Below are 113307 nucleotides of genomic sequence, written 5' to 3' on the forward strand. Positions count from 1 at the left end.
ATACCGATGGAGCGCGCCTGGTTTGACGGTTAAAATCCGCGAGCATTATAGCGGTTCTTCCCACTCATTCACTTGTGAGTCACCCATGCCGAACCCGGATCTGAGCATTTTGCTGGTGAGTGATGAGAATCTGGCCAGCAGTACGCTGGGCAGCAGCCTCCAGCGCGCGGGTTATCAGGACATCCGTCAGGCCAATGACGGCGTCCTGGCACTGGAGCAACTCGACCAGCGGGCCGCCGGCCTGCTGATCTGCGCGGGAAGCGCAGGTCTGGCGCTTGCCGCCAAGGTCCGACAAAGGGACGAGATGAACGATCACAACACCTACGTGATCCTTATCAGCGACCAATCGCCCTCGATCCTGCTGGACGAGACCTCGGACAACGACATCGACGACCTGCTCGCCCCGGCCGATGTCGAGCGCCATCTGCTGACCCGGGTGCTCGCCGCCGACCGCCTGTGCAACACCTTGCAGCGTCTGCGCCAGGAAAACCGCCTGTTGCGCCAGAACATCGCCAGCCTCGAACAGCGCAATCTGGTGGACTCCCTGACCGGCCTGGGCAATGCCCGCTACCTGCGCCAGAAGCTCAGCGACAGCCTGCGCCAGGTCCAGGCCCGCGGCGGAGCCATCTGCTACCTGCTGATCGGGATCGAACAGGCCGAGTCGCTGCAACGCCAATATGGCAACGACCTCTACGACGAGCTGCTGCAAGCCATCGCCCGCCGCCTGCAACAACTGGTGCGGCCACTGGATGTACTGGCGCGCCTGGACGAGCGGCATTTCGTCCTGATGACCTTGCCGGCCGACCTGCAGGAATGCGCCCCGAGCAGCTTCAAGCGCCTGCATGAAGGCCTGAACCTCAAGACCTTCATGACCAACGCGGGGCCCATCGAGCTCAAGGCCGGCATCAGCCTGATCGGCCTGGACAGCAAGTGCTTCCCGCTGGACCCGCAAACCCTGTTCGATGAGTCCGAGCACCTGTTGCTCGAGTCCTATGCCGGCGGCGTGGTCAGCGCCAAACGCCTGCCGGCGCGTAGCTGATGAGCACCCACTGGCATGTACTGGGCGCCGGTAGCCTGGGCAGCCTGTGGGCCACCCGGTTGGCCAGGGCCGGCCTGCCGGTGACATTGATTCTGCGCGATGCGGCGCGGCTGGCGGCGTACGAAGCGGCAGGCGGCCTGACCCTGGTCGAACAGGGTCGGGAGCAACGTTTTGCGATTCCGGCCGAAACCCTCGACAGCCTCGCGCCCATCCAGCGCCTGCTGGTCGCGTGCAAGGCCTACGATGCCGAGGCCGCAGTCACCCGCCTCGCGCCGCGAATCGCCCCCGGCGCAGAGCTGGTGTTGTTGCAAAACGGCCTCGGCAGCCAGGACGCGGTCGCGGCCCGCGCACCCCACGCCCGCTGTCTGTTCGCCTCCAGCACCGAGGGCGCCTTTCGCGACGGCGACTGGCGCGTGGTGTTCGCCGGTCACGGTTTCACCTGGCTGGGGGACGTTGCCCATCCGCAACCACCGTACTGGCTCGATGACCTGACACTGGCCGGCATTCCCCACGAATGGAACACCCAGATCCTCACCCGACTCTGGCGCAAGCTGGCGCTCAACTGCGCCATCAATCCGCTGACGGTGCTCTACGATTGCCGCAACGGCGGCTTGCTGGAACACCATTGTGAAGTCGCCACCCTCTGCGCCGAACTGACCGAACTGCTCGAATGCTGCGGCCAGCCGGCCGCCGCCCTGGACCTGCAGAGCGAAGTGGAACGGGTGATCCAGGCCACCGCGGCGAACTACTCCTCCATGCATCAGGACGTCACCCAGGGGCGGCGCACCGAGATCGGCTACCTGCTGGGTTATGCCTGCGCGGCGGCGGCCCGCCATCACCGCAGCCTGCCGCACCTGAGCCGCCTGTATAACCGGCTGGTGGCCCACCTGATGGCAAAGGGTGTGCCCAACACCTGAGACATAAGCCGTCCCGCGCAAAAGACCGGGCCCAAGCGACGGTTTGATACACTTATGGACGGCACGGCAGTCGAACCCCGCCCGCCGCCATTCGCCTCTCGAAACAGGACAACCGATGCCTCTGCGCCAGCGCCTCGAAAACCTGCCGGTCGGCCAAAAACTTCTCGCCGCCCTACTGGTCCTGCTGACCACCGTATTACTGGTCGCCAACCTGACGTTCATCAGCGCCGCCTACTGGATCTCCCAGGAGAGCATGGCCCCCCAGGCCTTGCAGACCATCGGCCGACTGATATCGAGCCCGAACCTGATCAGCCAGGCCCTCGACTCGCCGGAAGCCGCCGAGGCCCTGCTCAAGGAGCTCGACAGCTACTCGCCGCTGCGCGCCGCCGCGATCTATGACGGTCCGGGCAATCGCATGGCGCAGCTGCAACACGGCGATCACCTGAAACTGCCGGAGCGCTTTCGCCATATCGAAGCCTGGCGCCTGACCGAGTTTCGCAGCAACCAGGTCATCGAGATGCCGCGCCCGGGCTCGGCGCCCGGACACCTGTTGCTGGTGGCCAGCAGCGAACTGCCGGTGGCGTTCTACACCGGCACCCTGACCGCCAGCCTCGGCATCCTGACCTTCAGTATCCTGCTGTGGCTGATCATCGCCCGCCAGATCAAGCGCCTGATTACCCGACCGATCCACGAACTCGAAGAGCTGTCGCGCCAGGTCACCCGGGAAGAGAACTACTCATTGCGGGCCTCGCGCGGCAACCACGACGAAATCGGCAGCCTGGCCGAAGCCTTCAATACCATGCTGTCGCGCATCGAGGCCCGGGAGCAGCAGCTCAAGCGCGCCCGCGATGACGCCCAGGGCGCCTACGACCAGGCCCAGGGTCTGGCCGAGGAAACCCGCCACACCAACCGCAAGCTGGAACTCGAAGTCCAGGTGCGCAGCAAGATCGAGAAAAAGCTCACGGGCTTCCAGAACTACCTCAACAGCATCATCGACTCCATGCCCTCGGCCCTGATCGCCCTGGACGAGCAACTCTATGTCACCCAGTGGAACCAGGAGGCCAGCGCCCTCTCCGGCACGCCGCTGGACGAGGCCCTGAACCAGCCGATCTTCCTCGCCTTCGAACCGCTCAAGCCGTTCCTGCCGCAGCTCAAGGAAACCGTCGAGCAACACAGCGTGGCGAAGATCGAGCGGGTGACCTGGATCAAGGACGACGAAGCCCGCCACTATGCCCTGACCTTCTACCCGCTGATGGGCGGCGCCGGACGTGGCGTGGTGATTCGCATCGACGATATCTCCCAGCGCCTGTCGCTGGAGGAAATGATGGTGCAATCGGAAAAAATGCTCTCGGTCGGTGGTTTGGCCGCGGGCATGGCCCACGAAATCAACAACCCCCTGGGGGCCATCCTGCACAACGTGCAGAACATCCGCCGACGCCTGTCCACGGAGCTGCCGAAGAACCTCGAATACGCGCAACAGGCCGGCATCGACCTGGACACCGTCAACCGCTACCTGCAAAGCCGCGAAGTGCCGCAACTGCTCGACGGCATCCAGCAGGCCGGCGCGCGGGCGGCGAAGATCGTCACCCATATGCTCAGCTTCAGCCGGCGCAGCAACCGTGAAATGGCCCCTTGCGACCTGCCGGCCCTGATCGACCAGGCGGTGGAAATCGCCGGCAATGACTTCGACCTGACCATCGGCTTCGACTTCAAGGGCCAGGCGATCATCCGCCAGTTCGACCCGCAACTGGGCCCGGTCCCGGGCACCGCCAACGAGTTGGAGCAGGTGCTGTTGAACCTGCTGAAAAACGCTGCCCAGGCCATCCACCAACGCGAGGACGAACGCGAACCCGGGCGCATTACCCTGCGCACCCGCCTGAATCCGCCCTGGGCAGAGATCCAGGTCGAGGACAACGGTGTCGGCATGCCGGAGCATATCCGCAAGCGCACCTTCGAACCCTTCTTCACCACCAAGGAAATCGGCCAGGGCACCGGGCTGGGTCTGTCGGTGTCCTACTTCATCATCACCAATAACCATAAAGGCCAGATGGAAGTGCAATCGGCGCCGGGCGCGGGCACCTGCGTGACCCTGCGCCTGCCATTGGCCGGTAGCCAGGCGGCGCTTCCCGAACTGAGCAAAGCGGAGTCTTGAGCATGGGTTTTCGTCTGTCGAAGATTTACACACGCACCGGCGATGCCGGGGAAACGGGACTGGGCGATGGACGTCGGGTGCCGAAGGACCATCCGCGGATCGAAGCCATCGGCGAGGTCGATATGCTCAACAGCCAGCTGGGACTGCTATTGGCCGGGTTGGCGGAGCTGGTGGTGATTCATCCGGAGTTGAATGAGCTGATCGAAGTGCTGGCACCGGTTCAACATCGGTTGTTCGATCTGGGCGGTGAACTGGCGATGCCGACCTACCAGGCCCTCGATGCGGCCGAGATCCAGCGCCTGGAAACCGCCATTGATCGCTGGAACGAAGAGTTGGGCCCACTGGAAAACTTCATCCTGCCGGGTGGCTCGATGCTGATTGCCCAGGCCCATATCTGCCGCAGCCAGGCCCGTAGCGCCGAGCGGCGTTGCCAGCAGTTGAATGCCGTTGAACCTTTGGGAGGGGTTGGCCTGGCTTACATCAATCGGCTGTCGGACTTGCTGTTTGTGGCGGCAAGGGTAATTGCACGGCGCGAGAAGATTGCCGAGATATTGTGGGAGGCGGCGAAGAAGCCGGTCTCCCACTGATCTAGAGCCGTGCTTATTGCGGCCAGAACGCCCGAATACCGGCCACGCCCTGTGCGCCGGTTTCCCAGGCACGCTGCAATTCGCTCGGCCCAACCCCGCCCAGCAGATACACCGGCTTGTTGAAGCCCGAGATCAACTGCCCGGCCTGCTCCCAACCCAGCGGTTGCGCCTCCGGATGGGTCTGCGTCGGTTGCACCGGCGACAGCGTGACAAAGTCCACGCCCATCTGTTCGGCCAAGGCCAGCTCTTCAGCGTTATGGCACGAAGCGGCCAACCAGCGATCCGCCGGCAACGGCCGCCCGGCACTGGCGTACTTGCGCAACTGCGCGGACGTCATATGCCAGCCCGCCGACGGGAAATCCCCCAGCCACTCGAAAGGCCCCTTGAGCATCAGCTGTGCCTTGCCCGCACACAACCCCACCGCGTCCACCGCCAGGTCGCGGTACTTCGGGTCATAACCGTTGGGCGCCCGCAGTTGAACCAGCTTGATCCCACCGGCAATCGCCTTCTGGATCCCCTTGAGCAACTGCGGAGTCTCCAGGCCATCGGGAGTAATCAGATACTCCGCCGACAAACGGGCGGCGGCGACAATCGGCTGGTTGGCCGCCGGAAACTCGTAGTCGGCCAGCTCCCGCGCACTGACCCAGGCCAGCGGCTGGCCCTCGGCACCGTGGGGGTCGCCGGTAAAAGCCGAAACCTCCCAGACATCCAGCAAGACCTGCTTGTCCGGATAATCGTGCCGCACCTTGATCAACGGTCGGGCAGCACTGACCACGATGCCCAGCTCTTCCTGAAGCTCGCGGGCCAGGGCCACCTGGACGGCTTCGCCGTCCTCGACCTTGCCGCCGGGAAACTCCCAGAGACCGCCCTGGTGCTGGGTATCCGCCCGACGGGCAATCAGGATGCGACCGTCAACACCCCGGATGACCGCCGCCGCCACATGAACGCGTTTCACGTTGAAACCTCCTGCTCGAACCTGTGGATCAGGTGCGGTATTCCGCGTTGATCTTCACGTACTCGTGGGACAGGTCGGTGGTCCAGATGGTTTCACTGCACTGGCCGCGACCCAATTCGATACGAATGGTGATTTCTTCCCGAGCCATGACCGCCGAGCCCTGCTCTTCGGTGTAGCTCGCCGCACGAGCGCCACGGCTGGCGATGCAGACTTCGCCGAGGAACACGTCGATCTTGCTCACATCCAGGTCCGGCACACCGGCGCGGCCGACGGCGGCGAGGATACGGCCCCAGTTCGGATCGGAGGCAAACAGCGCAGTCTTGATCAGTGGCGAATGCGCCACGGTGTAACCGACATCCAGGCATTCCTGGTGATTGCCGCCGCCGTTGACTTCGACAGTGACAAACTTGGTCGCGCCTTCGCCGTCACGAACAATGGCCTGGGCCACGTCCATGCACACTTCGAACACGGCCTTTTTCAGCGCGTCGAACAACGGCCCGCGAGCCTCGGTGATTTCCGGCAGCCCGGCCTGACCGGTGGCGATCAGCATGCAGCAGTCGTTGGTCGAGGTGTCGCCGTCGATGGTGATGCGGTTGAACGACTTGTTCGCACCGTCCAGCATCAGGCTGTGCAGGACCTCACGGGAGACCTTGGCGTCGGTGGCGATGTAGCCGAGCATGGTCGCCATGTTCGGACGGATCATCCCCGCACCCTTGCTGATCCCGGTGACGGTAATGGTCACGCCGTCATGCTGGAACTGGCGGCTCGCGCCCTTGGGCAGGGTGTCAGTGGTCATGATGCCGGTGGCGGCAGCAGCCCAGTTATCCACGGACAGGTCATCCAGGGCCGCCTGCAAGGCGCCTTCGATTTTCTCTACCGGCAACGGCTCGCCGATCACCCCGGTGGAGTACGGCAGCACGGCGCTTTCATCGACACCGGTCAGCTCGGCCAGCTTGGCGCAGGTCCGCGCGGCGGCGGCCAGGCCCGGCTCACCGGTTCCGGCGTTGGCATTCCCGGTGTTGGTCAACAGATAACGCACGTTGCCCTGGACGCGCTGCTTGGCCAGGATCACGGGTGCCGCGCAAAACGCGTTGAGGGTAAACACCCCCGCCACCGTGGAACCTTCGGCGCAGCGCATCACCACCACATCCTTGCGCCCGGGGCGCTTGATACCGGCCGAGGCGATACCGAGTTCAAAACCGGCAACCGGGTGCAACGTAGGCAAAGGACCAAGACCAACAGCCATGAATGCGCTCCTTTTAATGTGATATCTGCACTGCCGTCACAAGGGCAGTGTTTCAAATGGAAAAACGCCGCGACGGCTAATGCCGGTCGCGGCGCAGGTATTTCAGTATCCGGTAAAGACCTTAGCTGATCTGACCATGGCAGTGCTTGTACTTCTTGCCCGAACCGCAGTAGCACAGTTCGTTACGGCCCAGCTTCTGCTCGTTGCGCACCGGCGCGGTGGCCAGGGCGACATCGACTTCTTCACCGAGGATTTCCGGCGCGTCCAGGCCTGGGGCTTCAGCGTGCTCGAACTGCATGCGCTGGGCCAGGGCTTCGGCTTCCTGACGCAGGCGCGCTTCTTCTTCGATCGGATCTTCGCGACGCACCTGGACGTGGGAGAGGACACGAATCGAATCGCGCTTGATCGAGTCCAGCAGCTCGGAGAACAGGGTGAACGACTCGCGCTTGTATTCCTGCTTCGGGTTCTTCTGCGCATAACCACGCAGGTGGATGCCGTGGCGCAGGTGATCCATGGTCGACAGGTGGTCTTTCCACAGGTCGTCGAGCACACGCAGCACGATCTGCTTCTCGAAAGTGCGCAGCGCTTCGGCACTGGCCTGCTCTTCTTTTTCGTTGTACGCCAGCAGCAGCTCGCTGAGCAGCTTCTCGCGCAAGGTCTCTTCGTACAGGTGATCGTCTTCGTCGAGCCACTGCTGGATTGGCAGTTGCACGCCGAAATCGTTCTGCAGGGCTGCTTCCAGGCCCGCCACGTCCCACTGTTCTGGCAGCGACTGTGGAGGAATATGGGCGCTGACAGTGGCGTTGAGCACGTCCTGACGGAAGTCGGCGATGGTTTCACCGATATTGTCGGCGGCCAGCAACGTGTTACGCATGTGATAGATCACTTTACGCTGTTCGTTGTTGACGTCGTCGAACTCGAGCAGTTGCTTGCGAATGTCGAAGTTGCGGCCTTCGACCTTGCGCTGGGCCTTTTCGATGGCGTTGGTCACCATGCGGTGCTCGATCGCCTCGCCTGGCTGCATGCCCAAGGCCTTCATGAAGTTCTTCACCCGGTCCGAGGCGAAGATACGCATCAGGCTATCTTCCAGGGACAGGTAGAAACGGCTGGAACCGGCGTCACCCTGACGACCGGCGCGACCGCGCAGCTGGTTGTCGATACGACGGGATTCGTGACGCTCGGAAGCGATCACCTGCAAGCCGCCCGACTCGAGCACCTGCTGGTGGCGTTTCTGCCAGTCGGCCTTGATCTGGGCGATCTGCTCAGGCGTCGGGTTTTCCAGGGCCGCCACTTCGACTTCCCAGTTACCGCCCAACAGGATGTCGGTACCGCGACCGGCCATGTTGGTGGCGATGGTCAGGGCGCCAGGGCGACCGGCCTGGGCGATGATTTCCGCTTCCTTCTCGTGGAACTTGGCGTTCAGGACCTTGTGCTCGATGTTCTCCTTATTGAGCAGGCTGGACATGTGCTCGGAGGTCTCGATGGTCGCCGTACCCACCAGCACCGGACGGCCCTGGGCCAGGGACTCCTTGATGTCGGTGATGATCGCCGCGTACTTCTCTTCGGCGGTGAGGAACACCAGGTCGTTGTAGTCCTTGCGCGCCAATGGCTTGTTCGGCGGGATGACCGTCACTTGCAGGCCGTAGATCTGGTGGAACTCGAACGCTTCGGTGTCCGCGGTACCGGTCATGCCGGACAGCTTGGTGTACAGGCGGAAGTAGTTCTGGAAGGTGGTCGAGGCCAAGGTCTGGCTTTCAGCCTGGATATTCAGGTTTTCCTTGGCCTCGATGGCCTGGTGCAGGCCCTCGGACAGGCGACGGCCGGGCATGGTCCGGCCGGTGTGTTCGTCCACCAGGACAACCTGGCCTTCCTGGACGATGTATTCGACGTTGCGGTTGAACAGCTTGTGGGCACGCAGGCCGGCATACACGTGGGTCAACAGGCCCAGGTTGTGCGCCGAATAGAGGCTCTCGCCCTCGGCCAGCAGGCCGACCTGGGTCAGCATCTCTTCGATGAACTGGTGACCGGCTTCGTTGAGCTCGACCTGACGGGTCTTCTCGTCGACGGTGAAGTGGCCTTCCTTGGTCACCACGCCTTCCACTTCCTCGACGTGCAGCTGGAGGCGCGGGATCAGCTTGTTGATCTCGGTGTACAGCCGCGAGCTGTCTTCGGCCTGGCCGGAGATGATCAGCGGGGTGCGGGCTTCGTCGATCAGGATGGAGTCGACTTCGTCGATCACGGCAAAGTTCAGCTCGCGCTGGAACTTCTCTTCCATGCTGAACGCCATGTTGTCGCGCAGGTAGTCGAAACCGAATTCGTTGTTGGTGCCATAGGTGATGTCGGCGGCGTAGGCGGCACGCTTCTCTTCCGGCGGCTGGAACGGCGTGACCACGCCGACCGTCAGGCCGAGGAACTCATAAAGCGGGCGCATCCAGTTGGCGTCGCGGCGGGCCAGGTAGTCGTTCACCGTGACCACGTGCACACCCTTGCCGGACAGCGCGTTGAGGTAAACCCCCAGGGTCGCCACCAGGGTTTTACCCTCGCCGGTGCGCATTTCCGCGATCATGCCTTCGTGCAAGGTCATGCCGCCGATCAACTGCACGTCGAAGTGGCGCATGCCCATGACCCGCTTGCCGGCTTCGCGGGCGACCGCAAAGGCTTCGGGCAGGAGTGTGTCGAGGGTCTCACCTTGGGCTATGCGGGCCTTGAACTCTCCGGTCTTGGCACGCAACTGCTCGTCCGAAAGGGCCACCATTTGCTCTTCGAAGGCATTGACGATCTGTACCGTCTTGAGCATGCGTTTGACTTCACGCTCGTTCTTGCTTCCAAAAAGTTTCTTTAACAAAGGCGCAAACATATCGGCAGGTTCTTCCACACATAGGGATGGAGGGCGGCCCCGTGAGTCGCCCGAGCAGCCCTCATGGCCGCATGCGAACGAGTATTCTACCCGGAAACGATGGTGAGGAAAGTGGCGTTAATCCACGATGCTGGCACAGCGCTGTGACGGGGCCACTCTAAAATAAGGTCTTTTTCCCGAACTTCAAGCCATCGAGTGCAGACGTTAACCGCGGACTTTAGGGCCAAAGACGATTCACATCAATGGCCGCGGGCAGAGCGGGCGCTTCTGCTACCATGGCGACTCTGTTTCTTCAGGTGTCTGAACCATGGCATTTCGCCCCCTCACGGCCCGGGCTCCCGCCGCCCTGCTTCGCGAAGCCAAGCCGCTGAAAGCCATTTTCGGCCATGCCCAACGCCTTGCGCATTTGCAGCGCCTGGTGGAAAGCCAACTGCAACCCGCCGCCCGCGAGCACTGCCACGTGGCGTCGTGGCGCGAAGGCAGCCTGTTGCTGATCGTCACCGACGGGCACTGGGCGACCCGCCTGCGCTACCAGCAAAAACGCCTGCAACGGCAATTACAGGCGTTCGAGGTGTTCGAGAGCCTGACCCGCATCCTGTTCAAGGTGCAGCCGCCGACCGTGCCCCAGGGCGCGGTCGGCCACACCATGGATTTGTCGGTGAGCGCAGCGCAAACCATCCAGGACACCGCCGACGGCATCAGCGACCCGAACCTGCGCGCCGCCCTGGAGCGCCTGGCCAGCCACGCCAAGCCCAAGACCTGAGCCGGCGGCCTCCCCGACGACCTGATCGCCTGTTCCTGGAGGGCTTCAGCGCGCTCCATCCCGAGAAACCCGCCAGGGCTATCCGTCCGGCGGGACGCAGTTGCCCTGGTTAATCTTTGCGCCGACTCAGTCGATAGCAAGAGGCCAACCCAGAAAACAATCAAAAACAATCCGGCTTTCCCCCAAGAAGAGCCCCCAAGGAGCAGAGGAACAGCTTAGGTTCAACGCTGCCCAGCGCGCACCACCGGCCATCGCCTACCTGGACACCCAAAACTTCAGCGGACCTTGAACGCCATGAACAAAAACCTCAAATTCAGTCACAAGATCCTGCTGGCCGCGTCGCTGATCGTACTCGCGGCCTTTGCGCTCTTCACGCTGTACAACGATTACCTGCAACGCAATGCAATCCGCGATGACCTCAACAGCTATCTGCATGAAATGGGTGGTGTCACCGCCAACAATATCCAGACCTGGCTGACCGGCCGCAGCCTGCTGATCGAAAACCTGTCCCAGTCGGTCGCCCTCAATGCCGACCCGGCCAACGTCTCCAACCTGCTGGAACAGAAGGCCATCACCTCGACCTTCATGGGCGCCTACCTGGGCAACAAGGACGGCAGCTTCATGATCCGTCCGGACAGCAAGATGCCCGACGGCTACGACCCCCGCGCCCGCCCCTGGTACAAGAGTGCCGAGAACAGCAGCGGCTCGGCCCTGACCGAACCCTATATCGACCTGGCGTCCGGGCAGTTGGTGATTTCCATCGTCAACACCGTGCGCAAGGCCGGCCAGAGCATCGGCGTGGTGGGCGGCGACCTGAGCCTGCAAGCCATTGCCGACAGCCTCAACGCCTTGAGTTTCGACGGTAACGGCTACGCCTTCCTGGTCAGCGCCGATGGCAAGATCCTGGTGCACCCGGACAAGGCCCTGGTGATGAAAAGCCTCAGCGACGCCTATCCCCAGGACACCCCGCGCATCGGCAACGAGATCAGCGAAACCGTGGCCAACGGCAAGACGCGCATCGTCGCCTTCGCCCCGATCAAGGGTTTATCTTCGGTAAGCTGGTACGTCGGCGTGTCCGTGGACAAGGACAAGGCCTTTGCGATGCTGAGCAATTTCCGCAGTTCGGCCGTGATCGCCACCACCATCGCCGTACTGATCATCATCGCCCTGCTCGGCCTGTTGATCCGTGCGCTGATGCAACCGCTGCATGTGATGACCCGTGCCATGCAGGATATCGCCGACGGCGAAGGCGACCTGACCCGGCGCCTGACGATCGAGTCCCAGGACGAGTTCGGGATCCTCGGTAGCGCCTTCAACCGTTTCGTCGAACGCATCCACACCTCGATCAGCGAAGTCTCCTCGGCAACCCAACAGGTCAACGAAGTGGCCCTGCGGGTGGTCAGCGCCTCGAACTCGTCGATGCTCAACTCCGATGAACAGGCCAGTCGCACCAACAGCGTCGCCGCGGCCATCAACCAGCTGGGTGCCGCCGCCCAGGAAATTGCCCGCAATGCCGCCCAGGCCTCGAATCAGGCCAGCGACGCCCGTGGCCTGGCCACGGACGGTCAGCAGGTGGTGGAGCGCAGCATCAAGGCCATGCACCAGTTGTCGGAAATGCTTGCCACGTCAAGCACCAACATCGAGTCGCTGAACAGCAAGACGGTGAATATCGGGCAGATTCTCGAAGTGATCACCAGTATTTCCCAGCAAACCAACCTGCTGGCCCTCAACGCCGCCATCGAGGCGGCCCGGGCCGGTGAGGCCGGACGCGGCTTTGCGGTGGTCGCGGACGAGGTGCGCAACCTGGCTCATCGCACCCAGGAATCGGCGCAGCAGATCCAGACCATGATCGAAGAATTGCAGGTTGGCGCCCGAGAATCGGTCGGCACCATGGGCCATAGCCAGCGCCACAGCCTGGAAAGTGTGGAAATCGCCAACCTGGCCGGCGAACGCCTGAGCAGCGTGACCCAGCGGATCAGCGAGATAGACGGCATGAACCAATCCGTCGCCACGGCCACCGAAGAGCAAACCTCGGTGGTCGAGTCGATCAACGTGGACATCACCGAGATCAACACCCTCAATCAGCAAGGTGTGGAGAACCTGCAGTCAACCCTGCGGGCCTGTACCGACCTGGAACAGCAGGCTGCGCGATTGAAGCAGCTGGTGGGCAGTTTCAGGATTTAAGCGACGCAGAAGAGTCTGTGGGCTTGTCTGCTTCGGACTCTTCCTGCAACTGCTGCCAGAGTTCGGCGGCACCGGGAAACTCGGTGCCGTCTTCAGGAGTCATTGCGTCGCTGTCGTAACGGCTCAGACAGCCCTCACCCACGGTCGGCGGCGCCTTGGAGGTTGCCTTGTCGAGTGGATCGCTCATCGCCACACCTCCAGGCCCGTCAACGGGCTGTCAGAACACCACGGTCTTGTTGCCATGCACCAGCACACGATCTTCCAGGTGATAACGCAGGCCACGGGCCAGCACCATCTTCTCGACATCGCGACCGAAACGCACCATGTCTTCGATGCTATCACTGTGGCTGACACGGACCACATCCTGTTCGATGATCGGCCCCGCATCCAGCTCTTCGGTTACATAGTGGCAAGTTGCCCCGATCAACTTCACGCCACGCAGGGACGCCTGATGATAAGGCTTGGCACCGACGAACGATGGCAGGAAGCTGTGATGGATATTGATGACCTTATGCGCATACTCGCGGCACAGTGCCGGCGGCAGGATCTGCATGTAGCGCGCCAGTACCACCACATCGGCTTCGTGATGTTTGACCAGACGTGATACTTCGGCAAACGCCGGCTCTTTATCCTGCGGGTTCACCGGCACGTGGTAGTAGGGAATACCGTGCCACTCAACCATGCTGCGCAGGTCATCGTGGTTGGAAATCACGCAGGCGATCTGGCAATCCAGTTCGTCACTGTGCCAACGGTGCAACAGGTCCGCCAGGCAATGGGACTCACGGCTGGCCATCAACACCACGCGCTTCTTCTGCTCGGTGTCGGTGATGCGCCAGGTCATGGAAAATTCTTCGGCGATCGGGGCAAATGCCTCACGAAAGGCCTCCAGACCAAACGGCAGGCTGTCAGCACGAATCTCGTGGCGCATGAAGAACCAGCCACTGAGGTTGTCGGAGTGGTGACTCGCTTCGGTGATCCAACCGTTGTAAGACGCTAAAAAGTTACTGACTTTGGCAACGATGCCAACGCGGTCGGGGCAGGCAATCACCAGCCGGAAAGTGCGCATGGGGGGAGAACTCCAGAACTTCGCAAAGGTCGCCATTCTAGCCAGTACGGGAAAAAACTGCAGTATTCGTTGCACCGCCGGCCCACTCCTGTCCCGGCACCCGTTTCTCCCCTCGCTTGTAGTGGGCTTTCTCCGAGTGACGCGACGCAGCGCGCCGATAATTCAAACATCGTCACAACAAGACGGCTCTTGGCTCGCGCAGCAAAAACATCTAAGTCGGCGACAAGGACACACCTAAGTTTCAAATTAAATGCAATAAACCACCTATTAAATGTTTACTTGCTCAAATACTCTGACTACTATTGCGTCACTGTACCCCTGTCGTCCTGACTCAACATAAGGTAGTGTCCATGTCCCTGATCCAGAAATACCACGCCACCCAGGAAGCCATCAAAGAACTGCAAGCCCAAATGGCCGCCATGGAAAAAGACGGTGCCCTGAAAAAAGAAATGGAATTCGAAAGCAAACTGCGCACTCTGCTGGGCGAGTACAACAAGGCGCTGCCAGATGTCATCAACATCCTGGACCCACAGGCCAAAGCTGGCAAAGCCGTACGTGGCGCCGTGAAAACCACCGGCACCAAGCGCGCACGCAAGGTCAAGCAATACAAAAACCCGCACAACGGTGAAGTGATCGAAACCAAAGGCGGCAACCACAAGACTCTGAAAGAGTGGAAAGCCAAGTGGGGCGGCGACGTGGTTGAAGGCTGGGCTACCCTGCTGGGCTAAGCCAGGCCGGTCACGGACGCTATTCGCGACCTACAAAAAACGCCAGTTCACTGGCGTTTTTTTATTGTCCGCAATTTAATCGTCGGCGTGTTTAACCGACCGTCACGTTAAAGCGTGCGCACAAAGAGTGTGCATAGTCCTGCCACTGCTCCAGTACCTGACGCTGCGCCGGTGTTGCATTCGGCAAACACTTCATGAGGTGCTCGGTAAAATCCGCCAGGGTATTCGGCGCGCCCCACGCCGCCTCGGTCAGACGCTGTCGGCAGAATGTCCGCCAACGTTGTTGCTCTTCTTCACTCAGGCTGGTGGGAAAGTTGCGTGCCCGGTAACGAAATAATAATTCCGGCAACCGCTCATCATCGAAAGGCCATTGCCCGCGCGCCAACTGCTCGGGCTCCGCACTGCGAACTTGCTCACACAAACGCCGGTCGCGGTCGCCGATAAAGCCATCGTATAACTGCTGCTCCGGATCCTCGCTGGGGGCAAAATCTTCGCCGGCATAAAGGGCCTGGACTTTATCCCGCCAAACTTCCTGGGCCTCACTCAGTTGCTGGCGGCGCGCCTCATAAAGCGCCATGTCCAACTGCAAACGTTTCTGATCTTCGCCACGCAATACCTTTAGCGGCGCCACCACCGGGCAACGATTGACATGAATCAACTTGAGCGGCACCGGCAGTTGTCCTTCGGCACGCGCCTCATGACGGATGTACAGCTGCTGGCGCAAGGTTTCGGCATCCAGATCAAATAACGGCTGCGGATCCTGGGATAGATCACAGACAATCAAGGCATTGCGGTTACGCGGGTGCCAGGCCAACGGCAGGACCACCCCCAGGTAATGACGCGCGGCCGAGAAGCGTCCGGAAATATGCACCATCGGCTGTAACAGACGAATCTGATCCATGACCCGCTGTTTGCTGCGCAACTGAAACAGCCAGTCATATAACTTCGGCTGTTTCTCGCGGATCAACCGCGCCAGAGCAATGGTGGCACGCACATCGGACAAGGCTTCATGGGCGTGACCATGATCGATGCCATTGGCCGCGGTCAGGCGCTCGAGCTTGAGGGTCACCCGTCCGTCCTCCTCGGGCCAGACGATGCCTTGCGGACGCAGTGCATAGGCCGCCCGCACCACATCGATCAGGTCCCAACGGCTGTTGCCACCCTGCCACTCCCTGGCATAGGGATCGAAAAAGTTTCGATACAGGCTGTAACGGGTGACTTCGTCGTCAAAACGCAAGGTGTTGTAGCCAGCACCGCAGGTCCCCGGAAGGGACAACTGGGCGTGCACGCGGGTCATGAAGTCGGCCTCGACCAAGCCCTGCGTGGCAAGTTGCCGCGGAGTGATGCCGGTAATCATGCAAGCCGCCGGGTGCGGCAGGATATCCTCGCTGGGCCGGCAATACAGGTTGACCGGTTCATCGATCTCGTTGAGCTCGGCATCGGTACGGATGCCCGCCACCTGCAAGGCGCGATCAGAGCGCGGGTTGATCCCGGTGGTTTCGTAGTCGTACCAGAAGATGGAGGTCACGGCGGGTTCCTGAACAGAAGACCGACGCAGTCTAGGCGCTCAGCGCCCCCTCGGACCAGCATCCCGTAACAACTGGGCGCAGCAACTTCGATACCGTTCATTACAGAGTTAAGTTGCTTAGCCGGACGCCGCTGGCTAGGATCGGGCCTCTGTCCGCAAGGACCGGCCATCTTGTCGTCGATTTCAGCACCGAAAAGGAAGACTGCGCTGCAAACACCCCTGGACACCTACTATCGCGTCGAAACCCCGGAAGGTATCGACCTGCCCCTGCGTCCGGCCGGCCTGCCCGTGCGGGCAGTGGCGTTCGCCATCGACCTGGGCGTGCGCGGCGTGCTGCTCGGCGTGCTGCTGAGCAGCCTGATGCTGCTGGGCAAGCTCGGCCTGGGTCTCGGCTCGATCGTGCTGTTCCTGGTCAGTTGGTGGTACATGGTGCTGTTCGAAGTGCTGAACCAGGGCCGCTCGCCGGGCAAGCAGATGATGGGCCTGCGGGTCGTGCATGATGACGGCACGCCGATCGGCTGGGCCGCTTCCTTGACCCGTAACCTGCTGCGTTTTGTCGACATGCTGCCGTTCGGTTATTTCCTCGGCGCCGTCAGTTGCCTGCAACACCCGACTTTCAAGCGCCTCGGCGACCTGGCCGGCGGCACGCTGGTGGTCTATCGCGAACAGCCGTTGCCGCGTCCCAGCCTGCCCCAGGCGACACCCCGTAGCGCGCCTTTCATCCTGCACCTGGCGGAACAACGCGCCGTGCTGAGTTTCGCCGAACGCCAGGGCGACCTCAGCGCCGAGCGCACCCGCGAACTCGCGGCGCTGCTGGCCACGCCCCTGGGCGTGCCGGCCTCCCGGGCCGCGGCTGAATTGAACGGCATTGCCCACGGGCTGCTGGGCCCGCTATGAAACAGAGCCTCTTTGAAAGCCGCCATCAGCCCGAGTGGCAACGTTTTGCCCAATGGCTCGAGCAGATGGAGCGCGGCAAGGCGAAAGCCACCGACTTGCGCGAATTCCCAGCCCATTACCGCCGCCTGTGCCAACAACTGGCCCTGGCCCAGGAACGCGGCTACAGCAGCCATCTGGTCGATGCCCTGCAACAGCTGGCCTTGCGTGGGCACCAGCAGCTCTATCGGCATCGCAGCCACCTCGGCGCCTCGGTGCTGGGGTTCGTCTTCGCCGGTTTCCCCCGCCTGGTGCGCGAACAATGGCCGTTCGTCCTGGTCGCCGGCGTGCTGTTCTTCGCCAGCCTGGGGCTGACCGGCCTGCTGATCTATCTGTTTCCGGACCTGGTCTACAGCATCGTCAGCCCGCAGCAGGTCGCCGATATGCAAGCCATGTACGACCCCGCCGCCAGTCGCCTGGGGCGCACCGTCGCGCGAGCCTCCAGTGAAAACTGGGTGATGTTCGGCTACTACATCATGAACAACATCGGCATTGCCTTTCAGACCTTCGCCGGTGGCCTGCTGTTTGGCCTCGGCAGCCTGTTCTTCCTGCTGTTCAACGGCCTGACCATCGGCGCGGTGGCCGGTCACCTGACCCAGATCGGCTATGGGCAGACCTTCTGGTCCTTTGTCATCGGCCACGGCGCCTTCGAACTCACCGCTATCGTCCTGTCCGGGGCCGCCGGCCTGCAACTGGGCTGGGCTCTGGTGGCGCCGGGACGCCTGTCCCGTGGCGAGGCCCTGCGCCTGAACGCGCAGAAAAGTATCCAGATGGTCGGCGGGGTGATCCTGTTCTTGCTGATCGCCGCCTTTATCGAAGCCTACTGGTCGTCCATGAGCCATCTCGCGCCACGGCTCAAATACACGGTGGGCGCGGGGCTCTGGCTGCTGGTGGGTGCCTATCTGCTGTTGGCCGGACGGAGCCAGCATGCGCCTGACTGACGCCAGCGTTGCCATTCGCCCCCGCAGCACCTGGGAAGCCATGGACCTCGGCGTGCTGCTGGCCCAGCAACATCGCGGCTTGTTGATGGGTTCCTGGGCACTGGTCACCTTGCCGGTCTTCGCCCTCCTGAGCCTGCTGCTCTGGGAACATCCCTCCATCGCCCTGTTGCTGTTCTGGTGGCTGAAACCGGCATTCGAGCGCTTGCCGCTGTACATCCTGTCCACGGCCCTGTTCGGCGATACACCCACCCTGAAACAGGCAATCAAGGCCTGGCCGCGCCTGCTCAAGCCACAACTGCTGGCGAGCCTGACCTGGCGGCGCCTGAGCCTGAGCCGCAGCTTCACCTTGCCGGTGCAACAACTCGAAGGCCTCGACGGCCAGGCCCGCCAGCAGCGCCTGCGAGTACTCCTGCCCCAGAGCCTGAGCGCGGCGCGCTGGCTGACACTGATCGGCGCGCACCTGGAGTATGTCCTGTGGATCGGCCTGATGGCGGTGTTCTATCTATTGTTGCCCCGGCAGATCGATATCGACTGGCACTGGCAGAAACTGCTGTTCGCCGCCCAGCACCAGTGGCTCTGGCTGGAACACCTGAGCAACGCCTTCTACGCGCTGATCCTGATCCTCTGGGAGCCGATTTATATCGCCTGCGGCTTCAGCCTCTACCTCAACCGCAGGACCGTGCTGGAAGCCTGGGATATCGAACTGATTTTCCGCCAGTTGCGCCAGCGCCTGCTGCCGGTGGTCGCCGCACTGCTGCTCGGCGTCGGCCTGTTGTCGATGCCCTTCGCGTCACCGGTCATGGCCGCCGAACCACCGGCACCAGACACACCAAGGCTGCTCAAGCAACCGCTGACCAGCCAGGCCTCCCAGGACGCGATCAAGGCACAGTTGCAGGCACCGCCGTTCAAGAACCCGGAAACCGTCACCCGCTGGCGACTGGGCGACGCGTCCGCCAAGACTGGCGACAAAGCCTCTTCCGGCTGGCTGAAGACCCTGCTGGAGCGTTTTGACAGCCGTATCGTCGGCACACTCGCCCAAAGCCTGGAGATTCTGCTCTGGGCCGCGCTGTTCGGCTTGCTGGCCTGGTTGGCCTGGCGCTATCGGAATGGCTTGCAAACCTTTGTCGGCCGGCGCCCGAAGCCACGGGCCAAAGCCGTCCCGAGCGCCACGCCGCAACTGTTCGGCCTGGCGCTGGACATCGACAGCTTGCCCGGTGATATCGCCGCCAGCGCCGAGGCCCTCTGGCCCCAGCAGCCGCGCGAAGCCATGAGCCTGCTCTACCGTGGTCTGCTCAGCCGCCTGCTGCATGACTACCAACTGCCCTTGAAAAGCGCCGATACCGAAGGCCAGGTCCTCGAACGGCTCGGTCAGTTACCGGAACCCACTCTGCAGGCCTTCAGCCAGGAACTGACCCGCCACTGGCAGAACCTCGCCTACGGCCATCGCCTGCCAACAGCCCACCAGCAACAGGCGCTGTGCGAAAACTGGCGACAGTTGTTCGGTCCGGGAGCCGTCCGATGAACCGGCGCCTGTCCTGGCTGATCGGCCTGGCACTGTTGGCGGTACTCGCAGGCGTCGGCCTCTACCTCTATCACAAGGCCACGCCCTACACCGAGGTCATCGATCACGGCCCTTCGCCCGAAGCCCGCGCCAACCCTTACCTGGCTGCCGAGCAATTTCTGCGTCAGCGCGGCCTGAAAGTCACCCACGCCAACAGCCTGGATATCCTCCCTGGCCTCGACCCGCGCGGGCAGAACCTGATGCTGCTGGGCGAGCGCTCGAACATGACCCCGCGCCAGGCCGACCAGTTGCTCAACTGGGCCCGGGCCGGTGGGCGGCTGCTGTTCGTCGCCGAGGCCCTGTGGAATCCCAAGACCGGCAGCAGTGGCGACCTGCTGCTCGACCGCGTGCAGTTGCACCAGTTGCTGAGCAAGGACCTCAAGGGCGACGGCCCGGAACCGGAAGACGAGCGTTACCCACTGTTGACCCGCATGTACCTGGAGGACGAAGACGCTCCGGCCTACTTCAGTTTCGACACCGCGTTCCACTTGTCCGACCCGAAGAACCTGGCGCAATCCTGGGCCAACAGCGCCACCTCCACCCACTTGATGCAACTGGAGTACGGCGCCGGTACGGTCACCGTGCTGACCGACGCCGACCTCTGGACCAACCACGCCATCGGCCGTTACGACAACGCCTGGCTGCTCTGGTACCTGGCCCAGGACAGCGACGTGACCCTGCTGTTCAATACCGACCACGACAACCTGCTCACCCTGTTGTGGCGCTACTTCCCCCAGGCCCTGGTCGCCCTCGCCACCCTCCTCGGCCTGTGGTTGTGGCATGTCGGCCTGCGCCAGGGACCGCTACAGGCCCCGGCGTCCCGGGCGCGCCGACAATTGCAGGAACACCTGCGGGCCAGCGCCGACTTCCTGCTCCGTCGCAGCGGCCATGAAGCCCTGCTCCAGGCCTTGCAACAGGACATCCTGCGCCGGGCCCGCAAGCGTCACCCCGGTTTCGAACGACTCGGCGTTGCCGAACAATGGCAGGTGCTCGCGCGCCTGACTCGCCAACCCACCAGCGCCATCAGCCAGGCCTTGCGCCCGCGACCCAGGCAACGCCTTTCCAGCGTCGACTTCAGTCGCCAGGTCGCCCACCTGCAAACCCTCAGGAATGCCCTATGAGCGAACAACAAGCCGAACCGACCAGCCCGGTTGACGCCGAGGCCCATGCCCAGCAGCAACGCCATCGCGCCAGCCAGTTGGCCCAGGCGGTGCGCCACGAACTGCAAAAGGTGCTGATCGGCCAGGACAGGGTGATCGACGACGTGCTCACCGCACTGATCGCCGGCGGCCATGTGCTGCTCGAAGGCGTCCCCGGGCTGGGCAAGACCCTGCTGGTGCGGGCCCTGGCGCGCTGCTTCGGCGGCGACTTCGCCCGTATCCAGTTCACCCCCGACCTGATGCCCAGCGATGTCACCGGCCATGCGGTCTACGACCTGCAGACCGAACAGTTCAAGCTGCGCAAGGGCCCGCTGTTTACCAACCTGCTGCTGGCGGACGAAATCAACCGTGCCCCGGCGAAAACCCAGGCGGCGCTGCTCGAAGCCATGCAGGAACGCCAGGTCACTCTCGAAGGTCGCGCCCTGCCCATCGCCCAGCCGTTCATGGTGCTCGCCACCCAGAACCCGATCGAACAGGAAGGCACCTATCCGCTGCCCGAGGCCGAACTGGACCGTTTCATGCTCAAGCTGCGCATGGACTACCCCGATGCCCAGCAGGAGCTGGAGATGGTCCGCCAAGTGACCCGCTCGACCAAGGCCGACATGCTCGAAGTACAACCCCTGCGCACTCTGTTGCAGGCCAAGGATGTATTGGCCTTGCAGCGGATCGCCAGCGAGTTGCCGCTGGACGAGCAGGTCCTCGACTACGCCGTGCGCCTGGCCCGGGCCACCCGCAGTTGGCCGGGCTTGACCCTCGGTGCCGGACCGCGGGCCTCCATTGCCCTGGTTCGCGGCGCCCGGGCCCGAGCCTTGCTGCGCGGCGGTGAATTCGTGATCCCGGACGATATCAAGGGCTGCGCCCTGGCCGTACTGCGGCATCGGGTACGAATCGCCCCCGAGCTGGATATCGAAGGGCTGTCGGTCGACCAGGTGCTCAAGCAACTGCTTGACCAGGTCCCGGCACCGCGCCAGTGAGGCCCGCGCGTCCATGAGACCTTCACGGCTGCTGTTGATCTGGCTGGGCGTCCTGCTGGTGCTGGGCATTGGCCTGGGCACCCTCGGGGCCCTGGGCGTCGAGCTGCCCGAGCGCCTTGGCTCGATTGGCTGGGGCTTGCTGCTGGCCTTGCTGCTGTTGAGCCTGCTGGATGGGGCTCGACTCAGGCGCTTGCCCTCGCCGCACGTGAAACGCAAGCTGCCCGGCAGCCTGGCATTGGGACGCTGGGGCGAAGTGCACCTCGAACTCAGTCACGACCACCCCACGCCCCTGCGAGTGCAGCTCTTCGATCACGTTCCCGATGGCCTGGCGTTCGCCAACCTGCCCCAAGCCATCACCTTGCAACCGGGCGAAGGCAGCGAGCTGACCTATCGCGTGCGGCCCTTGAGCCGTGGCCATTTTCGCTACGCGCGTTGCGAAGTCAGCCTGCCCAGCCCGTTGGGCCTGTGGTCCGAGCGACGCTACCTGGCGCTGGCCGATGCGACCCGTGTCTACCCGGATTTCGCCCGCCTTTATGGCGCCCAGTTATTGGCCGTCGACAACTGGCTCAGCCAACTCGGCGTACGCCAACGCCAGCGTCGCGGCCTGGGCCTGGAATTCAACCAGTTGCGCGAATTTCGCGAAGGCGACAGCCTGCGTCAGATCGACTGGAAAGCCACCGCCCGGCAACGCACGCCGATTGCCCGGGAATACCAGGATGAGCGCGACCAGCAGATCGTCTTCCTGCTCGATTGCGGGCGGCGGATGCGCAGCCAGGACGGTGAGCTGGCGCACTTCGACCATGCCCTCAACGCCTGCCTGTTGCTCAGCTATGTGGCCTTGCGCCAGGGCGACGCGGTGGGCCTGTGCACCTTTGCCGGCGAGCAGCCGCGCTTTCTCGCCCCGGTCAAGGGCCAGGGTCAGCTCAATGTGTTGCTCAACAGTGTCTACGACCTGAACAGCACCCAGCGCCCGGCGGACTACCAGGCCGCAGCCAGCCAACTGCTGGCCCGACAGAAACGCCGGGCCCTGGTGGTACTGGTGACCAATCTGCGCGATGACGACGATGAGGCACTGCTGACCGCCGTCAAACGTCTTGGCCGCCAACATCGGGTGCTGGTGGCCAGCCTGAGGGAAGAAGTGCTCGACCAATTGCGCCAGGCGCCGGTACAGACCCTGCCCGAAGCCCTGGCCTACTGCGGCGCCGTGGATTACCTGAATGCCCGGGCCACTCTTCATGAACGACTGGCCGCCCACGGCGTACCGGTACTCGACGCCCGCCCGAGTGAACTCGGGGCCGATCTGGTCAGCCGCTACCTGAGTTGGAAAAGAGCCGGAACCCTTTAGGACCCCAGCCCTGAAGTCCCGCGCTAAGCGGAAGCCTCCAACGGATGGAAGCTGAAGTAGTGCTGCAACGCCGCCACCAGTTGCAGATACTCCGGGGATGACTCACCCAGCGTAAACCCCGAGTCGTAATAACCGGGAGTGGTCTCCTCATGGCACCACAGACAGCGGCCGGTCAGATCAATCATTTGCTGGGTGCCATCGCTGAGTGGCAGCTTCAGTTGCAGCTCGAACTCAGCGTCGACCAGCAAGGGTAACTGACTGATCAACATCAGCCCCTCTTCGCAGACATTGCCCAGGTAGCCAATGGGCTTGCCGGTATAGCGATTGAACACTTGCAGAAAATAAGGCAGTTGATGCCGCTCGATTCGACGGTCAGTAGGCATGGCAATGATCGCTGTATAGGCCATTCAGCATGGCTGCGCTAATGCTTCGGAGCAGACGAACGGTCCTGCTCTCCCTTGGCCTCGGCGCGATAACGGCAAATCGCCTTGTCGCAAACATCTACCGAGCCATGGTTTTCAATTCAAAAGAATTGATAAAACTGAAACCATACACTCAAAGACTAGCGCAAAGCTGGCAGAGAGCCAGCTGATATTTCAACCATCATGACAAAGCGGCGAACTACAAAGCGGCGGGACTCGGCTGAGCCGGCATTGCACCCTCAGCGTGTCCCAGCTGGCGCAAGGTTTCCAGGCGCGCCCGAGCGCGGTATGCATACTCGCTGTAAGGGTATTGGGTGAGGATGAACTGATAGGTCTGTATCGCGTCGACGAACAGCTTCTGGCGCTCCAGGCACTGGCCGCGCAGCATCGACACTTCCGGCTGGATGTACTGCCGGGTACGGCTCTCACGGTCAACCTTGGACAACTGCAGCATGACGTCTTCACAGTTGCCGCGATCATAGGACCGATAGGCATTGTTCAGATGGCTGTCCATCGACCAGCGGGTGCAACCGACCACACTGGCCGCCAGGGCTAAAACGAGCAAAATTCGCATGGGGGGTCTCCTGTTCTTGCTAGTGTATCGACCCGCTGGCGAAAATCTCCAGAGTGTTCGCCAAACAACCTATTCGAAAAAAATCATTCGCTGAAAAGTAGTGCAAATGAACAATGACTACAGCAGAGGAGCATAGTAGCCTTTCGCTGCGCTTGAACTCAGGAGTCTCTGCATGTCCGTTCGTCGTACTAAAATCGTCGCCACACTGGGCCCGGCCAGCAACTCGCCGGAAGTTCTCGAACAGCTGATCCTCGCTGGCCTGGACGTTGCCCGTCTGAACTTCTCCCACGGTACTCCCGACGAGCACAAGGCTCGTGCCAAGCTGGTGCGCGACCTCGCGGCCAAGCACGGGCGCTTCGTCGCGCTGCTGGGTGACCTGCAGGGCCCGAAGATCCGTATCGCCAAGTTCGCCAACAAACGTATCGAACTCAAGGTCGGTGATCACTTCACCTTCTCCACCGGCCATCCGCTGACCGAGGGCAACCAGCAGGTCGTCGGTATCGACTACCCGGACCTGGTCAAGGATTGCGGCGTCGGCGACGAACTGCTGCTCGACGACGGCCGCGTGGTCATGCGCGTTGAAACCGCGACCGACACCGAGCTGCACTGCGTGGTGTTGATCGGTGGCCCGCTGTCGGACCACAAAGGTATCAACCGTCGCGGTGGCGGCCTGACCGCCCCGGCCCTGACCGAAAAAGACAAGGCCGACATCAAGCTCGCCGCAGAAATGGAAGTGGACTACCTCGCGGTATCCTTCCCACGCGACGCCGCCGACATGGAATACGCCCGTAAGCTGCGCGACGAGGCCGGCGGTACCGCCTGGCTGGTGGCGAAGATCGAACGTGCCGAAGCCGTGGCCGACGACGAAACCCTCGACGGCCTGATCATGGCCAGCGACGCGGTGATGGTTGCCCGTGGTGACCTCGGTGTGGAAATCGGCGACGCCGAACTGGTGGGCATCCAGAAGAAAATCATTCTGCATGCGCGTCGCCACAACAAGGCGGTGATCGTTGCGACCCAGATGATGGAGTCGATGATCCTCAACCCGATGCCAACCCGCGCCGAAGTGTCCGACGTAGCCAACGCCGTACTGGACTACACCGACGCCGTGATGCTCTCGGCCGAAAGTGCCGCCGGTGCCTACCCGCTGGAAGCGGTGCAGGCCATGGCGCGTATCTGCGTCGGCGCTGAAAAGCACCCGACCAGCAAGACCTCCAGCCACCGTATCGGCAAGGTCTTCGAAAGCTGCGACCAGAGCATCGCACTGGCGGCCATGTACACCGCCAACCACTTCCCGGGCGTCAAGGCCATCATTGCCCTGACCGAAAGCGGCTACACGCCGTTGATCATGTCGCGGATCCGTTCCTCGGTACCGATCTACGCGTTTTCCCCGCACCGTGAAACCCAGGCCCGCGCGGCCATGTTCCGTGGCGTCTACACCGTACCGTTCGACCCGGCCTCGCTGCCGCCTGAGCAAGTCAGCCAGGCTGCCGTGGACGAGTTGCTCAAGCTCGGTGTGGTCGAGCAAGGCGACTGGGTCATCCTGACCAAGGGCGACAGCTACCACACCATCGGCGGCACCAACGGCATGAAGATCCTGCACGTGGGCGACCCACTGGTTTGATTCTCGCAACCCTGCCGTAAAAAAGCCCCGCCTCTCGCAAGAGGGCGGGGCTTTTTCATGCCTGGGAGAAAAACCGCCGCGGAGGCTGTGTAGGCTTTTTCTGTTTTCACTGTAGTGTCGGCACATAGATCAGCTGACAGGCTAGCCTTGTCACTTGACCGCCGGATGCACGCCAAAGCCTCGGCAAGGAGAAGCGCTATGAAAGACCGAAACTGTCCTCCCATCACCCGCCACCCCTTCAGTCGGATGATGGACATCCAGATGATCGCCACGACGCTGGGGGGCGCCAGCCTGGCCGGCATGCTCTTCCCCAACATGGGAGGTGCACTGCTGGCGGGCTTGCTGCTGGGCGCCCTGGCCGGATTATGGGTCACAACACCCACCTGACACTACCGACCCAAGGAAGGGTGCCATGACACTGGAACAGACCTCTTATTCGATTATCGCCGGCCTGATTCTTATCGCCCTCTATCTGGGACGATCCCTGTATTACCGACAACCCGCGGAACTGATCCACGCGGTGATTATCATCACCGCCTGCCAGGGAGTCGTGGCGGCCATCGCGCTGGGTTCACTGACCTATTTTTCCAGCGCCCACGAACTGGGGATTTTGCGAGAACAGAAGGACAGTATCCTGGTCGGCGCACTGGCGCTGACGTGGGTGTCGGTGATCTCCGCCTATTCGAGTCTCATGCAACCCGGGCATCGAGCAAAGTCGTCCGGGAAACCTTGACGCTCAACGCCGGGTCATGAAACCCGAAAGCGCCGTAATCGCCTCGGGCGAGCGCAGCCGCTGGATAAACAACACAGCTTCAGCCTCGACCACCTGGCGCAGTTGCTCGCGATCCGGGTCCTTCATCAATTGCTTGCTGACCTGCACCGCCGCCGAGGCCAGTTGATCGAAGCGCAGCGCCACTTCCCGCGCCTTGGCCAGCGCCAACTCGCCACTGGGCAAGGCCTCGGTGGCCAGGCCCCAAGTCGCCGCCTGCTCGCCGCTGAAGCCCTCGCCCAGCAGCAGCAACTGCGCCGCCCGGGCATGACCGAGCAGACGCGGCAGCAACAGGCTGGAGCCGAATTCAGGGCATAACCCCAGATTGACGAACGGCATGCGCAGACGGGCATCCGCGCTGACGTACACCAGGTCGCAATGCAGCAGCAACGTCGTGCCGATCCCCACGGCCGGGCCCGCAACAGCGGCAATCACCGGCTTGCGGCAATCGAGCAGGCTACGCATGAAGGCAAAAACCGGGCTGTCAAGAGCACTCGGCGGCTCTTCGAGAAAGTCGGCGATATCGTTGCCGCTGGTGAAACACTCACTGCTGCCGCGGATCAACACTGCATTGATCTCGGGATCAGAATCCGCCTCCCGCAGCGCCTCGCCCAACTGGCTGTACATGGCGCGGGTCAGGGCGTTTTTCTTGTCGGCACGGTTCAGGCGCAAGGTCAGCAGGCTGCCTTGGCGCTCCAGCACAATCGCGTCAGTCATTGGAACTCCCTTGTTGTGGGGACCCGGCGCTCAGGCGTGCGGCACGAACACATCGGCCAACAGTTGATTGCGCGGCAGCCCGGACAGGTACAGACGTTTGGCAAACGCCTCGACACTCGCCGGGGCACCACAGAGTAGAGCCAGGGTTTGCCGGGAGACAAGACGCAGTTTGGCCAGAAAGTCCGGCAGTTCGGCCCCCGTCACATAATCGACGCTCAGGTTGGGAACCTGCGCGACCAGTTCATTCAGCGCCGAAGCCAGATAATGCTCGGCACCCTCGTGGGCCAGGTGAACCAGACGGATCGGCCCCTCATGGCCTTGGCGCAGCGCCTCGCGCAACACTCCCCATAACGGCGCCAGCCCCGTACCAGCCGCCAGCAACCAGAGCGGCCGGGCATGCCAGTCCGGGTCGTAATGCAAGGCTCCGCCACGCAATTCGCCCAGGCGAATCGGCGCGCCGAGTTGAAGCTGTCGCGCCGCATCGCTGAAGGCGCCGGGCTGTCGGCAATCAAGATGAAACTCCAGGTAGCGGTCCTCTTCAGGCAAGCTGGCCAGGGAATAAGGCCGGGCGACGCCCTGTTCCGTCCACAGCACCAGATGCTGGCCAGCGCTGTAGCGCAAGGGCCGCTCGGGCAGCAGGCGCAGACGCAGGACCGTCGGGCTCAGCCATTCCAGCTCAGCCACCGTTGCCGACAAACCGTCACGACGCGGGTCGAAGACCTCGACCTGGAGGTCTTCGCGCACCTGGCACTGACAGGCCAGCCGCCAGCCGCGCTCGCGCTGGGCGAAAGCCAGGGCCTCCGGCCGGTTGTCCTGCGGCTCGCCGTGTACGCAACGTACCAGGCAAGCATGGCAACTGCCCGCCCGGCAGCTGTAGGGCACCGCCACGCCTGCCTGGTTCAAGGCATCGAGCAGGTTGCTGCCAACCGCCACCGACCAGCCCCGTTCGCCCACCCGCAGCTCAGGCATCGGTGTATTCCCAGGCCGCGCAGCAGCGATTACGACCGTCACGTTTGGCGCGGTAGAGCGCCTGGTCGGCGCGCTGCAAGGCATCGTCGAGGTCGTCTTCCACTCCCACCAGCGTCATGCCGACCGACAGGCTCAGGTTATTCACCGCCATCCCCATCAGTTCCACCTGGGTAAAGGCCAGACGCAAGCGCTCGCAACAGGAGGTCAGGCGCTCGGGATCGGCATTGGGCAACAGCAACACGAATTCTTCTCCACCGTAGCGCGCCAGCACATCTCCGTCGCGCACACAGGCCATGGCCACCGCGGCGAACGCCTGCAAGACCTGGTCGCCGGCGGCATGCCCGTGCATATCGTTGATCCGCTTGAAATGATCGAGGTCGATCAAGGCCAGGCCATGGACCACATCCGCGTCCATCAGCTCCAGTTCACGGGAAGCCAGGCGCAGGAAATGCCGTCTATTGTATAGCCCGGTCAGTTCATCGGTCGCCACCAGATCTTCCAACTGGCGCATCATCCCGCGCAGGGTGTCCTGGTGGGCCTGCAAGGCAAAGCGGCGCTGGCGCATACGCTGACGGGAGGCTTGCACATAGCTGGCGTAGAGACACAACCACAGCAACACGACGAACAGCACGCACACCTGCAGCAACGCCAGACCCGGGTTCGGCAACTGGAAGTGGTAACCCTCCCAGAGATTAAGCGCGGCAAACGAAAAGAACACCAGCACCGCACAGCGCACGAATTTGCGTTGCGGCAGATGAAACATGCCAAACAGCAGCACCAACGGATAAAACACCAGGAAGGCGCCGCGGGCCTGTTCGAGGTTGGCCATCAGGTAGGTCTGCCAACCCAGGCCTATGAGCACCTGCAGCTCCGTCAGGCTGGGATCGCGAAAATGCCGGTTGCGGCCACTGATAAACAGCCAGCCGAGTACGCCCTGGCTGAGAATCACCAAGCCGCTGCCTATCAGGCCCGTGGTTACGCTGGCCTCATAGTTATCGGTGAAAATCGCTACCCACAACAGCGACAACAGCAGTAGATAGGTGCCGGCAGCCAGGGCAAAGCGTTTGCGTAACAGAGTCTGTATGGCTTTATGGGTCAATCTTTGACTCACTTTGCGCTGAGGGCTCAAGGGGTTTCCTTCCCGTACAGGCCACTTGCCACTCTAGTGATCTGGATCAAAAATAACTATTCAATTTTTTGCCACTCGTACACTTTAATCTGGACGAGAGGACAAGATAAGGACGCAAGAAAAGTGCCGACGCTCCTGCGACCTTGGTTTGACCACTGACGGATGTGCCGGGCTCAAGGGCGGGTTATACTGCCGCGCCTTATTTTGTGCCGGTCATGCGTGCCCGGCCCGTCTCAAAAGATGTTTTCGACAGACCAGATGCAAACCGGTCGCAAACACCTTATTTCCATGTTCCCGTCTTTATAGAGGAGCGCGACCCATGACCGTGATCAAGCAAGACGACCTGATACAGAGCGTTGCCGACGCCCTGCAGTTCATTTCCTACTACCACCCCGTGGATTTCATCCAGGCCATGCACGAGGCCTACCTGCGGGAAGAGTCGCCGGCGGCCCGCGACTCCATGGCCCAGATCCTGATCAACTCGCGCATGTGCGCCACCGGCCACCGGCCGATCTGCCAGGACACCGGGATTGTCACCGTGTTCGTGCGCGTGGGCATGGATGTGCGCTGGGACGGTGCCACCATGGGCCTGGACGACATGATCAACGAAGGCGTGCGTCGCGCCTACAACCTGCCGGAAAACGTCCTGCGTGCTTCGATCCTGGCCGACCCGGCCGGTGCGCGCAAGAACACCAAGGACAACACCCCGGCGGTCATCCATTACTCCATCGTTCCGGGTAACACCGTGGAAGTGGACGTCGCGGCCAAGGGCGGCGGCTCCGAGAACAAGTCGAAAATGGCCATGCTCAACCCGTCCGACTCGATCGTCGACTGGGTGCTGAAGACGGTGCCGACCATGGGTGCCGGCTGGTGCCCACCGGGCATGCTCGGCATCGGCATCGGCGGCACCGCCGAGAAAGCCGCGGTCATGGCCAAGGAAGTGTTGATGGAGTCCATCGACATCCACGAGCTGAAGAAGCGTGGCCCGTCCAACCGCATCGAAGAAATGCGCCTGGAGCTGTTCGAGAAGGTCAACCAACTGGGCATCGGTGCCCAGGGCCTGGGTGGTTTGACCACCGTGCTCGACGTGAAAATCATGGATTACCCGACGCACGCGGCGTCCCTGCCGGTGTGCATGATCCCCAACTGCGCCGCCACCCGCCACGCGCACTTCGTGCTCGACGGCTCCGGCCCGGCATCGCTGGAAGCGCCACCGTTGGACGCCTACCCGGAAATCGTCTGGGAAGCCGGTCCGTCGGCCCGTCGCGTCAACCTCGACACCCTGACCCCGGAAGACGTGCAGAGCTGGAAGCCGGGCGAAACCGTCCTGCTCAACGGCAAGATGCTCACCGGCCGCGACGCCGCGCACAAGCGCATGGTGGAAATGCTCAACAAGGGTGAAACCTTGCCGGTGGACCTCAAGGGTCGCTTTATCTACTACGTCGGCCCGGTTGATCCGGTGCGTGAAGAAGTGGTCGGGCCGGCCGGTCCGACCACGGCAACGCGCATGGACAAATTCACCCGGCAGATCCTCGACCAGACCGGCTTGCTGGGCATGATCGGCAAATCCGAGCGCGGCCCGACCGCCATCGAAGCGATCAAGGACTACAAGGCCGTGTACCTGATGGCCGTGGGTGGAGCTGCCTACCTGGTGGCCCAGGCGATCAAGAAATCCAAGGTCGTGGCCTTTGCCGAACTGGGCATGGAAGCGATCTACGAGTTCGAGGTCAAGGACATGCCGGTCACGGTCGCGGTCGACTCCAAGGGCGAGTCGGTGCATATCACCGGTCCGGCCATCTGGCAGAAGAAGATCCACGACAGCCTGGCGGTGGAAGTGCAGTAAGCGCTTTTGTTGCAGGAATAGAAGCGGCCCGGTTGATCCGGGCCGCTTTTTTATTGCCTGGAAAACAGCGTTGGAGCGGCGCACAGGCCTGTAAGACTCAAGGATGGTGGTGAAATTAGAACGCTATCGCCGGCAAGCCAGCTCCTACACTCAGACGTGGCTGGAGGTGGGCCAGACCTGCAAGGTGTCATCCACACGCTTGCGCGCCAGTTCGATCAGGCGCACGACTCCCAGCGCCAGTTTGCGTTTCGAACCGTCAAGTTGGTCGGCGGATTCATAAGCCGTCGCGGCAGCCGACTCAAGGATGTCACACACATCAATCAGCGCTTCTTCGACGCCGTTCGGATGATTCGGTTTACAAGCATTTCGGGTGGGTGGCGACTGTACGCGAGTTAGCAGACCGGGACTCCAGGAACCCAGCGCGCCCGAAGGCGCCCCACGCACAGCGCCATAACGCATGAAGCGGGCATGAAAAAAGCGCCAGCCAAATGGATATGGGCGCTTTCTGTGCGCCTGGAAGTCAATCGGGCTGCTAAACCCGACCACTGAAATAGCAGTGACGGACCAGAGCCTAGTCCCGTGATTTTCCTGGCGCAAGCGATCTGGATTTTCTAGGAAACTTCAGTCAAGGGAAAGAGAAACGTCCTCCAATAGCCGAAAAACAGCCCCCCATTGCACCTCAATCCAGCGTGCCCACAGTCACCACCGCGCGCATGCACTCGCGCAACCACCCTAATGCCTGATCCCCATCCCGGCGCTGGTGCCAGACAAAAATAAAGTCGAACGAGGGGATTTCGAAAGGCGGCGGTACCACCACCAGCCGCTCATGATCGATATTACGCAAGTTGCGCGAAGCCACGGTCAAAATCAGGTCCGTACCGGCAATCAACTGCGGCGCCACACCCCAATGCGGCAAGCTGATCGCCACTCGCCGACGCTGATGAATCGCACTCAGCGCCCGTTCGATTTCCGCCGTCCCGCTGCCACGCATTTCCAGCAACACATGCGGCCGCGACAGGTAGCCCGGCAGATCAAGCACGCCCTCTGCAGGCAAACTGTCCCGGTCCACCAGGCAGGCGTAGTGTTCACTGAACAGATGGGTACTGCGCAACGCCGGCGAAAAATCCGGGAATACCCCGGTGGCCGCATCGATATCGCCATTGAGCAACAGCTCCAGCATGCCCTCGCGACTGGCCTGGGTGATCTGCAGGTCGATCCCCGGCGCATCCCGCCGCAACCCCCGAACCAGGCCCGGCAACAACATCGCCGCGCCATAGTCGGACATCGCCAAGCGAAACGTGCGCTTGGCCGACGCAGGATCAAAACCTTGCGGAGCCAGCAGGTCCTGCACTCGCCCCAACGCATCGCTCAACGGTAGCGCCAGTTCCAGTGCCCGCGCCGTCGGCACCAACCCGCCGCCGACTCGCACCAGCAGCGGATCACCCAGCAAGTCGCGCAGGCGCGCCAAGGCATGACTGACCGCCGGCTGGCTCAGGTGCAGGCGCTCGGCGGCACGGGTCACGTGCTGCTCGGCGAGCAAGGCGTCGAGGATCACCAGCAGGTTGAGGTCGATGCGACGAAGATCATTCATCCGATGCATGTTCTGGATATTTTCTTGGAATTTAAATTTGCCCCGCGAATACCTTAGAGTCCAGCAAAACCTGTTGGAGAATGATTATGAGTACCTTGAGCTGGGCTGGCCTGCTGGCCCTGGCCTCCATCGCCGGCGCAGTCGTGCCGTTTCAGAGCGCAATCAACGCGAACCTCGGCCGCGGCCTCGGTCACCCGTTATGGGCGACACTGGTCTCGCTGCTGGTGAGCATGGCGGTGTTGTTGCCAGTGATGCTCGCACTACGCTTGCCGTTCCCGAACCTGGAATTTGCCACCAGGGCGCCGACCTGGATCTGGCTCGGCGGCGTATTCGGTGTGTGTTTCGTGGCCTTGGCAGTGCTGCTGGTGCCCAAGCTAGGGGCAGGAGGATTTGTCGCCCTGGCGCTGGCCGGGCAAGTGGTCGCCTCTTTGGTGCTCGACCACTTCGGTCTGTTCGGGCTGGTGGAACGCCATATGAGCGTACCGAGAATGGTCGGTGCCGTGCTGCTGATCGCCGGCGTGACGATGATCCAGTTCACCGCCACCCCAAAAAACACTTCGCCAGCCGCCACCCAGCCAAGCCTCAACCTCGCGAAGACAGTTGATTGATCGCCTTGGGATCGAGAATCGGCTGCGGCCCACCGTTTCGGGCCACCGCCAGCATCGCCCGGCCAATGGTTTCGGTGGTCTGGATGGTGTCCGGCCACAACCGCCGCAACACACTCATCAACGGCCCGGCCAGCGTGTAGACCGCCTGGTAGAGCGCAGTCTTGGAACGCACGCCATGCAACGGCTGGATCGCACCGGGACGCATCAGGTACACCGCCTTGAACGGCAAGCGTTGCAAGGCGTTTTCGGTACGGCCCTTGACCCGCGCCCACATGCTGCGGCCCTTTTCACTGCTGTCGGTGCCCGCCCCCGTGACATAGACAAAGGTCATGTTCGGATTGAGCCGCGCCAAGGTCTCGGCCGCGGCCAGCGTCAGGTCGTAGGTCACCCGGGTGTATTGCGCCTCGTCCAGGCCCACCACCGAGATACCCAGGCAGAAGAAGCAGGCATCGAAGCCCTGCAACTCGGCCTCGATGCCCTGGTAGTTGAACAGGTCGGCGTGCACCACCTGGCTGAGCTTCGGATCGGTCTGGGTCACCGGCGTACGGCCAATGACCCGGACCTGCTGCACATCGCCCGCCAGCAGGCATTCACGTAATACACCCTGGCCGACCATGCCGGTGGCACCGAACAACAAGACGTTCATGGACGACCTCTCAATGGGTTGGAAATGCTGGCAGCTCGACAGGAGCACTGTAGTCGGCGGCGCGACTGACCTCCAGCCAACGCTCACCCGCCTCGGCACGGGCGGTCTCGGCCTGCTCGCAGTACTGCAAGGCATCGTTGCCGATCAACAGGTGCAGCGGCAGTTGCTCGTGATAGGCCAGCTTCAGCAGGATCTGCGCAATCCGATCCGGATCGCTCGGCTCATTGCCGGCGTAGGTACCGAGCAATTCCTGGATCGCACCGACGCTAGGCAGGTAGTCGTCGATGATCGTGGGTGTGCCCTGGCCTGCACGCACCGCCCAGTTGGTGCGCATGCCACCCGGCTCCACGGCACAGATCCTGATCCCCAACGGCGCCACTTCCTGCGCGACCACTTCGGTAAAACCACCCACCGCCCACTTCGCCGCCTGATAGGCGCTGAGCCCGGGCATGCCCAGACGCCCACCCACGGAGGAGATCTGCAGGATGTGCCCGCTGCGTTGCGCGCGCATCACCGGCAATGCGGCGCGGGTCACGTTGACCACGCCGAAGAAATTGGTCTCGACCTCGGCGCGGAACGCCTCTGCCTCCGTCTGCTCGAAAGGTGCGAGATGACCGTAACCGGCATTGTTGACCAGTACGTCGAGCCGACCAAAGGTATCGACCGCCACCTTCACCGCCGCTTCAGCCGCCGCTGCATCCGTGACATCCAGAGCCACCACCCGCACCTGATCGCCATAACGCGCCACCAGATCATCCAGCCGCCGAGGCTCCCGCGCCGTCGCCACCAGGCGTTCCCCCGCCGCCAGTACCGCCTCGGCGACATTGCGACCCAAACCGCTGGCACTGCCGGTAATCAACCAGACCTTAGACATGCTTGTACTCCTTACGACTATTGAGATTAATATTGAGTGAGCACTCACTCATTTTCAACACAAAGCTTCAATACAAGAAACAGCCTCGCCTACTCCTTGGCGGTAGCACTCCAGAACGCCTGGAAACCGGCTTCGGCATAACGCTCGGCCTGGTCGGGTTCGCGGCGGATAAAGTCGATGGTGGTATCGGCCAGGGCGCCCATGATCGCCGAGACAAACGCCGCCGGCTGGTCGCGGAACAGGCCGCTGGCAATGCTTTCCTGCATCATCTCGTTGACCTCGCAGAAGTCCTGCATCCCCAGCAACTTGCTCTGTTCGGTAACCTGCGCGGACATCCCGAGCAAAGCCACCACCTTGCGTTTCTGCGGTTCGGCGACGCCCCAGTCGACATAACTCTGCCAGGCGTGCCGGGCGCGCTTCTTCACCGTTTCCGTGCGCGGGTAACCGGGCATCATCACATCGCGCAACTCGGCCTTGATATGCAGGTAGAGTTCGTTGAGCAACACGTCCTTGGAACTGAAGTAGTTGAACAAGGTGCCCTCGGCGACCCCGGCGAGCCGGGCGATCTTCAGCGTCGGACAACCCAGGCCCTGCTCGGCGAACACCTCGATGGCGGCACTGAGGATGGCGTTGCGTTTGTCTTCACTTTTGGGACGGGCCATGGGGAGCAGCGTTCAACTTATAAATGAGTAATCACTCAATTAAACCTGTCTGAACGCGGGTTTGCAAGCCCGCTGGTCGTGACAGCGCCCTCCCCGACCGGGGAAGGCGCTGGGTGATGGGGTTTTGCCTCAGAACGCGCTGCGGAAAATCTCTTCGATCTGCCGCTGATCCGCCGCCCGTGGATTGGTCAGGCCGCAAGCGTCCTTCAGGGCATTGGTGGCGAGGATCGGGATGTCCTGCAACTTGGCGCCCAACTCCCGCAGACCGGCCGGAATCTCGACATCCTTGGCCAGACTGCGAATCGCCGCAATGGCCGCCTGGGCACCCTCCTCGGCACTCATGCCACGAATGTCGGCACCTAGCGCCTTGGCCACATCACTCAGGCGTTGCGGGCAGACCAGCGCATTGAAACTCTGCACATGGGGCAGCAGCACCGCATTGCACACGCCATGGGGCAAGTCGTAGAAGCCGCCCAACTGGTGCGCCATGGCATGCACGAAACCCAGCGAGGCATTGTTGAACGCCATGCCGGCGAGGAACTGCGCGTAGGCCATGCTTTCCCGGGCCTGCAGGTCGGCGCCATCAAACACGGCCTGGCGCAGGTTGGCGCTGATCAGTTCAATGGCTTTGATCGCGCAGGCGTCGGTGATCGGCGTCGCCGCCGTCGACACATAAGCTTCGATGGCATGGGTCAGGGCATCCATGCCGGTAGCGGCGGTCAGTCCCTTGGGCATGGCGACCATCAGCGCCGGGTCGTTGACCGACAGCAACGGCGTGACGTTACGGTCGACAATCGCCATTTTCACGTGGCGCGATTCATCGGTGATGATGCAGAAACGGGTCATCTCGCTGGCGGTACCGGCGGTGGTATTGATGGCCACCAGCGGCAGTTGCGGCTTGGCTGAGCGGTCGACGCCTTCATAGTCGCGGATATGCCCGCCATTGGTGGCGCACAGGGCGATGCCCTTGGCACAGTCATGGGGCGAGCCGCCGCCCAGGGACACAATGAAATCGCATTGGCCAGCCTTGAGTGCCACCAAGCCCTTCTCGACGTTGTCGATGCTCGGATTCGGTTTGGCGCCATCGAACACGACCGAATCGATATCCTGCATCGCCAACAACCCGGCAATCCGTGCGGCGACGCCGGCCTTGGCCAGCCCGACGTCGGTAACGATCAGCGCTTTGCGAAAGCCATGCTTGCGGATCGCGCCCATGGCTTCGTCCAGGCAATCAATGCCCATGATATTCACGGCGGGAATAAAAAATGTGCTGCTCACAGTAGGTCTTCCTTTAGCTGACGGACTCCCGTCAGCTTCAGTCGAAGACCCACCCCTGACCTTGACCTGACGCAAGGAAAACCTGGATCCACAACACCGTTTGTCAGGCGCCGTTTATCTGGATCAGCCCACGTCGGCGATAAGCCTCGATATCAACGCCAAAGGCCCCGGACGAACAGACCTGGCGAATCGCATAGGGCCGGCCCATGGCATCGAAGGTGCTGTCGGCCAGATCGATAAGCTTCTCCGGGCAGCGCCGCTTGTCGGCTCCGAGAACACGCAACAGACGCGGCTTGAGTCGATTGCAGGGCGGCGCGCCGAGGATGATCGCGACTTCGTCATTGGTCATCTCGACGATTTCGCCGCTGGGATACAGGCCGATCAGGCGAATGAACGCGCTGACAATCTGCTCGTCGAAATGGCTGTTGGCCGCTTTGAACAGGATGCGCAGGGACTCGAGGGTCGAACGCCCCTTGCTGTAGACCCGGTCACTGCTGATGGCATCATAGGCGTCAGTCACCGCGACGATCCGCGCATAAAAGGGAATCCCTTCGGCGCTCAAGCCACGGGGATAGCCCATGCCGTCCAACCGCTCATGGTGCGACAGCGCCACCTCGAGCGCCGCCACCGGCACACCGGCTTGGCTGGCGAGCAAGGTATAACCTTCCATGGCGTGGCTTTTCATGATGGCGTACTCCTGATCCGTCAACGCCGACGGTTTATTCAGGATTTCGCTTGGCACCTTGAGCTTGCCGACATCGTGGAGCATGGCACCGACCCCGATCTCCTCCAATTCCACAGCCGGCAGGCCCAACTCGCGACCCAGGGCAATGGACAGCATTGCCACCCGCAGCGAATGCTCGGCGGTGTAATCGTCCTGGAACTTGATGCGGGTCAGCCAGAGCAAGGCCGAGGGGTTGCGCAGGATACTGTCGACACAATCCTTGACCACGGCTTTCACCGCGTCGACCTGAATCGGCTCGCCCATATCCACCGCCTCGAGGATGCGCCAGGATTGCGCCCGGGCCGAGCCCCAGGCGAGCTCGGCCCGGGCCATTTCAACGTTGAAGTCGACCGGCTCCGCGAGTGCCGCGCATGCAGTCGCGCATTCAATCGGGGTTTCGACCGACAGCCCATGGGCCCCGGCGGCACTGGCGATATCCACCCAGGCATACTCGCAGTTCTCGCGCAGCAGTCGCAGTTCCTCCTCGCGGCGTATACGGAACTCACGAAAGGAAAAGGTGGTTTCCTCCCACGGCCGATCCAGTGCTTCGATCTGCATGCCGATGGCCAGCCGGGCCACCTCGATCTTGATACAGCCTTTACAGATATCCGGGTCCATTTCACGTCTCCGAACGGATGCGTCAAATAAAGAGTCGGGGGCGACCGCCAGGGACTCAAATCGAGAACTGCGTGACCACCTTGTTCAATTCCACCGCGAGCTTGGACAGCTCATGACTGGCCGCCAGGGTCTGGCTCGCCGCCGATGAGCTCTGGATCGACAGGTCGCGGATACTGATCAGGTTCTGGTCCACCGACCGGGCGACCTGGGCCTGCTCCTCGGAAGCGGTCGCGATCATCAGGTTGCGGTCGTTGATCTCGCTGATGGCCTGGGCAATTTCGGACAAGGCCGAACCGGCTTCATGGGCAATCAACAGCGTCTTGTCCGCCTCTTCATTGCTACGTTGCATCGAGACCACCGCCTGCCCGGTCCCGTTCTGGATGGCGCCGATCATCTGTTCGATTTCCTGGGTTGAAACCTGGGTACGGTGCGCCAGGGCCCGCACCTCATCAGCAACCACGGCAAAGCCACGGCCCTGTTCACCGGCCCGGGCGGCTTCGATGGCGGCGTTGAGCGCCAGCAGGTTGGTCTGTTCGGCGATGGCCCGGATCACATCCAGCACCTTGCTGATGTTCTGGGCCTGCTGCGCCAGGGATTCGACTTCCTGCCCGGTGGCCTTGACGGTCGAGCTCAGGGTTTCGATGGAGGCAATCGTGCGATGCACACGGTCCGCCCCGGTACGGGTCGAGACTTCGGAACGCTGGGTGGACTGCGACGCCGCCACGGCATTGCGGGCCACTTCCTCGACCGCCGCGGTCATTTCATTGACCGCCGTGGCGGCCTGGTCGGTCTCCAGGCTCTGGCGTTGAATACCGCGATTGGACTCGCCGGTCACCGCGCTCATTTCTTCCGCGGCCGACGCCAACTGCGTGGAGGAGTTGCTGATATGCCGCAGGGTATTTTTCAGGCTGGCCTGCATGGCCGCGGTCGAGGCCTGCAGCTCGGCCAATTCGTCCTTGCCGTCCACCTGCACTTCGGTACGCAGGTCGCCCTCGGCGATCTTCCGGGTCGAGCCGAGCAACAAGCGCAACGGGCCGGTCAGGCTGCGGGTAAAGATAATCGCCAGCAATACCGTCAAGACGCAAGAAACGACAATGATGGCGATAGTCAGATAAAAACCGCCGTCGAACTGCTGCTGGGCCGTGATACCAGACTGCACGGCACCATCGTCATTGATTTTTTCCAGCGCCTCGATGTTGGTTTGCAGCTCATTGACCAAAGGCGGGATCACGTTATTGAGCAGAACAAGCGCCGCTTCGGCCCCCTTCTCGCTGGCGATCTGCAACGTCTCGGCGAGTTTCTGCTCATAGAGGTTGGCATTACGTTGTACCGCCTCGTAGACCGCTTGCTCCTCGGGGCTCGAGACCAGCGGTGCATAGGCCTTGATCTGCTGATCGAGTGTGGCCTTAAGTTCCTGGATACGGGCGGCTTCGGTCTGTTTCATCTGGGCATCGGTGGCCGAGACCAGACGAAAGCTCTCCAGGCGTATCCGATAGAGGGTCAACTCGACCCGCCCGGCCTGTCGCAGGCTGGCCATCCAGTTATCCTGCAAGTCGACCGCCGCCTCGCGAATCAGATGCATTTTCCATAACGCCAGCACGCCCAGGGCAATCAACAGCAGTGTGACAAAGGCAAAACTCAGAAAAGCGCGTGTGGCTATTTTCAGGTTTCTGACTGACATATCGATCACCCTTTATGTGGCATTCCATTGCACTGGAAAAAACACCCAAAAGAGATATCACTACGATATCACCGGAAAAGACACCCCGTGGAAAAAATCTCCCGGCACGGAATGAGGAAATGACTCTAGAGGGCCCGTGTTAAAGTCCGCCGTTGATTCTCCTCAGATTTGGCAACCGACGAATGGCAACGATGGAACTCCAGGCATTTGATACAACATTAGAAGACTGGAACGCCCTGCGTGCAGAAATCGCCTGCAGCGGCCTGTTGATCGGCAACGGCGCAAGCCGGGCGATGTGGCAGGCATTTGCCTACGACTCGCTGTTCGAGCTGGCCCAGACCACCCGTAACCGCCCGCTGGGGCTGAGCGAGCTGGCGGTGTTCAAGGCCCTGGAAACCAGCAACTTCGAACAGGTGCTCAGCGCCCTGAAAAGCACCATCCGGGTCAATGCGGCGCTGACCATCAGTTCGTCGTCGCCGCGCAATCGCTACTTCGCGGTCAAGGAAGCGCTGATCCATGCGATCCGCTCGGTGCATATCCCCTGGATGCGGGTGCAGCCCGAGAGCCTGGCGCTGATCAATGCCGAACTGAGTCGCTACCGCACCCTTTACTCGACCAACTACGACCTGCTCACCTACTGGGCGATCATGCAGGCACCCGAGCCGTTCGACGATCTGTTCCGCACGGACGACTCGACCTTCGACCTGGGCGACCTTGATGCCCGTGGCACCCGCGTCCTGTACCTGCACGGCGGCCTGCACCTGGTGAAGAACCTCGACGGCAGCACACGCAAGCTGACCTCTTCGGAAAGCACCCTGCTGGGCAGTTTCGCGATCAATACCCTGGGCGATGTGCCGTTGTTCGTCAGCGAGGGGAATGCGCAGGACAAGCTCAAGGCGATCCGTCATTCGGATTACCTGTCGTACTGCTACGGGCAACTGGCCGGGCATCAGGACGCCCTGTGCATCTTCGGCCACAACCTCGGCGCGCAGGACCGGCATATCGTCCAGGCCCTGCTGGATACGCGAATCCAGACCCTGGCGATTTCGATCTACCCACGCAGCCAGGCCTTTATCCAGCATCAGAAGCGCCACTTCACCCAGCTGTTCGAGGGCCGGGAAGTGACGCTGCGGTTTTTCGATGCCAAGAGCCATCCGCTGGGTAACCCGCAACTGCAGGTCCCTCCCGAGGCCTGAGATACCCGCCCGATGAACAGCAGGAAGTCGTCAGAATGAGCCGCGTCATCGACATCACACTCGATGGAAACAGCATCGATGCCCAGGCCGCGAGCTGGTTCGCCCGTCACCGCGACACGCCCGAACAGTCACCGGACAGGGCGTTCGAAGAATGGCGGGCAAAGCCGGAGCATGCCCGGGCCTATGCCGAGTTCGAAGCACTCTGGGCGGACCTGGCGCAACTGCGCCAACTGAACCAGCCGGCGTTGCCGGCCCCCCGGCGCAAGAACCTCTGGCGACCGGCCCTGGCCACGGCGGCCGCGCTGTTGTGTGCGTTGCTGAGCGCCAATCTCGGCGCACCAAATACCCCGTACCGGCATCAGGTCGCCGCCCATGCCCAGGGCACCCGCACCCTGAAACTGCCGGACGGCAGCACCCTGTACATCAACGCCAATACCCGACTGCGCATCAACTTCCGCTCCCGGCAACGGGATATCTACCTGGATCAGGGCCAGCTCTACCTGGAAGTGGCCGCCGACAAGGAACGCCCGTTGTGGGTGCATGCCGGCAACGCCCGGGTGCGAGTGGTGGGCACCGCTTTCGATGTGCGCCGCGGCCAGCGCCAGTTGGTGGTCAGCGTCGCCCACGGCCAGGTGGCTTTCGAGCCGGAAGGCGATCCGAGCAGCGCCACCCTGCTCGAAGCCAGGCAACGGGCGATCTTCGACTACGCCAAAGGTACGCTGCAACAGCAAACCCTGAGCAGCGAGGAAGTCGCCGATTGGCGCAGCGGCCACCTGACCTTTCGCAACCGCGAACTGGCCAGTCTGATCGATGAACTGAGCCTCTACCGCAGCAAACCGGTGCAACTGGCGGACGGCCCGCTGGCGCACTTCAAGGTCTCCGGCAACCTCGACGTGACAGACCCGGACGCTCTGCTCAATGCCCTGCCCGCCTTGATCCCGGTGAAAACCGTGGCCCTGGACGATGGTCAGGTCAGGATCGAAAGCCGCAAATAGCCGCCGGCCGGGATCGTGTTATTTTTCACCCCGCGTTCGAACGGACCACACTGAGCTCCGTTACCTGGGCCCGACGCTGGCTCAGGTAGCGGGTGCAACTGACTCGCAGGAAGGAGGCGAAATTCAGCACCTCCCCGCGAAAGTCCATCACTTCCTCGTAGAGCCGGGTGATCAACTGGTTGGTGGTCATGCCGTCGGCCTCGGCGATCTCGCCGAGGATGTCCCAGAACTGGTTTTCCAGGCGCAAGGTGGTCACCACGCCACGGATGCGCAGCGAGCGGGAACGCGATTCGTAGAGAATCGGATCGGCCTTGACGTAGAGCTCACACATGACCCAACCCTCCCTTACAAGGTGATCCTGGTACCCAGCAATCCTAGGAACGCCGCCAGCCAACTCGGATGCGCCGGCCAGGCCGGAGCGGTGGCGAGGTTGCCCTGGACGTGGGCCTGGGTCACTTCGATATCGATATAACGACCACCGGCCAGCCGCACTTCCGGAGCACAGGCAGGATAGGCGCTGCACTCACGACCGTCGAGAATCCCCGCCGCCGCCAGCAACTGCGCGCCATGACAAACCGCGGCAATCGGCTTGCCGGCGTGGTCGAAGGCCTGCACCAGTTGCAGGACTTTGTCGTTCAGCCGCAGGTATTCCGGCGCACGGCCACCGGGAATCAGCAACGCATCGTAGTCGGCGGCATCGACCTTGGCGAAATCAAAGTTCAGGGCGAACAGATGCCCCGGCTTTTCACTGTAGGTCTGGTCGCCCTCGAAGTCATGGATCGCGGTGCGCACGGTCTGGCCGGCGCTTTTGTCCGGGCACACCGCATGCACCTGGTGACCGACCATCAGCAGGGCCTGGAACGGCACCATCACTTCGTAGTCTTCGACGTAATCGCCAACCAGCATCAGAATCTTTTTCGCGGCCATGGGGTGAACTCCTCTGGTTAAACACTTGGGCAGACAAGAGTAGTCAAGGTAGACCCTATACACGCAGGCAGGTAATCACCGGCTACTACGCAGGCGGTCCCACGAAAAACTGTATGGACAACTCTCTACCCAGCTGTAGCGGCGAGCCGTCGGGGCTTTATGGCTAGATGACAGTCCCTGTTTCCCTGATGACTGGCCAACGTTTATGTCCTCCCGTGAAAACACCGGCATGCTGCTCGGCCTGCTGGGTGTAGTGATCTTCAGCCTGACCCTGCCCTTCACCCGCGTCGTGGTGCAGGAAATCCATCCGCTGCTCAACGGCCTCGGTCGCGCCCTGATCGCCGCCATTCCCGCGGCGGCGCTGCTGCTGTGGCGCCGGGAAAAGTGGCCGACCTGGCGTCAGGTCAAGGGCCTGTCACTGGTGATCATCGGGGTCATCCTGGGTTTTCCGGTGCTCTCGGCCTGGGCCATGCAGACCCTGCCGGCCTCCCACGGCGCCCTGGTCAATGGCCTGCAACCCTTGTGCGTGGCGTTGTACGCGGCCTGGTTGTCCCACGAGCGGCCATCGAAGGCCTTCTGGGCCTGCGCGGCCCTGGGCAGTGCGCTGGTGCTGGGTTATGCGCTGATCAGCGGGGCCGGGAGTATCCAGCCCGGAGACCTGTTGATGATCAGCGCCATCGCCCTCGGCGGCCTGGGCTATGCCGAGGGTGGTCGCCTGGCCCGGGAGATGGGCGGTTGGCAAGTGATCTGCTGGGCGCTGGTGCTGTCGGTGCCGATCCTGATCGGCCCGGTGCTGTACCTGGCCTGGCAGCACCAGGGCGCGATTTCCGGCAAGACCTGGTGGGCCTTCGGTTATGTGGCGTTGTTCTCGCAGTTTCTCGGCTTTTTTGCCTGGTACGCCGGGCTCGCCCTGGGCGGTATCGCCCGGGTCAGCCAGATCCAGCTGTTGCAGATTTTCTTCACCATTGCCTTTTCGGCGCTGTTCTTCGGCGAACACGTCGAGCCGATTACCTGGCTGTTTGCCGGTGGCGTGATCATCACCGTGATGCTCGGGCGCAAGACCAGCGTCCGCCCGGCGCAACCGGGCGGTTTGCCGGCGGGGGTTCAGCTCAAGTAGCCGTCGGCCCGCAGCAGGGTTTCCAGGCAGTGCTCGTGGATGTGATAGAACGCCTTCAACTCCTCGATCTTCACCAACAATTGCGCCGGGTCCACGGGCTCGGCGCGCTTGACCGCGAGGATCATCTTGTTCTTGTTGGTGTGTTCCAGGGAAATGAACTCGAAGACCTTGGTCTCGTAGCCGCAGGCTTCCAGGAACAGTGCGCGCAAGCTGTCGGTGACCATCTCCGCCTGCTGCCCCAGGTGCAGGCCGTATTGCAGCATCGGCTTGAGCAACACCGGACTCTGGATCTGCAAGCGGATCTGCTTGTGGCAGCACGGCGAGCACATGATGATCGCCGCGCCGGAGCGGATACCGGTGTGTATCGCATAGTCGGTGGCGATATCGCAGGCATGCAAGGCGATCATCACTTCCAGTTCGCTTGGCGCCACGCTGCGCACATCGCCACATTTGAATACCAGCCCCGGATGCTCCAGGCGCGCCGCCGCCGTATTGCACAGGTTGACCATGTCTTCGCGCAACTCGACCCCGGTCACCTGGCCTTCGACCTGCAAGGTATTGCGCAGGTAATCGTGGATGGCAAAGGTCAGGTAGCCCTTGCCCGAACCGAAGTCCGCGACCCGCACCGGCTGGTCGAGCTTGATCGGCGAGTGGCTCAGGGCATGGGAAAACACTTCGATAAATTTGTTGATCTGCTTCCACTTGCGTGACATCGCCGGAATCAGCTCGTGCTGCGGGTTGGTCACCCCCAGGTCGGTGAGAAATGGCCGACTGAGTTCCAGATAGCGATTCTTCTCGCGATTGTGCTCGGCGGACGGCACTTCCCGCGTCTGCTGGGCCTTGCCCTTGAACAGGGTACTCTTGCCCTTTTTGCTGTACTCCAGTTGCACTTCGTCGGTGAGTGACAGCAGGTGCGCGTTCTTGAAGGACGCCGGCAGCAGCCCGGCGATGATCGCCTGGCCTTCGGCGAGGGCGAAGTTCTTGGTGATATCACGGGTCTTGTAGCGATAGACAAAGGACAGGCACGCCTGCTCCTTGACCGTCACCTGCTTGATGATCAGCCGTTGCAGGTCCGCTTCGTCGCCCACGTACTTGGCCAGCACCAGCTTGATAAAAGCGTTCTGCGCCAGACCGGTCTCGAGCAACTCGAGAAACTGTGCGTGATGGTCCGGCACGGACTGGGCGGGGGTTGCAGTAGCTGACATGTAAAGAGCGCCTCGGGCGTGCGGGAGTCGGATCAGGGAATAGCGGCTATTGTATCAGCCCAACAGGACCAACCGGTTAGGCAACTCGTTGCGCGCCTGGGTCACCGGTACATGAGACTTGAGCAGTTCGCCGCAGGACTCGATGCAGCTGATAAAACCCTGCAGGGTCTGCCCCTGTTTGACCCGCTCGGTGAAGGCCTTGACGATGGGCTCCCAGGCGCTGTTGTCGAGCCGCCGGGAAATCCCCTTGTCCACCAGGATTTCGACATAACGCTCAGCCTCGCAGACAAAAATCAGGACACCGGTACCGCCGACGGTATGGTGCAGGTTCTGTTCGAGAAACTGCCGCCGCGCCAGGTTCGATGCCCGCCAGTGCCGCACCGATCGCGGAATCAGCCGGCTGGTGATCGACGGGATGCGGAACACCAGGCACAACACGATAAAGCTGCTCCACTGCACTGCCAGCAGGCTGTGGCTGTTCAGCCAGCCGAAGACGAAATTGAGCAGCCCGGGGACCAGCAGCGCCGCCAGGCTGGCCCACAGCAACGGGATATAGGCATAGTCGTCGGCACGCCGCGCCAGCACCGTCACCAGTTCCGCATCGGTCTGCTGCTCGACCCGGGTAATCGCTTCGGCAACCTGCCGTTGTTCGTATTCAGTCAGTAAGGCCATGGTTGTGCACGCTCTCTAATAATTATGGATTACCAACTGCCCGATGATCCGCCGCCACCGAAACCGCCACCGCCACCGCTGAAGCCACCGCCGGAACGTCCGCCACCGCCGCCGCCAAAACCTCCCGATCCACCCCTCGGGCCATAGCCCATCAGTTGCATCATCGCGCAGATCAGCACGAAGAGAACCATGAGGAAGCCGATCAGTACCGGGTGCCGCGATCCGAAATCCCCTTCGGGCTCGGTTTTCTCCACCATCGGACTGCCCAGGACCTTGAGCATCGCGTCGACCCCGGAACTGATGCCGCTGGAAACATGGTCGCGTTTGAACTGCGGCACGATCAACTGGTTGATGATCAAGGATGACTGGGCGTCGGTCAGGCGGTCTTCCAGGCCATAACCCACTTCAATGCGCACCTTGCGCTCGTCCCGGGCGACGATCAGCAGCGCGCCGTTGTTCTTGTCCTTCTGGCCGATGCCCCAGTGACGCCCCAACTGGTAACCGTAATCCTCGATGGTCGCGCCTTGCAGGTTCGCCACGGTGACCACCACGATCTGCTCGCCGGTGGCCTTCTCATGGGCCTGCAACTGCTGATTCAAGGCCTCGCGCACCGGCGCGTCGATCATCTGGGCGCTGTCCACCACCCGCCCGCTCAATTCGGGAAACTGCAAATCGGCCCTGGCCGTCAGCGCCAGCGTGCAGAGCAACAGCCACAGGGCACCTTGGAAAATACGCATGCCTACCTCGTTCGTGATGAAGCAGGATCCAGCGCTGCCACAATTCAGCACGGCAACGCCCATCGGGTTACTGGAACTTCACCTGCGGTGCTTTATCGGCGTCCTGGGCGGTCGCCTCGAACGTCGGGCGCAACGGCAGGTTGCTGTACATCAGGCTATGCCAGAGGCGGCCGGGAAAGGTGCGGATCTCGGTGTTGTACTTTTCCACACTGAGGATGAAGTCACGTCGCGCCACACTGATACGGTTTTCCGTGCCTTCGAGTTGGGACTGCAGGGCCAGGAAGTTCTGGTTTGACTTCAGATCCGGGTATCGCTCCGAGACCACCATCAGACGACTGAGGGCGCCGGTCAACTGGCCCTGGGCGTCCTGGTACTGCTTGAGCTTCTCGGGATTATCCAGGGTGCTGGCATCGACCTGGATCGAGGTGGCCTTGGCCCGCGCCTCGACCACCGCGGTCAGGGTTTCCTGCTCCTGTTTGGCGTAACCCTTGACCGTTTCCACCAGATTCGGGATCAGGTCCGCGCGCCGCTGATACTGGTTCTGTACCTGGGCCCAGTTGGCCTTCACCTGTTCATCATAAGTGGGAATATTGTTGATGCCGCAGCCGGCCAGCAACGTCGCCAGCAATGCCAGTGCGGCGAATCTGCAACTCGAACGTAAGCCCTGTTGTGCCTGCATGCTCGAAACCCTCCTTGAAACGTTAAAAAGAGAAAAATCCCAGGATTTTTCGTACGCGGGACTCAGGCATAATCCGCCACCGCCACTGGAATGTGTGAAGCCAATCAGCTAAAAGATGCCCAGCGCGAAAAACAGTTCACAACTGTGCTGGATTATTAGCACAACAAGAGTCGCTCCCTACAACTAAACAGCCCGGCCAGTGCGCAACGATTGATCGCCGGACCGGGCCCCCGAGATAATCATTCATGAAGAAGCTGTGTTTGCTGGGCCTCGCTATTGGCCTGGCCAGTCTCCCGGTAGTGGCTGACACAAAGCCCGCCTCCCTGGAAAACAAGGACGCTTTCATCGCCCAGTTGATGAAGCAGATGACCCTCGAGGAAAAGATCGGCCAATTGCGTCTGATCAGTATTGGCCCGGAAATGCCCCGGGAACTGATCCGCAAGGAAATCGCCGCGGGCAACATCGGCGGCACCTTCAACTCCATCTCCCGCCCGGAAAACCGTCCGATGCAGGACGCCGCCATGCGCAGCCGGTTGAAGATCCCGATGTTCTTCGCCTATGACGTGATCCACGGCCACCGGACCATTTTCCCCATCAGCCTGGGCCTGGCGTCGAGCTGGGACATGGACGCCATCGGCCACTCCGGACGCATCGCCGCCCAGGAAGCCAGCGCCGACAGCCTGGACATCACCTTCGCGCCGATGGTCGATATTTCCCGCGACCCGCGCTGGGGCCGGACCTCCGAGGGCTTCGGCGAGGACACCTACCTGGTCTCGCGCATCGCCCAGGTGATGGTCCACGCCTACCAGGGCAAGAGCCCGAGCGAACCGGACAGCATCATGGCCAGCGTCAAGCACTTCGCCCTCTATGGCGCGGTGGAAGGCGGTCGCGACTACAACGTGGTCGACATGAGCCCGGTGAAAATGTACCAGACCTACCTGCCGCCTTATCGCGCCGCGATCGACGCCGGCGCCGGCGGGGTGATGGTTGCCCTGAACTCGATCAACGGCGTGCCCGCCACTTCCAACACCTGGCTGATGCAGGACCTGCTGCGCAAGGACTGGGGTTTCAAGGGCCTGGCGGTGAGCGACCACGGGGCGATTTTCGAACTGCTCAAGCACGGCGTTGCCAAGGACGGGCGCGAAGCGGCCAAGCTGGCGATCAAGGCCGGCATCGACATGAGCATGAACGACTCGCTGTATGGCAAGGAGCTGCCGGGGCTGATCAAGTCTGGCGAAGTGCCGCAGAGCGACCTGGACAACGCCGTGCGTGAAGTGCTCGGCGCCAAGTACGACATGGGCCTGTTCAAGGACCCGTACCTGCGTATCGGCAAGGCCGAGGATGATCCGGCCGACACCAATGCCGAAAGCCGCCTGCACCGCAGCGATGCCCGCGACATGGCACGCCGCAGCCTGGTCCTGCTGAAGAACCAGGGCCAGACCCTGCCACTGAAGAAGTCGGCGAAGATCGCCCTGGTCGGCCCGCTGGCCAAGGCCCCGATCGACATGATGGGCAGCTGGGCCGCCGCCGGCCTGCCGGCACAATCGGTCACCCTGTATGACGGCATAAACCGCGCCCTGGGCGACAAGGGCCAACTGGTCTATGCCCGCGGTTCGAACATCACCGCCGACAAGAAGGTCGTGGATTACCTGAACTTCCTCAACTTCGCGGCGCCGGAAATCGTCGATGACCCGCGCCCGGCGCAGCAGATGATCGACGAAGCAGTCAAGGCCGCGGAGCAGGCCGACGTGGTGATCGCCGCGGTGGGCGAGTCGCGGGGCATGTCCCACGAGTCGTCGAGCCGTACCGACCTGAACATCCCGGCCAGCCAGCGTGAACTGATCAAGGCCCTCAAGGCCACCGGCAAGCCGTTGGTGCTGGTGCTGATGAACGGCCGTCCGCTGACCATCGGCCACGAGCAGGACCAGGCCGCTGCCGTGCTGGAAACCTGGTTCAGCGGCACCGAAGGCGGCAACGCCATTGCCGACGTACTGTTCGGCGACTACAACCCGTCGGGCAAGCTGCCGATCACCTTCCCGCGCTCGGTCGGCCAGGTGCCGATGTACTACAACCACCTGACCATCGGTCGTCCGTACACCCCGGGCAAGCCAGGCAACTACACCTCGCAGTATTTCGACGAGGAAAACACCCCGCTGTACCCCTTCGGCTACGGCCTGAGCTACACCGACTTCAGCCTGAGCGGCATGGCGCTGTCTTCGACCACGCTGAACAAGAGCGGCAAGCTCGATGCCAGCATCACGGTGAAGAACACCGGCAAGCGTGACGGCGAGACAGTGGTGCAGCTGTATATCCAGCAGGTCGCCGGTTCCATGATCCGTCCGGTCAAGGAACTGAAAAACTTCCAGAAGGTGATGCTCAAGGCGGGCGAGCAGAAGGTCCTTCACTTCAGCATCGACGAGGAAGACTTGAAGTTCTACAACACCCAGTTGAAGTACGCCTCGGAGCCGGGCAAGTTCAACGTGCAGATCGGCCTGGACTCCCAGGATGTGACGCAGCAGAGTTTCGAGTTGTTGTAAGCCCTGCCACTGACCGCTCTTGTGGGAGCGGTGCTTGCCCGCGAAGCTTTTGGCGACCTCAAGGTCCCTTTCGCGGGCAAGCTCCGCTCCCACAAGTCAGCGCCTAGCTGATTCGACATGCTATCTTTCCCGCCCCTCCCCAGCCTGTCGTTGCCCGTATGTCGCCGCTTCCTCGTCCCCTGCGTCTGGCGTTCTACACCCTGCTGATTGTCGCCGGTACCGTCCTGGCCGCCGGCTGGGCCGTGCATCGCGCCGAACAACAGGCCCTGGTCGACGACGCCTCACGGGGCAAGATGCAACTGACGCTTTACGCCAACGCCCTGCACACCCTGATCGAACGCTACCGCGCCCTGCCTGCCGTGCTCGCCCTCGACCCGCAATTGCGCGCGGCCCTGGCCGGCCCCATCGATGCGGCAGAACAGGACGCCCTGAACCGCAAACTGGAACGGATCAATGGCGCGGCGCGCTCTTCCACCCTGCAACTGCTGGATCGCAATGGCCTGTCGGTGGCTGCCAGCAACTGGAGCCTGCCGAGCAGCTACGTCGGTCACAACTACGGCTTTCGCCCTTACTTCAACCAGACCCGCGTCGAAGGCAGCGGGCACTTCTATGCCGTGGGCGTGACCAGTGGCATTCCCGGTTATTTTCTCGCCAGCGCGGTAACCGGCGACAACGGCGAATTCCTCGGCGCCATGGTGGTGAAACTGGAGTTCCCGGAACTCGAGCGTGAGTGGAGCAAGGGCAACGACACCCTGCTGGTCAGCGATGCCCGCGACATCGTGTTTATCGCCAACCAGCCCGGCTGGCGCTATCGCCTGCTGCGCCCGCTGCGCGACAATGACCGCAGTGAAATCGGCAGCACCCGGCAATATGACAAGCAATCCCTCAGCCCCCTCGAATACCGCCCCTTGCGAATGTTCGGCGACAACAGTTACCTGACCCGGGTCGAAGGCCCGGACGGCAGTGCCGACTACCTCTGGGAGTCGCAGCCGCTGCCTCCGGAAGACTGGACCCTGCACCTGCTGCGCAGACCGCAGATGGCCGCCGAGGAACGACGCAATGCCGCACTCGCCGGTGCCGGCCTGTGGCTGGCCCTGGTGTTTCTGCTGCTGTTCCTCAGCCAACGCTGGCGCCTGGCGCGCCTGCGCCAACGCAGTCGCGAAGAGCTGGAGCGTCTGGTGGAGGAACGCACCCGCGACCTGCGCACCGCCCAGGACGGTCTGGTGCAATCGGCCAAACTGGCGGCGCTGGGGCAGATGTCCGCCGCCCTGGCCCATGAAATCAACCAGCCGCTGACCGCCCAGCGCATGCAATTGGCGACCTTGCGCCTGCTGCTCGACCATGGCCGGATCGAGGACGCCTACCAGGCCCTCGCCCCCCTGGATCAGATGCTGACCCGCATGGCGGCCGTCACCGGTCACTTGAAGACCTACGCCCGACAAAGCCCCAGCGGCCTGCGTGAGCCCCTCGACCTGGCCGGCGTGGTCGATCAGGCGTTGCAACTGCTCGACCCGCGTCTGCGTGAAGACGCGGTCAGCACGGTGCTGCACCTGACCCGCCCGGCCTGGGTCCGGGGTGACGCGATTCGTCTGGAGCAGGTGCTGATCAACCTGTTGCGCAATGCCCTGGATGCCATGCACGACAAACCGCTCAAGCGCCTGGAAATCCGTATCGAAGCCCGCCCACCGGTATGGCTGCTGACCGTGGGCGACAGCGGCGGTGGGATTGCCGAGGAACACCTGGGCAAGGTCTTCGACCCGTTCTTCACCACCAAACCGGTAGGCGATGGCCTCGGCCTGGGCCTGGCGGTGTCCTACGCCATCGTCCATGAACTGGACGGTCGCCTGAGCGTCGACAATCGCCACGGCGGCGCCCACTTCAGCCTGACCCTGCCCATTGCCCCGGAGATGGACACTCGATGAACGCCGTGATCGTGGTCGATGACGAAGCCAGCATCCGCACAGCTGTCGAGCAATGGCTGAGCCTGTCGGGTTTCCAGGTGCAGACCTTCAGCCGCGCCGAAGAGTGCCTGGCGCAACTGCCCCGGGATTTCCCCGGGGTGATCCTCAGCGACGTGCGCATGCCCGGCATGGGCGGCCTGGAATTGCTGGCGCGTTTGCAGGCACACGACAGCGATCTGCCGGTGATCCTGCTGACCGGTCACGGCGACGTGCCCATGGCGGTGGAAGCCATGCGCGACGGTGCCTACGACTTCCTGGAAAAACCCTTCAGCCCGCAGACCCTGCTCGCCAGCCTCGCCCGGGCCATGGAGAAACGCCGCCTGGTGCTGGAGAACCGCCAGTTGCATCAACAGGCCGATCACCGCTCCCGACTCGAGCGCAGCCTGCTGGGGGTTTCCCGCAGCCTGCAAACCCTGCGCCGGCAGGTGCTGGAGCTGGCGGCGCTACCGGTCAACGTGCTGATCCGTGGCGAAACCGGCAGCGGCAAGGAGCTGGTTGCCCGTTGCCTGCATGATTTCGGGCCGAGGGCCGCCAAGCCGTTTGTCGCCCTCAACTGCGCGGCGATTCCCGAGGCCTTGTTTGAAGCCGAGTTGTTCGGTCACGAAAGCGGAGCTTTCACCGGGGCCCAGGGCAAGCGTATTGGCAAGCTGGAATACGCCGATGGCGGCACCTTGTTTCTCGACGAGATCGAAAGCATGCCGCTGGCCCAGCAGGTGAAGCTGCTGCGGGTGTTGCAGGAGCAGAAGCTGGAGCGGCTGGGTTCGAACCAGAGCATCGCGGTGGACCTGCGTATCGTCGCGGCGACCAAACCCGACTTGCTGGACGAGGCCCGGGCCGGGCGCTTTCGCGAGGACCTGGCCTATCGGCTGACGGTGGCGCAGTTGCGCCTGCCGCCGTTGCGCGAGCGTCGCGAAGATATCCCGTTGTTGTTCGAGCACTTCGCCTACGGTGCGGCCGAGCGCATGGGGCGACCCTCGACGCCATTGAGCGGACCGCAGTTGAGCCGCCTGTTGAGCCATGACTGGCCGGGTAATGTGCGGGAACTGGCCAATGCCGCCGAACGTTCGGTACTCGGCCTGGGTGAGCCGGAGCCTGACGCAATCGATCCGGGCCAATCCCTCGCGGCGCAGCAGGAGGCCTTTGAAGCGCAATGCCTGCGTTCGGCACTGACCCGGCACAAGGGCGACGTCAAGGCAGTACTCGAAGAGCTGCAACTGCCACGCCGCACCTTCAATGAAAAGATGCAACGTCATGGCCTGGCGCGCGAGATGTTCCTCAAGGACGACTGAACCCCTGCCTGGAAAACACCGCCTATCAACCTGTGGGAGCGGAGCTTGCCCGCGAAGCTTTTAGCGTTCTCAAGGGCCTATTCGCGGGCAAGCTCCGCTCCCACAGGTTGTGCCGTGTTTGTCTGGTTCATGTTTCATCCAGCACATCCCGCATCGGCGATTTTCCGCTTATTGATTTATCGCCCATGAGCGGATTTCCGCTCACCCAATCCCGCCAGCCCCTCTAAACCGGGCCTTCCACCGTTGGCACAGCTCCTGCTATAGCCCTGGCAGGCTGCGCTCGCGCGCGCTCCACAAAAACAATGACTTGAAGGTTCCCTGATGGAAAACTCCACAACCCTGCCCCTGGGGTCGGCGGCCGCGCCGGCCAAAGAAAGAACCACCTCCAGCCGTCTGAAATCGATCTTCAGCGGTTCGGTCGGCAATATGGTCGAATGGTACGACTGGTACGTCTACGCCGCGTTCTCGCTGTACTTCGCCAAGGTCTTCTTCCCCAAGGGCGACACCACCGCCCAGCTCCTCAACACCGCCGCGATCTTCGCCGTGGGCTTCCTGATGCGCCCGATCGGCGGCTGGCTCATGGGCCTCTACGCCGACCGCAAGGGCCGCAAGGCCGCGCTGATGGCCTCGGTCCTGCTGATGTGCTTCGGCTCCCTGATCATCGCCCTCACCCCGGGCTATGAAACCATCGGCGTCGGCGCCCCGATCCTGCTGGTGGTCGCCCGCCTGATGCAGGGCCTGTCGGTCGGCGGCGAATACGGCACCTCGGCCACCTACCTCAGCGAGATGGCGACCAAGGAACGTCGCGGCTTCTTCTCCAGCTTCCAGTACGTGACCCTGATCTCCGGCCAACTCATCGCCCTGGCGGTACTGATCGTGCTGCAACAGACCCTGACCACCGAACAGCTGCAAGCCTGGGGCTGGCGGATTCCGTTCGCCATCGGCGCCCTGTGTGCCGTGGTCGCGCTCTATCTGCGTCGCGGCATGGAAGAAACCGAGTCCTTCACCAAGAAGAAAGAAGAACCTAAAGAAAGCCTGATGCGCACCCTGATGCGTCATCCCAAGGAACTGATGACCGTGGTCGGCCTGACCATGGGCGGCACCCTGGCGTTCTACACCTACACCACCTACATGCAGAAATATCTGGTGAACACGGTCGGCATGAGCATCTCCGACTCCACCACCATTTCGGCGGCGACGCTGTTCCTGTTCATGTGCCTGCAACCGCTGGTCGGTGCGCTGTCGGACAAGATCGGCCGGCGGCCGATCCTGATTGCCTTCGGTATCCTCGGTACGCTGTTTACCGTGCCGATCCTCAGCACCCTGCACACCATCCAGACCTGGTGGGGCGCGTTCTTCCTGATCATGGCGGCGCTGATCATCGTCAGCGGCTACACCTCGATCAACGCGGTGGTGAAGGCCGAGCTGTTCCCCACTGAAATCCGTGCGCTGGGCGTCGGCCTGCCGTATGCCCTGACCGTCTCGATCTTCGGCGGCACGGCGGAATACATTGCGCTGTGGTTCAAGAGCGTCGGCATGGAAACCGGCTACTACTGGTACGTGACGGCCTGCATCGCCTGTTCATTGCTGGTATATGTGACCATGAAGGACACCCGCAAGCATTCGCGGATCGAGACCGACTGAGTAACCTGGAAACCGGCGATATACCCCGGTCTATTGCCGTACTCAAAACCTTGTAGGAGCAGGGCTTGCCCGCGAAGCCTTTGGCGGTCTTGAGGCCCCCTTTCGCTGGCAAGCCAGGCTCCTACAAGGTTCGGCGTTGTTTGCAAGACCGCGTTCCCCCGTTCACTCACGTCCTTACAGGGCGATCCCGGCGCATTTCTGCGCAATCGCAAAAGAATTATCGGCATTAATAGCCAGTTAATTTCCAAGCGACATTCTGAACCTACGTTAAATCGACCTGGCCCCGGCCCTTGGCATCACGTTGAATGCCGACCTTTTCTGGCGCCACACATATCGATTTATACGATTGATTTAAGCGTTTATTTGCGCTTTTTAATCAAATTTACAAGCGTAAAATCACTTCCACACCCACTGAACAAAACGAACACCTTCAGGAGCAACCACCATGAAAACCAAACTGATCCTCGCCCTGGCCCTCTCGGTACTGGCTGCGAACACCTTCGCTGCCGATGGTTATGACCGTACCGGCTCTGCCACTTTCAATGCCAGTGCAAGCGCTGCTCTTGCCTCCGATGGCTTTGATCACACCGGCACCGCTGGCGCAGTCGCCTCCGACGGCTTCGATCACACCGGCACCGCTGGCGCAGTCGCCTCCGACGGCTTCGATCACACCGGCACCGCTGGTGCAGTGGCCTCCGACGGTTTCGATCACACCGGCACCGCTGGCGCAGTCGCCTCCGACGGCTTCGATCACACCGGCACCGCTGGCGCAGTCGCCTCCGACGGCTTCGATCACACCGGCACCGCTGGCGCAGTGGCCTCCGACGGCTTCGATCACACCGGCACCGCTGGCGCAGTCGCCTCCGACGGCTTCGATCGCACCGGTACCGCCGCAGCTATCAGTTAACCTCTTCAGAAACGGCATCACAGCCCGGCCTCGGCCGGGCTTAGTCATTTCTGGGGGGCAGAAATACAAAACTCCCAGGCGGTGAAGGCCCCATGTGGCGAGCGGCTTGCCCGCGCTCGGCTGCGAAGCAGTCGCAAAACCAACCACCTCGTTCTACCTGATGCACAGGATTCGCCGGTTTTAGGGCCGCTTCGCGGCCCAGCGCGGGCAAGCCCGCTCGCCACAAATGCGCAGACATCCGACTATCGCATTTCATAATCAGGCACAGCACACTGTGCACCTGCCCCATCCTGCTCACGGAACCTCGAACCATGTCCGATGCCATCCACTACTACGAACCCGCCAACGGCCACGGCCTGCCCCACGACCCGTTCAATGCCATCGTCGGCCCACGGCCCATCGGCTGGATTTCCTCGCAGGATGCCCAGGGCCACCTGAACCTGGCGCCCTACAGTTTTTTCAACGCGTTCAACTACATTCCGCCGATCGTCGGTTTCGCCAGCGTCGGTCGCAAAGACAGCCTGAACAACATCGAACAAACCGGTGAGTTCGCCTGGAACCTCGCCACCCGGCCCCTGGCCGAAGCCATGAACCAGAGTTCCGCGGCCGCGCCCGCCGAAGTCGATGAATTCGAACTGTCCGGCCTCACGCCCGCCGCCTCGCGGATCATCAAGGTGCCACGGGTAGAGGAAAGCCCGGTGTCGTTCGAATGCAAGGTCACCCAGATCATTCAACTGCAACGGGCCGATCAGGCGTTGGTGCCCACCTGGCTGGTGCTCGGCGAAGTGGTCGCCGTGCATATCGCCAAGTGGCTGCTCAAGGATGGGGTCTACGACACCGCCGCCGCCGAACCGATTCTGCGCGGCGGTGGCCCGGCGGACTACTTCCAGTTGGGCCCGGAAGCCTTGTTCAAGATGTACCGTCCACGATAGACCCGGTCGTTAAACCACCGACCAGGCCAACTCACCCTCTTCGTCGACATCAGCCAGTCGCGCAAGCTCTTGCGCGGCAGCCTCGTCGGCCTCGAAGGCGGTCTTGAACTTCTGTTCATCGAGTATTTTGTGAAACCGTGGTGCACCGGAACCGTCCAGGGCTTTCACGGCAATCGCCGCACTATAACCGCCCTCACCGGGAACCACCGCCGAAACGGCTTCGAAGTGTGTGAATGCTTTACGTGCCATGCCTGTTATCCCGGCCAATTGATTGGCCGGCATTCTAAACCTTCAGCTGGCCAACTGCTGCAAGGCACCTGCGCTGGACAGATGAAAATCGCACTGGGCCCGGGCCGCGCTGACATCGCTGAAGGTATGGAAGTCGAAGCTGTCGACCACCAGGTCCTGGACCAGTTCGGCAAAGACCTGCATGGCCGGGGTATTGAAGTAGGCCGTCATGGCCGGTTGGTTGACCCAGAATCCGGACACCAGCCACAGGTCGGCATCGGCCAGGGAGTGCTGCAGGGAAAATTGCAGGCAACCGGGGGCCTGGCGGGAGGGTTCGATCAGGCTGCTCAGCCGTGCGCCCAGCTCGGCGGAACGCCCAGGGCGTGCACGAACAAAGGCCATATGACTGACGGGGATAGGCTTGGACATGCGCGACGCTCCCGAAGAGAAGTTGTACTCGCTCAATCAGCCCGGGGACTGACTGCGACAGGAACAGAGATTAGAGCGTTTGACGAGGGGTCGTTAGTCGATTCCTGCCGGCTTATTGCACAATCCTGCCGCGACGCCGATTCCCGCCAGCGCCGAGGCCCCCGGACTGCCCTCTCCCTCCCCACCGCGTTTTGAGCAACTTCCCGGCGCCTGGCCGCCTGTAATATGACCGTCATATGAAAAGACTGCAGAATCAGGCAAGAATTGCGCAGTATTGTCCTGGCGTTGCGGATTGCCCAAACTTAAGCTTGCCCCATTCGCAATCACCTCCAGGGCCCGCCATGTCCTTGCTCGATCAACCCCAAGTCCCCCTGCCGGTAGAAATGGAAAAGTTGCGCGCGGAGCTGGCCGAGATCATCTACCGCAACACCGGTGAAGACGGCAGCTACGCCACCGCGGTGGGCTCGCTGCACCTGTCGCGCCATGGCCAGCCCCACGAATTCTCCCCGGTCCTGGCCCAGCCGGCCCTGTGTGTCATGGCCCAGGGTCGCAAGGAAGTACGCCTGGGGGATGAGAACTTTGTCTACGACCCGCTGAACTACATGGTGGTCTCGGTTTCCATGCCGATTTGCGGGCGGATCACCAGTGTCTCGCCGGAACACCCGATCCTCGCCTTGCGCGTGGATATCGATCCGGCCGAAATCAGTGCCTTGATTGCCGAGGCCGGCCCCATGGGCGTGCCCAGCCGGCCCACCGGGCGCGGCTTGTATGTCGAGCGCCTGGACACACAGATGTTCGATGCCCTGCTGCGCCTGACCCGCCTGCTCGACAGCCCGAAAGACATCAACATGCTCGCGCCGCTGATCCGTCGGGAAATTCTCTATCGACTGCTGCGCAGCCCGCAGGGCTACCGGCTGTATGAGATCGCCATCGCCAATAGCCAGAGCCACCGGGTCAGCCAGGCGATCAAGTGGTTGAACGGCAATTTCGAACAACCGCTGCGCATCGACAGCCTGGCCCGCGAGGCCAACCTGAGCGTGTCGACCCTGCACCACCGGTTCAAGGCGATGACCTCCATGAGCCCGTTGCAGTACCAGAAGCAGCTGCGCCTGCAGGAAGCGCGGCGGCTGATGCTGATCGAAGGCCTGGACGCCTCGGCGGCGGGCTACCGCGTGGGCTATGAAAGCCCCTCGCAGTTCAGCCGCGAATACAGCCGGCTGTTCGGCGCGCCACCGCTGCGCGACCTGGCGCGGTTGCGCCTGAGTGTCTAGGCGCTAGGCTGCCAGAACCCGGCACGCCTCGGCCGGAATGGTCACCGAGACCCTATGCCCCACCCCCAGGCCGATGCCCTGGCACGGCGTGCTCAGCGCCGTGAACGACACACCGGAACACTCGACGATGGTTTCAATGGTCGAGCCGATATCGCGGACGAAGATCACCGTGCCGAGCAGGCGATTGTGCCCCGCCGTCGACTCGGGCGCGGAGAGTTGCAGGTCTTCCGGGCGCACCAGCATCCGCACCTGCTTACCGGTCTCGACACCTGCACTGCTCGGTACCTCGATGCTCTCGCCCCCCGGTAGCCCGATCCGTCCCCCCCCCAGCACGGTGGCCGGAAAGATATTGCCCGAACCGATAAAGTCGGCGACAAACTCATTGGCCGGGTGCCGATAGATCTCGATCGGCGTGCCCACCTGCTGCACCCGATGCTCGCCCAGCACCACCACGATATCGGCCATGGTCATCGCCTCACGCTGGTCATGGGTGACCATGATGGTGGTGATGTTCAGGCGCTGTTGCAGCTGGCGGATTTCCACCTGCATCGATTCGCGCAACTTGGCATCCAGCGCCGACAGCGGCTCATCCAGCAGCAGGAGCTTGGGCCGCGCGGCAATCGCCCGGGCAATCGCCACCCGCTGGCGCTGGCCACCGGAGAGCTTGGACACCGGCCGGTCGATCATCTCGCTCAGTTGAATCAGTTGCAGCAACTCGACCACCCGCGCCTGCTGCTCGGCCTTGCCGACCCCGCGCAGCTTCAGCGGATAGGCGATGTTCTCGCCCACGGTCATATGGGGAAACAGCGCCAGGGACTGGAACACCATGCCGAAGTTGCGCAGGTGCGCCGGGGTCTGGCCGATGTCCTCACCATCCAGGCGGATCTCGCCGCCGCTGAGGGTTTCCAGGCCGGCGATCATCCGCAGCAAGGTGGTCTTGCCGCACCCCGAAGGGCCGAGGAAGCACACCAGCTTGCCCTCGGGCAGGTGCAGATTGACGTCCTTCACCGCACAGGCCAGGCCGTAGTGTTTTTCGACGTTTTCCAGAATCAGTCCAGTCATGTTGCTTACCTCAAGAAATCAGAAGGAAACGCCGCCCTCGCCCACCAGCTTCTCCAACGCCCAGATCAGGACGAAGTCGATCAGCACGATCAGCACGGCAAAGGAGAAAACAGTAGGGTCCAGGGACGAGACGGTGCGGCTGTACATCCAGATCGGCACGGTCATCACGTCGATGGTGTAGAGGAAATAGGTCACGGTGAACTCGTTGAACGAGACGATGAACGCCAGCAGCATCCCGGCGAGAATCCCCGACTTCATCAACGGCACCACCACATCGAGGATCGCCCGCTGCGGCGAAGCACCAAGCATCTGCGCCGCCTCCTCGACCTCGCTGCCGATGGAGAGCATGGCCGCCGTGCAGTTCTTCACCACGAAGGGCAAGGCCAGGATCACGTGGGCAATCACCAACCGCGAGAAGCTCATCTGGAATGGCAGGCTGTCGAACACCAACAGCAACGCCAGGCCCAGCACCACCATCGGAAACACCAGGGGCAGGGACATCAGCTGCAACGCCACGGCCTTACCACGAAATTCGCAACGCACCAGCGCATAAGCAGCGGGCACCGCCACCAGGGTCGCAAACACCATGGTCAGGCAGGCCACCAGCAGGCTGGTGGTCATCGCCTTGCCCAGGCTCAGCACATCGCTGCTATCGGGTGAGACGAAGGTCTGCCAGGCCGCGCGATACCATTGCAGGCTGTAGCTGCTGGGCGGGAAGTCGAGGTTCGAGGCACCGCTGAAGGACATGACGATCATGGTCAGGATCGGCAGCACCGCCAGCAGCAGGATGATCCCCGAAAGAATCCCGGCGAAGCGCCCGGTCTCCCCCGGCAGGATCGACAGGCGTTTGGACGACGACAGGCTCATTGGCAGGACTCCAGCATCCGGCGCCGACGGCCGGTGACGTATTCGGACAAGGTCATGATCGCCAGGGTGGTGATGATCAGGACCACGCCGGCCGCCGAAGCCGCCGGCCAGTTCATCAGCGGGGCAATCTGGTCATGGACCATCACCGCCAGCATCGGTACACGCCGACCGCCCAGCAGCAGGGGCACGACAAAGCTGCTGGCGTTGTAGGCGAACACCAGGGTCGCGCCGGTGATGATGCCCGGCAGGCTCATCGGCAGGACCACTTGGCGAAACACCTGGAAGCGGCTGGCGCCGAGGGTCGCGGCGGCCTCTTCGTAGGTGCGGGCGACACCGCGCATGGCGCTGGCGATCGGCAGGACCGCGAGGGGAAAAGCGGTCTGCACCAGGCCCATCAACACACCGTTCTGGTTGTACAGCAGCATGATCGGGCGCTTGATCAGGCCCAGGCCCATCAGCGCCTGGTTGAGCATGCCGCCGGGACCGAGAATCACCAGCCAGCCATAGCTTTGCAGCAGCAGGTTGACCAGCAGCGGCAGGAGCACCGCGGCGAGGAAGATCCGCCGTAGAAACGGCGAGGTCAGGCGCGACATGGTGTAGGCCACGGGGATCGCCAGCAGCACCGCGATCACGGCGCTGAACAGCGCCAGGCGCAGGGTCAGCAGCAACGACTTGAGGTAGTAGGGTTCAAGCAGTTGCGCATAGCTGGCGAGGCTGAAGCCGGTCCATTCGGCGCCCTTGGTGCCGACGCTCATCCTTAGCACCAGCAGGCTGGCGAGAATCAGCACGGCGAGAAACAGCAGCGACGGCGAAAGGAAAAGCCAGGCCCGGGCGGTGGGCGAAATACCCGCGCAGGGGCGCGGCAAAGCCACGCCGACCGGCCGGGTCAGAGGTTGGTGTTCCATAAAAAGAGTCTCGACTGAGAGAAATCATCAACAAGGCAGAAGCTGGCGGACACGCCTGATCGCCAGGATTGAACGCGGTCCCTTGTAGGAGCCTGGCTTGCCAGCGAAGGCGTCCTCAAGAACGCCAAAAGCTTCGCGGGCAAGCCGGGACGCCTGCTCCTACAAGGTTATGCGGTGTTCTCGGAGGCCTGTTCAGACCTGACGCGACCTGAACCTCAGGAAGAAAAGATTTCCGTATAGCGGCGAATCCACTGATCATGCACCGTCGCCAGGAAAGCGTTGTCGTGCATGATGGCCTTATCGGCAATCTGTTCCGGCGTCAGGATGTAAGGGCTCTTGCGCGCCTCGGCGGAGATGATCGCCTTGGCGTTGACCGGACCGTTGAAGATGTCTTCGGCCATCTTGCCCTGCACCAGCGGGTCAAGCGAATGGTCGATAAAGGCGTAGGCCAGGTCGGTATCGCCAGGGCGATTCTTCGGCATCACCGAGAGCATCAGGTCGGTGTAGAAGCCTTCCTTCATACCGAATGTGGCACCCAGGCCGTAGGCCGGATCACGGATCTGTTTCGGAAAGAACGCCGGGGCATACAGGCCGCCCAGGTCCAGGGAGCCGGTACGGAACAGCTCGGCGATCTGGTTGGGGTTTTCCCCGAGGGTGACCACGCGGTCCTTGAGCTCGGCGAGTTTCTTGAAGCCCGGCTCGATATTGTGCTCGTCGCCACCGGCCAGCTTGGCGGCGATGATGATCAGGTCCATGGCCTCGGTCCAGTTCGGCGGCGGCAGGAACAGATTGCTGGCGAAGTCCTTGTCCCACAGCGCCGCATAACTGTCCGGCGCCTCTTTCACGGTGCGGGTGCTGTAGACCAGGCTGTTGCACCAGAGCAGGTAGCCGATGCCATGGCCGTTGGCGCCGGTACGGTATTTTTCCGGCACGTCGACCAGGTTGGGAATGCGGTTCAGATCGGGTTTTTCCAGGAGCCCGGCAGCGGCCAGGCCTTCGGCGCCGACACCGGCCAGGGTGATGATGTCGTACTGCGGACGATCACCGCCGGCCTTGAGCTTGGCGACCATTTCCGAGGTGCTGCCGGTGCGGTCGGCGATGACCTTGGCGCCGGTCTTGGCCTCGAAGGTCGCGGCGATATTGCGCAGGGCGGCAAGGCCGGTGTCATCGGACCAGGTCAGCAGCTTCAGGGTCTTGCCCTGGAAGCGGGTGTCGCTGGCATTGGCCCGGATAAACGGCATGCTCATGGCGGCGGCGGCCACCGAAGCGACGCCCACGGTCTTGATGAACTGCCTTCTGTTCAGGTCGTACTGGCCCATTTCGGACTCCCTTTATTCTTTTAGGTATGAGGTCGGTCGCAACGTCTGCGGCCGGTCTTCGATCTCGCTGGAGCCCCCGTGGACCGTGGGTCATAGCTGAGTCGGCGGGTTCATCCTGAGGTCGCCTGGGACCGGCAACAATCGAAAGTTTGTCATTGAAGCCATGCACTCGGCGCATGCCTCATTTCGAGGCATGCACTGCCCTGTTTTACAGGGCGCGAATCACATGTTTGATTTCCTGGAAGGCCTGCAAGCCCCAAGGCCCCAGCTCACGGCCCAGGCTGCTCTGCTTGTAGCCACCCCAGGCGGTTTGCGGGAAGATCACCTGCGGCGCATTGATCCATACCAGCCCGGCCTGCAAGGCATTGGCGATACGTTGCGCGGTCTGGGCATTGCGGCTGACCACGCTGGCCACCAGGCCGAACTCGCTGTCGTTGGCCAGCGCCAATGCCTCGGCCTCGCTGGTAAAACTGCGCACACAGAGCACCGGGCCGAAAATTTCTTCACGCCATAACGCACTGTCCAGGGGCACTTCGGTGAAGATGGTCGGTCGCAAAAAATAACCGCGCGCGAGCTCCGGCGGACGTCCGCCGCCACAGACCAGTCGGGCACCGACACTCAGGCCACGGTCGATATGAGCGAGCACACGCTGGTATTGCGCCTGGTTGACCAGCGCGCCCATTTCCACCTCGGGGTCGAACGGGTCCGCCACACAAATGGCCTCGGCCCGCGCAGTGAGGCGCAGCAGGAATTCATCGGCGATCTCCTCCGCCACCAGCACCCGGCTGGTGGCCGAGCACATCTGCCCGGCATTGAAGAAACCGCCGCCACTGGCGAGCTCCACCGCCAGATCGAGGTCGGCATCGGCCATCACCAGCAGCGCCGATTTGCCCCCCAGTTCCAGGCTGACGCCCTTCACGGTTTCCGCTGCCCGCTGCATCACCTGGACTCCCACCGCATTGCTGCCGGTGAAGGAAATCTTCGCCACCCGAGGGTCGGCCGCCAATGGCGCGCCGACGGCCAGGCCGGTGCCGCAGACCAGGTTGAAGACCCCGGCTGGCAAGCCGCTCTCAGCAATGATCGACGCCAGTTCCAGCTCCGGCAGCGGCGTGACTTCCGACGGTTTGAGCACCACGCAGCAACCGGCGGCCAGGGCCGGAGCCAGCTTCCAGGCGGTGGTGACCATCGGGAAATTCCACGGCACGATCAGCCCCACCACCCCGCACGGCTCGCGGCGGACATGGGCGGCGAAGGCGTCGCTGGGCAGCTCGACCGTTTTGTCCTGCTGCCCGTCGAGGGCCTCGGCCAGGCCCGCGTAATATTCGAAGGTGGCAATCACATCATCGACATCGATGCCCGCCTCGAACAGCGGTTTGCCGTTGTTGCTCGATTGCAGGTGCATCAGGGTTTCGCGGCGCTCGCGCACGCCCTCGGCAATCCTGCGCAGTACAGCGCCACGCTGTGCCCCGGTGGTCGCCGACCAACCGGCAAAAGCCCGGTTCGCCGCGCTCACCGCCTGATCCACCGCCTGCCCATTGCCACCGGAAACGCTGCCGAGCAGAGCCTCAGTCGCCGGATTGATCACCCGCAGCTGTTCGCTGCCGGAACGCCATTGGCCGTCGATATAGAGGCCGTCCTGATTCATTTGCGCTTTCATCACCAGGCCTCCCCTTCCATCCACAGGTGCTGGTCGATTTCGATCAGGGTCGGTCCCTGGCGATCCGCGGCGGCCTCCAGGGCGCTACGCAAGGTCTCAACACCGGAAACGGCCTCGGCCACGCAACCCAGGGCCCGGGCCACACCGATAAAGTCCGGGGTATAGATATCCACGCCAACCGGGGTGATAGCGCGATTGACCATGTATTTCTTGATCTCTTCGTAGCCCTGGTTGTTCCACAGCAGCACGATGATCGGGGTCCGCGCTTCCACCGCACTGGCCAGTTCCGACAGGGTGAACTGCAAGCCGCCATCGCCGATCAGGCAGACCACAGGAGGCCGCTGGCTGCGTTCGCTGGCGCCGCCCAACCAGGCACCGATGGCCGCCGGCAAGGCATAACCGAGGGTGCCGTAGCCGGTGGACGAGTTGAACCAGCGCCGTGGGTGCTCCGGGTTCAGGGTCAGGTTGCCGGTGTAGACCGGTTGGGTCGAGTCACCCACCAGCACCGCCTCCGGCAACACCTCGAGAACGGTGTTGAGGAATTGCGTCTGGGCACGGGTCGGAGCGTCCCAAAGCGCATCCAGTTCGGCGCGCAAGGCGGCGGCGCGTTGCGCTCCCCAATCGCCTTGGCGTGCCGCCAGCGCCTGGCCTTCGACGGCGGCGAGCAACGCCTCGGCGGCGGTCCGCGAATCGGACACCAGCGCGACCTTGGGCGGATAGTTGCGCACGGTCTGATCCGGGTCGATATCGACCCGCAGCAAGGTGCCGGGAATCTCGAAACCACCGGCAAAGGTGATGTCGTAGTCGGTTTCCGCCAGCTCCGTGCCGATGGCCAGGACCACGTCGGCATCCGCCACCAGGGCACGGGTGGCGACCATGGATTGGGTCGAACCGATCAGCAACGGATGGCGCGACGGCAACATGCCCTTGGCATTGATGGTCAGGGCCACCGGAGCCTCCAGCCGCTCCGCCAACCGGGTCAGCGCGGCGGCCGCATCGATGGCACCGCCACCGGCGAGGATCAGCGGATGGCGGGCCTTGGCCAGCAGTTCGGCCATTTGCGCGATCGCCGCGGGGGCGGCGCCGGCACGGGTAATCTGCACCGGCTGGCTATCGAGCAAGGCATCGGCATTTTCCACCAGTACATCGAGGGGAATCTCGATATGCACCGGACGCGGCCGCCCGGCCTGGAACAGCGCAAAAGCCCGTGCCAGCACCGCCGGCAGTTCAGCCGCCGACATCAGCGTATGGGAGAACGCCGCGACACCCGCCACCAGCGTGCCCTGGTTCGGCAACTCGTGCAGCTTGCCGCGCCCACCGCCCAGTTGACTGCGGGACTGGACGCTGGAGATCACCAGCATCGGGATCGAGTCGGCATAGGCCTGGCCCATCGCCGTGGTGATATTGGTCATGCCGGGGCCGGTGATGATAAAGCACACTCCCGGCTTGCCGCTGGTGCGGGCATAGCCGTCGGCCATAAAGCCGGCGCCCTGTTCATGGCGCGGCGTGACATGCTCGATGCTCGATGATGCCAGCCCGCGATAGAGCTCCACGGTATGCACGCCGGGAATGCCGAACACCTGCTCGACCCCGTAGCCTTCCAGTAACTTGACCAATACTTCGCCGCACGTCGCCATCTGTCCCGCCCTTCTTGTTCGTATAAGCCATGCTGCCGATGAGCACAGCGATAGGGTTATTGGAGCGTTTGGCCGATGGCGGGCACAAGGCAAAAATAGTCATACTAGGCATGTCCTGTCGTCATGCCTGAGCTGCCCCGCCATGAAACGTCCGCCACCGCTGCCCGCCCTGCATACCTTCCTGGTCACCGCCCAGTGCTGCAACTTCACCCGCGCGGCCGAGCTGCTGCACATTACCCAGGGGGCGGTGAGCCGGCAGATCGCCGGGTTGGAGAGCCACCTGGGTTATGCGCTGTTCCAGCGCCAGGCCCGTGGCCTGAGCCTGACGGCCCAGGGCCGCGAGTTGTTTCCGCGGATCCAGCAGGTGTTCAACCTGATCGACGAAGCGGTGGATCAGGTCGGCGCCCGGCGCGAGGCCCTGCAACTCAAGGCCCCGACCTGCATGATGCGCTGGCTGCTGCCACGCCTGTTGCAATGGCAGAAGGAGCGCCCGGACGTGCCCGTGGAGCTGACCACCACGGTGCAGCACGCGGTGGATTTCCGCCGGGAAGAATTCGATGCCGCCGTGGTCTATGGCCCGGCGCCGGGGCCCTCGGTGGCGTCTCACCATCTGTTCGACGAGCAACTGACGCCGGTTTGCTCACCGCAACTGCTGGAAGGTCCGGTGCCGCTGAACAGCTTCGCCGACCTCGAGCAGCATATGCTCCTGCATCCCACCCGCGACCAGCGGGACTGGGAAGCCTGGCTCAAGGTAGCCGGCGCGCGGGTCAGCAATATTGGCAAGGGACAGCATTTCGACACCCTGGACCTGGCGATGAGCGTGGCGTCCCAGGGCACTGGCGTGGCAATTGGCGATTGGGCGTTGATCGGCGAGGACCTGAGTGCCGGAAGGTTGGTGATGCCGTTCGATCTGCGGGTGCGCACCGGGCAGGCGTATTACCTGGTCTACCCGGAACGGGCCGGGACGGCGCCAGAGTTGCGGGAGTTGATGGAGTGGCTGGTGGCGCAGGCGGCGGAGCGGGGTTGATCGCAAGAACACCACAAAACCTGTAGAGGCCGGCTTGCTGGCGATGGGGCTCTTCGAGACCGCTAAAAGCTTCGCGGGCAAGCTCCGCTCCCACAAGTTTTGTGCTCGACCACTTATCTATGGCACGACAGGGATCCTGTAGGAGCCGGCTTGCCGGCGATGCAGACGCTGCGGTGTCTCAGACAGACCGCTTTATCGTTCATCGCCGGCAAGCTGGCGTCCAAAGGTGTCGCTAACGCACTCAGTAGCCGACAGCAAACCGCTGACGCGAGTGCGCAGGCTTCTCGACTTCATCCAGCAGGGCGATGGCGTAGTCGGAGAAAGTAATCCAGCTGCGACCTTCGGCACTCACCAGCAGGTCATCCTTGCCCAGGCGGAAGTGCCCGGTACGCTCGCCTTCGACAAACTCCGCCGACGGCGACAGGAAGCTCCAATCAAGTTCCTTTTCCTGACGCAAGGTCTCAAGGAACTCCGCCCCCGCACTGGCCTCAGCCTTGTACTCCGCCGGAAAGCCCGGGCTGTCGATCACCCGACCGCCACCTGGCAACAGCAGCGAACCGGCACCGCCGACCACCAGCAGGCGCTTGACCCCGGCCTTCTTCACCGGACCGATCACCGCTGCGGCCGGCAGGGTGGCGAAATGCGCGGCGCTGATCACCACATCGTGACCGGCAACCGCCGCTTCCAGCGCCGCGGCATCCAGCGCATCGACCGCCTTTTTCACCACACCGGCACGCTCGGCGATCTTCGCCGGGTTACGGGCAATGGCGGTCACGCTGTGGCCGCGACGCAGGGCTTCTTCCAGCAACTGGCTACCGGCACGGCCGGTGGCACCAATGATTGCAATCTTGCTCATGACACTCTCCAGTTCCAATCGAATGACGCTGTGCGTCGAGGGGGCCTTCCCGCCCAGGGAGCAGGAAGGCTGATCTACAGATACGTCCAATCAACAGGTGAGCGAACTCACCACTTCATCTCGCCCTTGGCGACCTTGGCGCTGAGCTCCAGGGAGGACTCCTCGCCGAGGCCCGGATAACGCTTCTTCATCGCCGCAATCAGTTCAGCGGAATCCTTGGCCTTGGCGGTCTCTTCGTCGAAGGCCTTGATGTAGTCCGCGGTAAATTGCACCGCCGCAAGGGAACGCGAGCTGTCGCCAAGGAAATGACCGGGCACCAGGGTCTTGGGTTTCAGCGCCTGGATGTGTTGCAGCGTTGCCAACCAGGCCCGATGGGACTTCGCGGTCTGGGTGTCGGCCATCCACACATGGATGTTTTCCGCCACCACCACACCGCCCACGACCGCCTTGATCGACGGAATCCAGACAAAGGTGCGATCCGGTTGCTGACTGTTCAAACCGACCACCTTCAGCTCACGCCCTTCCAGCGTCAGGCTATCGCCCTTGAGCACCTGGGGCAGCACCGTGTGCGCCGGCACATCGGCGCCCATTTTCGGTCCCCAGAACGCCAGCTTGCCGTCGACGGTGGCCTTGATATGCGCCACGGTCGGCGCCGATGCCAGCACCTTGGCCTGGGGGAACGCCTGGGTAAGGGTATCCAGGCCGAAGTAGTAGTCCGGGTCGCCATGGCTGATGTAGATGGTGGTCAGTTGCTTGCCGCTGGCGCGGATTTTTTCCACCAGTTGTTCGGCCTGGGATTTGCCGAACTGGGCATCCACCAGGATTGCCTCCTTCTCACCGCTGACCAGCACCGAACTCACCGGGAAAATCGCCGAGGTCCCAGGATTGTAGACATCCAGGGTCAAGGCCGGCTGGGCTGCCGCCGCGTGGGCGACAAAACCCAGGGTGGCGCTGGCGAGCAAGAGGCGACGAAACAAAGACAATCCGATCATGTGCAACTCCGAGATCTGTTGGCCGTGATGGCGATGAACAGAGCTTAGTTGCCCGAACCGATACAAAAAATGCGATGCTGGAACATAGTTTGTTTCTGAAAGTGGTCAAATCATGGATCGTCTTACGGCAATGCGGGTCTTCGTCACGGTGGTCGACCTGGGCAGCCAGTCGGCGGCGGCCGACCATCTGGACCTGTCGCGCCCGGTGGTATCGCGCTACCTCGCGGAGCTGGAGGACTGGGTCGGCGCCCGGCTGATGCACCGTACCACCCGCAAGCTGAGCCTGACCGCCGCCGGCAACGAAACCCTGCCGCGCTGCCGCCAGATGCTGGAATTGTCGGCAGACCTGCAAGCCGCCGTCAGCGTACCGGACGAGGCGCCGCGCGGGCTGTTGCGGATCAGCGTCAGTACCTCATTCGGCCTGGCGCAACTGGCCGATGCCATGGCCGAGTACGTCAAGCACCATCCGGGCGTCAGCGTCGACCTGCAGATGCTCGACCGCACGGTGAACCTGGTGGATGAACGCATCGACCTGGCGATCCGCACCAGCACCGAGCTGGACCCGAACCTGATCGCCCGCCGACTGACCGTCTGTCGCTCGGTGATCTGCGCTTCCCCGGCCTATCTGCGCGAACATCCGGCGCCGCAGCGGGTGGAAGACCTGAGCCGACACAACTGCCTGACCCACTCCTACTTCGGCAAAAGCCTCTGGCATTTCAAGCAGGACGGAGAACAGGTTTCAGTGCCGGTGCAGGGCAATATCAGCGCCAACGAGGCCAGCACCCTGATGCAAGCGGTGATCGCCGGGGCCGGTATCTCGATGCTGCCGACCTACCAGGCCGGGGCCTATATCAAACGAGGCGAATTGGTGCGCCTGCTGCCCCAGGCCGAACCGATACTGATGAATATCTATGCGGTGTACGCCTCACGCAAACACATGCCGGCGACACTGCGCAGCATGCTCGACTTCCTGGTACAGCGCTTTCCCGAAGTGCCACTCTGGGACGAGGGATTATAAAGACTGGCCGATCCACCGGCTGAATAGCGCACCGACGATACGCCAGGTGTGACTGGCAACTCCCGACAACTGACCTAGGCTTGAATCAGTGCCTTCTAGCGAACTGAGTTCGGCAGAGTCAGAGGTCAAGAGCATGAATATTCTAAAAACAAGAAAGTGTGCCGCCGTATTAGCTGTCACCGCCGTTGTAGCGCTCTACGCCACCGCGGCCTGGCGGGTAGAACAGATACGACAGACGCCACGGGGGTTATCCACCTGCCACCTGGATTTCTGCGTGCCCCATACGGCCAGCCTGAGTGCATTGAGATAATCTCGGCAGTTGTACTTACGAGGCTATCGAATAGCAGGCTATCGAGTACACTGGCAAGCATCCCCGCGCACTTGCCTGGTGAGCGGGTCAACCACTGCTTGCAGGTTCTACCGTGACCAATCTCAATCAGCCCGGCCAAACGAAGCCGGCGATTCGTAGTATCCTGATCGCCTTGATGCTGGCGATTTTCCTCGGTGCGCTGGACCAGACCATTGTCGCTGTCTCGATGCCCGCCATCTCCGCCCAATTCAAGGATGTCGGCCTGCTGGCCTGGGTGATTTCCGGCTACATGGTGGCCATGACCGTGGCCGTGCCGATCTACGGCAAGCTCGGCGATCTCTACGGTCGACGCCGGCTGATGCTGTTCGGCATGGGCCTGTTCACCCTCGCCTCGCTGTTCTGCGGCATGGCCCAGAGCATGGAGCAACTGGTGCTGGCGCGGATCATCCAGGGCATCGGTGCCGGCGGCATGATTTCGGTCAGCCAGGCGATTATCGGCGACATTATCCCGCCCCGCGAACGCGGCCGTTACCAGGGTTATTTCAGCAGCATGTACGCGGTGGCCAGCGTGGCCGGGCCGGTCCTCGGCGGCTATATGACCGAGTACCTGTCGTGGCGCTGGGTGTTCCTGATCAACCTGCCGCTGGGCCTGGGTGCCTGGCTGGTGGCCCACCGCACCCTGGTCGGCCTGCCGATACCGCAACGCAAGCCGATCATCGATTATCTCGGCACCGTGCTGATGATCATCGGCCTGACCGCCCTGCTGCTGGGCATCACCTTCATCGGCCAGGGCCACCACTGGAATGACGGACAGGTCCTGGGCCTGCTGGTCACGGCGCTGATCGCCCTGCTGCTGTTTGTCCTGCACGAACGGCGCACCGTGGAGCCCTTGCTGCCGATGCACCTGTTCCTCAACCGCAACGCCCTGCTGTGCTGGTGCACGATATTCTTCACCAGCTTCCAGGCGATCTCCCTCACCGTACTGATGCCCCTGCGCTTCCAGAGCGTGACCGGGGCCGGCGCCGACAGCGCGGCCCTGCACTTGCTGCCGCTGGCGATGGGGCTGCCCATGGGCGCCTACTTTGCCGGACGGCGGACCTCGGTGACCGGCTACTACAAACCGCTGATCCTGATCGGTGCGCTATTGATGCCGCTGAGCATCCTCGGCCTGGCGTTTACCCCACCCCAGGCGGTGCTGCTCAGCAGCCTGTTCATGCTGCTCAGCGGGATCGCCGGCGGCCTGCAATTCCCGACCTCGCTGGTGGGTACGCAGAACTCCGTGGCACAGCACGATATCGGCGTCGCCACCAGCACCACCAACCTGTTCCGCTCCCTCGGCGGCGCGATGGGCGTGGCACTGATGTCGGCGTTGTTGCTGGCGCTGTTGCAGGACTCCAGCCTGAGCCATTTGGCCGGCGCTTCGCTGGTCACCGAAGGCAGTTCGGGCAATGCCCTGCTCGAAGGCCTGAACAGCGCCGAAGGTCCGGCGCGCGACGCCTTGCGCGCCGAGCTGCTGTTGACCTTCCGGCACCTGCTGCTGATCAGCGCCGCCGTCGCCCTGCTGGGTCTGGCGGCGGCGCTGGCGATGCCGAACAAAGTTCTGCGCGGGCGCGAAGACAAGGCCCGCTAGTCGAAGGAATTCCCTGGTGGGGTCGGTCAAGGGCTGTAGTAGCCGACCGCCACTAGGTACTGCCCGACCCGCCTCAGGTAGGCATGCTTGTCTTCGATCTTTCCGGTCACCGGGTTCTTCCAGCGATACTCATACTCTGCGCGCTCCTGCTTGGCCATCAGCGCCAGGATCGGCTCCCCCACCGGTTTGCCGTCGGGGTCCCTGATCTTGCTGAAGTCGGTGTTCACCAGTCGCAGGTTGGTCCCGTGGGCCAGGTAACGATGGGTTTTCAGGTCCACCACGAAGACATACAGGTCGTCCTCCAGGAAACCCAGTGCATTGATCGACTCGAGCGTGGCCTGCTTGTCCTTGCCCAGATCGGTCGTAGCCCTGGCCAGCAAGGCTTCGGCCTGCTGCGGCGAGGCTCGGGGCAGGTAATAACCGACCGCGAGGATGCGCTCACCGACCCGCTGGAAAAACACCCGCTTGCGCTCGACCTTGCCATCATTCCAGTTCTGCCAGCGATACTCGGCCTCGTGGATGCCGCTGCCTTCCGGGGTCTTGAGCGTGTCCTTGAATGCCTTGCGCAAATCCAGGCCCAGGGCCTCGGATACGTCGCGCCCGATCAACGCTGAAGACGGCCCACCGCTGGCCAGCATCACCCCTCGGGTGTCGACCACAAACACATAGCGGTCCTGATCGACGAACTCGCCCTGGCGACTGAACGCCGCGAATGCCTTGTCGCCCTGGTCGCGGTAATAAGCCACGGCCTTTTCCAACAGTGCCTTGGCCGCCGGCGCTTCATCCGCCGGTGCGGTCGCTGCCAGCGCCGACCCCAGGCACAGCAACATCAAACAGCCTGACAAGGCCCGTGTTAAAGCAAACCCCATGATGCAGCCCTCATTCGTGTTGGTCGCACAGGAGCGTAGACCGCCACCGCCTATACGGAAGCATTCAGCAAGCCGTGGTCGGGACGCCCGAACTCCCTGCAAAATGTGCAGGCATTTTTTATCCGTGCCACTAGAATGCGTCCATCGGGAACCCGCCTACGGAATCGTCATGCCGCTTCGCTCAGTACTCTACTCGCAACGCTCGCTGATCCTGACGCTGATCGCCCTGCTCGCCAGCGGTTTCCTCGCCACCTCCCTGCTCAGCTACTATGCCTCGCGCGCCTCGATCCGCGACGGTATCGTCAACACCGAACTGCCCCTGACCTCCGACACGGTCTACTCGGAAATCCAGAAGGACCTGGTCCGCCCGGTGCTGATTTCCTCGATGATGGCCCGCGACACCTTCATGCGTGACTGGGTGGTGGCCGGCGAACGCGACCCGCAGCAGATGACCCGCTACCTCAACGAGGTCATGACCCACTACGGCACCTACACCGCCTTCTTCATATCCGCCAGCAACCTGACCTACTACCAGGCCAAGGGCGTGTTGAAGAAAATCCGCATCGACGACCCCAACGACCTCTGGTATTTCCGCGTGCGGGACATGCAGGCGCCCTACGAGATCAATGTCGATCCGGACACCGCCAACAATAACCGCCTGACCTTCTTCATCAATTACAAGGTCTTCGACTACGACGAGCACTTCATCGGCGCGGCGGGTGTCGGCCTGACCGTGGACGCGGTGGTCAAGCTGATGGACAAGTACCAGCAGCGCTACCAGCGCAGCGTGTACTTCGTCGACACCTTCGGCCGCCTCGTACTGACCGGTGCCGACGGCGGCCCCGAAGGTGCCCCGGCCGGGCAGTCGCTGAACGACCTGGCGAGCATGAAGAACCTGCAGGCCAAGCTGCCCAAGCCCCACGATGGCAGCTACGAGTACACGGAGCCGGACGGCAAGGAGCACTTCCTCAATGTGCGCTTTATTCCGGAGCTGAATTGGTACCTGTTCGTCGACAAGCGTGAAGACGGCGCCCTCAGCGGGATTCGCCAGTCGCTGTACCTGAACCTGCTGATCTGCCTGGTGGTGACCCTGATCGTGCTGGCCCTGCTCAACCGCGTGATCCATCGCTATCAGCGCAAGATCCAGGCCCTGGCGACCCTCGATAGCCTCACCGGCCTGCCCAACCGCCGGGGCTTCGACCTGCTGGCGGCCCAGGCTTTGCACGAGGCTCACCGCGAACCCAAGCCGCTGACCGCGCTGCTGCTGGATCTGGATCACTTCAAGCAACTCAACGATAGCCACGGCCACCTTGCTGGCGATGCCGTACTGAGCGGATTTGCCCGGGACCTGGAAGGCTGCCTGCGTCAGTCGGAAATCATTTGCCGCTGGGGTGGCGAGGAATTCATTGTCCTGCTCAAGGACACCGACGGCGCCAATGCCCAACTGATCGCCGAGAAAATTCGCCAGCATATCGAACAACAACGCTACAGCTACAACAGCCAAAACCTGCAACTAACCGTCAGTATCGGCCTGACCTCGCTGCAACCTGACGACACCCTGCACAGCCTGCTGGCCCGGGCCGATCATGCGCTGTACCGGGCCAAACAGAGCGGACGCAACCGCGTCTGCAGCGACCTGTCGAAATCCGCCCATGAATGACCCAGGCCTCTGCCCGGCCTGCGGTGCACGCAATGACTGCACCCTGGCCGACCCGCGCACAGCCGACCGGCCCTGCTGGTGCTACAGCGTCAGCATCGACCCGGCGATACTCGAAGCCTTGCCCGACGAAGTGCGCAACGCCGCCTGCCTGTGTCCGCGTTGCGCGCAAGTGGACGAGCAACTGAAGGCGCCCCCAGCCCCTGCGCCATAACCTAAAATGCTCGCCCACCCCGAAGTTTTCAGCCATGCGCCTTGACCGTTTCCTCAGCAACCTGCCCCGCTTCAACCGCCAGCAGGTGCGCCTGTTGCTGGTGCAAAAACGAATCAAGGTCGACGGCCTGATCGTCGCCGATCCCCATCATGAAGTTCGCGAGTTCAGCCAGGTCGAGGTCGACGACGACGTGCTGCAGGCAGGCCGCCCGCCACGCTACTTCATGCTGCACAAACCCCAGGGCTGCGTCAGTGCCACCCGCGACCCGGAGCACCGCACCGTCCTCGACCTGATCGACGAACCCGAAGCCGCCGAGTTGCACATCGCCGGCCGCCTGGACTTCAACACCACCGGGCTGATGATCCTGACCAACGATGGCCAGTGGTCGCGCCGGCTGACCCAGCCGCAGACCAAACTGCCCAAGGTCTACTACGTGGAGACGGAGCAAATCATCGGCCCCGAGTACGCCGAAAGTTTCGCCCGTGGCCTGTATTTCGCCTTCGAAGACCTCACCACCCAGCCCGCCACGCTGGAGTTGCTCGGCCCGCGCAGCGCCCGGTTGAGCATCGTCGAAGGCCGTTATCACCAGGTCAAGCGCATGTTCGGCCACTTCGACAACAAGGTCCTGCGCCTGCACCGTGAAGCCATGGGGCCGCTGGTGCTGGATGAACAACTGGCCCCGGGGCAATACCGCCCGCTACGCAGCGAAGAAATCGACCGGATCTGAGCGCGACGACGACCGCTGAGCAGAAGTCACCGAGTTATGACAAATCGTTCCTTGCACAATCGGCACATGCCTGCTTGAATCAGACCGTCAGCCAAAATATGACTGACGAGTCACATGATTATTCCAAGAAACTCTTTGTCGGCTGCGAGGCCCACCGGCTCTCGCTCTCCGGCAGATTGCCCGCCTATAACAATACCCGTCGGCCAGGCTTCAACGGACCGACATGGGCCTGCAACATTCCAGGCGAATGCCTACCTGTCATATAGCTCGTGCACAGTTCGTTGCGCGCATACCCGCTTGCCAGGAGTCTTTTGACATGAGGCCAGAAATTGCTGTGTTGGATATACAGGGGCAGTATCGGGTTTACACGGAGTTCTATCGCGCAGATGCCGCAGAAAAGACCATCATCCTGGTCAACGGCTCGATGGCCACCACTGCGTCGTTTGCACAGACAGTGAAGAACCTGCACCCGCAATATAACGTCGTGTGCTACGACCAGCCCTACGCGGGCAAGTCCAAGGCCCACAACCGTCACGAGAAAATGCTGACCAAGGAAGTCGAAGGGCAGATCCTCCTGGAGTTGATCGACCACTTCGCCGCCGAGCACGTGATGTCCTTTTCCTGGGGCAGTGCGGCGACCCTGGTGGCCCTGGCGCATCAGCCACGGCGGATCGAAAAGGCGGTGATCAGTTCCTTCTCGCCGGTGCTCAGCGAACCGATGCGCGACTATCTGGAACGGGGCGTCGGCTACCTCCGCGCCTGCGACCGCGACCGCATGGGCCACCTGGTCAACAGCACCATCGGCAAGCATTTGCCGTCGCTGTTCAAGCGCTACAACTACCGGCATGTCAGCAGCCTGGCCGAGCATGAATACGAGCAGATGCACTTCCATATCGGCCATGTGCTCAACAGTGATCGGCTGTGCTACCTGACGGCAGCGAAACGAATCGAAGTACCGGTGCTGTTCATGAATGGCGAATGGGACGAATACACCTCGCCCAAGGATGCGCTGCAGTTTGGCCAGCATGTGCGCCACAGCCACTTCAGCACGATCCGCAGCACCGGGCACTTTCTCGACATGGAACACAAGTCCGCCTGCCGCGACAGCCGTCATGCGTTGCTGGAGTTCCTCAAGCCGACGCACCAGGAAAGTCGATCGCGGTACTACCGACATGTTCAGGAGCACCATGCACAGGCCATGTGAACGTGGGCTATCGCGGGGTTGCCCAGTTCTGGCGAACGAAAGCAAATCCCTCGATGAACGCAAATCCCTTGTAGGAGCCTGGCTTGCCAGCGAAGAGGCCCGAGTGGCCAGCAGAAGTCTCGCAGGCAAGTCCAGCACCGACAGGAGCCACGCTCGATCCTGCTGAAGGGTATTGGCCTTCCCGGCACTACCGCCGACCCGACGCCCGCGTTAAAACACAGATTTCCAAAGAAAAACTTCAAATCCCCGGCCACATCTGGTACAAAGTCAGCCGTTCGATCTGCGGGTATAGTTTAGTGGCAAAACGAAAGCTTCCCAAGCTTTAGTTGAGGGTTCGATTCCCTCTACCCGCTCCAATCAAATCCAGTCTGACGTTGCTGAACAGTGCGATGAAGACAAAAGAAAACCGGCCCTGGTGGCCGGTTTTTTTATGGTCGGGATCGCGGTTGAGCATCCAAAGTAACGCCTCCCCCAGAAACGACAAAGGCGCCTTTCAGCGCCTCATTCACAGACAGGTCGGCCTGTCATCAGCCTCTACCTGTCCGGCTCTACGATTGCCCAGTACGACCAGATAGACGCGGAGACCGTGTAATTCACAACCAAGAAGACCTGAGCGCCGCCTTTGCTCGTATGGAGCAGCTATGGGGTGCAGAAATCGGCTCACCTGAAGGGGATGAGCTGGAAATTCTTGCGCTGCTCATCGAAAAATACGAAGACGAGCATTATCCAATGCCACCTTCCGACCCGATTGAAGCGATTAAATTCCGCATGGATCAGCAGGGCCTGACTCCTCGTGATCTGGAGCCCTTCCTCGGATCGAGCGGGCGCGTATCCGAGGTATTGAATCGCAAACGCAAGCTGAGCCTGTCGATGATCAAGCGCTTGCATGACGGCTTGCGAATTCCTTATGAGTGCTTGCTCGCGGATGTTGCATGACGCGCAAGATTCTGGAGTTTGTCCCGAATCTTGTCGTCGCCGTCAGTCCATGATTATGCCGAACCAGCAGGCCAATGCCTTCACATGTAATAGCCTACCGTTTTCTTCAGGCGATCCGAGTACTCATAAATATCGTCCACCGAGTTGATTGGGTGCCGCGTCTCGTTTTTTTCCTCGTCAAAAATCCCGATGTATTTCTGTGAGCGATTAAAATGCAGGCGGCAAATCGGCTTACGATTGTTATCATCCAACAGGATACCGAAGTAGCTCTGGGTGTCCCGCTGCACGATGCGTTTCGCATCAACGACAGAACGCACCATGGCACGAACAATGTGATACCCCTCCAGTTCCTCCAGTGTCGTCAGAATTTTAGCTTCTGAGTCGACATCATCTGCTGCACTACTTACACCCTCCGCAGCAACCGGAAGCGAACTGATCGTCGGTTGAAGCGCACCGCTCATTGCGGACTTGAGACGATCATTGATCTGGTCATTGAGAAACTGCGCTAGCGCCTTTCTGGTCAACTCATAAAACTGCTCGCGTACTTTCTGAGTTATGACGCCATCGTAAACTCTGCTTGCAAAGACTTTGACAAAATCGTCATCGGGTTTACTGACTTGAGAGGCGATAACCTTCTTGATCTGACTGACATATTTCAACTCTCCTGCGGCATTGATGATCGAGTCCACGTCGAAAGCTGATTTCGTCAACTTGGTCAACTCTGGAACCGAATACTCGTCAATGTCCAGCAAGTCGAGCTCCAGAAAAGGCTTCTCGTCCATCTTGTTAGGGGCATCGAGGTCAGTGAAAAACTTATAGACTTGGCCGTTGGTCAGGATGGAAATCCGGGCACTGGTGACATGAAAATAGCGAAACAATTGAGAGGCATGGTTGAGATTGAGTGACTCGCCGATTTTTTTGCACTCAATCAGAATCTGAACCTCTCCATCCTTCATGATAGCGTAATCAATCTTTTCACCCTTCTTCGTCCCCACATCGCAGACAAATTCTGGCGTCACCTCCTGCGGATCAAAAACATCGTAGCCTAGAACAGTATTGATAAAGGGCATGACGAAGGCGTTTTTGGTCGCCTCTTCCGTCTGAATAGCAGCGCTTTGAAGACGCACTTTGGCAGCGAGACTGGCGAGCTTTTCGAAAAAGTCCATGAACGACCTCTGACCTGTTCAGATCCATTGATGAGAATGATGGCAAAATGACCGCTCTTGAGAGTAGACATAAAACAGCATAAAGAAAGGCAGCCACCCAAAACGGAGACAGCCTCCCAAGTGATTTTGCCGAACCAGCAGGACAACTCTCTTTCCATCGCCTGAAATTTCCTAGAAAATCCAACCCGCTTGCGCCTGCCAATACCGGTGGCTAGTCTTCGATTCGTCACTGCCAAATCAGTGACTGGGTTTAGTCGCCCAGGCAGTCGTTAGGCGCATGCGCCACCTCCCACCAGGTGTTTTTTTACGCCTGTGTTTTATGGTGGCTGTGCGCAGGGCACCCTCGGGTGCGCCGGGTTCCTAACGCTCCGGTCGACTAACCTGCGTACAGCTGCCACTCCATTCGTTTAGTCGCGAAAGCTGGTAGCTCCCATTGATGCGTTAGGAGTTACTGTCATGTACAAAGTCACACCCAACCCGCCGCGTTCACTCAACATAGAAACCATCGACCCCAAAGCCGCCGACCGCGCCTTGTCCCACTATCTGCCGCAAGACAATCCACCGAAACGATCCAGCGTCATCGCAAAACGTGATGCCTTTCAACGTCGCGAAGAAACCCTGGTCAACGCCAGTTCGATCCTGGACTCCGCCGCCGCCACGGCCTACGAAAACGCCGACAACCTCACCGGCCCCCATCGCAAGGTGGCGATGGGCGTAGTGCATCTGATTGAGCTGGCTCAACGGCAGGTGGATTCGCTGTTGGAAGAAGAACCGCCAGCAGCAGCGAACTGACGGGAACAAGCAGGCCACGAAAGGGGAGCTCAGCTCCCCTTTCCTTCCTTTTCTCCACCCAAAGCTGAAACATGGTTGATAGCTATAGGCCATCAAACGATAATCCGGCCTCCCTACACTCACGCAAGGATATGCCGTGAAGAAGTCCCTTCTGTTGGTTCCATTGTTCGCACTGCTGCTGCAAGGTTGTGGCGTGACCATGACCCGCTACGAACCGAGCTACGAAAACGTCCAACAGCTTAAGCAAACCCCACCGCTGCAACCCATCAGCAATACCCAGGTGAAGGCGGCCCCCGGCCAGGACTCACTGACGGTCCGGGCTAACCCAATCCGCTCGCCGAGTGGCAGCATCCCCTTGCATATCCAGGACGCGATCAACGAAGAGTTGCGCAAAGCCGGCTTGCTGGACCCTCAAGCGGAGCGGCACCTGAATGTATTGCTGGTCAAGAATGAGCTGACGGCCGGAGCCAGTACCGGTACAGGCCAGCTCTCTGCTCGCTTTACCTTGCTTAAAGGCAATGAGGTGGTCTATGACGCGACCAAGGACGTGAATCACGAGTGGAGCAGCAATTTTATCGGAGCCATTGCGATTCCGAACGCCGCCAATGCCTACAATCCGATGGTGCGTGATTTGCTGAAAGCCTTGTACAGCGATCCGCAGTTCATTCAGGCCTTGAAGTAAGGCAAAAAAAGGGCCGCTATTGCGGCCCTTGGTTTATCAGGCGCGTGGTACGCCGAAATTGAGTGCCGAGTATTTCAGGCTATTGCTCTCGACCATTTGCTTGAGCAGCGCATTGACCTGACGGCTGAAGGTGTCACTGATTGCCGCTTTTGGGGTATTGCCCATCAAAGGCACAAACCAGATCCCCATCCAGGTATTGATCGAGTCATGATTGCTCCCATTGCTGATTGCCACCCCTTGTTGGTCAATCGCTTCGAGACTCATGCTGTATTGGTCAGTGGCCATTGCCGGGATGATCATAAGGCTGAGGCCACTGATAAAACCCATGACCAGTTGGCCACCACCCGCCGGATGGTTGTACACCTTGAGGTGCAGGTTGTAATCACCAGGCTGCTTCTGGAACTCATCCAGCGTGACCCGCCCAAAGAGCCCGGAATCGTTCAGCACTTTCTGCAGTTCAGGCTTGAGCATATCGCGTGCTTGCGGAACTTCAACGGCTGAAGTGCTTTTTGGCACACCTTGGTAGAATTTGAAATCCACATAGACATTCGGCTTGTTCGAATAGCTGGACATCGACGGCATCTTCACAGGAGCCACTTCGTCCTTGGTAAAGCTGGCGCACCCACTCAATCCCAGTACCAGAGCCAACCCCAGAATTTTTCCAATTTGCATGACGACTTCCCTAATTGATGGCATAGCGCCTCCATGGCAGGAGCGCGAAGCGGATTCTAGAGAGTCGCCAATAATAACAAAAGGCCATACTCGAAAAAGCCGGCTAAAAATTGAAAACACGCCTCCGGCCTGGCCTTTACAAGGCCCGCTCCGCGTGGCCCTATAACGTATTTTGGCGCATAAGCATGGATATCGAGCTGGCTAAAACCTTCCTGGAAATCGTCAGATGCGGCAGCCTGATTGCCGCCGCGCAGCGATTGCATGTCACCCAGACGGCGATCACCGCCCGCGTGCAAAAGCTGGAAAGCAGCCTCAACAGCAAGTTATTTGTGCGCAATAAAGCGGGGGCCAAACTGACCGCGGACGGGGAAGCCTTCGTTGTCTATGCCAACCAGTTGGTGCAAACCTGGGAGGCCGCAGTCAGGGATTTACCCCTGCCCGAAGGTTTCCATAAAATATTGCATATCGGTGGCGAAGTCAGTTTATGTAATCCGCTTATTCTGGATTGGGTGCGCGAGATCCAGAAATCAATACCGACCCATGCCATCAAAACCGAGATCAGGGACGGCTCAATGCTATTGCGGCAATTGGAGCTCGGCCTTTTAGATGCGGCCCTGGTTTATCAACCGGCCTACTGGCCCGACCTGCAGGTCGAGCAGATTCTCGAAGAGAAATTGATACTGGTCCGCCTGATCGCCAAGCCTGAACCTTATGTCTACATTGATTGGGGCGATGGTTTTCGGCAATCCCATGATGCGGCCCTGCCGGAGAAGGCAAAGGCGGCGCTTTCCTTCAACCTCGGGCCAGTAGCCCTGCAATATATCCTCGACAATGGCGGGGCCGGCTACTTCAGGACCCGCGTCGTGCAATCCTATATTGAAAGCGGCATTCTTGAGCGCGTCAGCTCAGCGCCTGAATTCAGCTACCCGACCTTCCTGGTCTACTCCCGTAGCCGATCATCAACCGAACTGCAGCTTGCCATAAAACTATTGAAAGACATTGTCACTCGGGATAGCGATTGGTCTCAACGCTGGGACCCACTGATCTGACTAATGCAGGTGCACGATCAGATCGCGGTGCAAGGCCGCGATCAAGTCCGTCTGTGTGATCACCCCAACAAACACGTCATCTTGCAGGACCGGAATACAGTGCAAACCCTGCTTTGATAATAACGGTATCAGCTCAACCATGTGGGCCGTTGTCGTCACACAGGTCACGGGGGCATGCATGATGTCTTTCAACAAGGTTTTTTTCTTGCCCCCAAATACGCCTGACAACCCGCGACTCCGACGGGTTACCGGGTGCTTGATAATATCCGTCAGGCTGATAATGCCGACAATATGTTTTTCTTCATTCAACACCGGCAAGGTTTTGATGTGGTGGTGCATCAGGATCCGCACCGCCTCTTTAATAGTGGTTTCCGGCGTCCCTGACAGCACGTCCCTCGACATGATATGGGAAGCTTGAATATCCCCCATGCTCCGTCTTAAAGCGTGCTTTTCAGTGGATCGAATAATACTTTCCAGATCCTCTCTCGTAACGTCAACAAATCCGTCAATATCCGCCAGGGCTGCGTCCAGGTCATCACTATTAAAACCTAGCCTCTCGAACGGCGGGATGTCCCTGGTGTGATTGATCTCCGCCGATGGATTGATATGGGCTTTAGGGTAACGGACCCCTGTCAGATTGTTGAATACCAGCGCACACCCCAAGAGAACCCCGGCATTCAGCATCACGGGATAAAAAACCTCAATCCCCAAGGGTGCCAAATCGGTTTGAGACAAGACCACACAGAGCGCCACAGCCCCACCGGGAGGGTGCAGACAACGCAGCATGCACATGCCGCCAATAGCCAATCCTGCGGCGACACTGGCACTCAGAAATGAATGACCGAGTAGCGGCACTGCTATCAGCGCAGCCAGCGTAGCGACAAAATAACTGCCGACGATAGACCAGGGCTGAGCCAGCGCGCCCGTAGAAACAGCGAACAATAAAACAGCCGATGCGCCGACGGGCCCTACAAGATGAAGCGTCAGCTCCAGCCCATAGAAGTATTGGCACACCAGGGCTGTCACAAGAACACCTGCACACGCCCCCACTGATGCGCGCAACCATTCTCCGGGCTTGGTATTCGAGGGTACCGGATAAAAACCCGACAAAGCAGACTTGATCATTTTTCACACTGAATAAAAAAGGCTCATTAATATTAATGAGCCGGTGTACCGGGGGAGGCACGAAAAAGAGCATTCGTTGGAGTCAGGCCGATATTTTGGCAACGCTGGACGTGGCTGACAAACGCAAAATATTGCTATTTTAATTCATTTTTTCTGATATGAAACTCCATCCCTCATCTTTCCCACCACTTTTCGAGCGTACAGGCCTAGCCCCCCCTCCAGAAAACAAGATCAGACTGGCTACCGGGCGCTCAGGTGTAATCAGAACAAATCGTTCCGTTACCCCTGGCCGTGTAGGTGGGGGGTTTACAACTTTAGTCGTCGCCGCCAATACCGGAACGGAAACGGCGCATCGAGATCAGTGAAAAATTTGTAGACCTGGCCGTTGGTCAGGATAGAAATCCGGACACTGGTGACATGAAAATAACGAAACAGCTGAGAGGCATGATTGAGATTGAGCGATTCGCCGATTTTTTTTGCATTCAATCCGAATCTGAACCTCCCCGTCTTTCATGATCTCGTAATCAATCTTCTCGCCTTTCTTCGTCCCCACATCACAGACAAACTCTGGCGTTACCTCATGCGGGTCGAAAACATCGTAGCCAAGAACGGTGTTGATAAAGGGCATGACAAAAGCGTTTTTGGTGGCCTCTTCAGTCTGAATGGCAGCCCCCTGAGGACGGACCTCGGCGGCGAGACTGGTGAGCTTTTCGAAGAACTCCATGAACGACCTCTGACCTGTTCAGATCCATTGACGGGAATGATGGCAAAGTGACTGCCCTTAGGGCCCGACCACACAAAACCCGCCGTAGAACAATCCCGAAACAGATATCGTCTACCTCTCAAACATTGATTACGAGAATCTACGGCTCCCTCTCTTGACACGAAAGTAGCTTAAAAGCTACTTTGAGAGCCAATGAACGACATTGTCCATTATCTGAATGCCACGGGCCGAGACCTTTATCAGGATTGGCTGGATCGCCTGAAGGATAGAACCGCAAAGGCAAGGATTACCCTGCGCATCAACCGTATGGCCGCTGGGGCTTTCGGAGACTGCAAACCCGTCGGAAACGGGGTATGGGAGTTGCGTATCGACCACGGCCCCGGCTACCGGGTCTACTACGCAAAAGCGGGAAGGCAACTGGTTCTGCTGCTGTCCGGCGGCGACAAGCGCCAACAGCAAGCCGATATAGAACACGCTATCGAGTGCTGGCTCGATTACCAGCGGAGGGCAACATGAACAGATCGCGTAGCCATGATCAAAGTGTGATCGAGATGATTCGCAACGATCCTGCGTTTGCCGTCGAATACCTGCGGCTTGCCTTCGAAGAACTGGATGCAGACGGCGGTGAGGCCGGCTTTCTAACCGCATTGCGCCATGTAATCGAAGCACGCGGCGGCATGGCGGAAATTGCCGAAAAAACCGGCCTGTCTCGGGAAAGTCTCTATCGCTCACTCTCGCCAAAAGGCAATCCGACACTGCGCACAATGAAACGGGTTGTGCATGCCACCGGCCTGACATTTGCCTCCATCGCGACAGCCTGAAAAGTGCCTAGCCTCTCCTGATCACGCCCGCCGCCTGAATCAGCCTTTACTTCCCGTCAGCCTGCTTCTTCAAGGCCGAGATCAACGAGCTGTTCAGAGTGGCCAACGACCCGAACAGGGCCGACAACTCGGTATTCAGGGCGTTGACCTGCGCTGCCTTCTGATCCGGACTCATGCTCTTGTTCGCCTGAAGTCGCTGCAGTTCGGCCTGTTTCTGGGCGATCATCTTCTGAATCTGCTCGATCTGCTTGCGCAGTTGCTTGATCCCCGGCGGTTCCGAGGCCGCCGCCTGGGCCTGGGCGGCTTTGGACGCATCGACCCCGGCACCGGACAAATTGACCTTGACCCCTGTCGAGCTTTCAGCTTCGGTCTTGCCGTCTTTACCGGCATTGGCGGAATTCGCAGTACCGAGCGCAGACGATGCGGGAACGACAGTGGGGGTATTGATGGTAACGCTACTGATGGAAACCATGGCAGAAGCTCATTCAGGTTTAGGTCTCCTTGACATCGACCTGAAACCACCGAACTTTAGCGATTTTGTACAAACACAGATACAAATCACTACAATCGCCTTTATCAGTGCGCCACCACCCCCCGCTTGGCCCCATACATCGCCTCATCCGCGTGCTTGAACAGTTGCTGTGCTTCTTCGCCATTTTCCGGATACAGCGCAATCCCGATACTCGCCACGATGATCAGGCCGCAATCTTCCCATAGCACGGGCTCGCGCAGCAGGCTGCGGACCTTGTCGGCCACCCGGTTCGCGTGCTCCGGCAGTTGCAGATGCTCCAGTAGAATAACGAATTCGTCACCACCGATACGCGCCACGGTGTCGGTATCCCGGACACATCGTTGCAGGCGCCGGGCCACTTCCTGCAGGAGCAGATCGCCCACCGCATGCCCAAAGCTGTCGTTGACCTGCTTGAATTTGTCCAGATCGACATAAAGCAACGCCAGTAGCGCCCCCTCGCTCCGCGCCCGGACCAATGCGCTCTTCAGGCGCTCGTGGAGGAAAGCCCGGTTGGGCAGATGAGTCAGTTGATCGTAGCGCGCCATGTACTCCAGGCGTGCATGCAATTGCTTGCGCTCGATAGCCGCCGCGACCTGGGCCGAGACGAATTGCAGCAGCTCCAGGTCGTGTTCGGTGTAGCGCTCGCCACCGCTGCTTTTTACCAACAACGCACCAATGGTGCCGTTCTGTGAATTCAACGGCACGCCCAGGCAAGAGGGTGCGCCTTCAATGTTCAGCAACAGGGGCTGGCCGCTGCGCACGATCTCGGCACAGTTACGGTCGACCGTGTGCGGTTGGCGGCGGTCGTCAATATGGTAGGGAAAACTCAGCTGATCGCGCTGCTGATCGTAAAGCGCCACGCAAAAGTTCTCCGCTGGCAGCCATTCGCCGATGATCTGGTGCACCCGCTGGAACAGCGCCAGCAGATCCTCGGTGGCGTGGGCGGCCTCGGAAATCGCGTAGAGCGCCGCCTGCCGGGACTCCGCCAGTTTGCGCTCGGTGATATCCCGGGCCACGGCGATACGCAACTGGTCGACCTCGGACCAGCGCGCCGACCACATGATATGCACCACCTGGCCATCTTTGCGCACATAGCGGTTTTCAAAATACGGTTTGGGCTGACCGCCCATGATTTCGCTGGCGGCCATCAACGTGCGCTCGCGGTCTGCCGGCAGCACCAGGTTGATCATCGGCATGCCGATCAGTTCGCCCTGGGTGTAGCCGAAGATCCGCTCGCAGGCGGCGCTGACAAAAACGAATCGCCCTTCGATATCCACCGCGCACACGGCGTCCATCAACAGGTCGATAAAGCTGGCCAGCGGTGTGACAGTCTTGGATTCCATCAGAAAGAGATCGCCCAAAAAAGTAAGCGTCAGCATCTATCCATGGAAACACCGGCTTCCTGCCCTCCCCTTGCAGCAGATTCAAGCCTTGTTCGGCATCAATCCCGGCAACGCATGGACCAGCGCATTGATGGCGAAGCCGATAAACATCACGCCACATAAGCGGGTGATTATCAACTCGTGCCGCTGGTAAAACGTCCTGACCCGCCGGGCACCGACAACACCAATGAGGATAGCGTATGCCGCGACACCGCCAAGGAAACTGAGAAAAATCAGCCAAGGCAACATCGACCACTGCAACAGTTCGGCACGACTGGAAAGCAAGGCAGTAAAAGTTGCGACCGCCACCGGGTAAGCCTTGGGGTTGGTCAGGCCGAACAGGATGCCGTGTACGAAGGGTTGCCGCGCCGCGCCCTGGGGCGTCTCGGCACTGGAGCGCCGGGTGCGGATCGCCCGCAGACCCAGCCAGAACAGGTAGAGACCGCTGAGTACACCAAGGATATCGAACGCACTGCTGCCGATTTCCCGGGCACCGACGATGGCCACCAGCGCCGTGCTGCACCAGATCACATCGCCCAACAAGTGCCCACAGAGAAACCCCGCCCCCGCCACCCGTCCGTGGGCCGCACCTATGCCGAAGACCGCCAGCACACCGGGCCCCGGGGTAATGCCGTAGATAAAGCCGGAGGCGAGCACAGCCATGAGCAACGAAGCAGTCATCGGCAATTCCTGGGCGCGGGGCGTATTGGACTGGAGTCTATCAACCCCGCCGATTCAGCGCATTGACTACCAACCGATCAACCCAACCCCATAGCCGCTGCTTGACCCGCCGCCATAGCGGCCGTGCCTTCCAGTCCTGCAGGCTGACCGGCTCGCTGAGGGCGAAATCGTAGAGGAAACTGGCCTCCACCGCCCGGGTCAACGACGGATCGAGGGCTTCGAGATTGGCCTCCAGGTTGAAGCGCAGGTTCCAGTGATCGAAATTGCACGAGCCAATGCTGACCCAGTCATCGATCAGCACCATTTTCAGATGCAGGAAGCACGGCTGGTACTCGAAAATCTGCACCCCGGCCCTGAGCAGGCGCGGATAATAACGATGGCCGGCATAGCGCACCGAGGGATGATCGGTACGCGGCCCGGTCAGCAGCAGCCGCACATCGATGCCCCGATTGGCGGCCCGGCGCAGGGAGCGGCGGACTTTCCAGGTCGGCAGAAAATACGGGGTCGCCAACCAGACGCGCTCCTGGCCGCTGTTCAGCGCCCGCACCAGAGAGCGCAGAATGTCCCGGTGCTGCCGGGCATCGGCGTAGGCTACCCGGCCCAGGCCCTGCCCGGCCGGTGGAACCCGCGGCAGGCGTGGCAGACCGAAAGGCGTTACGGGTTTCCAGGCCGCACGCTGGGCGTTGGCCAGCCACTGGCGGTCGAACAGCAGTTGCCAGTCAAGTACCAGGGGACCGCTGATCCGCACCATGACTTCGTGCCATTCGAAGCGCTCTTCGCCCGGGGTCCAGAATTCATCGGTAACACCGGTACCGCCGACCACCGCCAGGGACTGATCCACCAACAAGAGCTTGCGATGATCGCGGTAGAGGTTACGTACCCAACGGCGCCAGCTCAGACGATTGTAGAAACGCAACTCGACCCCGGCCTCGGTCAAGCGTCGACGCAGGCCAAGGGTAAACGCAAGGCTGCCGTAATCATCGAACAGGCAACGCACCCGCACGCCCCGTTCGGCCGCTTCGGCCAGCACCCGGACCATGGCCTCGGCACAGGCACCGGCCTCCACCAGATAGAGCTCCAGCTCCACCTGCCGCTCGGCCCGGGCAATCGCCTCAAACATCCGTGGGAAAAAATTCGGGCCGTCGATCAACAGTTCGAAAGCGTTGTCGGCCCGCCAAGGGAAGATCGCCCCGGCCATGTCAGCGCGCCGCGAAAATCAGTACCGCGCCCACCGGTACCGATAAACTGATGGCCGACAGACCGGCGGCCTTGCGTAATGTCGCCAGCCCCGGCAGCAGGTCGAAGTCTTCGGCATGCAGCACCAACGGCTCCAGGGTCACCACCTGGAAACGCCGGTCATCGAGTCGGGTCGCCAGCAGTTCGGCGTTGTAGCTGTGCTCCTTGCCGCGCAGCTTCACCACCAGCGGCAGGCGCAACTCCAGCTGCGCGCCAGGCGCCAGGTCGCTGATCGGCTGGACATTGATCTGCGCGACGATCTGCGCCTCGGGCCAGGTCTTGATCTCGAACAGGTCGCGACGCAAGCGCTCGTCGCGCAGGGGAATGCCAGTGCTGACCGACTCCAGTTCCACTTCCAGGGTCGCCAGGCCCCGACCGTCGATCTTGCCGTGCAAGGTCAGGAAACGATGGACTTCGGAAATATCGGCGTTGTGGGTGCTGATGAACGACAGGCGTGAGGACTCATTGTCCAGGTACCAGTTGGCCTGTGCCGGCAGGGCGAGCACCCCGAGCAGGGCCAGAAATAGGCGGGACCGGTGCATGCAAGCTCCTGATTGAACGTAGGCACCACCTTACCCGCCACGGATAGAGGTGGCAAACCACGGATCAGGGCTCCAGCCGGCAGCCCTCGCGCGGGCCAACCCAGACAGCACTGCTGCTGCGCCCCAGCCCCCGGGCGGTGACCCGGTGTTGCAGGGGATCATCATGGAAATCACTGACCGGAACCGACTGTTTGACGTACCCCAGGCAATAGTCCGCCGAATTGTTCATCACATAACGGCAGGAACAGTATTCCTTGGCGGTATAGGCGCTGATGATCCCCGGAAAGGCGTGCAAGGCCTGCCGCTCATGCCAGGTCCAGGTGCCCAGGGCCACCAGCAACACCAACAACAGACTGACCAGCGGACGCCGGCGCACAAATCCCTTGGTACTCATGGCGCCACCGTCGGCGCGAACGCCGCCAGTGCTCGTTTGAGCAGTTCGTTGTGCCGGTAGCTGCCGTCGCGGTCATCGCCGTAGCGCACGATGACCAGGTCCGCGCTGGGGATCACGTACAACACCTGGCCCCAGTGCCCGAGGGCGGCGAAGGTGTCCGGCGGCGCATCCGGCCAAGGCTTGGCGGCGCCCTTGATCGAACGATTGAGCCACCACTGGCCGCCGCCCACGGCTTCGTCCTGCCCTGGTTTGTAGCCGGCGAAGGGCCGCAGGTTGAAATTCACCCAGGCCCTGGGCAGCAGTTGCCGTTCCCCCCAGCGTCCCTCGCGCTCCATCAACAGGCCGATCCGCGCCAGATCCCTCGCCGTCATATAGACATAGGACGAGGCCACGAAAGTGCCGCTGGCATCGCGCTCCCAGACCGCGCTGCGAATACCCAGCGGGTCGAACAGAGCTGTCCAGGGATAGTTCGGGTAACGCTTGGCACCGACAATCCGGCGCAAGGCGGCGGACAGTACGTTGCTGTCGCCACTGGAATAACGGAAGGCCTGCCCCGGCCGGGCGAGCTCACCATGGCCGGCGGTGTAGCCAGCCATATCGGTGTGCCCAAGGGTGTAGAGCATCGCCACCACCGATGACTTCAGCGGCGCGTATTCGTAGTCCTCCTGCCAGTCGATACCGGAGGACCAGTTCATCAGGTGTTCCAGGGTCACATTGGGATGGGCGCGCATGGGTCGATAGAAGCACGCCGCCGAATCATGCAGCTGGAACAGGCCTTGGCCATAGGCCACGCCAAGCACGGCGGCCATCACGCTTTTGCTGACGGACCAGGTGAGGTGCGGGGTGTTGACGCTGGTGGGACCGGCATAACGCTCATAGACGATCTGGCCATGGCGAATCACCAACAGCGCATCGCTGCGAATGCCTTTTCGCGTGTCATCGTCACGGGCGGGAAACGCGTAGGACTCCAGGGCTGCAACCACCGGCCCGGACACCTGCGGCCCCAGGGACCAGTCTTCAGCCGGCCAGACCTCGGCACGCGCGGTGACGCAGAACGCCAACAACAAGGCAGGAAAAAAGGTCGAACCCTTGGACATGGAGCCCGCTCGCAGAAATAGCCTCGCGCCAGCTTAAGCGCGTTTGATGACAATCCGGGGCACGGATTCTCCGAGACCGAATATAGAACCTGTGGGAGCAGGGCTTGCCAGCGAAGCCTTTTGCGTTCTCAAGGACGCCTTCGCGGGCAAGCCCTGCTCCTACGGGTTTTGGGGAGTATTCAAGGTCTCGGCGCCTTGAGTGGCCCATCCCGGGACCCTGTCATATAAGCATCACCAAAGCTTCATGGCGATGACACCGGGGCTAAATAGCCTGACTTTGCACAACAAAGTCGACTGGCCGCACCCCTGGCCGGCAACCGGAGACTCGTAATGACCCAGATCGCCCGCATCAGCGACACCGGCAGTGAACGCCGCCTGCAAGCCGAACGCCTGTTGGGCGCCGCGGCATTGCAAGAAGCCCAGGCCTTGCGCTTCAACGTCTTCAGCGGCGAATTCAATGCCAAGCTCAAGGGCGCTGAACTGGGCCTGGACATGGATGATTATGATGTGCACTGCGCCCATATCGGCGTGCGCGACCTGAACAGCGGTCGCCTGGTGGCCACCACCCGCCTGCTCGACCACAAGGCCGCCAACACCCTGGGCCGTTACTACAGCGAAGAAGAATTCAGCCTCCACGGTCTGGGCCATCTGCAAGGGCCGATCCTGGAAATCGGCCGTACCTGCGTCGATCCGGCCTACCGCAATGGCGGTACAATCGCCGTGCTCTGGAGCGAACTGGCCGAAATCCTCAACGAAGGCGGCTACAGCTACCTGATGGGGTGCGCCAGCATCTCGATGCAGGACGGCGGAATCCAGGCCCAGGCGATCATGCAGCGCCTGCGCGAACGCTACCTGTGCAACGAGCACCTGCGCGCCGAACCGAAAAAGCCGCTGCCGTCACTGGATATTCCCGGCAACGTCATCGCCGAAATGCCTCCTTTGCTCAAGGCCTACATGCGCCTGGGCGCGAAGATCTGCGGCGAGCCGTGCTGGGACGAAGACTTCCAGGTAGCCGACGTATTTATCCTGCTCAAGCGCGACGACTTGTGCCCACGCTATGCCCGGCACTTCAAGGCGGCAGTCTGATGAGCCGCCTACGGGTATACGGCCGCATCGCACGGGTGCTGGTGGTGGTGGGGCTCGGCCTGAGCATGGCCAGCGTATTTGGGGTTTTCGAACGCCTGGGGGTCGCCAACTCCATGGTCCGGCGGCAACGCTGGTCACGTTTTTTCATGGCGCGCCTGAGCAATGCCCTGCCCTTTCGCGTAACCGTGCGCGGCGAACTGCCGAGCCGGCCGATGCTGTGGGTCAGCAACCACGTGTCCTGGACCGATATCGCCCTGCTCGGCGGCTTGGCCCCGATGTCCTTCCTGTCCAAGGCCGAAGTACGGACCTGGCCAGTGGCCGGGTGGTTGGCGGCGAAAGCCGGCAGCCTGTTCATCCGCCGTGGCTCGGGCGACAGCCAACTGATCCGCAAGCAGATGACCCGTCACCTGGAGCAGCAACACCCCTTGCTGATGTTTCCGGAGGGCACCACCACCGACGGTCGTTCGCTGCGCACCTTCCATGGTCGCCTGCTGTCGGCGGCGATTGATGCGGACGTGGCCTTGCAACCGGTGGCCATTCGTTATCTGCGCGACGGCAAGCCGGACCTGCTGGCCCCGTTCATTGGCGACGACGATCTGCTCTCGCACCTGATGCGCCTGTTTTCCAACGACCAGGGCGATGTGGAGATCCAGATTCTCGAACCGATCGCCTGCAACGGCCAGGAACGCGCGGCGCTGGCCTTCCAGGCGCAACAGGCGGTTCAGATGGCGTTGTTCGGTGAGGTGGCTGAAGTGAAACGTTCGGCACCGCGCCAGGCCGAAACCGAAACGGCTCGATCGGAAGCGGCATAAAACCCGGCGGGCCAGGCTACAGGGGATCGCGCTCACTCAGCGAGTGAGCGCGGGAAAACGCCAGCAGCTCGGGATAGAACAGCCGGAAGTCCTCGCTCAACGGCTCATACAACCCCTCCAATTCGCCCATCGCATGCAGCAGCGCCTCCGGCCGCGACAAACGCCGCGAAATCCCTCGCAACACCTGTCCCAGCACCTCGAAATCGCGGTAGGAACCCAGCCAGTCGTTCGCCACCATATAAGGCACGATCTCGGCCAGACGCCCCGGCAGATTCCGCTCACTTTCCAGCACGCGATAGACCTGGGCGGTAAAGCTGTCCAATTCGCCTTCGGCATAGAGCGCCCAATCCCGCGCCAGGCAGTGATCGAAGAACACATCCAGGGCGATCCCGGCATAGCGCCGCCGTGTCAGGGAAAACCGCGACAAGGACTGACCCACCAAAGGGTGCCGATCGGTAAACACATCGATATGGCGATGCAGCTGAATCGCCGCTTCGATCGAGGGGGTGAACTGCCCTTGCACGCGACCCTTGACGAAATCGCCATAGAGGCTGCCGAGCAGTTGTTCCGGGCGCTGGCCGCCCAGATGCAGGTGTGCGAGATAATTCATGGTCGACAGCTTAGCACCTCGTCAGCCTATATCGTTATAACCCGATATAGCGAACCACACTGAGTTCAGATCAAAATCATATTGGTGTATCGCGAAATACCGATATATATTTCGCCCCATCGCGATATAACGTTTTACCCACCCTGAGCAACGACCATGCCCCTTGACCTCGACGAAATAATAAAAGCGCTGGCACACCCAGTACGCCGAGACATTCTCAGCTGGCTGAAAGACCCGAAAAACCAGTTCCCTGAACAGCACCACAACCATGAGTACGGCATCTGCGCCGGACAGATCGACCAGCGCTGCGGCCTGTCGCAGTCCACCGTGTCCGCGCACCTGGCGACCCTGCAACGCGCCGGGTTGATCAGCAGCCAGAAAGCCGGTCAATGGCACTTCTTCAAACGCAATGAGGAAACCATCCAGGAATTCCTCCGCATCATGAGCCAAGAGCTCTAAACAAGGACCGCACAAGATGCCCCTCTCGTTACTCATCCTGGCCCTCAGCGCTTTCGCCATCGGCACCACGGAGTTCGTCATCATGGGCCTGCTGCCCAATGTGGCGGCGGACCTCGGCGTGTCGATTCCCGGCGCCGGCTGGCTGGTGACCGGCTATGCCCTGGGCGTGGCGATCGGCGCACCGTTCATGGCCATGGCCACCGCAGGGCTGCCGCGCAAGACAGCCCTGGTCGCGCTGATGGGGATCTTTATCGTCGGCAACCTGCTCTGTGCCATCGCCAGTGACTACAACGTGCTGATGTTCGCCCGGATCATCACCGCCCTGTGCCACGGTGCCTTCTTCGGTATCGGTTCGGTGGTGGCGGCCAACCTGGTGACCCCGGACAAGCGTGCCTCGGCGGTAGCCCTGATGTTCACCGGCCTGACCCTGGCCAACGTGCTCGGTGTACCGCTGGGCACCGCACTGGGCCAAGAAGCCGGCTGGCGCTCGACCTTCTGGGCGGTGACCGTGATCGGCGTGATCGCGCTGATCGGCCTGATCCGCTACCTGCCGGCCAAGCACGACGAGGAAAAACTCGACATGCGCGCCGAACTGGCCGCACTCAAGGGCGCCGGGCTCTGGCTCTCTCTGAGCATGACCGCACTGTTCTCCGCCGCCGTGTTCGCCCTGTTCACCTATATCGCGCCGCTGCTCGGCGAAGTCACCGGCGTCTCGCCACGGGGCGTGACCTGGACCCTGGTGCTGATGGGCCTGGGCCTGACCCTCGGCAACATCATCGGCGGCAAGCTGGCGGACAAGAACCTCGCCGCGACGCTGATCGGCGTGTTCATCGCCATGGCCGTACTGGCCACCGCGCTGACCTGGAGCAGCCTGGTGCTGATCCCCGCCGAGATCACCCTGTTCCTCTGGGCCACGGCCTGCTTCGCCGCCGTGCCGGCCCTGCAGATCAACGTGGTGACCTACGGCCAGGCCGCCCCCAACCTGGTCTCGACCCTGAACATCGGCGCCTTCAACGTCGGCAATGCCCTCGGGGCCTGGATCGGCGGCAGCGTCATCGCCAACGGCTTCGGCCTCACCAGCGTGCCCCTGGCCGCCGCGGCATTGGCGGTCCTGGCCCTGCTGGTGACCCTGATTACCTTTCGCCAGAGCGACAACGACGAACTGGCGCCTGCTACCCACTGAATTCCGCGACTAACTGATAACGAGGGTTGTACACATGGCAACTATTTTCGATCCGATCAAACTGGGCGACCTCGAACTGCCCAACCGCATCATCATGGCCCCGCTGACCCGCTGCCGCGCCGATGAAGGTCGCGTACCCAACGCCCTGATGGCCGAGTACTACGTACAGCGCGCCTCCGCCGGCCTGATCCTCAGCGAAGCCACCTCCGTGACCCCAATGGGCGTCGGCTACCCGGACACCCCGGGTATCTGGTCCAACGACCAGGTGCGTGGCTGGGCCAACGTGACCAAGGCTATCCACGCTGCCGGCGGGCGGATTTTCCTGCAACTGTGGCACGTGGGCCGGGTTTCCCATCCCTCGTACCTGAACGGCGAACTGCCGGTCGCACCGAGCGCCATCCAGCCCAAGGGCCATGTCAGCCTGGTGCGCCCACTGTCGGACTACCCGACCCCACGCGCCCTGGAAACCGCTGAAATCGCCGACATCGTCGACGCTTACCGGGTCGGTGCGGAAAACGCCAAGGCCGCCGGTTTCGACGGTGTGGAAATCCACGGCGCCAACGGCTACCTGCTCGACCAGTTCCTGCAAAGCAGCACCAACCGGCGCACCGACAACTACGGCGGTTCCGTGGAAAACCGTGCGCGCCTGATGCTCGAAGTGACTGACGCCGTGATCGAAGTCTGGGGCGCAGGTCGTGTCGGCATGCACCTGGCGCCACGCGCCGATTCCCATGACATGGGTGATGAGAACCTTTCGCAGACCTTCACCTACGTCGCTCGTGAACTGGGCAAGCGCGGTATCGCGTTTATCTGCTCCCGCGAGAAAGAAGCCGACGACAGCCTTGGCCCACAACTGAAGGCGGCGTTCGGCGGCCCTTACATCGCCAATGAACGTTTCACCAAGGACAGCGCCAACGCCTGGCTGGCCAGCGGCAAGGCCGATGCGGTGGCCTTCGGCGTGCCGTTCATTGCCAACCCGGACCTGCCAGCCCGTCTGAAGGCCGATGCGCCATTGAACCCGGCGCACCCGGAAACCTTCTACGGCAAAGGCCCGGTCGGCTATATCGACTACCCGACGCTGTAAGCACGCGCCCACAAAGCTCGCCAGCAGCAAGCCCCGGCCCGAAAGTGCCGGGGCTTTTTTGTGGGCGGCGGGTAGGACAGTCGCCTGCAACTCGCCATATTCATTGAAGCAACTCACCCAAATACAGGAATAAGCCTACATACGACGCTGCCCTTTACTCCGGGTATTTTCGGTAGCAAACCCCATACTTACCCAGCAGCCCGCCGGAATCGGCTAGGCGCGCAGTGTCATGGGATGACGCTGTCTCAAAAGACCTCATTAAAAGGAATTAATAAGATGACACCTCTCTTGCAGTCCATCAGCCTCGCCCTGTTCTGCGCCGTACTCTCGGGCCTGATTTCATTGGCCGCCTTCGCCACCGGCGCGGCTGACGGCGACACGTTCGGACCTGGCGCTGCAGAACCAGACCCGTCAACACCGGGCTTTTCCAAAATAGTCACGTCCATCGAGATCAGCAACGACTCCCCCGAGCCCCTCGAACTCCTGGGCACCGGCCTCGACCTGCACGGCGCGGCGCCGTCAAGTTTCAACATCGCCAGTGGCGAGCGCCGTGAACTGGTACTGGACGGGCCGCGGGCCTGGTTTATCTATGGCGCCGGGCCACGCAAGTGCCGATTCGTTGCCCAACATACCCTGGAAGAACGCTTCGCCCACACCCAGCGCCCCAACTACCTGCCCATCTGGATCAGGAAAGCCGAGTCCATCGGTGAGCGCCAGGCTTCCTGCAAGGCGCGCCTGAGCAAAACCCTCAAGGCCCCCCCCCTACAGCTACAACGTCAAGTTCAGCATGAGTTGAGTGGTATCGAGTATTGAATAATCGCGGTGGTCAACACCGGGTCAAGACGGAGCCTGCGGGGAAAAACACCGGGCCTTGTCGCCGCCGGCCCCTCCCCCAGGCCACCGCCAGCCCGCAGAGAGCCAGCATCACCATGCCGTTGAGCGCCAGCTCAGCAATTTGTGCAACAAATCGGCACATTCATTCACAGAGTCGCAACACTTTCGCTACAAAATACGTAGCTTACTAACTACCAAGATAAAGCTGTCAGGTAGATAATGGTCAGCTGATATCTGTCGATATGACGCATCAACTTTGCTCGCGTCCGACTCTGATACAACTAGAATCAATTACGCATTTTGACTTAATTGCGCAGGCCCGGGCTCAAGCGCAGCATGTCCAGCCCGGTGTCGACCAGACGCTCCGCTTCCGTCTGCAGTTCAAAGCTGTCGGAGACCAACAGCCATTGAGCAATGATCCCATGGATGTAAGCGTGTATGGCAATGGCCGCACGGGCCGGGTCGAGTTGCTCGGGCAATTGTCCGCGGGCAATGGCGTTACGCAAGGTCAGGCCGATCTTCAGATTGCAGTCCACACTGGCGGCCTGGCGCTGACGGCGCAGGTCACACATTTCATCGGTGAACTCGCACTTATGAAACAGAATTTCGTTGATTCGCCGGGTCTGGGGGTCCAGCGCAACCTGACGAAGCACATGGATCAACAACGTGCGCATGCAGCCCAGCGGATCGACTTCCTCTTCACTCTCGCTCGCCCGGGCCAACGCATCCAGCGGCTCGTGGAGGCTGTCGAGCATCGCCTGCACCAACTCGGCCTTGTTGCTGAAATGCCAATAGATCGCACCCCGGGTCACGCCCGCCAGGGTCGCGATGTCGGCCAGGGTCGTGCGCGCCACACCACGCTCATAGAAGGCCTTTTCGGCAGCTTCGAGTATCTGTCTCCGGGTCTCCTGAGCTTCCTCTTTGGTGCGACGGACCATGGCAGTAAAACCTCAATCAGGGTGCCACGGAGCAACGCCGGGCGTAATCGGAACTTAATGGCGGGAGGCGATTCTTGTGCCTTTTCCCGGGCTAAATTACATGCTTTGTAACTATTTCTGCGCAAAGCGCAAGTATTTACAAACAACCATGAATGTAAGTATATTCATTAGCAACCTATTTATCCACCCGGATCACCTTTCTTACCCTTCCACTTTTCTTGTGCGCATCGTGCGCGCCTGACCCGAGGATCTTCATGCAACTCAAGCCAGCTGTTACCGCTCTGGTCACTGCCGTCGCCCTGGCATCGCTGCTCAGCGGATGTAAAGAGGAAAAGGCGGCTGCGCCAGCTCCTGCCGCGCCTCAGGTCGGCGTCGTCACCCTGCAAGCCCAACCGTTTACCCTGACTTCCGACCTCCCCGGCCGGACCACGGCGTACCGCATCGCGGAAGTTCGCCCACAGGTCAATGGCATCATTCTCAAGCGTCTGTTCAAGGAAGGCGGCGATGTCAAAGCCGGCCAGCAGCTGTACCAGATCGACCCATCGGTCTATGAAGCGACCTTGAAAAGCGCCGAAGCGAACCTGCAATCGACCAAGTCGATTTCCGATCGCTACAAGCAACTGGTGAATGAGCAAGCCGTCAGCCGTCAGGAGTACGACACCGCCGTCGCCAACCGCCTGCAATCGGAAGCGGCCCTGCAAAGCGCCCAGATCAACGTGCGTTACACCAAGGTCTACGCGCCGCTGTCCGGCCGTATCGGTCGTTCCTCGGTGACCGAAGGCGCGCTGGTCAGCAGTGGCCAGACCAACGCCATGGCAACGATCTCGCAGCTCGACCCGATCTACGTCGACGTGACGCAGTCCACCGCCGAACTGCTGCAACTGCGTCGCGAGCTGGAAAGCGGTCGCCTGCAGAAAGCCGGCGACAATGCCGCCTCGGTCAAGCTGACCCTGGAAGACGGCAGCCAGTACAAGCAGGACGGCAAGCTGGAGTTCTCGGAAGTCACCGTGGATGAAACCACCGGCTCCGTGACCCTGCGGGCGGTGTTCCCGAACCCGGATCACACCCTGCTGCCCGGCATGTTCGTGCATGCCCAATTGCAGGCCGGTGTGAACAGCGCCGCGATTCTCGCCCCGCAACAAGGCGTGACCCGCGACCTGAAGGGCACCCCGACCGCCCTGGTCGTCGGCCCGGACAACAAGGTCGAACTGCGTCAGCTCAAGGCCAGCCGTACCGTCGGCAACCAATGGCTGATCGAAGACGGCCTGAAAGCCGGCGATCGGGTGATCACCGAAGGTCTCCAGTTCGTGCGTCCTGGCGTTGAAGTCAAGGCCTCCGAAGCCAGCAATGTGAAGGCAGCCAACCCGGCACCTGCCCCGGCCACAGTTAAAGCCGCAGGCAGCAAAGGGGAGTAAACCATGTCGAAATTTTTTATCGACCGCCCGATTTTCGCCTGGGTGATCGCCCTGGTGATCATGTTGGTCGGGGCTCTATCGATCCTCAAGTTGCCGATCAACCAGTACCCGGCCATTGCACCGCCGGCTATCGCGATTGCCGTGACCTACCCGGGCGCTTCGGCGCAGACCGTGCAGGACACCGTGGTCCAGGTGATCGAGCAGCAACTCAACGGTATCGACAACCTGCGTTATATCGAGTCGTCGAGTAACTCCGACGGCAGCATGACCATCACAGCGACCTTCAATCAGGGCACCAGCCCCGATACCGCCCAGGTCCAGGTGCAGAACAAACTGAACCTGGCCACCCCGCTGCTGCCGCAAGAAGTGCAGCAGCAGGGTATCCGCGTGACCAAGTCAGTGAAGAACTTCCTGATGGTGATTGGTGTTGTCTCGACAGACGGCAGCATGAACCGCGACGACCTGGCCAACTACATCGTTTCCAACATGCAGGACCCGATCTCGCGGACCGCCGGTGTCGGTGACTTCCAGGTGTTCGGTGCCCAGTATGCGATGCGCATCTGGCTTGACCCGGCCAAGTTGAACAACTTCAAGCTGACCCCGGTGGACGTGAAAACCGCCATCGCCGCGCAGAACGTCCAGGTCGCCTCCGGGCAACTCGGTGGGCTGCCGGCCATGCCCGGCCAACAGCTGAACGCCACCATCATCGGCAAGACCCGCCTGCAGACCGCCGAACAGTTCAAGGCGATCCTGCTCAAGGTCAACCAGGACGGCTCGCAAGTACGCCTGGGGGATGTCGCCGATGTCGCCCTCGGCGGTGAAAACTACAGCATCAACGCCCAGTACAATGGCAAGCCGGCCTCCGGCCTGGCAGTGAAACTCGCTGCCGGCGCCAACGCCCTGGACACCGCCAAGGCCTTGCGCCAGACCATCGCCACCCTGGAGCCGTTCTTCCCGCCGGGCATGCAAGTGGTCTACCCGTACGACACCACCCCGGTGGTGACCGAATCGATCAAGGGCGTGGTTGAAACCCTGGTCGAGGCGATCGTGCTGGTGTTCCTGGTGATGTTCCTGTTCCTGCAGAACTTCCGCGCCACCATCATCACCACCATGACCGTACCGGTGGTACTGCTCGGGACCTTCGGGATCCTCGCTGCGGCCGGTTTCAGCATCAACACCCTGACCATGTTCGGCATGGTACTGGCCATCGGCTTGCTGGTGGACGATGCCATCGTCGTGGTGGAAAACGTCGAACGGGTGATGAGCGAGGAAGGCCTGTCACCCAAGGAAGCGACCAAGAAATCCATGGGGCAGATCCAGGGCGCATTGGTGGGTATCGCCCTCGTGCTCTCGGCGGTACTGCTGCCCATGGCGTTCTTCGCCGGCTCCACCGGGGTGATCTACAAACAGTTCTCGATCACCATCGTCTCGGCCATGGCCCTGTCGGTGATGGTTGCCCTGATCTTCACCCCGGCGCTGTGCGCCACCATGCTCAAACCGATTGCCAAGGGCGACCACGGCACGGCCAAACGCGGCTTCTTCGGCTGGTTCAACCGCAATTTCGATCGCAGTGTGCGTGGCTATGAGCGCACCGTCGGCAGCATCCTGCGCCACAAGGCGCCGTACCTGCTGGTCTACGTGATCATCTTTGCCGGCATGATCTGGTTGTTCATGCGCATTCCGACCTCGTTCCTGCCGGAAGAAGACCAGGGTGTACTGTTCGCCCAGGTACAGACGCCATCCGGCTCCAGTGCCGAGCGGACCCAGGCGGTCCTCGACGAGATGCGTGAGTATCTGTTGACCAAGGAATCCGACACCGTGGCCTCGGTGTTTACCGTGAACGGTTTCAACTTCGCCGGTAATGGCCAGAGCTCGGGCCTGGGCTTCATCATGCTCAAGCCATGGCATGAGCGCACCAGCCAGAACAGCGTGTTCGGCCTCGCCGCCCGCGCGCAGCAGCACTTCTTCTCCTTCCGCGATGCGATGGTGTTTGCCTTCGCCCCTCCGGCCGTACTGGAGCTGGGTAACGCCATCGGTTTCGACGTCTATCTGCAAGACAAGGCCGGTATCGGTCACGAGAAGTTGATGGCCGCCCGCAACCAGTTCCTCGGCATGGCCGCGCAGAGCAAGGTGCTCAGTCAGGTGCGTCCGAACGGACTGAACGATGAGCCGCAGTACCAACTGAGCATCGACGACGAACGCGCCAGCGCCTTGGGCCTGTCCCTATCGGACATCAACAACAGCTTGTCGATTGCGCTGGGTGCCAGTTATGTCAACGACTTCATCGACCGTGGTCGGGTGAAGAAGGTGTTCGTGCAAGGTAAACCGAGTTCACGGATGAGTCCTGAGGACCTGCAGAAGTGGTACGTGCGCAACACCGCCGGGGTCATGGTGCCGTTCTCCGCCTTCGCCAAGGGCGAGTGGGTCTACGGTTCGCCGAAGCTCTCGCGTTTCAACGGCGTCGCCGCCGTGGAGATCCTCGGTGCTCCGGCCCCCGGCTACAGTACCGGCCAGGCCCTGGCGGAAGTCGAAGCCATCGCCGCGAAACTGCCGGCCGGCGTCGGGATTTCCTGGACCGGCCTGTCGTACGAGGAGAAGCTGTCCGGCTCCCAGGCGCCGGCGTTGTTCGCCCTGTCGCTGCTGATGGTCTTCCTGTGTCTCGCCGCACTGTACGAGAGCTGGTCGATCCCCATCGCCGTGGTGCTGGTGGTACCGCTGGGGATCATCGGCGCGCTGTTGGCGACGACCTTCCGCGGGCTGTCCAACGATGTGTATTTCCAGGTGGGCCTGTTGACGACCATCGGCCTGGCGGCGAAAAACGCCATCCTGATCGTCGAATTCGCCAAGGAACTGCATGAACAGGGCCGCAGCCTGATCGATGCCGCCGTCGAGGCTTGTCGGATGCGTCTGCGTCCGATCATCATGACCTCCCTGGCGTTCATCCTCGGCGTGGTGCCGTTGGCGATTTCCACCGGTGCCGGTTCGGGTAGCCAGCACGCCATCGGTACGGGCGTGATTGGCGGTATGATCACCGCGACGATTCTGGCGATCTTCTGGGTTCCGCTGTTCTTCGTATCGGTGTCGTCCATCGGCGGCGAGAAGAAGCACAAGAAGTCAGACACTACTGAAACTCCAAGCAACGAGGCTGGCCAATGAGCAAGTCCCTTCTCAGTGTAGCGGTCGCGGCCTTCGTGCTCAGCGGTTGCTCGTTGATCCCCGACTACCAGCGTCCCGCAGCGCCGGTAGCGGCGCAGTACCCGCAAGGGCCGGCCTACTCGCCGGCCCAGGCGGCAAACACCGCCGCCGCCGAACAGGGCTGGCGCCAGTTCTTCAACGACCCGGCGCTGCAACAGCTGATCCAGGTGGCCCTGGAAAACAACCGTGACCTGCGGGTTGCGGCACTGAATATCGACGCCTACCGCGCCCAGTACCAGATCCAGCGCGCCGACCTGTTCCCGGCGGTCACCGCCAATGGCAACGGCAGTCGGCAACGGGTACCGGCGGCCGCCTCTAGTACCGGCAGGGAAACGATCAACAGCCAGTACTCGGCGACCCTCGGGATCAGCTCCTATGAGCTGGACCTGTTCGGCCGTGTCCGCAGCCTGAGCGAAAAGGCGCTGCAGACCTACTTCGCCAGCGAAGAAGCGCGCCGCACCACCCAGATCAGCCTGGTGGCCAGCGTGGCCAATGCCTACCTGACTTGGCAGGCCGACAAGGAACTGCTCAAGCTGACCCAGGACACCCTGGCGGCTTACGAGGAGAGCTACAAGCTGACCGCCCGCAGCAACGAAGTGGGCGTGGCTTCCGCCCTGGACCTGAGCCAGTCGCGGACATCGGTGGAAGGTGCGCGGGTCAAACTGGCGCAGTTCACGCGCCAGGTGGCCGAAGACCAGAACAGCCTGGCCCTGCTGCTCGGTAGCGGCATCCCGGCCAACCTGCCGGCGGCTCAACCGCTGTCGGCCAAGCTGCTCAGCGACATGCCGGCCGGCCTGCCGTCCGAACTGCTGCAACGGCGTCCGGATATTCTCGGCGCCGAGCATCAGTTGCAGGCGGCCAATGCCAATATCGGCGCCGCCCGCGCGGCGTTCTTCCCGAGCATCAGCCTGACGGCCAATGCCGGGACCTTGAGCCCGGATATGGGTGGTCTGTTCAAGGGTGGCTCGGGGACCTGGTCGTTCGCACCGAGCATCAACATTCCGATCTTCAACGCCGGTAGCCTGAAAGCCAGCCTGGATTACTCGAAAATCCAGAAAGACATCAGCGTCGCCAATTACGAGAAAGCCATTCAGACCGGCTTCCAGGAAGTCTCCGATGGCCTGGCCGCACGCCAGACCTTCAACCAGCAGTTGCAGGCCCAGCGTGACCTGGTCGCCGCCAACCAGGATTACTACCGCCTGGCCGAGCGTCGCTATCGCATTGGTGTCGACAGCAACCTGACCTTCCTCGATGCCCAGCGCTCGTTGTTCAGTGCCCAGCAATCGCTGATCAGCGATCGCCTGTCGCAGCTCACCAGCGAGGTCAACCTGTACAAGGCCCTCGGCGGTGGCTGGTACGAAAACAGCGGCCAGGCCAAGCCGATCTCCGAGGAACCGCCGAAAGGCTGACCCCTCACCAGCCCACCGCTTCCAGGTGGGCTTTTTTTTGCCTGGACAAAAGGGCTAGTGGGAATCGCCGTCCCACCACCAATTCCAGAACCCCGGCAGGTGCACGGGCACAGCGCTGTCATGCACCGTGCGCGCCATGATCGCTCGCAACAAGGCCGAACTGTCCGTATAGAAAGGCTGCTCGGCGGTCCGCACACCGGTGTCCCGCGCGCAGTCCATCAGGATTTGCAGATATTCCTGCATATGCCGGGCGGTGTAGCGATTGAGGTCGTGAAAGGTCACCACCACCGGAATCACCCCATCGACCACCGGCATTTCACCACGGGCGATCTGTTCGCGGACTTCGGCCAGGTGCTTGAGCAGGTTGGCTCGCCGCTGCGGGCTGGCGGTGATGCCCCAGACCTTGCCGTCATTGGCACTCAGGTCGGTCAACAACACGTGCAGGCCATGCTGCTGGTAAGCGGCGAAGGTGCGCTTGTCGTAGTTCCAGAACGGCGGACGCAGGATCGTCGGCGGCGCGCCGGTGATCGCCGTAATGTCCGCAATGCCATTGTTGAGCGACTGCTCCAGTTCTTCCGGGCTCAAGGAGCGGTGATTGGTGTGCGAGGGGGTCGCGGTATGAAAGCCGAGGATATGCCCTTCGGCATGCTCGCGACGCATCAGCGCACGACCGATGTCGCTGTTACCCGCTCGGGTGGCACGGGTCTGGACGAAAAATATCGCCTTGATTCCCGGTTGGATCGGGTTATGCGCCAAGTCATCGAGCACCGACGCCGTCGGGTTCCAGAAACTCGAGGCGTTGGGACCGTCATCGAAGCTCAGCAGAAAACGGATCGGCGGCTGCGAACGCAGGGCCTGTTCGGTTTGGGGTGTCAGGGGCATCGGCGGACCGATGCAAGCGGCAAGGCTCGTGGCGATCACAAGCCCTGACAGCAATGCAGCAAACGACTTCATGGATAGGGTGGGTCCGGATCAAGGCAATGGCAGAAGGGCCATCGCCCTTATCAGAGCACAACATCCGCGAAGGCGTTCAGGCCGCGGTGAAAGTTTCATCTAAAAGAGAAGGATTTCACTCGGAACGTTTCACACCCTGGCGGACAGGAAATCCAGCACCCGCTGGCTGAAGCCGTCGCCGGCCTGCACGTTGGACAGGTGCGCGGCATGGAACTCGGCGTATTCGGCGCCCTCGACGTGCTGCTGGATAAAGATCCCGCCCGAAGGCGGCGTCACCGCGTCCTCGCTGCCGGAAATCACCAGCAACGGCAGCTGGATCTGCGTCAACTGATCGCGAAAATCGGCGTCGCGCACGGCGCAGCAGCTGGCCGCATAGCCCTCGGGCGAGGTGGCCGCGAGCATCTCGGTAATCGGTTTGACCCGATCCGGGTGCGCCTCGGCGAATGCCGGGGTGAACCAGCGTGAAACCGCCCCGTCGCGCAGGGCCAGCATCGCCGCCTGGCCGCCCGTCGAAACGGCTTCGATCCGTGGATTCCAGCCGGCCGCATCGCCGATCTTGGCGGCCGTATTGCAGACAATCAGCCGGTGCAGGCGATGGCCGGCATTGATGCCCAACCATTGGCCGATCAGACCGCCCATGGACAGGCCGCAGAAGTGCGCCCGCTCGATCTCCAGCGCGTCGAGCAACGCCAGGACGTCATGCCCCAGTTGCTCGATGCTGTAAGGCCCCGGTGTCACCAGCGAGCGACCATGACCGCGGGTGTCGTAACGCAGTACCCGAAAGTGCTCGGCAAACAGCGGAATCTGGGTGTCCCACATCCCCAGGTCAGTCCCCAGCGAGTTGGACAGCACCAGTACCGGAGCCTCGGGCGGTCCATCAAGCTGGTAATGCAGTTCACCTTCGGCAAGTCGTACGAAACCCACGGTTATCCCCTTCAAATAAAAACCCAACGTATTGACGCGCGTCCGTAAAGGACGCGCGCGAACCGATCAATGATCGTGGTGCAGGTAGGCCGCTTCTTTCGGCAGGCGCAGGCTGAACAGGAAGGCCACCGCCATCATCACCGTCACATACCAGTAAAAGGCGTTTTCCATCCCTACCGACTTCAGGTTCAGGGCCACGTATTCCGCCGAACCACCGAAGATCGCATTCGCCACCGCGTAGGCCAGGCCCACGCCCAGTGCGCGCACCTGGACCGGGAACATCTCGGCTTTGACCAGGCCGCTGATGGAGGTGTAGAAACTGACGATCGCCAGTGCCAGGGTGATCAGCACAAAGGCCAGGAACGGGCTGGTCACGGTCTTCAGGGTCAGCAGGATCGGCACCGTGCACAGGGTCCCCAGGGCGCCGAACCAGAGCATGCTGTTACGCCGGCCGATACGGTCCGAGAGCAGGCCGAACAATGGCTGCATACACATATAGAGGAAGAGTACGGCAGTCATAATGAAACTGGCGGTCTTGGCCGTCATGCCGGCGGTGTTCACCAGGTACTTCTGCATGTACGTGGTGAAGGTGTAGAAAATCAGCGAGCCGCCGGCGGTGTAGCCGAGCACGGTGATAAAGGCGGCCTTGTGATCGCGGAACAACGCCCGGATGCTGCCGGCGTCCTTGTCCTGGCGGGTTTCCTTGCTGGTGGTTTCCTTCAGGGCGCGGCGCAGCAACAGCGAGATCAATGCCGCGATGGCACCGATCACAAATGGAATCCTCCAGCCCCAGGCCTTGAGCTCCGGTTCGGTAAGGAACTGCTGCAGGATCACCAGTACCAGCACCGCCAGCAACTGGCCGCCGATCAGGGTCACGTACTGGAACGAGGCGAAGAAGCCACGCTGGCCACGCAGGGCCACTTCACTCATATAGGTCGCGGTGGTGCCGTATTCACCGCCCACCGACAGCCCCTGGAACAGACGCGCGACCAGCAGCAGAAACGGTGCCCAGGCACCGATGGACGCGTAGGTAGGCAGGAAGGCGATGACCAGGGAGCCACCGCACATCATCAGCACCGAGATCATCATCGAGTTCTTGCGGCCATGTTTGTCGGCCACGCGGCCGAACAGCCAGCCACCGATGGGCCGCATCAGAAAGCCGGCGGCGAACACACCGGCGGTGTTGAGCAACTGCGCCGTGGGGTCGCCAGACGGAAAAAACGCCGGGGCGAAATAGATCGCGCAGAAGGCATAGACGTAGAAGTCGAACCACTCGACCAGGTTGCCGGAAGAAGCACCGACAATCGCAAAAATTCTCTTGTTACGTTCTTCGGAGGTGTACGGCATCGTTGTTGTTGTCATGTCTCATCACTCGAAGGAGGTAAGTTGCAGTCTAGACATACTTTGCAACAGACCTGTTTTGCAAGAACATTCGCCCGAATGACAGTGCGTGGCAGTCATCCGGGCGCCTGTTTTGTTGCCTGTGGATCTCAGATCCGCTCAATCGCCAGCGCCAGCCCCTGCCCAACGCCGACACACAGGGTTGCCAGGCCCTTGCTGCCGCCGGTCTTTTCCAACTGGTGGAGTGCTGTCAGCACCAGGCGGGCCCCGCTCATGCCCAGCGGATGACCGAGGGCGATGGCACCACCGTTCGGGTTGACCTGCGGCGCATCGTCAGCGATACCCAGTTCGCGCAGCACCGCCAGGCCCTGGCTGGCGAAGGCTTCATTCAGTTCGATAACGTCGAAGTCGCTGACGGCCAGCCCCAGGCGCTCGGTCAACTTGCGCACGGCCGGTACCGGGCCGATCCCCATGACCCGGGGCGCGACACCGGCACTGGCCATGCCGAGCACCCGGGCACGGGCTGTCAGGCCATGTTTCTTCACGGCCTCGGCGGAGGCCAGGATCAGCGCGGCGGCGCCATCGTTGACACCCGAGGCATTGCCAGCGGTGACAGTCTTGTCCGGACCGTTGACGGGCTTGAGCCGGGCCAGGGCCTCCAGCGTCGTGTCCGCCCGTGGATGCTCATCGTGCTCGACCACGGTCTCGCCTTTTTTGTGGGCGATTCGCACCGGCACGATTTCCTCACTGAAGAAACCGGCGGCCTGGGCGACAGCCGTGCGTTGCTGGCTGCGCAGGGCAAAAGCGTCCTGGTCGGCGCGGGACACCTGATAGTCGTCCGCCACGTTGTCGGCGGTCTGCGGCATCGTATCGACACCATATTGAGCCTGCATCAGCGGGTTGATAAAACGCCAGCCGATGGTGGTGTCTTCCAGTTTCATATTGCGGGAGAACGCCGCGTCGGCCTTGCCCATCACGAAGGGGGCACGGGACATGGACTCCACGCCGCCTGCAATCGCCAGCTCCATTTCGCCGCTGGCAATGGCGCGGAACGCGGTGCCGATCGCGTCCATTCCCGAGGCGCAGAGACGATTGAGGGTCACGCCGGGCACCGTCTCCGGCAACCCCGCCAGCAACAGCGCCATACGGGCGACGTTGCGATTATCTTCGCCAGCCTGGTTGGCACAGCCGAGAAACACTTCATCGAGCTCGTTCCAGTTCACCGACGGGTTGCGTTCCATCAGCGCCTTGATCGGCACAGCCGCCAGGTCATCGGCGCGCACGCCGGCCAGGCCGCCACCGAAACGACCGATGGGGGTACGAATGGCGTCACAGATAAAGACATCGCGCATCAGGCTTCTCCAGGGGTTTGGCCGTGGGCCGCGGCGGTGCGGGTTTCGAGGTCGCGCAAGGCGTTCAGTTCGATCTCGCTGGGGGCATCGCTGACCGCAACCTGATCGGCAAAGCGCACGGCCCAGCCGGTGGCGGCGATCACTTGCTCGCGGGTCACCCCCGGGTGCAGCGCGGTCACCACGAACTCGTGGCTGGGGGCTTGCGGCTCCATGATGCACAGGTCGGTGATGATCCCCACCGGGCCGGCCCCCGGCAGACCCAGGCGTTTGCGCGAATCACCGCCTTCGCCGTGACCGACCGAGGTGATGAAGTCCAGCTTGTCGACGAAGGAACGTGCCGACTGCTTGAGGATGATCAGTACGCTTTTCGCCGAGCCGGCGATTTCCGGGGCTCCACCGGCACCGGGCAGGCGGACCTTGGGCGAAAAATAGTCGCCAACCACGGTGGTGTTGATATTGCCGAAACGGTCGACCTGGGCCGCGCCGAGAAAGCCGACATCAATGCGCCCGCCTTGCAGCCAGTAGCGAAAGATCTCACCGGTCGGCACCACGGTGTCGGCGGTTTCCGCCAGTTCGCCGTCACCGATGGACAGCGGCAATACACTGGGCTTGGCGCCAATCGGCCCCGACTCGTAGATCAGCACCACATCCGGCGAAGAGGTCAGGCGCGCCAGGTTGGCGGCCTTGGATGGCAGGCCGATGCCGACGAAGCAGACCGAACCGTTCTTCAGGCGGCGGGCGGCGGCCACCGTCATCATTTCATTGGTGGTGTAGGTCATCACTTAACCTCCGAAGCGTGGGCCAGTTTGCTCTGGAACTCGGCAAAGTTCGCGGTGCCATGGATGTACTCGTCGATCCAGGCAGTGAAGGTGGCGCGGTCGCGGGCGATCGGGTCCCAGGCCTGGTAGAAACGGTTATCACGTTCGGTATAGCCATGGGCGTAGGACGGATGGGCACCGCCGGGGACATGGCAGACGGCGCTCAGGGCCCAGGTCGGCAGGACACAGGCGTTCATCGGCGCCTGCAGGTCGTCGACGATTTCCTCGACGGTGACGATGCAGCGCTTGGCCGCCAGGGCCGCTTCCTTCTGCACCCCGAGAATGCCCCAGAGCAACACATTGCCCTTGCGGTCGGCTTTCTGCGCGTGGATCACGGTGACGTCCGGGCGTACCGATGGTACGGCGGCCAGCACTTCGCCGGTGAACGGACAGATGACCGTCTTGATCAGCGGATTGACCTTCGGCAGATCAGAGCCGGCATAGGCCCGCAGGACCGCGAACGGCAAGCCGGAGGCGCCGGCCACATAGGCGTTGGCCAGGTCGGCATGGCTGTGCTCTTCGATTTCCAGCGGGTGCGGCCAGTGTTTCTCGACGGCATCACGCAGGCGGTGCAGCGAGCCCACGCCCGGATTGCCGCCCCAGGAGAAAATCAGCTTGCGGGCGCAACCGGCACCGATCAACTGGTCATAGACCAGATCGGGCGTCATGCGTACCAGCGTCAGGTCTTTCTTGCCCTGACGAATGATTTCATGACCCGCCGCCGTCGGAATCAGATGGGTGAAGCCTTCGAGCGCGACGGTATCGCCGTCGTTGACGAACTGCTTCACCGCGTCATGCAGCGAAAGGATTTCAGCCATGGATGCAGACTCCCGGTTTCAACACACCTGAGGGGCGGCGCGAAATTCAGCGCCGTGATGAGCTCAGGGTAAGCCGGGGGTCGGCGGCCTAACAATCCGATAATCGATTAACTGTTCGATAATCGAACGGATTGTTTGCAAGCTACCGTTTAATCCTTCAAGCGATTCGTCCAGGAAGGCGCAGCCGCGTCGACTCAGGAAAACAGCTGCGCACTCAGTTCACGACTGGCCTTGAGCATGCTCGGCAGGAAACGTTGCTCCAGTTCGCTACAGCTGACACGCCCGGCATGAGCGCTGACGTTCAGCGCCGCCAGCACTTGCCCGGAGGCGTCGTAGACCGGCACGGCAATCGAACGCAAACCTTGCTCCAGTTCCTGATCGACAATACACCAGCCTTGCTGGCGAACCTGTTGCAGGCATTCGAGCAAGGCGTCGGGGGTATGCAGGGTCCGACTGGTCTTGGCCTGCAGGTCGGCGTGTTCGAGATACTCGTGCAAGGAAGCATCGTCCAGCGCCGCCAGGAGGATTCGGCCCATGGACGTGCAATAGGCCGGCAAGCGGCCGCCCACCGAAAGATCGACCGAGATCAGCCGCCGGGTGGTGGCCGAGCGGGCGATATAGAGGATGTCGTCGCCTTCCAGGGTCGCCATGTTGCAGGCTTCGTGCAGTTGCTCGCTCATGCGATCGAGATAGGGCTGCGCCGACACCGCCAGGGGCGTGGACGACAGGTACGCGTGTCCCAGGGTCAAGACCTTGGGCAACAGCGAATAGGTCCGTCCGTCGGTGGTGGCATAACCGAGCTTGATCAAGGTATGCAGGCAGCGTCGCACCGCCGCCCGCGGAATTTCCGTACGGTGGCTGATCTGCGCGATGGTCAGGTGCCGTTTGCGTTCCTGGAACGCCTGCACCACCGCCAGGCCACGGGCCAGCGAAGTCATGAAGTCGGGGTCGCCGGTAAACGCCTGGATACGCTTGGCCGGCGAGGCGACGATGGGCGGTGCCACGGAGGCGAAGGCATCACGCAGTTGGTCGTTCATTACAAATTCCTTGTCTGCCGTGGAGGCCCATTACAGGCCGGGCCCGGGCGGATAGGCAAGCCGGGACCATTCAACTTTGTGCGATTATCGAACCACTGGCCGATAATCGCAATTGACCCTGATCGCCGCAGCTTATACCTTGGACACGCCGCGCGGGTTTCCCGGGATACTGGTCAGGTACCCACCGGGAGGGCTGCGTCGGTCCGGCCTCACCCACGAAGTGAGGCCGTTTTTTTTAATCCTCTGGCGGTCACGCCCAGGGCGTCGATCAAGAAGTTGAACAACGGCGCCTCAACAGAACCGGGATTGTATTTCCAAGTATCGGGTTTATTGCACTGCAACTTGAATTGATAACTGTCGTCAAAAAACAGGCAGCGGTTACCTCGCCCTCAAGTTACAGTTAAAAACTCCTACACCACAAAACTCACCAACAAAGTTGACGAATTCCCTTATCTTCGCGATAGTATCAGTCAAACCGACCGCTATAATACCCTGTACGACCTCAAGGCCGTCTGGCCCGACAGGGGTTCCGACTCTCAGCGCTCAAGCCCGAGATTGAACGTCTCGTCAGGGCGGTTGTGTTTAATTGAAGACAATAACTCAACTCAAATTAGGTAGTACTGTGACGAAAGACGAACTGCGCGCGGAACTTGAGCGCCAGGAACAACGTTACAAGGATGTTTACGGCGGGGCTGTCACCACCTACGCCGCGCAACCCGATCCGGAGCGCAAACCCTGGCGCAAACGAGCCAGTCTTCTGGACCAGGCATTTACCCAGGAACTGCAAAAAATGGAAAAGGAACTCAAGGCTGAAGAGCCTTAGGCTTATCGGTATTGATACCTTGCCGGGCCTCGCCCCTCGCCGCCAGGCCTTTCCTACCCGGACAACGCCTGGTCCGCTGGACACCAAGACCTACGCCATCCGCGTGTCAACCGTCGGGCCTGACCGCCCACCCAGGTCAAATGGCGTCAGGCAGGCCCTCACCTGAAAGTTTTCTGGCATAATCGCGCCCCCTTATGACCGGGTCAGAAAACCTTCATGATCGATTTATTCAGCGGACTGGATGCCTGGGTGATTGTAAGCCTGGTGCTCGCCCTGGCCTTTGTCCTCAGCTTCGAGTTCATCAACGGCTTTCATGACACCGCTAACGCGGTGGCCACTGTTATCTACACCAAAGCCATGCCACCTCATCTGGCGGTGTTCTTTTCCGGTGTATTCAACTTTCTCGGCGTGCTGCTGGGCGGGGTCGGCGTCGCCTATGCGATCGTCCACCTGTTGCCGGTGGAACTGCTGATCAACGTCAACACCGGACATGGCCTGGCCATGGTGTTTTCGCTGCTGGCGGCGGCCATCGCCTGGAACCTGGGCACCTGGTACTTCGGTATCCCGGCCTCCAGCTCCCACACCCTGATCGGCTCGATCCTCGGTGTCGGCCTGGCCAATGCCCTGCTCAACGGCATTCCCGTGAGCGAAGGGGTGAATTGGCAGAAAGCAGTCGACATCGGCGCCTCGCTGGTCTTCTCGCCGATTGCTGGCTTGCTGGTGGCGGGCCTGATACTGGTCGGCCTGAAATGGTGGCGTCCACAGTCCAAGATGCACAAGACCCCGGAACAGCGGCGCAAGATCGACGACAAAAAGCATCCGCCGTTCTGGAACCGCATGGTGCTGGTGATCTCCGCCATGGGCGTGAGCTTCGTGCACGGTTCCAATGACGGCCAGAAAGGCATCGGCCTGATCATGCTGGTGCTGATCGGTATTGTCCCGGCGCAGTTCGTCCTCGACCTGAGCACCACCACTTACCAGATCGAACGCACCCGCGACGCGACCCTGCACCTGAGCCAGTTCTATCAGCGCAACAACGCCACCCTGAGCGAATTCCTCGCCCTGGGCAAGAATGTTGCCGACGATATGCCGGGCAAGTTCCGCTGCAACCCGCAACGCACCGAAGCGAACATCAACGCCCTGATGAGCAACCTCACGGGCGTGACCGACTACCATTCGCTGTCGCCGGACAAGCGCATTGAAGTGCGTCGCGACCTGCTCTGCCTGGATGACACCGCCAAGCAAGTCGGCAAGTTGCCGGGCCTGGATTCCCGGGAAAAGGCCGACCTGGAAAAACTGCGCAAGGACCTGACCGCCACCACCGAATACGCCCCGTTCTGGGTGATCATGGCGGTAGCCCTGGCCCTGGGCCTGGGCACCATGATCGGCTGGAAGCGCGTGGTCCTGACCATCGGCGAGAAAATCGGCAAACAGGGCATGACCTATGCCCAGGGCATGTCGGCGCAAATCACCACCGCCGGTTTGATCGCCCTGGCGAATATCGTCGCCCTGCCCGTCTCGACCACCCACGTGTTGTCGTCAGGCGTGGCCGGGACCATGATTGCCAGCAAGAGCGGCCTGCAAGGCAGCACCATCAAGACCATCCTGCTGGCCTGGCTGCTGACCCTGCCAATGACCATCGGCTTGTCCGCCGGCTTGTTCTGGCTGGCGACGAAGGTGCTCGGCAGCTGATTCCGGGCGGATAACAAAAAAGGTGCGCTCCCATCGGGACCGCACCTTTTTTATTGTCGATAAAAAGAGCAAAAAAAAGGGCGACCGAAGTCGCCCAAAATGCCTTGCGTGCTCGTTCCCTGGAAGCTCTACGGTTTTTTCCGTTTATGTGAGTCTTTCCAGATAAAAAATCCAAAACCGGCGAAGAACATCACCATGAGGCCGACGGTCAGCACTCCGGCGATCACCACGTTATCGAAGAACATGACTGGCCTCCTGCACTTGCCCTGTTGCGATGGGGCTAAGTTAGCCCAGGGGGCACAGTGAAAAATTGACCAGGATCAATGCCGCCCAAGGCCGGGCGCGGGAGAAGGGGAATAACTGATCCATAT

General features: G+C 61.6%; 108 protein-coding genes, 1 tRNA gene and 1 pseudogene. 53 read left to right on the forward strand and 57 right to left on the reverse strand.

What is annotated here, in order from left to right; translation table 11 throughout:
- Positions 1-85 precede the first annotated feature (85 nt).
- The 4 genes from M5B42_RS03945 to M5B42_RS03960 all read left to right on the forward strand — a co-directional run bounded on the left by M5B42_RS03945 (position 86) and on the right by M5B42_RS03960 (position 4695).
- The gene (locus tag M5B42_RS03945) at positions 86-1039 is read left to right on the forward strand and encodes a diguanylate cyclase (RefSeq protein WP_103496673.1); all 954 of its coding nucleotides are present in this window, start codon (positions 86-88) and stop codon (positions 1037-1039) included.
- Positions 1039-1956 (forward strand): putative 2-dehydropantoate 2-reductase, encoded by a 918-nt coding sequence (locus M5B42_RS03950; protein ID WP_248745083.1) that lies wholly within the window; start codon positions 1039-1041, stop codon positions 1954-1956. Before M5B42_RS03945 ends, M5B42_RS03950 begins: the two co-directional genes overlap by 1 nt.
- Before the next feature lie 115 nt (positions 1957-2071).
- Positions 2072-4108, forward strand: coding sequence for an ATP-binding protein (locus tag M5B42_RS03955; protein ID WP_248745084.1), 2037 nt, complete (start codon positions 2072-2074; stop codon positions 4106-4108).
- Between the two features lie 2 nt (positions 4109-4110).
- On the forward strand, positions 4111-4695 hold the full coding sequence (locus M5B42_RS03960) for a cob(I)yrinic acid a,c-diamide adenosyltransferase (RefSeq protein ID WP_103496670.1): 585 nt from the start codon (positions 4111-4113) through the stop codon (positions 4693-4695).
- A 13-nt stretch (positions 4696-4708) separates the two neighbouring features.
- Here the strand turns inward: M5B42_RS03960 and M5B42_RS03965 are convergent, their stop codons facing one another.
- The 3 genes from M5B42_RS03965 to secA all read right to left on the reverse strand — a co-directional run bounded on the left by M5B42_RS03965 (position 4709) and on the right by secA (position 9753).
- A complete protein-coding gene (locus M5B42_RS03965) occupies positions 4709-5650 on the reverse strand; it encodes a Nudix family hydrolase (RefSeq protein ID WP_178129807.1) in 942 nt (313 codons plus the stop codon).
- Between the two features lie 28 nt (positions 5651-5678).
- Complete coding sequence (gene argJ / locus M5B42_RS03970) at positions 5679-6896, reverse strand: bifunctional glutamate N-acetyltransferase/amino-acid acetyltransferase ArgJ (protein WP_103496668.1); 1218 nt, start codon at positions 6894-6896, stop codon at positions 5679-5681.
- Between the two features lie 121 nt (positions 6897-7017).
- The gene (gene secA, locus M5B42_RS03975; protein ID WP_103496667.1) at positions 7018-9753 is read right to left on the reverse strand and encodes a preprotein translocase subunit SecA; all 2736 of its coding nucleotides are present in this window, start codon (positions 9751-9753) and stop codon (positions 7018-7020) included.
- 307 nt (positions 9754-10060) lie between these two features.
- Here secA and M5B42_RS03980 point away from each other — a divergent pair, with 307 nt between their 5' ends.
- Together M5B42_RS03980 and M5B42_RS03985 are read left to right on the forward strand one after the other, a co-directional pair.
- Entirely contained in the window at positions 10061-10516 is a 456-nt protein-coding gene (locus M5B42_RS03980) for a DciA family protein (protein WP_152738144.1), read from the forward strand.
- Positions 10517-10810: 294 nt separating this feature from the next.
- Positions 10811-12700 (forward strand): methyl-accepting chemotaxis protein, encoded by a 1890-nt coding sequence (locus M5B42_RS03985; protein ID WP_152738141.1) that lies wholly within the window; start codon positions 10811-10813, stop codon positions 12698-12700.
- On the opposite strand, the gene M5B42_RS03990 is transcribed toward M5B42_RS03985, so the two are convergent.
- Together M5B42_RS03990 and purU are read right to left on the reverse strand one after the other, a co-directional pair.
- Positions 12690-12887: a hypothetical protein gene (locus M5B42_RS03990; RefSeq protein ID WP_248745085.1), complete on the reverse strand. Its 198-nt coding sequence runs from the start codon at positions 12885-12887 to the stop codon at positions 12690-12692. The genes M5B42_RS03985 and M5B42_RS03990 overlap by 11 nt on opposite strands.
- 30 nt (positions 12888-12917) lie before the next feature.
- A complete protein-coding gene (gene purU, locus M5B42_RS03995) occupies positions 12918-13766 on the reverse strand; it encodes a formyltetrahydrofolate deformylase (protein WP_103496663.1) in 849 nt (282 codons plus the stop codon).
- Positions 13767-14116: 350 nt separating this feature from the next.
- Between purU and mvaT the strand changes: the two genes are divergently transcribed.
- The gene (mvaT, locus tag M5B42_RS04000; protein ID WP_040070505.1) at positions 14117-14494 is read left to right on the forward strand and encodes a histone-like nucleoid-structuring protein MvaT; all 378 of its coding nucleotides are present in this window, start codon (positions 14117-14119) and stop codon (positions 14492-14494) included.
- A 91-nt stretch (positions 14495-14585) separates the two neighbouring features.
- On the opposite strand, the gene sbcB is transcribed toward mvaT, so the two are convergent.
- Positions 14586-16022 carry an exodeoxyribonuclease I gene (gene sbcB / locus M5B42_RS04005; RefSeq protein ID WP_177099947.1) on the reverse strand — a complete coding sequence of 479 codons (1437 nt, stop codon included), beginning with the start codon at positions 16020-16022 and terminating at the stop codon, positions 14586-14588.
- Positions 16023-16193: 171 nt separating this feature from the next.
- Between sbcB and M5B42_RS04010 the strand changes: the two genes are divergently transcribed.
- From M5B42_RS04010 to M5B42_RS04035, 6 genes are read left to right on the forward strand one after another with little or no spacing between them, the layout of a single operon-like run.
- Positions 16194-16919: an RDD family protein gene (locus M5B42_RS04010; RefSeq protein ID WP_248745086.1), complete on the forward strand. Its 726-nt coding sequence runs from the start codon at positions 16194-16196 to the stop codon at positions 16917-16919.
- A complete protein-coding gene (locus M5B42_RS04015; protein WP_248745087.1) occupies positions 16916-17896 on the forward strand; it encodes a stage II sporulation protein M in 981 nt (326 codons plus the stop codon). Before M5B42_RS04010 ends, M5B42_RS04015 begins: the two co-directional genes overlap by 4 nt.
- Positions 17883-19418 (forward strand): DUF4129 domain-containing protein, encoded by a 1536-nt coding sequence (locus tag M5B42_RS04020; protein WP_248745088.1) that lies wholly within the window; start codon positions 17883-17885, stop codon positions 19416-19418. Before M5B42_RS04015 ends, M5B42_RS04020 begins: the two co-directional genes overlap by 14 nt.
- Positions 19415-20578, forward strand: a complete 1164-nt coding sequence (locus M5B42_RS04025) for a DUF4350 domain-containing protein (protein WP_248745089.1) — start codon at positions 19415-19417, stop codon at positions 20576-20578. Before M5B42_RS04020 ends, M5B42_RS04025 begins: the two co-directional genes overlap by 4 nt.
- Complete coding sequence (locus M5B42_RS04030) at positions 20575-21591, forward strand: MoxR family ATPase (protein WP_152738123.1); 1017 nt, start codon at positions 20575-20577, stop codon at positions 21589-21591. The genes M5B42_RS04025 and M5B42_RS04030 overlap by 4 nt, the downstream gene beginning before the upstream one ends.
- 13 nt (positions 21592-21604) lie before the next feature.
- Complete coding sequence (locus M5B42_RS04035) at positions 21605-22936, forward strand: DUF58 domain-containing protein (RefSeq protein WP_152738121.1); 1332 nt, start codon at positions 21605-21607, stop codon at positions 22934-22936.
- Positions 22937-22959: 23 nt separating this feature from the next.
- On the opposite strand, the gene M5B42_RS04040 is transcribed toward M5B42_RS04035, so the two are convergent.
- Positions 22960-23319 carry a PilZ domain-containing protein gene (locus M5B42_RS04040; RefSeq protein WP_103496684.1) on the reverse strand — a complete coding sequence of 120 codons (360 nt, stop codon included), beginning with the start codon at positions 23317-23319 and terminating at the stop codon, positions 22960-22962.
- A 238-nt stretch (positions 23320-23557) separates the two neighbouring features.
- Complete coding sequence (locus tag M5B42_RS04045; RefSeq protein WP_103496655.1) at positions 23558-23932, reverse strand: hypothetical protein; 375 nt, start codon at positions 23930-23932, stop codon at positions 23558-23560.
- 172 nt (positions 23933-24104) lie between these two features.
- On the opposite strand from M5B42_RS04045, the gene pyk reads away from it, so the two are divergent.
- From pyk to M5B42_RS04060, 3 genes are all read left to right on the forward strand, one after another.
- Positions 24105-25556 carry a pyruvate kinase gene (pyk, locus tag M5B42_RS04050; protein WP_103496654.1) on the forward strand — a complete coding sequence of 484 codons (1452 nt, stop codon included), beginning with the start codon at positions 24105-24107 and terminating at the stop codon, positions 25554-25556.
- Positions 25557-25754: 198 nt separating this feature from the next.
- Entirely contained in the window at positions 25755-25943 is a 189-nt protein-coding gene (locus M5B42_RS04055; RefSeq protein ID WP_100938789.1) for a hypothetical protein, read from the forward strand.
- 25 nt (positions 25944-25968) lie between these two features.
- The gene (locus M5B42_RS04060) at positions 25969-26289 is read left to right on the forward strand and encodes a hypothetical protein (RefSeq protein WP_248745090.1); all 321 of its coding nucleotides are present in this window, start codon (positions 25969-25971) and stop codon (positions 26287-26289) included.
- Between the two features lie 3 nt (positions 26290-26292).
- Here the strand turns inward: M5B42_RS04060 and M5B42_RS04065 are convergent, their stop codons facing one another.
- Genes M5B42_RS04065 through M5B42_RS04075 form a run of 3 tightly spaced genes read right to left on the reverse strand, consistent with a single transcriptional unit; the run spans position 26293 to position 29110 of the window.
- Entirely contained in the window at positions 26293-27042 is a 750-nt protein-coding gene (locus tag M5B42_RS04065; RefSeq protein WP_248745091.1) for an enoyl-CoA hydratase, read from the reverse strand.
- A gap of 30 nt (positions 27043-27072) precedes the next feature.
- Positions 27073-28011, reverse strand: coding sequence for an iron-sulfur-binding ferredoxin reductase (locus M5B42_RS04070; RefSeq protein WP_103496650.1), 939 nt, complete (start codon positions 28009-28011; stop codon positions 27073-27075).
- Positions 28004-29110 (reverse strand): GGDEF domain-containing protein, encoded by a 1107-nt coding sequence (locus M5B42_RS04075; RefSeq protein WP_248745092.1) that lies wholly within the window; start codon positions 29108-29110, stop codon positions 28004-28006. Before M5B42_RS04075 ends, M5B42_RS04070 begins: the two co-directional genes overlap by 8 nt.
- Before the next feature lie 349 nt (positions 29111-29459).
- Here M5B42_RS04075 and M5B42_RS04080 point away from each other — a divergent pair, with 349 nt between their 5' ends.
- Positions 29460-30983 carry a fumarate hydratase gene (locus M5B42_RS04080; protein ID WP_100938784.1) on the forward strand — a complete coding sequence of 508 codons (1524 nt, stop codon included), beginning with the start codon at positions 29460-29462 and terminating at the stop codon, positions 30981-30983.
- Between the two features lie 150 nt (positions 30984-31133).
- On the opposite strand, the gene M5B42_RS04085 is transcribed toward M5B42_RS04080, so the two are convergent.
- Both M5B42_RS04085 and M5B42_RS04090 read right to left on the reverse strand, forming a co-directional pair.
- Positions 31134-31298: a hypothetical protein gene (locus M5B42_RS04085; protein WP_248745093.1), complete on the reverse strand. Its 165-nt coding sequence runs from the start codon at positions 31296-31298 to the stop codon at positions 31134-31136.
- A gap of 364 nt (positions 31299-31662) precedes the next feature.
- The gene (locus M5B42_RS04090) at positions 31663-32583 is read right to left on the reverse strand and encodes a LysR substrate-binding domain-containing protein (protein WP_152738102.1); all 921 of its coding nucleotides are present in this window, start codon (positions 32581-32583) and stop codon (positions 31663-31665) included.
- 77 nt (positions 32584-32660) lie between these two features.
- On the opposite strand from M5B42_RS04090, the gene M5B42_RS04095 reads away from it, so the two are divergent.
- Positions 32661-33182: a DMT family transporter gene (locus M5B42_RS04095; RefSeq protein ID WP_248745094.1), complete on the forward strand. Its 522-nt coding sequence runs from the start codon at positions 32661-32663 to the stop codon at positions 33180-33182.
- Here the strand turns inward: M5B42_RS04095 and M5B42_RS04100 are convergent.
- The 6 genes from M5B42_RS04100 to M5B42_RS04125 form a co-directional block, all read right to left on the reverse strand.
- Positions 33157-33828, reverse strand: coding sequence for an NAD(P)H-binding protein (locus M5B42_RS04100; protein WP_152738100.1), 672 nt, complete (start codon positions 33826-33828; stop codon positions 33157-33159). The genes M5B42_RS04095 and M5B42_RS04100 overlap by 26 nt on opposite strands.
- A 10-nt stretch (positions 33829-33838) precedes the next feature.
- The gene (locus M5B42_RS04105) at positions 33839-34702 is read right to left on the reverse strand and encodes an oxidoreductase (RefSeq protein ID WP_152738098.1); all 864 of its coding nucleotides are present in this window, start codon (positions 34700-34702) and stop codon (positions 33839-33841) included.
- An 89-nt stretch (positions 34703-34791) separates the two neighbouring features.
- Entirely contained in the window at positions 34792-35364 is a 573-nt protein-coding gene (locus M5B42_RS04110; RefSeq protein WP_103496643.1) for a TetR/AcrR family transcriptional regulator, read from the reverse strand.
- 129 nt (positions 35365-35493) lie between these two features.
- Positions 35494-36642: an L-threonine dehydrogenase gene (yiaY, locus tag M5B42_RS04115; RefSeq protein WP_177099939.1), complete on the reverse strand. Its 1149-nt coding sequence runs from the start codon at positions 36640-36642 to the stop codon at positions 35494-35496.
- Between the two features lie 103 nt (positions 36643-36745).
- Complete coding sequence (locus tag M5B42_RS04120; protein ID WP_177099937.1) at positions 36746-37984, reverse strand: HD domain-containing phosphohydrolase; 1239 nt, start codon at positions 37982-37984, stop codon at positions 36746-36748.
- 55 nt (positions 37985-38039) lie between these two features.
- Positions 38040-39665, reverse strand: coding sequence for a methyl-accepting chemotaxis protein (locus M5B42_RS04125; RefSeq protein WP_248745095.1), 1626 nt, complete (start codon positions 39663-39665; stop codon positions 38040-38042).
- Between the two features lie 191 nt (positions 39666-39856).
- On the opposite strand from M5B42_RS04125, the gene M5B42_RS04130 reads away from it, so the two are divergent.
- Together M5B42_RS04130 and M5B42_RS04135 are read left to right on the forward strand one after the other, a co-directional pair.
- Positions 39857-40861 carry a DUF4917 family protein gene (locus M5B42_RS04130; RefSeq protein ID WP_248745269.1) on the forward strand — a complete coding sequence of 335 codons (1005 nt, stop codon included), beginning with the start codon at positions 39857-39859 and terminating at the stop codon, positions 40859-40861.
- Between the two features lie 35 nt (positions 40862-40896).
- Positions 40897-41856 (forward strand): FecR domain-containing protein, encoded by a 960-nt coding sequence (locus M5B42_RS04135; protein WP_248745096.1) that lies wholly within the window; start codon positions 40897-40899, stop codon positions 41854-41856.
- Between the two features lie 25 nt (positions 41857-41881).
- On the opposite strand, the gene M5B42_RS04140 is transcribed toward M5B42_RS04135, so the two are convergent.
- Together M5B42_RS04140 and M5B42_RS04145 are read right to left on the reverse strand one after the other, a co-directional pair.
- Positions 41882-42187, reverse strand: a complete 306-nt coding sequence (locus tag M5B42_RS04140; RefSeq protein WP_103498159.1) for a ribbon-helix-helix domain-containing protein — start codon at positions 42185-42187, stop codon at positions 41882-41884.
- A gap of 14 nt (positions 42188-42201) precedes the next feature.
- Positions 42202-42783 carry a DJ-1/PfpI family protein gene (locus M5B42_RS04145; RefSeq protein WP_103498158.1) on the reverse strand — a complete coding sequence of 194 codons (582 nt, stop codon included), beginning with the start codon at positions 42781-42783 and terminating at the stop codon, positions 42202-42204.
- Positions 42784-42988: 205 nt separating this feature from the next.
- Between M5B42_RS04145 and M5B42_RS04150 the strand changes: the two genes are divergently transcribed.
- Entirely contained in the window at positions 42989-43900 is a 912-nt protein-coding gene (locus M5B42_RS04150; RefSeq protein ID WP_248745097.1) for a DMT family transporter, read from the forward strand.
- On the opposite strand, the gene M5B42_RS04155 is transcribed toward M5B42_RS04150, so the two are convergent.
- From M5B42_RS04155 to M5B42_RS04170, 4 genes are all read right to left on the reverse strand, one after another.
- Positions 43888-45105, reverse strand: coding sequence for an SAM-dependent methyltransferase (locus tag M5B42_RS04155; RefSeq protein WP_248745098.1), 1218 nt, complete (start codon positions 45103-45105; stop codon positions 43888-43890). The genes M5B42_RS04150 and M5B42_RS04155 overlap by 13 nt on opposite strands.
- A gap of 54 nt (positions 45106-45159) precedes the next feature.
- Positions 45160-45777: a hypothetical protein gene (locus tag M5B42_RS04160; protein WP_248745099.1), complete on the reverse strand. Its 618-nt coding sequence runs from the start codon at positions 45775-45777 to the stop codon at positions 45160-45162.
- Between the two features lie 29 nt (positions 45778-45806).
- Positions 45807-46514, reverse strand: a complete 708-nt coding sequence (locus tag M5B42_RS04165) for a TPM domain-containing protein (protein WP_103498154.1) — start codon at positions 46512-46514, stop codon at positions 45807-45809.
- Positions 46515-46581: 67 nt separating this feature from the next.
- Positions 46582-47193, reverse strand: a complete 612-nt coding sequence (locus tag M5B42_RS04170) for a LemA family protein (RefSeq protein WP_248745100.1) — start codon at positions 47191-47193, stop codon at positions 46582-46584.
- 245 nt (positions 47194-47438) lie between these two features.
- On the opposite strand from M5B42_RS04170, the gene bglX reads away from it, so the two are divergent.
- The 6 genes from bglX (at position 47439) to M5B42_RS04200 (ending at position 56463) form a co-directional block, all read left to right on the forward strand.
- A complete protein-coding gene (bglX, locus tag M5B42_RS04175; RefSeq protein WP_248745101.1) occupies positions 47439-49730 on the forward strand; it encodes a beta-glucosidase BglX in 2292 nt (763 codons plus the stop codon).
- A 158-nt stretch (positions 49731-49888) separates the two neighbouring features.
- Positions 49889-51652, forward strand: coding sequence for an ATP-binding protein (locus M5B42_RS04180; RefSeq protein WP_248745102.1), 1764 nt, complete (start codon positions 49889-49891; stop codon positions 51650-51652).
- Positions 51649-52980 (forward strand): sigma-54 dependent transcriptional regulator, encoded by a 1332-nt coding sequence (locus tag M5B42_RS04185; RefSeq protein WP_177099923.1) that lies wholly within the window; start codon positions 51649-51651, stop codon positions 52978-52980. The genes M5B42_RS04180 and M5B42_RS04185 overlap by 4 nt, the downstream gene beginning before the upstream one ends.
- Positions 52981-53301: 321 nt before the next feature.
- Positions 53302-54624: an MFS transporter gene (locus tag M5B42_RS04190; protein ID WP_248745103.1), complete on the forward strand. Its 1323-nt coding sequence runs from the start codon at positions 53302-53304 to the stop codon at positions 54622-54624.
- A 445-nt stretch (positions 54625-55069) separates the two neighbouring features.
- The gene (locus tag M5B42_RS04195) at positions 55070-55531 is read left to right on the forward strand and encodes a hypothetical protein (RefSeq protein ID WP_248745104.1); all 462 of its coding nucleotides are present in this window, start codon (positions 55070-55072) and stop codon (positions 55529-55531) included.
- Between the two features lie 311 nt (positions 55532-55842).
- A complete protein-coding gene (locus tag M5B42_RS04200) occupies positions 55843-56463 on the forward strand; it encodes a flavin reductase family protein (RefSeq protein ID WP_248745105.1) in 621 nt (206 codons plus the stop codon).
- 9 nt (positions 56464-56472) lie between these two features.
- On the opposite strand, the gene M5B42_RS04205 is transcribed toward M5B42_RS04200, so the two are convergent.
- Complete coding sequence (locus M5B42_RS04205; protein ID WP_177099919.1) at positions 56473-56712, reverse strand: hypothetical protein; 240 nt, start codon at positions 56710-56712, stop codon at positions 56473-56475.
- Between the two features lie 42 nt (positions 56713-56754).
- Positions 56755-57120 carry an antibiotic biosynthesis monooxygenase family protein gene (locus tag M5B42_RS04210; RefSeq protein ID WP_100938753.1) on the reverse strand — a complete coding sequence of 122 codons (366 nt, stop codon included), beginning with the start codon at positions 57118-57120 and terminating at the stop codon, positions 56755-56757.
- A gap of 341 nt (positions 57121-57461) precedes the next feature.
- Here M5B42_RS04210 and M5B42_RS04215 point away from each other — a divergent pair, with 341 nt between their 5' ends.
- Entirely contained in the window at positions 57462-58391 is a 930-nt protein-coding gene (locus M5B42_RS04215; protein WP_103497877.1) for an AraC family transcriptional regulator, read from the forward strand.
- Between the two features lie 3 nt (positions 58392-58394).
- On the opposite strand, the gene M5B42_RS04220 is transcribed toward M5B42_RS04215, so the two are convergent.
- The 6 genes from M5B42_RS04220 to M5B42_RS04245 form a co-directional block, all read right to left on the reverse strand.
- Positions 58395-59453 carry an ABC transporter ATP-binding protein gene (locus M5B42_RS04220; RefSeq protein WP_248745106.1) on the reverse strand — a complete coding sequence of 353 codons (1059 nt, stop codon included), beginning with the start codon at positions 59451-59453 and terminating at the stop codon, positions 58395-58397.
- 18 nt (positions 59454-59471) lie between these two features.
- On the reverse strand, positions 59472-60320 hold the full coding sequence (locus M5B42_RS04225) for an ABC transporter permease (protein ID WP_152738047.1): 849 nt from the start codon (positions 60318-60320) through the stop codon (positions 59472-59474).
- A complete protein-coding gene (locus M5B42_RS04230) occupies positions 60317-61225 on the reverse strand; it encodes an ABC transporter permease (RefSeq protein WP_248745107.1) in 909 nt (302 codons plus the stop codon). The genes M5B42_RS04225 and M5B42_RS04230 overlap by 4 nt, the downstream gene beginning before the upstream one ends.
- Before the next feature lie 215 nt (positions 61226-61440).
- The gene (locus M5B42_RS04235) at positions 61441-62544 is read right to left on the reverse strand and encodes an extracellular solute-binding protein (RefSeq protein WP_103496369.1); all 1104 of its coding nucleotides are present in this window, start codon (positions 62542-62544) and stop codon (positions 61441-61443) included.
- A 208-nt stretch (positions 62545-62752) separates the two neighbouring features.
- On the reverse strand, positions 62753-64201 hold the full coding sequence (locus M5B42_RS04240; RefSeq protein ID WP_248745108.1) for an aldehyde dehydrogenase family protein: 1449 nt from the start codon (positions 64199-64201) through the stop codon (positions 62753-62755).
- Positions 64201-65838, reverse strand: coding sequence for a 5-guanidino-2-oxopentanoate decarboxylase (locus M5B42_RS04245; RefSeq protein WP_152738044.1), 1638 nt, complete (start codon positions 65836-65838; stop codon positions 64201-64203). Before M5B42_RS04245 ends, M5B42_RS04240 begins: the two co-directional genes overlap by 1 nt.
- Positions 65839-65980: 142 nt before the next feature.
- On the opposite strand from M5B42_RS04245, the gene M5B42_RS04250 reads away from it, so the two are divergent.
- Positions 65981-66865 (forward strand): LysR substrate-binding domain-containing protein, encoded by an 885-nt coding sequence (locus tag M5B42_RS04250; protein ID WP_177099908.1) that lies wholly within the window; start codon positions 65981-65983, stop codon positions 66863-66865.
- 241 nt (positions 66866-67106) lie between these two features.
- On the opposite strand, the gene M5B42_RS04255 is transcribed toward M5B42_RS04250, so the two are convergent.
- Both M5B42_RS04255 and M5B42_RS04260 read right to left on the reverse strand, forming a co-directional pair.
- Positions 67107-67721 (reverse strand): NAD(P)-dependent oxidoreductase, encoded by a 615-nt coding sequence (locus M5B42_RS04255; protein WP_248745109.1) that lies wholly within the window; start codon positions 67719-67721, stop codon positions 67107-67109.
- 107 nt (positions 67722-67828) lie between these two features.
- A complete protein-coding gene (locus M5B42_RS04260) occupies positions 67829-68713 on the reverse strand; it encodes an MBL fold metallo-hydrolase (RefSeq protein WP_248745110.1) in 885 nt (294 codons plus the stop codon).
- Positions 68714-68825: 112 nt separating this feature from the next.
- Here M5B42_RS04260 and M5B42_RS04265 point away from each other — a divergent pair, with 112 nt between their 5' ends.
- Together M5B42_RS04265 and M5B42_RS04270 are read left to right on the forward strand one after the other, a co-directional pair.
- Positions 68826-69731, forward strand: coding sequence for a LysR family transcriptional regulator (locus M5B42_RS04265; RefSeq protein ID WP_152738031.1), 906 nt, complete (start codon positions 68826-68828; stop codon positions 69729-69731).
- Between the two features lie 422 nt (positions 69732-70153).
- Complete coding sequence (locus M5B42_RS04270) at positions 70154-71671, forward strand: MDR family MFS transporter (protein ID WP_248745111.1); 1518 nt, start codon at positions 70154-70156, stop codon at positions 71669-71671.
- Between the two features lie 26 nt (positions 71672-71697).
- Here the strand turns inward: M5B42_RS04270 and M5B42_RS04275 are convergent, their stop codons facing one another.
- Complete coding sequence (locus M5B42_RS04275; RefSeq protein ID WP_248745112.1) at positions 71698-72540, reverse strand: cache domain-containing protein; 843 nt, start codon at positions 72538-72540, stop codon at positions 71698-71700.
- A 169-nt stretch (positions 72541-72709) separates the two neighbouring features.
- On the opposite strand from M5B42_RS04275, the gene M5B42_RS04280 reads away from it, so the two are divergent.
- The 6 genes from M5B42_RS04280 to M5B42_RS04305 all read left to right on the forward strand — a co-directional run bounded on the left by M5B42_RS04280 (position 72710) and on the right by M5B42_RS04305 (position 77278).
- Entirely contained in the window at positions 72710-74200 is a 1491-nt protein-coding gene (locus M5B42_RS04280) for a sensor domain-containing diguanylate cyclase (RefSeq protein WP_248745113.1), read from the forward strand.
- Positions 74193-74411 carry a cysteine-rich CWC family protein gene (locus M5B42_RS04285; protein WP_248745114.1) on the forward strand — a complete coding sequence of 73 codons (219 nt, stop codon included), beginning with the start codon at positions 74193-74195 and terminating at the stop codon, positions 74409-74411. Before M5B42_RS04280 ends, M5B42_RS04285 begins: the two co-directional genes overlap by 8 nt.
- 34 nt (positions 74412-74445) lie before the next feature.
- Positions 74446-75138, forward strand: a complete 693-nt coding sequence (locus M5B42_RS04290) for a pseudouridine synthase (protein WP_103496358.1) — start codon at positions 74446-74448, stop codon at positions 75136-75138.
- 316 nt (positions 75139-75454) lie between these two features.
- Positions 75455-76342: an alpha/beta hydrolase gene (locus M5B42_RS04295; RefSeq protein WP_248745115.1), complete on the forward strand. Its 888-nt coding sequence runs from the start codon at positions 75455-75457 to the stop codon at positions 76340-76342.
- A gap of 282 nt (positions 76343-76624) precedes the next feature.
- A tRNA-Gly gene (locus M5B42_RS04300) sits at positions 76625-76698 on the forward strand.
- A gap of 274 nt (positions 76699-76972) precedes the next feature.
- Positions 76973-77278, forward strand: a complete 306-nt coding sequence (locus M5B42_RS04305; protein ID WP_248745116.1) for a transcriptional regulator — start codon at positions 76973-76975, stop codon at positions 77276-77278.
- An 80-nt stretch (positions 77279-77358) separates the two neighbouring features.
- Here M5B42_RS04305 and M5B42_RS04310 read toward each other — a convergent pair whose 3' ends face one another.
- Entirely contained in the window at positions 77359-78444 is a 1086-nt protein-coding gene (locus M5B42_RS04310; protein ID WP_248745117.1) for a type I restriction endonuclease, read from the reverse strand.
- A 456-nt stretch (positions 78445-78900) separates the two neighbouring features.
- On the opposite strand from M5B42_RS04310, the gene M5B42_RS04315 reads away from it, so the two are divergent.
- Together M5B42_RS04315 and M5B42_RS04320 are read left to right on the forward strand one after the other, a co-directional pair.
- Positions 78901-79236: a hypothetical protein gene (locus M5B42_RS04315; protein ID WP_248745118.1), complete on the forward strand. Its 336-nt coding sequence runs from the start codon at positions 78901-78903 to the stop codon at positions 79234-79236.
- A gap of 136 nt (positions 79237-79372) precedes the next feature.
- Positions 79373-79918 (forward strand): hypothetical protein, encoded by a 546-nt coding sequence (locus M5B42_RS04320; protein WP_248745119.1) that lies wholly within the window; start codon positions 79373-79375, stop codon positions 79916-79918.
- 36 nt (positions 79919-79954) lie between these two features.
- Here the strand turns inward: M5B42_RS04320 and M5B42_RS04325 are convergent, their stop codons facing one another.
- On the reverse strand, positions 79955-80590 hold the full coding sequence (locus M5B42_RS04325) for a hypothetical protein (RefSeq protein ID WP_103496355.1): 636 nt from the start codon (positions 80588-80590) through the stop codon (positions 79955-79957).
- A 185-nt stretch (positions 80591-80775) separates the two neighbouring features.
- On the opposite strand from M5B42_RS04325, the gene M5B42_RS04330 reads away from it, so the two are divergent.
- Positions 80776-81639: a LysR family transcriptional regulator gene (locus M5B42_RS04330; protein ID WP_152737990.1), complete on the forward strand. Its 864-nt coding sequence runs from the start codon at positions 80776-80778 to the stop codon at positions 81637-81639.
- On the opposite strand, the gene M5B42_RS04335 is transcribed toward M5B42_RS04330, so the two are convergent.
- Both M5B42_RS04335 and M5B42_RS04340 read right to left on the reverse strand, forming a co-directional pair.
- Entirely contained in the window at positions 81640-82764 is a 1125-nt protein-coding gene (locus tag M5B42_RS04335) for an HPP family protein (RefSeq protein WP_248745120.1), read from the reverse strand.
- A 345-nt stretch (positions 82765-83109) separates the two neighbouring features.
- Positions 83110-83488 (reverse strand): annotated as a pseudogene (locus tag M5B42_RS04340) (type I restriction endonuclease); the annotation flags it as partial.
- Between the two features lie 192 nt (positions 83489-83680).
- On the opposite strand from M5B42_RS04340, the gene M5B42_RS04345 reads away from it, so the two are divergent.
- The gene (locus M5B42_RS04345; protein ID WP_152737981.1) at positions 83681-84004 is read left to right on the forward strand and encodes a type II toxin-antitoxin system RelE/ParE family toxin; all 324 of its coding nucleotides are present in this window, start codon (positions 83681-83683) and stop codon (positions 84002-84004) included.
- Positions 84001-84309 carry an addiction module antidote protein gene (locus M5B42_RS04350; RefSeq protein WP_248745121.1) on the forward strand — a complete coding sequence of 103 codons (309 nt, stop codon included), beginning with the start codon at positions 84001-84003 and terminating at the stop codon, positions 84307-84309. The genes M5B42_RS04345 and M5B42_RS04350 overlap by 4 nt, the downstream gene beginning before the upstream one ends.
- 46 nt (positions 84310-84355) lie before the next feature.
- On the opposite strand, the gene M5B42_RS04355 is transcribed toward M5B42_RS04350, so the two are convergent.
- The 7 genes from M5B42_RS04355 to M5B42_RS04385 all read right to left on the reverse strand — a co-directional run bounded on the left by M5B42_RS04355 (position 84356) and on the right by M5B42_RS04385 (position 90152).
- Complete coding sequence (locus tag M5B42_RS04355; RefSeq protein WP_177099882.1) at positions 84356-84781, reverse strand: hypothetical protein; 426 nt, start codon at positions 84779-84781, stop codon at positions 84356-84358.
- A gap of 104 nt (positions 84782-84885) precedes the next feature.
- Positions 84886-86163: a GGDEF domain-containing protein gene (locus tag M5B42_RS04360; protein WP_248745122.1), complete on the reverse strand. Its 1278-nt coding sequence runs from the start codon at positions 86161-86163 to the stop codon at positions 84886-84888.
- Between the two features lie 81 nt (positions 86164-86244).
- Entirely contained in the window at positions 86245-86883 is a 639-nt protein-coding gene (locus tag M5B42_RS04365; RefSeq protein ID WP_248745123.1) for a LysE family translocator, read from the reverse strand.
- A 40-nt stretch (positions 86884-86923) separates the two neighbouring features.
- Positions 86924-88081, reverse strand: a complete 1158-nt coding sequence (locus M5B42_RS04370; protein ID WP_103496350.1) for a phosphatidylserine/phosphatidylglycerophosphate/cardiolipin synthase family protein — start codon at positions 88079-88081, stop codon at positions 86924-86926.
- Position 88082: 1 nt separating this feature from the next.
- Positions 88083-88661: a YceI family protein gene (locus tag M5B42_RS04375; RefSeq protein WP_248745124.1), complete on the reverse strand. Its 579-nt coding sequence runs from the start codon at positions 88659-88661 to the stop codon at positions 88083-88085.
- Positions 88662-88725: 64 nt separating this feature from the next.
- Positions 88726-89055 (reverse strand): amidase, encoded by a 330-nt coding sequence (locus M5B42_RS04380; RefSeq protein ID WP_248745125.1) that lies wholly within the window; start codon positions 89053-89055, stop codon positions 88726-88728.
- A complete protein-coding gene (locus M5B42_RS04385; RefSeq protein WP_248745126.1) occupies positions 89052-90152 on the reverse strand; it encodes a serine hydrolase in 1101 nt (366 codons plus the stop codon). Before M5B42_RS04385 ends, M5B42_RS04380 begins: the two co-directional genes overlap by 4 nt.
- Before the next feature lie 330 nt (positions 90153-90482).
- On the opposite strand from M5B42_RS04385, the gene olsB reads away from it, so the two are divergent.
- Positions 90483-91238, forward strand: coding sequence for an L-ornithine N(alpha)-acyltransferase (olsB, locus tag M5B42_RS04390; RefSeq protein ID WP_103496346.1), 756 nt, complete (start codon positions 90483-90485; stop codon positions 91236-91238).
- Positions 91238-92050 (forward strand): lysophospholipid acyltransferase family protein, encoded by an 813-nt coding sequence (locus tag M5B42_RS04395; RefSeq protein ID WP_103496345.1) that lies wholly within the window; start codon positions 91238-91240, stop codon positions 92048-92050. The genes olsB and M5B42_RS04395 overlap by 1 nt, the downstream gene beginning before the upstream one ends.
- Before the next feature lie 16 nt (positions 92051-92066).
- On the opposite strand, the gene M5B42_RS04400 is transcribed toward M5B42_RS04395, so the two are convergent.
- Complete coding sequence (locus M5B42_RS04400) at positions 92067-92660, reverse strand: ACP phosphodiesterase (RefSeq protein ID WP_103496344.1); 594 nt, start codon at positions 92658-92660, stop codon at positions 92067-92069.
- A 156-nt stretch (positions 92661-92816) separates the two neighbouring features.
- On the opposite strand from M5B42_RS04400, the gene M5B42_RS04405 reads away from it, so the two are divergent.
- From M5B42_RS04405 to M5B42_RS04420, 4 genes are all read left to right on the forward strand, one after another.
- Positions 92817-93119, forward strand: coding sequence for a helix-turn-helix transcriptional regulator (locus M5B42_RS04405; RefSeq protein ID WP_100938725.1), 303 nt, complete (start codon positions 92817-92819; stop codon positions 93117-93119).
- A 16-nt stretch (positions 93120-93135) separates the two neighbouring features.
- On the forward strand, positions 93136-94302 hold the full coding sequence (locus M5B42_RS04410) for an MFS transporter (RefSeq protein ID WP_177099874.1): 1167 nt from the start codon (positions 93136-93138) through the stop codon (positions 94300-94302).
- A gap of 34 nt (positions 94303-94336) precedes the next feature.
- Entirely contained in the window at positions 94337-95386 is a 1050-nt protein-coding gene (locus M5B42_RS04415; protein WP_248745127.1) for an alkene reductase, read from the forward strand.
- Between the two features lie 276 nt (positions 95387-95662).
- Positions 95663-96199 carry a hypothetical protein gene (locus M5B42_RS04420; protein WP_248745128.1) on the forward strand — a complete coding sequence of 179 codons (537 nt, stop codon included), beginning with the start codon at positions 95663-95665 and terminating at the stop codon, positions 96197-96199.
- A 326-nt stretch (positions 96200-96525) separates the two neighbouring features.
- On the opposite strand, the gene M5B42_RS04425 is transcribed toward M5B42_RS04420, so the two are convergent.
- Positions 96526-97158 (reverse strand): TetR family transcriptional regulator, encoded by a 633-nt coding sequence (locus M5B42_RS04425; protein WP_103496340.1) that lies wholly within the window; start codon positions 97156-97158, stop codon positions 96526-96528.
- Between the two features lie 254 nt (positions 97159-97412).
- Between M5B42_RS04425 and M5B42_RS04430 the strand changes: the two genes are divergently transcribed.
- The 3 genes from M5B42_RS04430 to M5B42_RS04440 are packed head-to-tail and all read left to right on the forward strand — an operon-like array spanning position 97413 to position 103177.
- Positions 97413-98573 carry an efflux RND transporter periplasmic adaptor subunit gene (locus M5B42_RS04430; protein WP_152737957.1) on the forward strand — a complete coding sequence of 387 codons (1161 nt, stop codon included), beginning with the start codon at positions 97413-97415 and terminating at the stop codon, positions 98571-98573.
- A 3-nt stretch (positions 98574-98576) separates the two neighbouring features.
- A complete protein-coding gene (locus M5B42_RS04435) occupies positions 98577-101729 on the forward strand; it encodes an efflux RND transporter permease subunit (protein ID WP_103496338.1) in 3153 nt (1050 codons plus the stop codon).
- Positions 101726-103177 (forward strand): AdeC/AdeK/OprM family multidrug efflux complex outer membrane factor, encoded by a 1452-nt coding sequence (locus M5B42_RS04440; RefSeq protein WP_103496337.1) that lies wholly within the window; start codon positions 101726-101728, stop codon positions 103175-103177. Before M5B42_RS04435 ends, M5B42_RS04440 begins: the two co-directional genes overlap by 4 nt.
- Positions 103178-103231: 54 nt before the next feature.
- Here the strand turns inward: M5B42_RS04440 and M5B42_RS04445 are convergent, their stop codons facing one another.
- The 7 genes from M5B42_RS04445 to pcaR form a co-directional block, all read right to left on the reverse strand.
- Positions 103232-104131, reverse strand: coding sequence for a polysaccharide deacetylase family protein (locus M5B42_RS04445; RefSeq protein ID WP_103496336.1), 900 nt, complete (start codon positions 104129-104131; stop codon positions 103232-103234).
- Positions 104132-104260: 129 nt separating this feature from the next.
- Complete coding sequence (gene pcaD / locus M5B42_RS04450; protein ID WP_248745129.1) at positions 104261-105055, reverse strand: 3-oxoadipate enol-lactonase; 795 nt, start codon at positions 105053-105055, stop codon at positions 104261-104263.
- Positions 105056-105121: 66 nt separating this feature from the next.
- A complete protein-coding gene (locus M5B42_RS04455; RefSeq protein WP_248745130.1) occupies positions 105122-106417 on the reverse strand; it encodes an MFS family transporter in 1296 nt (431 codons plus the stop codon).
- A gap of 128 nt (positions 106418-106545) precedes the next feature.
- Entirely contained in the window at positions 106546-107751 is a 1206-nt protein-coding gene (pcaF, locus tag M5B42_RS04460) for a 3-oxoadipyl-CoA thiolase (protein WP_248745270.1), read from the reverse strand.
- The gene (locus M5B42_RS04465; RefSeq protein ID WP_178129803.1) at positions 107748-108530 is read right to left on the reverse strand and encodes a CoA-transferase subunit beta; all 783 of its coding nucleotides are present in this window, start codon (positions 108528-108530) and stop codon (positions 107748-107750) included. The genes pcaF and M5B42_RS04465 overlap by 4 nt, the downstream gene beginning before the upstream one ends.
- Positions 108527-109384, reverse strand: a complete 858-nt coding sequence (locus tag M5B42_RS04470) for a CoA transferase subunit A (protein WP_248745131.1) — start codon at positions 109382-109384, stop codon at positions 108527-108529. The genes M5B42_RS04465 and M5B42_RS04470 overlap by 4 nt, the downstream gene beginning before the upstream one ends.
- Positions 109385-109578: 194 nt before the next feature.
- A complete protein-coding gene (gene pcaR, locus M5B42_RS04475; RefSeq protein ID WP_152737931.1) occupies positions 109579-110421 on the reverse strand; it encodes a pca regulon transcriptional regulator PcaR in 843 nt (280 codons plus the stop codon).
- 622 nt (positions 110422-111043) lie between these two features.
- Between pcaR and M5B42_RS04480 the strand changes: the two genes are divergently transcribed.
- A complete protein-coding gene (locus tag M5B42_RS04480; protein WP_040064907.1) occupies positions 111044-111244 on the forward strand; it encodes a hypothetical protein in 201 nt (66 codons plus the stop codon).
- Between the two features lie 216 nt (positions 111245-111460).
- The gene (locus M5B42_RS04485; protein ID WP_103496329.1) at positions 111461-112936 is read left to right on the forward strand and encodes an inorganic phosphate transporter; all 1476 of its coding nucleotides are present in this window, start codon (positions 111461-111463) and stop codon (positions 112934-112936) included.
- Between the two features lie 128 nt (positions 112937-113064).
- On the opposite strand, the gene ccoM is transcribed toward M5B42_RS04485, so the two are convergent.
- Positions 113065-113181: a cytochrome c oxidase subunit CcoM gene (gene ccoM / locus M5B42_RS32105; protein ID WP_017127681.1), complete on the reverse strand. Its 117-nt coding sequence runs from the start codon at positions 113179-113181 to the stop codon at positions 113065-113067.
- Positions 113182-113307: the final 126 nt, after the last annotated feature.

It is taken from the genome of Pseudomonas sp. MWU12-2037 (assembly GCF_023242345.1).
In the GTDB taxonomy this organism is placed as follows: Bacteria; Pseudomonadota; Gammaproteobacteria; order Pseudomonadales; family Pseudomonadaceae; genus Aquipseudomonas; species Aquipseudomonas gingeri_D.

What these genes read in the sequence shown, in the direction of transcription:
- M5B42_RS03945 (WP_103496673.1), top strand. Translation starts at nt 86, where the DNA reads ATGCCGAACCCGGATCTGAGCATTTTGCTGGTGAGTGATGAGAATCTG.
- M5B42_RS03950 (WP_248745083.1), top strand. Translation starts at nt 1,039, where the DNA reads ATGAGCACCCACTGGCATGTACTGGGCGCCGGTAGCCTGGGCAGCCTG.
- M5B42_RS03955 (WP_248745084.1), top strand. Translation starts at nt 2,072, where the DNA reads ATGCCTCTGCGCCAGCGCCTCGAAAACCTGCCGGTCGGCCAAAAACTT.
- M5B42_RS03960 (WP_103496670.1), top strand. Translation starts at nt 4,111, where the DNA reads ATGGGTTTTCGTCTGTCGAAGATTTACACACGCACCGGCGATGCCGGG.
- argJ (WP_103496668.1), bottom strand. Translation starts at nt 6,896, where the DNA reads ATGGCTGTTGGTCTTGGTCCTTTGCCTACGTTGCACCCGGTTGCCGGT.
- secA (WP_103496667.1), bottom strand. Translation starts at nt 9,753, where the DNA reads ATGTTTGCGCCTTTGTTAAAGAAACTTTTTGGAAGCAAGAACGAGCGT.
- M5B42_RS03980 (WP_152738144.1), top strand. Translation starts at nt 10,061, where the DNA reads ATGGCATTTCGCCCCCTCACGGCCCGGGCTCCCGCCGCCCTGCTTCGC.
- M5B42_RS03985 (WP_152738141.1), top strand. Translation starts at nt 10,811, where the DNA reads ATGAACAAAAACCTCAAATTCAGTCACAAGATCCTGCTGGCCGCGTCG.
- M5B42_RS03990 (WP_248745085.1), bottom strand. Translation starts at nt 12,887, where the DNA reads ATGAGCGATCCACTCGACAAGGCAACCTCCAAGGCGCCGCCGACCGTG.
- purU (WP_103496663.1), bottom strand. Translation starts at nt 13,766, where the DNA reads ATGCGCACTTTCCGGCTGGTGATTGCCTGCCCCGACCGCGTTGGCATC.
- mvaT (WP_040070505.1), top strand. Translation starts at nt 14,117, where the DNA reads ATGTCCCTGATCCAGAAATACCACGCCACCCAGGAAGCCATCAAAGAA.
- M5B42_RS04015 (WP_248745087.1), top strand. Translation starts at nt 16,916, where the DNA reads ATGAAACAGAGCCTCTTTGAAAGCCGCCATCAGCCCGAGTGGCAACGT.
- M5B42_RS04020 (WP_248745088.1), top strand. Translation starts at nt 17,883, where the DNA reads ATGCGCCTGACTGACGCCAGCGTTGCCATTCGCCCCCGCAGCACCTGG.
- M5B42_RS04025 (WP_248745089.1), top strand. Translation starts at nt 19,415, where the DNA reads ATGAACCGGCGCCTGTCCTGGCTGATCGGCCTGGCACTGTTGGCGGTA.
- M5B42_RS04030 (WP_152738123.1), top strand. Translation starts at nt 20,575, where the DNA reads ATGAGCGAACAACAAGCCGAACCGACCAGCCCGGTTGACGCCGAGGCC.
- M5B42_RS04035 (WP_152738121.1), top strand. Translation starts at nt 21,605, where the DNA reads ATGAGACCTTCACGGCTGCTGTTGATCTGGCTGGGCGTCCTGCTGGTG.
- M5B42_RS04040 (WP_103496684.1), bottom strand. Translation starts at nt 23,319, where the DNA reads ATGCCTACTGACCGTCGAATCGAGCGGCATCAACTGCCTTATTTTCTG.
- M5B42_RS04045 (WP_103496655.1), bottom strand. Translation starts at nt 23,932, where the DNA reads ATGCGAATTTTGCTCGTTTTAGCCCTGGCGGCCAGTGTGGTCGGTTGC.
- pyk (WP_103496654.1), top strand. Translation starts at nt 24,105, where the DNA reads ATGTCCGTTCGTCGTACTAAAATCGTCGCCACACTGGGCCCGGCCAGC.
- M5B42_RS04055 (WP_100938789.1), top strand. Translation starts at nt 25,755, where the DNA reads ATGAAAGACCGAAACTGTCCTCCCATCACCCGCCACCCCTTCAGTCGG.
- M5B42_RS04060 (WP_248745090.1), top strand. Translation starts at nt 25,969, where the DNA reads ATGACACTGGAACAGACCTCTTATTCGATTATCGCCGGCCTGATTCTT.
- M5B42_RS04065 (WP_248745091.1), bottom strand. Translation starts at nt 27,042, where the DNA reads ATGACTGACGCGATTGTGCTGGAGCGCCAAGGCAGCCTGCTGACCTTG.
- M5B42_RS04070 (WP_103496650.1), bottom strand. Translation starts at nt 28,011, where the DNA reads ATGCCTGAGCTGCGGGTGGGCGAACGGGGCTGGTCGGTGGCGGTTGGC.
- M5B42_RS04080 (WP_100938784.1), top strand. Translation starts at nt 29,460, where the DNA reads ATGACCGTGATCAAGCAAGACGACCTGATACAGAGCGTTGCCGACGCC.
- M5B42_RS04090 (WP_152738102.1), bottom strand. Translation starts at nt 32,583, where the DNA reads ATGCATCGGATGAATGATCTTCGTCGCATCGACCTCAACCTGCTGGTG.
- M5B42_RS04095 (WP_248745094.1), top strand. Translation starts at nt 32,661, where the DNA reads ATGAGTACCTTGAGCTGGGCTGGCCTGCTGGCCCTGGCCTCCATCGCC.
- M5B42_RS04100 (WP_152738100.1), bottom strand. Translation starts at nt 33,828, where the DNA reads ATGAACGTCTTGTTGTTCGGTGCCACCGGCATGGTCGGCCAGGGTGTA.
- M5B42_RS04105 (WP_152738098.1), bottom strand. Translation starts at nt 34,702, where the DNA reads ATGTCTAAGGTCTGGTTGATTACCGGCAGTGCCAGCGGTTTGGGTCGC.
- M5B42_RS04110 (WP_103496643.1), bottom strand. Translation starts at nt 35,364, where the DNA reads ATGGCCCGTCCCAAAAGTGAAGACAAACGCAACGCCATCCTCAGTGCC.
- M5B42_RS04120 (WP_177099937.1), bottom strand. Translation starts at nt 37,984, where the DNA reads ATGGACCCGGATATCTGTAAAGGCTGTATCAAGATCGAGGTGGCCCGG.
- M5B42_RS04125 (WP_248745095.1), bottom strand. Translation starts at nt 39,665, where the DNA reads ATGTCAGTCAGAAACCTGAAAATAGCCACACGCGCTTTTCTGAGTTTT.
- M5B42_RS04130 (WP_248745269.1), top strand. Translation starts at nt 39,857, where the DNA reads ATGGAACTCCAGGCATTTGATACAACATTAGAAGACTGGAACGCCCTG.
- M5B42_RS04135 (WP_248745096.1), top strand. Translation starts at nt 40,897, where the DNA reads ATGAGCCGCGTCATCGACATCACACTCGATGGAAACAGCATCGATGCC.
- M5B42_RS04140 (WP_103498159.1), bottom strand. Translation starts at nt 42,187, where the DNA reads ATGTGTGAGCTCTACGTCAAGGCCGATCCGATTCTCTACGAATCGCGT.
- M5B42_RS04145 (WP_103498158.1), bottom strand. Translation starts at nt 42,783, where the DNA reads ATGGCCGCGAAAAAGATTCTGATGCTGGTTGGCGATTACGTCGAAGAC.
- M5B42_RS04150 (WP_248745097.1), top strand. Translation starts at nt 42,989, where the DNA reads ATGTCCTCCCGTGAAAACACCGGCATGCTGCTCGGCCTGCTGGGTGTA.
- M5B42_RS04155 (WP_248745098.1), bottom strand. Translation starts at nt 45,105, where the DNA reads ATGTCAGCTACTGCAACCCCCGCCCAGTCCGTGCCGGACCATCACGCA.
- M5B42_RS04160 (WP_248745099.1), bottom strand. Translation starts at nt 45,777, where the DNA reads ATGGCCTTACTGACTGAATACGAACAACGGCAGGTTGCCGAAGCGATT.
- M5B42_RS04165 (WP_103498154.1), bottom strand. Translation starts at nt 46,514, where the DNA reads ATGCGTATTTTCCAAGGTGCCCTGTGGCTGTTGCTCTGCACGCTGGCG.
- M5B42_RS04170 (WP_248745100.1), bottom strand. Translation starts at nt 47,193, where the DNA reads ATGCAGGCACAACAGGGCTTACGTTCGAGTTGCAGATTCGCCGCACTG.
- bglX (WP_248745101.1), top strand. Translation starts at nt 47,439, where the DNA reads ATGAAGAAGCTGTGTTTGCTGGGCCTCGCTATTGGCCTGGCCAGTCTC.
- M5B42_RS04180 (WP_248745102.1), top strand. Translation starts at nt 49,889, where the DNA reads ATGTCGCCGCTTCCTCGTCCCCTGCGTCTGGCGTTCTACACCCTGCTG.
- M5B42_RS04185 (WP_177099923.1), top strand. Translation starts at nt 51,649, where the DNA reads ATGAACGCCGTGATCGTGGTCGATGACGAAGCCAGCATCCGCACAGCT.
- M5B42_RS04190 (WP_248745103.1), top strand. Translation starts at nt 53,302, where the DNA reads ATGGAAAACTCCACAACCCTGCCCCTGGGGTCGGCGGCCGCGCCGGCC.
- M5B42_RS04195 (WP_248745104.1), top strand. Translation starts at nt 55,070, where the DNA reads ATGAAAACCAAACTGATCCTCGCCCTGGCCCTCTCGGTACTGGCTGCG.
- M5B42_RS04200 (WP_248745105.1), top strand. Translation starts at nt 55,843, where the DNA reads ATGTCCGATGCCATCCACTACTACGAACCCGCCAACGGCCACGGCCTG.
- M5B42_RS04205 (WP_177099919.1), bottom strand. Translation starts at nt 56,712, where the DNA reads ATGGCACGTAAAGCATTCACACACTTCGAAGCCGTTTCGGCGGTGGTT.
- M5B42_RS04210 (WP_100938753.1), bottom strand. Translation starts at nt 57,120, where the DNA reads ATGTCCAAGCCTATCCCCGTCAGTCATATGGCCTTTGTTCGTGCACGC.
- M5B42_RS04215 (WP_103497877.1), top strand. Translation starts at nt 57,462, where the DNA reads ATGTCCTTGCTCGATCAACCCCAAGTCCCCCTGCCGGTAGAAATGGAA.
- M5B42_RS04220 (WP_248745106.1), bottom strand. Translation starts at nt 59,453, where the DNA reads ATGACTGGACTGATTCTGGAAAACGTCGAAAAACACTACGGCCTGGCC.
- M5B42_RS04225 (WP_152738047.1), bottom strand. Translation starts at nt 60,320, where the DNA reads ATGAGCCTGTCGTCGTCCAAACGCCTGTCGATCCTGCCGGGGGAGACC.
- M5B42_RS04230 (WP_248745107.1), bottom strand. Translation starts at nt 61,225, where the DNA reads ATGGAACACCAACCTCTGACCCGGCCGGTCGGCGTGGCTTTGCCGCGC.
- M5B42_RS04235 (WP_103496369.1), bottom strand. Translation starts at nt 62,544, where the DNA reads ATGGGCCAGTACGACCTGAACAGAAGGCAGTTCATCAAGACCGTGGGC.
- M5B42_RS04240 (WP_248745108.1), bottom strand. Translation starts at nt 64,201, where the DNA reads ATGAAAGCGCAAATGAATCAGGACGGCCTCTATATCGACGGCCAATGG.
- M5B42_RS04245 (WP_152738044.1), bottom strand. Translation starts at nt 65,838, where the DNA reads ATGGCGACGTGCGGCGAAGTATTGGTCAAGTTACTGGAAGGCTACGGG.
- M5B42_RS04250 (WP_177099908.1), top strand. Translation starts at nt 65,981, where the DNA reads ATGAAACGTCCGCCACCGCTGCCCGCCCTGCATACCTTCCTGGTCACC.
- M5B42_RS04255 (WP_248745109.1), bottom strand. Translation starts at nt 67,721, where the DNA reads ATGAGCAAGATTGCAATCATTGGTGCCACCGGCCGTGCCGGTAGCCAG.
- M5B42_RS04260 (WP_248745110.1), bottom strand. Translation starts at nt 68,713, where the DNA reads ATGATCGGATTGTCTTTGTTTCGTCGCCTCTTGCTCGCCAGCGCCACC.
- M5B42_RS04265 (WP_152738031.1), top strand. Translation starts at nt 68,826, where the DNA reads ATGGATCGTCTTACGGCAATGCGGGTCTTCGTCACGGTGGTCGACCTG.
- M5B42_RS04275 (WP_248745112.1), bottom strand. Translation starts at nt 72,540, where the DNA reads ATGGGGTTTGCTTTAACACGGGCCTTGTCAGGCTGTTTGATGTTGCTG.
- M5B42_RS04280 (WP_248745113.1), top strand. Translation starts at nt 72,710, where the DNA reads ATGCCGCTTCGCTCAGTACTCTACTCGCAACGCTCGCTGATCCTGACG.
- M5B42_RS04285 (WP_248745114.1), top strand. Translation starts at nt 74,193, where the DNA reads ATGAATGACCCAGGCCTCTGCCCGGCCTGCGGTGCACGCAATGACTGC.
- M5B42_RS04290 (WP_103496358.1), top strand. Translation starts at nt 74,446, where the DNA reads ATGCGCCTTGACCGTTTCCTCAGCAACCTGCCCCGCTTCAACCGCCAG.
- M5B42_RS04295 (WP_248745115.1), top strand. Translation starts at nt 75,455, where the DNA reads ATGAGGCCAGAAATTGCTGTGTTGGATATACAGGGGCAGTATCGGGTT.
- M5B42_RS04305 (WP_248745116.1), top strand. Translation starts at nt 76,973, where the DNA reads ATGGAGCAGCTATGGGGTGCAGAAATCGGCTCACCTGAAGGGGATGAG.
- M5B42_RS04310 (WP_248745117.1), bottom strand. Translation starts at nt 78,444, where the DNA reads ATGGACTTTTTCGAAAAGCTCGCCAGTCTCGCTGCCAAAGTGCGTCTT.
- M5B42_RS04315 (WP_248745118.1), top strand. Translation starts at nt 78,901, where the DNA reads ATGTACAAAGTCACACCCAACCCGCCGCGTTCACTCAACATAGAAACC.
- M5B42_RS04325 (WP_103496355.1), bottom strand. Translation starts at nt 80,590, where the DNA reads ATGCAAATTGGAAAAATTCTGGGGTTGGCTCTGGTACTGGGATTGAGT.
- M5B42_RS04330 (WP_152737990.1), top strand. Translation starts at nt 80,776, where the DNA reads ATGGATATCGAGCTGGCTAAAACCTTCCTGGAAATCGTCAGATGCGGC.
- M5B42_RS04335 (WP_248745120.1), bottom strand. Translation starts at nt 82,764, where the DNA reads ATGATCAAGTCTGCTTTGTCGGGTTTTTATCCGGTACCCTCGAATACC.
- M5B42_RS04345 (WP_152737981.1), top strand. Translation starts at nt 83,681, where the DNA reads ATGAACGACATTGTCCATTATCTGAATGCCACGGGCCGAGACCTTTAT.
- M5B42_RS04350 (WP_248745121.1), top strand. Translation starts at nt 84,001, where the DNA reads ATGAACAGATCGCGTAGCCATGATCAAAGTGTGATCGAGATGATTCGC.
- M5B42_RS04355 (WP_177099882.1), bottom strand. Translation starts at nt 84,781, where the DNA reads ATGGTTTCCATCAGTAGCGTTACCATCAATACCCCCACTGTCGTTCCC.
- M5B42_RS04360 (WP_248745122.1), bottom strand. Translation starts at nt 86,163, where the DNA reads ATGGAATCCAAGACTGTCACACCGCTGGCCAGCTTTATCGACCTGTTG.
- M5B42_RS04365 (WP_248745123.1), bottom strand. Translation starts at nt 86,883, where the DNA reads ATGACTGCTTCGTTGCTCATGGCTGTGCTCGCCTCCGGCTTTATCTAC.
- M5B42_RS04370 (WP_103496350.1), bottom strand. Translation starts at nt 88,081, where the DNA reads ATGGCCGGGGCGATCTTCCCTTGGCGGGCCGACAACGCTTTCGAACTG.
- M5B42_RS04375 (WP_248745124.1), bottom strand. Translation starts at nt 88,661, where the DNA reads ATGCACCGGTCCCGCCTATTTCTGGCCCTGCTCGGGGTGCTCGCCCTG.
- M5B42_RS04380 (WP_248745125.1), bottom strand. Translation starts at nt 89,055, where the DNA reads ATGAGTACCAAGGGATTTGTGCGCCGGCGTCCGCTGGTCAGTCTGTTG.
- M5B42_RS04385 (WP_248745126.1), bottom strand. Translation starts at nt 90,152, where the DNA reads ATGTCCAAGGGTTCGACCTTTTTTCCTGCCTTGTTGTTGGCGTTCTGC.
- olsB (WP_103496346.1), top strand. Translation starts at nt 90,483, where the DNA reads ATGACCCAGATCGCCCGCATCAGCGACACCGGCAGTGAACGCCGCCTG.
- M5B42_RS04395 (WP_103496345.1), top strand. Translation starts at nt 91,238, where the DNA reads ATGAGCCGCCTACGGGTATACGGCCGCATCGCACGGGTGCTGGTGGTG.
- M5B42_RS04400 (WP_103496344.1), bottom strand. Translation starts at nt 92,660, where the DNA reads ATGAATTATCTCGCACACCTGCATCTGGGCGGCCAGCGCCCGGAACAA.
- M5B42_RS04405 (WP_100938725.1), top strand. Translation starts at nt 92,817, where the DNA reads ATGCCCCTTGACCTCGACGAAATAATAAAAGCGCTGGCACACCCAGTA.
- M5B42_RS04410 (WP_177099874.1), top strand. Translation starts at nt 93,136, where the DNA reads ATGCCCCTCTCGTTACTCATCCTGGCCCTCAGCGCTTTCGCCATCGGC.
- M5B42_RS04415 (WP_248745127.1), top strand. Translation starts at nt 94,337, where the DNA reads ATGGCAACTATTTTCGATCCGATCAAACTGGGCGACCTCGAACTGCCC.
- M5B42_RS04420 (WP_248745128.1), top strand. Translation starts at nt 95,663, where the DNA reads ATGACACCTCTCTTGCAGTCCATCAGCCTCGCCCTGTTCTGCGCCGTA.
- M5B42_RS04425 (WP_103496340.1), bottom strand. Translation starts at nt 97,158, where the DNA reads ATGGTCCGTCGCACCAAAGAGGAAGCTCAGGAGACCCGGAGACAGATA.
- M5B42_RS04430 (WP_152737957.1), top strand. Translation starts at nt 97,413, where the DNA reads ATGCAACTCAAGCCAGCTGTTACCGCTCTGGTCACTGCCGTCGCCCTG.
- M5B42_RS04435 (WP_103496338.1), top strand. Translation starts at nt 98,577, where the DNA reads ATGTCGAAATTTTTTATCGACCGCCCGATTTTCGCCTGGGTGATCGCC.
- M5B42_RS04440 (WP_103496337.1), top strand. Translation starts at nt 101,726, where the DNA reads ATGAGCAAGTCCCTTCTCAGTGTAGCGGTCGCGGCCTTCGTGCTCAGC.
- M5B42_RS04445 (WP_103496336.1), bottom strand. Translation starts at nt 104,131, where the DNA reads ATGAAGTCGTTTGCTGCATTGCTGTCAGGGCTTGTGATCGCCACGAGC.
- M5B42_RS04455 (WP_248745130.1), bottom strand. Translation starts at nt 106,417, where the DNA reads ATGACAACAACAACGATGCCGTACACCTCCGAAGAACGTAACAAGAGA.
- M5B42_RS04470 (WP_248745131.1), bottom strand. Translation starts at nt 109,384, where the DNA reads ATGGCTGAAATCCTTTCGCTGCATGACGCGGTGAAGCAGTTCGTCAAC.
- pcaR (WP_152737931.1), bottom strand. Translation starts at nt 110,421, where the DNA reads ATGAACGACCAACTGCGTGATGCCTTCGCCTCCGTGGCACCGCCCATC.
- M5B42_RS04485 (WP_103496329.1), top strand. Translation starts at nt 111,461, where the DNA reads ATGATCGATTTATTCAGCGGACTGGATGCCTGGGTGATTGTAAGCCTG.
- ccoM (WP_017127681.1), bottom strand. Translation starts at nt 113,181, where the DNA reads ATGTTCTTCGATAACGTGGTGATCGCCGGAGTGCTGACCGTCGGCCTC.